Genomic DNA, 115,343 nt, shown 5'->3' on the forward strand with positions numbered 1-115,343 from the left:
ACCAAATGTGATGGCTGTTTTGAGCGAGTTGCTGAAGGTAAAAAACCGATTTGCGTTGAATCTTGCCCGTTACGCGCGTTGGATTTTGGCCCTATCGATGAATTGCGAGCAAAATACGGCAACATTAATGAAATTGCCCCTCTTCCACCTGCACATTACACCAAACCGAATATTGTTTTAAACCTTAATAATAATTGTCGCCCCGTTGGTGATACTACGGGCTATCTTGCAAATCCGGAGGAGGTATAAAATGGGTGCTGGCTTACATGAATATCCATTAATACTCTTTACTGTTATCGGACAAACAGTCGCTGGCGCTTTTATTTTAATGGCGCTTGTTTTACAACTTAAACCTTCCGCGCAACAGCATCACCAAATCGTGATGAGTATGTTCGGATTATGGTTATTAATGGGTATCGGCTTTTTATTATCCATGTTACATATGGGTTCACCCTTACGCGCTTTTAATTCGATGATACGTGTAGGACATTCTGCATTAAGTAATGAAATTGTCAGCGGCTCCCTCTTTTTTGCTTTAGGCGGGTTATATTGGCTTATTTCATTTTTCAAAAAAATGCCTCGATCACTTGGTCAAATTTGGTTAATGATCACCATGTTTGCTGCTGCATTTTTTATTTATGCAATTTCTCGCGTTTATCAAATTGAAACAGTACCAACCTGGTTTAATCAATATGGTAGTTTGCAATTTATTTTAACTAGCTTAATAGCAGGCCCTGTATTAGCTGCTTTTTTATTGCGTATAGCCAGCTATGACATTAGTCGGGTACGTTCTTTTGCGCTCATCAGTATTATCGGCATAATAGCTAGCTGTATTTTAGTCACGGCTCAAGGATATGAACTTGGTTCAATTCAAAGCTCTGTGCAAAAAGCCAGTCAACTAGTACCTGACTACGCATCATTAATGGGATGGAGAACTATCTGTTTATTCCTTGGTTTAGCTTTTTGGCTTTATCCTCATATTAAGATGAGAAATCCCTCAATTATCAGCTTATTCATTGCTGTTTTATTTGTAATGTTTGGTGAACTTATTGGTCGGGGTATTTTCTACGGATTACATATGACTGTTGGTATGGCAGTGGTAGGTTAAGTGCTCTTCATGAGGGGGATATCCCCCTCTTCTCGTCGACAAATATCTGATGATTCGTTACGATGGTTAAATCAATATGTTGATATTTCCATAAACAAGTACAATCGAAAACCACCCTTTATTTCATTTGAAACTCAAATGGTTAAAAATTTTTAGTAAAATTAAAAGACGAAGTGAATCAGTATGGAACAAAAACAATTAGATGACATGTCACTGTGCACCCAAACTTTAGGCGCACTCTTTTCCTATGACCCTTCAGACCCTCGAGTTAGCAGACTCATTGAGCTATTTAGCACCAGTGAATGGTTAACCGAGTGGCCTCTCACCGCTCATTATGATTGCCAACGAATTAATCAGTTATTTCAAGGTGATACTAAGCAATCTGAAACGCTAAAAGAGGCCTATGAGCGATTATTTATTGGCCCTAATGCACTCCCTGCTCCGCCTTGGGGTTCTGTTTATCTCGATAAAGAAAATGTTTTATTTGGAATTTCTACCCTTGAGTTAAGAGCTTGGCTACGTAACAACCAAATTAATATTGAATTGAATGCCAATGAACCAGAAGACCATGTTGGCTTATTGTTCTTATTAACAGCGTGGGTTATCCAAAATAAGCCTGAATTGCTAAATGATTTATTGGAAATTCATTTCTTACCTTGGGTATATCGTTATTTGGAAAAAATGCAATTACAAAGCGGTAATAACTTTTATGAAGCTACTGCGTTATTAGCAACAGAAACCTTAAAATACTTGCAGAAAGAAGCTCAATTGACACCGGTGAATAAAGAGCTTTATCTATAGTTTCCATTATTTATTCAATGACAAGCACCCTAAAGAATATTAGGGTGCTTGTTTTTATTATGGATGCTGTTTAGGTATATGGTAAGTATCTACTAAAAACGCAATGATTTGGCTTAAGTCAGAAATATAAGACGTGTTTTTATACACTCCAGTTTGATAAGAAGACGTTATCCCCTCTGGTAATATTAAAGCAGGTAAAGATTGATTCTCCTCGCCACACATATCCACTAATTCTTCTCGTGGTTTCTCAAAAGGCAGATAACTTACATCAATGAAATTGGATAACCTCGGGTTTTTAGCGAGTATTCCCTCTAGCATTGTGCAGTCTGGGCAAAAAAAAGTGTCATCTTGATAATTTTTATCTGAAAAACCCATATCTAAAAGATACAATTTACATTTCATTGTGATACCCATTTTTGTAAGGAATAAAGATGAAAAATAAGCCTTCAGGTTATAACGTTGATAGTGCGTTATCTAAATCAGCTAATAAGTCACTAATGTCTTCACAGCCAACTGAAAAACGTAGCAACCCATCCGTTACTCCCTGTGCAATGCGTTCCTCTTTAGGAATACAGGCATGGGACATAATCTTAGGATAAGAAATAATTGACTCAATTCCCCCTAAGCTAACAGCGACCAATGGGATACGAATCGCATCTAAAAATAATTTCACATTTTTTTCATTGCCTAAATCAAACGAAACGACCATTCCGCCATTTTTGGATTGCTGCATATGAACCTGGTGATTTGGGTGTGAAACCAAGCCTGGGTAAAACACCTTTTTTACTTTCGAATGCTGGTTAAGATATTCTGCAAGCTTCTGTGCATTTTCACTGGAACGCTCAACACGCATTGCCATTGATTTTAAACCGCGCATGGTCAGCCAACTATCAAATGGTGCAGCAATACTGCCTATAGCAACCGCTGATTTGTGTAACCATTTGGCATATTCGGCATTATTTGTTGCAACGGTTCCTAAAATAACGTCGCTGTGCCCATTAATAAATTTAGTGGCACTATTAATCGAGAAATCAATACCTAACGAAATCACATCCGACAATAACGGCGTCATAAATGTGTTATCACACACAGTGATTAAATTATTCTTTTTTGCCAAACCAATGACCGCATTTAAGTCTGTTACTTGCAGTGTCGGGTTCGATGGCGTTTCAATGTAAAATGCCTTAGTATTTTCTTGTATTGCATCTGCATAGTTTTTAGGATCTGTCGCATCAACAAATGTCACTGAAATACCGTAACGAGGTAAAAACTCAGTCATTAACTGAAAAGTGCCACCATAAATACTTTTACAGGCAACAATGTGATCTCCCTGGCTAAACCCTAATAAAACTGCACTAATAGCAGCCATGCCCGATGAAAAAACCTCAGCAAATTGTGCGTTTTCAATTGAGCAAATAGCTTCGCTTAGTGCATCACGGGTTGGGTTTGAAAAACGCGAATAAATATACGCGTAATTTTCTTCAATATTACTTTGCGAGTAAGTTGACGATTGATATAACGGAATAGATGAACTTCCCGTGTACTTATCCGTCATTGGATAACCGTGTATAACTTTAGTATTAATCTTCATAGGTACATCACATCTTTAATATAGTTTTAAATACTTGCCACATTGATTTCAGGATAAGCAAATAAGGCAGGTGAACCGCCAGTATGAATAAATAAAAGCGGCTGACTGCCTTCAATAGTTTCTTTTAATACATTATCAATTAACCCTGCCATGGCTTTGCCAGTATAAACAGGGTCGAGTAAAATCCCTTCTTTTTGTGCTAATAATTCAATTGCTTGTTGCCCCTTGCTATTCGGTGCACCATATGCAGGTGAAAAGTATTGATCCCATAATTGTACATTCGGAAAATCAGCAAGGTTTAATAATTCACTTATTTCATTTTGCAGCTTTTCAACTTTTGGCTGTTGTTGTTCAACCGTACGCGAGACTGTTACGCCAATAACAGGAGTTTGAGGTAAAACGACCTGTAACCCTATAGCCAAACCAGCATGGGTTCCCGCACTACCTGAAGCAACAATCACCGCAGCAAAATCAATATCTTTTGGCTTTTGTTGTGCAATCTCCAAAGCACAACTGACATACCCCAGTGCACCTAGAGCATTCGAACCACCGACAGGTACAACATACGCATTTTCTAACCCTAATAACTCAATTAATGCTTTCATTTGTTCATTAGGGTCACTTAATTCTTCACAAAAATAACAGCGAGTATTAAATAAATCTGTCAGCAGCTTATTGCCATTATTTAAAAATAGGGAATTCCCACTTTGCAGCGGGTTTTCCAATAAAGCCACACACTCTAAACCATACATTGCTGCAATAGCGGCTGTTTGGCGAACATGGTTAGATTGTATAGCGCCTGCAGTGACTAATACTTTAGCTTTTTTCTGTAGTGCATCCGCAATAATAAACTCTAACTTACGCAGTTTATTGCCCCCCATCGCAAGGGGGGTCATATCATCACGTTTAATATAAATTTCTCGACCAAGGTATTCAGATATATTATTCAATTTCACCAATGGCGTTGCGGTGTGCAATAAATTAATTTTCGCTATTGCTGAAAGCCTTTCTTGTATATTCATTTGAATATTATCCAGATTAATATGTGAAGCCTAAATAGAGGTAGACCATCAGAGCAAATGCAGCTGTCACAGTAGCATAAGGCATTTGTGTTCGGATATGTTCAATATGGTCACAATCTGTTGCCATGGAAGCCACAATCGCATCACTGGAAATTGGGGATGTCATATCGCCGTAAATAGACCCTGCGATAGCTGCACCAATCATATATTCCACAGGCATTCCCACTGAAATACCTAATTGCACACCGATAGGGATCATAATGGCAAACGTTCCCCACGATGTGCCTGTTGCCAATGACATTACAGCACTAATTAAGAAAATAAAACCGATTGAGAATGCAGGGGAAATAACACCAGAAGTCACTTCAGCAATATAAGCCCCAGTATTTAAATCTGAGGAAACTGTCCCCATTAAGAATGCTAATATCATGACTGAGCTGATTTTCACCATGCTAGCGTAACCGATATATAGTTCTTTAAAGAAACTCTCAATATTTAATACGCGACGCGCTAAGAACCAGACAAAAGAAACTAGCGTTCCAAACATGACCCCCCAATAAACAGATGTTGAGCCGCTGCCTTTACTAAAGTCACCATTACCAGTGATATATAAAGCCACTGGGACCATTAATACCGTTGATAAAATTGGGATAAAGAAATTTAAAGATGTATGGCAATTAGGATGTTCAATAATATCTTCATCATCTTGCTCAGTATTTTCCGCGGATAAGATGGTTAACGATTCTTCATGAGCTCGCAATTCTGCTTTTTTCATCGGCCCCCAAGAAAAATTGGAGAAGATATAAAATAAAACCGAAGCTAAAGAAAACCATGCCATGATATTAAATACCATCGAGCTGGCTAAAATTTCAAAAGGTTCACCCGTAATAAAACCTTTTGATATCTGCACGCCAATCACCCCCATCATTGCCGCACCCCAACCGTTTATCATCGCTGACGAGCACACCGACACACAGGATGTTTGCACGATATAAGACATTTTTTCTGGCGAAACACCATAATTCTTCGCGAGTGTTTTTGTTGACGCACCTGCAATTAACTGGTTAATTGAACTTTCAATAAAAATTAATGACGTAATAATCATTGCCATTAATTGAACTGCTTTTCTATTTTTAATCAACTTGGTTTTATTAGTCAATAATCTAACAAGTGACCTAACACCACCTGTAACCACAACAAGGCGCATAATACCGCCTATCATGACCATAAATAGAATTGTTTTTGTATTTCCAGGTGAGGCAAAAGTATTAATAATTCCATCGAGTGTTCCGTTAACACCTAATAATATATTATGATCATTAATAACGGTAAACCCGACTAATATTCCCAATAATAAAGATAAAATAACTTGGCGTGTAAAAATGGCTAAAAGTATCGTGACCAGTGGAGTGACAATGGTCCAAATTCCATAATCATTCATGGGGTGCTCTCTTATTATATTTTATTGTGATTTTAATTAAGATAATGCTTTTTCTAAATCATTTAATAAGTCGTTAATATCTTCAATACCTACTGATAAACGCAATGTCGTATCGTAAACATGAATACTTTCTCTTTCTTCTTTAGTCATTGAACCATGGGACATAGTCGCTGAATGGTTTACCATACTTTCCACACCACCAAGAGACTCCGCCAATACAAAATAAGTCACCTTAGATAAAAATGTTTTTGTATCCTCAATATCACCTTTTAATTTAATCGTCACAACTGCCCCCCCGCTTCGCATTTGTGTTTTACATAGCTGATGTTGTGGGTGTGATGGTAAACCTGGGTAATAAACGTGCTCAATTTTCGGGTGTGTTGCTAGATATTCTGCGACTTTCTGCGCATTACTGCATTGTGCTGACATGCGTAATGCCAATGTTTTTAAGCCGCGTAATGCAAGGTAAGCATCAAAGGGAGAAGCGATTGCACCGAGGGTGGTTTTTAAAAAATCAAGTCGACTGGCAATATCTTCACGTTGTGTAATTACCGCACCACCAATTAAATCAGAATGACCACCGATATATTTACTGGCTGATAACATCACTAAATCGGCACCTAATTCTAATGGTTTTTGGTTCCATGCTGTTGCAAATGTATTATCCACGCAAGTCAAAATATCATGCATTTTTGCCAACGAACAAACCGCTTTAATATCCACTAACTCTAATAACGGATTAGTTGGACTTTCAATCCAAATTAAGCGGGTATTGTCTTTTATGTTAGCTTTGACCTCATCCAGATTATTTAAATCAACATAATCTATTTTGTGACCACAGTTTACGGTTGCAACACGCTCAAATAAGCGGAAAGTTCCACCATAAACGCCCTTCATTGCAATAATATGAGAGTCTTTTGGTAGTAAATTTAGCACTAAACTTGAAGCCGCAACACCTGAAGCAGTAGCTGTTGCGTAGATTCCACCTTCAATTTCCGCTAACAGTGTTTCATAGGCATAACGAGTTGGGTTACTGCAACGGGAATAACAATATTCTCCATGTTCAGTTAAGCTTTGTTGGACAAAAGTACTCGCGGTTGTGATTGCAGGGAAAATCGCATGATTGACAGTATCTTGCTGTTTTCCACCATGAATTAAAACAGTAGCAATATTCTTAGTCATTATTAAAACCCAATCATAGAAAGAGAAAAAAGTGTTTATTTATATTTGTTGCTGAAAGGAATATGCCATAGGGAAATAGAAAAATTTTTCTAAAAATCGATGACTTTATACAAATTTAGAGAAAAATTTTCTAAATTTAAATTAATAATCTTAAAATACAATAAGTTAATCAATAAACATGAAATGAGCGAGCCGTCACAATATCACTATTTAGTTTATCAATATCTACTTCACCAGTAGATAAAATTCATTAACCTATTAAAATTAAAGAATAATTGTATATTAAAAGTTAATTATATTACTAACCAATGTAATCAGGCCTAATGAAAACCATGATTAGCATCATAGTCCTATCCGAAATTTCACTTACCATCTCTACCGACTTACTCTTTAATGGTGCTATTGTAGAAACTTATTCTCTTTTGCCATCCTAACTATTCTCTCTTACAGATTGCTCAGCTATATCAGCTCATTTATTACCAACCGCAAAGTGAAGAACAACAATTACCCTATCAAACCTCTGTAAGGTAGCTAAAAACGTAGCTTCATTTTATGTTTCTAATAATATCGCCAATTAACCAAGTCAGCATTTAGCACATTATTTAAACAAAGCAATACTAATTATTAATCTCAATTTAACCTACGAACAAAAATCACATAATTATACTTATTTAAAATCAAAAGCTATCCACAAAACAAAGTGTTCAATAATTGTTCGATTCAAATCCTAAAGACCATAAAGTTTATTATGTTTATTAAATTTAAATAAAAATATAAATTTTAATATTGGTTTATTTACACTCTAAATTATACTTTATATAAGCAAATTGAATAAAATCAAACAAAAAAACCATTACTGTAAAACAAAAATCCAAAATATAAAGCTCCTTAATTATTTATAGCGAATGATTAGATTTATTTGATTATTTTGTATTTTTCATTCAATTTCAATGCGTTAAATTAAAATAAAACAAAACTTGTATCCAAATTATTTAGTATGATAGAGTCAAAAAGTACCGACCGCTATCGGTATCCTGCATATTAACCTTTCACATAATAGTGAAGTTATATATCGAATCATCAAATTCGATTTAGTTAATCCGTGTCATAGAAACATAACAGAGACGATAAAAAATGCTTACAATAATTATTGAAAAATTTTAATCAAATAATTAAAACTGAGTACTTTATCAAGTGGTGCATATATTTATTTAATTTAAAGAAAAATGAAATTTCTTACATTGCACTTATTCTTATCTTTATTTTTCGATGTAATACCACATGCAGAACACAATAAAAACAGTCTCATTAACGACAAACACAATATTAGGAATCCATTATGACTAATCATTTTTTAGTGCACGAGCCCGCCATGTTAAAACTACTGGAACAGGTCGTGAATATCGAATCTGGTTCTTATGACAAGGCTGGCGTCGATAACCATGCTGCCGTGTGGTGCGAAAAATACCAAGCAATGGGATTTGAAGTTGAAGTCATTGAAAATGAATCATTAGGCAATAACTACCGTATTTATTACCCATCGGTAAAGGCCGATATCTTAATTTTACTGCACTTAGATACCGTTTTCCCAAAAGGCACTGTCGCAGAACGTCCATTTAGTATCAAAGGTGATAGAGCCTATGGTCCAGGTGTGATTGATATGAAAGGCAGTCATGTCATGGTGTATCAAGTCATGAAGCAACTGTACGACAACCAAGACTCTCGCTATAAAAATATCGAAATTTTACTTAACTGCGACGAAGAAATTGGCTCTATTTCATCCCGCGGTGTGATTGAAAAATGTGCATTAGGCAAGCGTTATGCCTTAGTTATGGAACCTGCACGTGCCAATGGCGCCATTGTTAGTGCACGCCGTGGCGTCGGCACTTATGTACTGAGCATCGAAGGGAAGGCCTCTCACTCGGGTATTGCCCCTGAAGCTGGTATCAGCGCTATTCAAGAGCTATCCCACAAAATCCAAAGCTTACATGCACTCTCTGCCCATGACCAAGGCTTATCCGTTAACGTTGGTCTCATTTCAGGTGGAACCTCAGTCAATACAGTGGCACCCAATGCGAGAGCAGAAATCGATGTACGAATTTCTTCTGAAGAACAAGGCGTAGAAATTGATAAAAAAGTCAGAGAAGTGTGCAGCAAACCGATATTAGATGGCATTAAACTGACGCTAACTGGGGGAATCAATCGCCCGCCAATGGCTAAAACGGATGAAAGTACAGTACTTATCGACATCATCAAGCAAGAAGCGACGAAATTAGATATCGAGTTAATCGACGTTTCAACAGGCGGCGGCTCAGATGCTTCATTCACAGCAGGTGTCGGCACTGCTACTGTTGATGGCTTAGGCCCAATCGGCGGCTACCAACACAGTGATAAAGAATATTTAGAAATTCCATCATTAACTGAGCGAGCACAGTTATTTTTCAATGTATTACAACGTATTACACAATAAATAATAATCCAACAGGATAATAATATGGCAACAACGTCAACAAATACACCACCACCAGCGAAAAAACGTTCGGAAGGTTTGAACCCTTACGTTTTATTGTTCTTCATTTTAGTCATCGCAGGTATTGCTACTTGGATCGTTCCTGCGGGGCAATATGCATCAGAGACTAAAGTCATCACCATGGTCAAAGATGGCATTGAAACTAAAGTATCTAGCTCTTACACCATACCTGGTAGCTATGAGCGTTTACCTGAGCAACACGGTATTTTACCGGGGCAAATCTTCACGTCTATTGCCGATGGCTTAGTAAAAGCTGCACCAATTATCTTTTTAATTATTTTTACAGGTGGTGCGTTACATCTTCTTGAAGAAACCGGTGCCATAAAAAAGGTACTGAATAATATTTCGCGCAGTAAGAAGCTCAATGATTTTCTGTTAATCACAATTTTCTTTGTGGTGTTTTCTATTTTAGGCACTACTGGCATTGTCGTTAACTCAATCATTGCATTTGTTCCTATCGGCCTGCTAGTCGCAAAATCTGTTGGGATGGACGATAAATTTGGTGCCGCATTGGTCTATGTTGCTGCCTATGCTGGTTTTAATGCCTCAATCATGGCACCGATGACGGTTGGCTTATCACAAGGCTTAGCAGACGTTCCCCTGCTATCTGGCCTTGGTTTTCGAATGGTGATTTATATCGCTTTCGTCATCGCGGGTATCTTATTTTTAACTTTCTATACTAAAAAATGCCGTAAGCAAGGTATGGTTCGCCCAGAGATTGCTGTCGATGACGCTGATCACCAAACCTCAAAAATTTCGGCGCTACATATCATCACTTTGTCATATAGCGCATTCTGCTTAGTCGGCTTTATTTTTGGTGCTGTCGAATGGGGCTGGGGTGAAAAAGAGATGATGGCGATGTTTATCATCTTAGGGGTCGGTGTTGGTGTACTCAACCGTATGTCACCAAATAGCATTGCAACAGGCTTCTTAAAAGGCTGTGCGGGTATGGTTGGCGGTGCATTTATCGTTGGTATGGCACGTGCTATTGCGATTGTATTATCTGATGGCATGATTTTGGACACCATCGTCAATGCGATTATTTCGATGATGGATGGTTTGCCAAAAACCCTTTCTGCACTCTCTATGTTTGCAACTGCAGCGATTATGCACTTCTTTATTTCTTCTGGTTCAGGTGAGGCCGCTGTATTAGTGCCAATCTTTACTCCGATGGGCGACCTACTCGAAATTACCCGCCAAACTACCGTACAAACGGTTCTGTTAGGTGAAGGTGTGGTGAACTGCATTAACCCAACATCGGGGATCTTAATGGCCGTGCTGGCTACGGCGAAAATCCCATATACCACGTGGGTGAAATTTATTTGGCCATTAGTCTTCACATGGATTGCCATTTCTATTGTGGCTCTGGTTTATGCCGTCCTGACCAATTTAGGGCCGATTTAATCCCTAGTTAACAATAGAGAACACTGGCTCAAAGCTTCCTTTATAAGAAAGGAAGCTTTTTATGACTTACCTTTCTATTTTTTCAATAAAACACATCACGTCATTCATCAGTGGGAACAGCTGTTTTTCTATTCCAACAAATAGTGCACTTTTTTGCGTGAAATCAGGATGAGAAATTAGCATAGTCGCTAACACACTGTATTGCGGCATTTCAGTCAAATGTGTATTCCATGGACTGGATTTTAATTTTTGCCAATATACCTTTTGTATTGATGCATTTTGCCCCATCAACCATAATTCTAAACACAATTTACGGTGATTAAGCACAATACCAAAGCGCAGTTTTCGCTGTTTCAAAAATGTATTTACAATAGGAAAATATGAGTAATCTAGGTAACCTGGGGAGATATTTCCATATTCAAAACCACGTTCAGATTGATTTGCAAGATATTGCTTTGCTTGCATCATGGTTTTAATTAAATACTCATAGACAACGTTGAGTTCACTTTCTTGAATTTGTCGTTGATAATGATTGAGCCGCTGCTGCAAATTGTCCATTTAATTATCCTCCAGTCTGGTTTATCTAAAATCTTACCTGAACCCCACCTTTCCTACCTTAATTTGGAATTAAAAACAGACAGCATCATGCAGGGATAGTATCATTGGCGCCATTAGCTCCTTTTTATTATTTGAGATTTTATTGTGACTTCATTTGCTGATCTTAACGCGCTGAGCGCGGAACAACTGTCTAACCTACAAGAGTTAGGTTACCTCAGTATGACCCCGATCCAAGCGGCCGCCCTTCCTGCTATCCTGTTGGGGAAAGATGTTCGTGCGCAAGCCAAAACAGGCAGCGGTAAAACTGCTGCATTCGGTTTGGGGTTATTGCAACGTATTGATGCCAAATTATTTAAAACCCAATCATTGGTTTTGTGCCCTACTCGCGAACTCGCAGAACAAGTCGCCAACGAATTACGCCGCTTAGCCCGTGCAATTCCAAACATTAAAATTCTCACCTTGTGTGGCGGTGTACCTTTTAGCGTGCAGCGCGATTCCCTTGCTCATGCAGCCCATATAATTGTCGCGACGCCAGGCCGCTTACTTGATCACCTAAACCGCGAAACCGTTCAACTTGATGAATTGCAAACGTTAGTGCTGGATGAAGCGGACAGAATGCTAGATATGGGCTTTATGCCTGACATTGAAACCGTAATTAACTACGCACCAATAAGCCGACAAACTTTACTGTTTTCCGCTACTTGGCCAGATGAAATAGCACGCATTAGCCAACAAATTCAGCACGAGCCACAAACAATTGAAATCAATAGTGTTGATGAATTACCTGCGGTTGAGCAGCAATTTTATGAAGTCTCACGCCACGGTAAAATCGAATTATTACAAAAATTATTAAGCCGTGAACAACCCGCTTCTTGCGTCGTTTTTTGTAACACCAAAAAAGATTGCCAAGCGGTGTATGATGCACTAAATGACAGCAAGCAAAGTGTGTTAGTGCTACATGGCGACTTAGAACAACGTGACCGTGACCAAACCTTGGTGCGCTTTGCAAATGGGAGCAGCCGCGTGTTGGTTGCGACCGATGTCGCTTCCCGCGGACTCGATATTAAAGCCCTTGAAATGGTGATTAACTATGAATTATCGTGGGATCCTGAAGTTCATGTGCACCGTATCGGCCGTACTGCTCGTGCAGGTGAAAGCGGTTTAGCCATTAGCCTATGCGCCCCTGAAGAAGCACAACGCGCAAATGCCCTCGAAGAAATGCTGAATATGAAGCTAAACTGGCAACCCGAACCCGCAGGTCTTCGCATTACACCACTTGAAGCCACAATGGTGACGTTATGCCTTGATGGCGGCAAAAAAGCTAAAATGCGCCCTGGTGACATTTTAGGGGCTCTCACTGGAGAGGTCGGCCTTGACGGCGCAGACATTGGTAAAATAGCCATTCACCCAACCCACGCCTATGTGGCAGTAAAGCGCTCCGTGGCTCAGCAAGCGTGGAAACACCTGCAACAAGGTAAAATCAAAGGTAAATCCGTTAAAGCACGACTCTTAAAATAGCCTTTCTGTTGTGATTTAGCGTCTAAGCTTATTAGGCGCTAAATTTTTCTTTTTATTTCTTATTTAACATCAAGTTTAAACCCATTAATTCACCAAATGATAGTTGACCCTTGAAATTAATCGTTATATAAATCAATTTACATCGAAATACTAGGTTATATAACAATGAAAAAGTATCTTATTGGCCTTTTGGCTTTATCTTGCTCATTCGCCAGCTTAGCTGAGCGAGAATTTACCGATCAATTAGGTCGAAAAGTTGTCATTGACGACAAGATTGAACGTGTCGCCGTTCTCCAACACCAAACATTAAATTTACTAGTTCAGTTGGATGCCACCGATAAAATCGTTGGCGTCATGGGGAATTGGCGTGAACAACTTGGGCAAAATTATGAAAGACTTGCTCCTGAATTGGTCAAAGTTCCCAATGTCGGTGACCTCAAAAGTGTTAACCTTGAAAGTTTAGTGCAATTAAAACCTCAAGTGGTATTTGTAACAAACTATGCCCCGCAAGAAATGATCGATAAAATATCCCAAGTGGGCATTCCTGTTGTGGCAATTTCCTTGCAAAAAGACAATAGTGGCAAAGCAAAAAACAATGTCAATCCTGAACTGATCAATGAAGAACAGGCATACAACGAAGGCTTAAAAGAAGGCATTGCGCTGATTGGGGATATCGTCAATAAACCCGACAACGCAAAAGCACTGATTAAAGAAACTTTTGATAGCCGCGACGTTGTAGCTCAACACTTAAAAAATATTCCTGAAAATCAACGAATTCGAGCCTACATGGCGAACCCTGAGCTCACCACTTATGGCTCTGGAAAATACACGGGTTTAATGATGCAACATGCAGGGGCGATGAACGTTGCCGCATCAACTATCAAAGGATACAAACAAGTTTCCTTAGAACAAGTGATTAGCTGGAACCCTGAAGTCATTTTCATTCAAGACCGATACCCAAGCGTAGTGGATGAAATCAACAATGACCCGCGCTGGCAAGTTATTGATGCTGTTAAAAATAAACGTGTCTTTTTAATGCCTGAATATGCGAAAGCATGGGGTTATCCAATGCCTGAAGCTATGGCGTTAGGTGAATTATGGATGGCGAGCAAGCTCTACCCCCAAAAATTTGCTGATGTTGATGTGGATGCAAAAGTGAATAATTGGTATCAAAAATTCTATCGTACTCAATATCAAGGCAACCATTAATGCATATTATGGCAGCGGGCAGTCTACGTGGCGCATTGACTGCCATTTTAACGCATTTTCCGCAAGCGGATGAGCATGCAATCACCTGTGAGTTTGGCCCCGCAGGTCTATTACGGCGAAAAATTGAGGCAGGTACATATTGTGATCTGTTTCTTTCTGCGGATAAAGCACATCCCCTAGTATTAATGCAACAAAATATCGCCTATGCCACTTTGCCCTTTATTACTAACCGCCTAGGAATTACCACAACGAAACTGCTTGCCCAAAAGTACCCAAACTGGCTGCAATTGCTTAGTGCACCAGATATTATCATTGGCACATCTACGCCCCACGATGACCCTTGTGGGGATTATGTTATCCAACTCTACGATAAAATTCGCCTGAATCATCCTCACCTTGCTAATGAGATTCAAGCTCGTACTCGCCACTTAGTCGGTGGGAAAAACTCTCCCGTGATCCCTTCTGGTCAATTAGCTTCCCAATGGTTAATAGAATCTCATCAGGCAGACTTATTTATTGGCTATCATCACTATCAACAAAAAATTGCAAAACTGCCAAACCTCACCACGCTCCCAATTCCAAATCACGATAATATCCAAGCAATTTACACCATGGCATTGATAACAAAAAAATCAGAAGTTTTCGCAAATTACCTATTACAGATTGAATCACAACAACTTTTTACTGAATATGGATTTACCTCTCTGCAATAAATCACCTAAGAGCACACATTTCAAATCAATAAATTAAAAATATTGAACAATATACGAAAACGTTTGCTTTTTATTTTGATGGCTATAAAATGCGTCGGATTTTTTTGGCCTGAGAAAAATAACTGGAGACAATCGTGCCTGAAGATAAAAATTATAGCCATGGGCCCGTGCCCATATCCGCGCGAAAAGGCGGACTAGCATTAACCTTTGTGATGCTAGGTTTAACGTTCTTTTCAGCCAGTATGTGGACCGGAGGCGCTCTCGGTACCGGTCTTAATTTTCATGATTTCTTCCTCGCAGTTCTTATTGGTAATCTTCTTCTTGGTATCTACACCGCATTTCTTGGTTTTATCGGTTCAAAAACTGGCTTAACAACTCACCTCCTCGCGCGTTACTCCTTCGGTATTAAAGGCTCATGGCTCCCTTCATTCTTACTTGGCGGCACGCAAGTCGGCTGGTTTGGTGTGGGTGTTGCGATGTTTGCTATCCCTGTTGGTAAAGCCACAGGCTGGGACATTAACTGGTTGATTGGTATTTCAGGCATTTTAATGACCGTCACCGTATTTTTCGGTATTTCCGCATTAACCGTCCTTTCTATCGTCGCCGTTCCCGCGATTGCTATATTAGGGAGTTACTCTGTCTACCTCGCGATCACCGATATGGGGGGAATGAGCGCACTACAAGCCGTTGTTCCTGCAAAACCGATTGATTTTAATTTGGCACTTGCCATGGTGGTCGGCTCATTCGTCAGCGCAGGCACCTTAACCGCAGATTTTGTTCGCTTTGGTCGCAAACCGAAAGTCGCCGTTTTAGTCGCACTCGTGGCTTTCTTCCTTGGTAACTCATTGATGTTTATCTTTGGTGCAGCTGGGGCCGCGTCACTCGGAATGGCTGATATCTCAGATGTCATGATTGCCCAAGGTTTGTTATTACCCGCAATTATCGTTTTGGGTTTAAACATTTGGACAACCAATGACAATGCCCTTTACGCTTCAGGTTTAGGCTTCGCCAACATTACTGGGTTATCCAGTAAAGCCTTATCCATTGTGAATGGGTTAGTTGGTACTTTGTGTGCATTATGGCTGTATAACAACTTTGTCGGCTGGCTAACCTTCTTATCTGCCGCCATTCCACCGATAGGTGGGATAATCATTGCTGACTACTTGATGTATCGCCATCGTTATGAAACATTCGATCGCAGTAAAATGCGTGATGTGAATGTCAGTGCGTTAATCGCTGTTGCAGCGGGTGTCATTGCGGGGCATTGGTTACCTGGAATTGTGCCTGTTAATGCCGTCCTTGGGGGCGCTTTGTGTTACGCTGTACTTAATCCTTTATTAAACCGCCGCCGTGCCACGGATTCGGAGCTAACTCGTGCATAATCAAACTATTAAACATATCCATAATGTCCGCTTACCTGAGCGTAATGGCTTATGGCGCATCGATATCGATAACCAAAAAATCACTGCAATTACCCCGCAAGTGGATGGCGAGATCTTGCCAGAAAGCTTAAATGGTGAAGGTGGGTTAGTTTCGGCTCCTTTTGTTGAGCCGCACATTCATTTAGATACAACCCAAACGGCGGGACAACCTAGCTGGAACCAGTCTGGTACCTTATTCGAAGGGATTGAACGTTGGGCAGAACGCAAAGCGATGCTCACACACGATGATGTGAAAAACCGCGCATGGCAGACCTTGAAATGGCAAATTGCGAATGGAATTCAACATGTTCGTACTCATGTTGATGTGTCTGATCCTACGTTAACGGCACTGAAAGCGATGCTTGAAGTGAAGCAAGAAGTGGCGCCATGGATCGATTTGCAAATTGTCGCCTTTCCACAAGAGGGCATTATGTCTTACCCAAATGGTGAAGAACTCCTTGAAGAAGCTCTACGCCTTGGTGCTGATGTCGTTGGTGCAATTCCTCACTTTGAATTTACCCGTGAATACGGTGTGGAATCACTCCATAAAACCTTTGCTTTAGCTGAAAAGTATGACCGTTTGATTGATGTTCACTGTGATGAAATTGATGACGAGCAATCGCGCTTTGTGGAAACTGTTGCCGCGTTAGCACACGCGAAAGGCATGGGCTCCCGTGTGACTGCGAGCCACACTACAGCGATGCACTCCTATAACGGTGCTTATACATCCCGTTTGTTCCGCTTGTTAAAAATGTCGAAAATCAACTTTGTTGCCAATCCGTTAGTGAACATTCACTTACAAGGCCGATTTGATACCTACCCAAAACGCCGTGGGATCACGCGAGTAAAAGAGATGCTGGCTGCGGATATTAATGTGTGCTTTGGGCATGATGACGTTTTTGACCCGTGGTATCCACTTGGCACAGCCAATATGTTGCAAGTCCTGCATATGGGGTTACATGTTTGCCAATTAATGGGTTATCAGCAAATCAATAATGGATTGAAACTGATTAGTGAATACAGCGCACGTACCTTGAACTTACAAGACTACGATGTCAGTGAAGGTAAACGCGCAAGTCTGTTAATTTTGCCTGCTGAAAATGGTTTCGATGCGGTGCGCCGTCAAGTGCCAGTGAGTTACTCTATTCGTGATGGACAAATCATTGCCAATACCCAACCTGCGGTAACCCAAATTCACCTCGAAGAAACTGAAACCGTTCGTTACGGATATTCCCCACTCGTTTAATCATTGTTGATTAAACTGATTAATAGCGCTCAATAATTTATTGAGCGCTATTTTACCCACTAAGATTATCTGCAAACAAGAATAGCCATCTACACATCTGTAACTATCTAAACTTACTTATAAAAATAGTGTTCATCATTTTGTCACTCACTTAAGTCATACTAAAATATAATGGTATAAGGGCAATATCCCCTTAATTCACCTTGTTTTTTGGTGATAAGTGCCTTTTATGTTATTTAGTTGTAATTTTGATTGAAATTCACACTGAAGGTTTTATATTTTTTAGAGAGTTATCTGAAACTGGATTTGAGCTTTATTTATAGCAACAATAACGCTAATACACTGTCTGCCATACAGTGGTGGTCAATATTCCTGTTTTGCTGTACCGCGAATACGTCACAAATAAAGCTCTCTGAATCCCACTTTGCTAAAAATTGGAGATCAGATGAGTACTGAACATGCTGTTAATCAAAAAACCTCTGTCGACTCTTGGAAGCGCATTGTTAGTGAGTTATTAAGCGAAGCTGGCATTGAAATTAATGGCTCCCAACCTTTCGATATTCGTGTCCATAATGACCAATTTTATAAACATGTCTTACAACAAGGTTCCATTGCACTTGGTGAAAGTTATATGGCGGGTTGGTGGGATTGCGAACGTTTAGATATTTTTTTCCACCATGTACTCCGCCATGGTCTCGATAAAAAACTACCACATAATTTCAGCGATATACTGAAAATTGCGATTGCACGCATCCGTAATTTACAAACACCAAAACGCGCACGCATTGTAGGTGAAGAGCATTACGACCTTGGGAACGACCTATTCTCACGGATGCTTGACCCTTATATGCAATATTCCTGTGGTTATTGGAAAGGTTTAGATAATACCCCCGAGAACTTGCCGATAGCACAAGAACAAAAATTAAAACTGATTTGCGAAAAACTGCAATTAAAACCAGGAATGCGTTTACTTGATATCGGTTGTGGTTGGGGAGGCCTTGCGGCTTTTGCTGCAAAGCATTTTTCAGTGTCGGTAACGGGTGTAACGATTTCGGCTGAGCAACAGAAATATGCACAAGCGCGATGTGCTGAACTTGATGTGCAAATTATGTTAGAAGATTATCGTAATCTTAATGCCCAATTTGACCGCATTGTTTCCGTTGGCATGTTTGAACATGTCGGCCCCAAAAATTATGCAACGTATTTTGATGTGGTGAAACGAAATTTAAAACCAGATGGGCTATTTTTATTGCACACGATTGGTTCCAATCGAAATAAGGTAAATGTTGACGCATGGATCAATAAATATATATTTCCAAATGGTTGTCTGCCTTCACTGCAAAATATTGGCGAAAGTAGCGAAAACAAATTAGTGATGGAAGATTGGCATAACTTTGGTGCTGACTATGATAAAACGCTTATGGCGTGGTATTCACGTTTCCAATCAGCTTGGCCTGAGCTAGAGCATAATTATACACCGCGCTTTAAACGGATGTTTTCTTATTACTTGAATGCCTGTGCTGGCGCTTTTCGAGCCCGTGATATCCAGTTATGGCAAATTTTATGGAGCCCGCAAGGGGTCGAAGGTGGCTTAAGAGTTGCAAGGTAAACAATGATGCCGTAAAAAGGCGATTAAATCGCCTTTTTCACAACATTTGAAACTTGAATCAAGTCGATTGGTTTTCCAACCATTTCTCAATCACTTGTAACCCATCTTCTATTTCTTTTCTTAATTCAGTGGATTGTAAAGGTTCTTTTTCTAAAAGAACACACGTCGCCATCGCCATTTGTAGGCCTAAACTGGCGCAGCTGCTTTTTAATTGATGAGCCAACTTTTTTATACGTTCAGTATCATTATGTTGATAAGCAGCCTCAATATCAGCCAATAAGGGGAAAGAATGCTGTTTAAAAATAGCTACCCAGTCCTTGATTTTTGGGTAACCCATTAATTGTGCATCATTTTCCAATTGCACTAAATTAACTGACTGTATATTCTCAGGAATAATAGATGGAATTGAAATGCATTCCCCACCCGAAATATATTTAGTAATTAATTGATTTAGTGTATCCCTCGGAACAGGCTTTTGAATGATCCCACGGAAAATTTTATGAGTACGTTGTCTCAACGTTTCATCAATCACATGGGCACTAAAACCAATCAGGAGAAGCAACGGATATTGCTCTGATAACTGCTTCGCTAATGTAATCCCATCAATATCTGGCAAGCCAAAATCGACTAGTGCAGCAGTAAAGGAAGGTTGTTGCGAGAGTATTGCCAGCGCTTCTGCCGCTGACCCCGCGACTGTCACTTTCGCCCCACTTGAAATTAGCATTTCACTGCTAATTTTTTGTGTCAACGGGTTATCTTCAATCAGCAATAAACTCACACCATGCATGTTAACAGGTAAATCAGAAGAATTATCAATGGGCTTTAACGCAGGGCAAAGGGGTAATGTTAAACGAAAACAGCTTCCAACACCCAACTCACTATTCACAGTAAGCTCTCCCCCCATGGCCTCAGCCAAGCTTGCACTGATGGTCAACCCAAGACCTGTTCCGCCTCGTTGGCTATCCACTTGCACAAACGGTTTGAAAATATCAGCTAGGCGCGAGCCTTCAATGCCACACCCAGTATCTTCTACCTCAATAAACCAGTATTTACCAAAACGACAACTGCGTAAGGTAATTTGCCCTGCCTGTGTAAAGCGCAGTGCATTGCTCAACAAATTAGTAATAATCTGTCTAATACGTAATGGGTCGCCCTGTAGTGCCACAGGCAAGTCATCCGCAATATCTGCCACCATTGTGATAGCGCGGTTTTTATTGCTCGCATTCATTAAATATAATGTGCTTTCTAGTAGCGGTTTTGGTAGAAAAGGTTCATCGCTGATAGAAACATTCTGCCCGCCTGCTTCAATGGCGGAGTAATCTAAAATATCATTTAAAATAGCCAGTAAAGACTCACCTGAATCTGTGATGGCGTGCAAATCTTCACGATATTGCTTAAGCGGTGGCTTTTCTAATAACAACTGCGCTGTGCCTAAAATACCATATAGCGGTGTGCGAATTTCATGACTCATGGCAGCCAAAAAGGCAGATTTTGCATGGTTGGCCTTTTCCGCTTCGGCGCGTGCTTTTCGGTGCTCTACCACCAATACCCGTAATTCCGCAGTCCGTGCTTTGACCTGATCGGCGAGCTGTTCACGCTGACTATTCAGCGCATGAACACTTGAGCGAAACGCATCCATCAAACGACCGATGGTGTCTAATTCTTTCACCCCCGCTGTTTCAGGAAATGCGGAATCAATATCCCCCTCAAGTAACCGCTGGAGAGCTTGTGTTTGCTGCGCGAGTGGTTTAGTCACTAGCCGATAAACCACACGCCATAAAATCAAAATAAATGAAAAAAGTGACACAACACTGAGTAACAACAACCAGTTTTGCCCCCGTTCACTGGCTTGCTTGAGTTCGACAAGTGCTGTTTGATTACGTTGTTCAATCGTATCAACCAGTTGGGTAACTTCACTGCTAAAGCGTGCAAATTGGTCAATATTATTTTGCGATAAAATCTGTAAACGCGTGGTGATATCGTTTTCTTGGCGATATAGCGAAATCAACTCCACATAACGGCTAACGATGTCTAATGCATTTCCTACTTGGTGACGAACTGCAGGATCTTCAATGTATTTTTGCCGACGTTGGAGGATTTTCACTGCTTGGTTGAGTTGGTTATCTAACTCCACTGTATTTGGGGTTAATGGCAATGTACTTAAATTTAACACCATCTGTTGAACACGCATCGCACTGAGCCGTAATTCATTCATTTGACTGACATATTCAAGGTCAATATCAATTAAGCGATCAAGTGCCGCCTGCGCTGATGAAGTTCGTTTTTCTTCAATTAAATCATATAAACTAACTTGCGTTGCTCCTGCAGAGGTTGTCGCATTATTTGCCTGCCCATGAGCTAACTGCGCAATTTCCCCTGCCGCTGAAATAATTCGTTGGCGTAGTTGTCGCTGTGTATTACGCAACGTCAGCCGTTGGCCAACAAGCTCCCCCTGTTGGCTTAACGACTTGGCGATCTCTTTTTCTTGCTGTTCAATTGCTGATGTATCAAACCCTTGTTCACGAAGGGTTTTCAATAAGTTCGTAATTTTTAAGCTTTGTGCTGTTAGCATTCGGCCTTGGGCAAGCCAGCTGTTTTCATTATCTGCATTAGTCAAATTTTGTGCTGAAAAAAGCTCCCATGCGCTGGCTTCACTTAATTGGCGCGCCATATTCATGGTTGGAATTAGGGCTTGGGTGTTATCTTGCTCAACCTGACTAACAAAACGGAGGTTATACCAGCCCACTAGGGTACTGATGAACGTCAATGCGGCCATTAAGGCAAAGCCCATCCACAATCGTCGAGTTAGTGATAAATTCACAGTTTACGTACCTAGCGGTTAATAAAGGTTGAGTTCATATTACAAAAGCATTTAGGATAAAGGTTTATGACCAGTGAGGCTATCATGCGCGCATTTATTTTACTGTTCGTCACGTTTTACGCGGCACTCGGTTATGCTGCGGATAAAAACGAGTCGCTATTGCGTTGGCAAGATAATTTGTCTTTCAGTCATCAAAAACACCAAACGCCCCAAACCGACAAAGTTTGGAAGTTATGTGCCCTTTACCCAAGTTTAAAAGATTCTTATTGGTTATCCATCAATTATGGTATGCAAAAAGCAGCCCAGACTTACGGCGTCGATTTAAAAGTTTTGGAAGCGGGCGGTTATAATCAGCTAGCGACTCAGCAAAAACAAATTTCCCAATGCCAACAATGGGGAGCCGACGCGTTGTTGCTAGGCAGTAGCACCACATCATTTCCTAACTTAAGCCAACAAGTAGGTCATTTACCTGTTATTGAAGTGATAAATGCCACTCACAATAACATCATTAAAACTCGCGTGGGTGTACCTTGGTTCCAAATGGGCTATCAACCTGGTCGTTACCTTGTTCAATGGAGCAAAGGCAACCCATTAAAAGTATTACTGATGCCAGGCCCTCGTGATGCAGGTGGCAGTCAAGAAATGGAAGATGGTTTCCAACAAGCTATAGCTAAAAGCAATGTAACTATTCTTGATATTGCCCATGGTGATAACGACCTTGAAATTCAACGTAATTTGTTACATGAAATGCTAGAGCGTCACCCTGATGCCGATGTGGTGGTCGGTACGGCCATTGCCGCAGAGGCTGCGATGGGTGAAAAACGAAACCTTGCAAAACCACTCAATATTGTTTCTTTTTACTTGTCCCACCAAGTCTATCGTGGCTTAAAACGCGGCCGAATTATCATGGCAGCCAGCGACCAAATGGTTTGGCAAGGGGAACTCGTCATTGAACAAGCAATTAATGTGCTCGAAGGCCATGCCGTACCAGATAATATTAGCCCACCCATTTTAGTATTAACCCAGAAAAATGCCGATAGTGAGCACTTACGTTGTTCACTTTCTCCTGGGGGATTTCGCCCTGTTTATCAATATACATCAGCCGCTAAAAAATAACCTTCACCATGCTGAGTAACCAATAAATCCGCCTTTAATTTATGACGCAAACGGCGGATTAGCACATCGACAGTACGCAAATCTGGGTTATCAACGCGGCGTGCTGATAACATACGTAATAACCGCTCACGACTTAGAATTTCCCTTGGATTCGTCACAAAAGCCACTAACATTTCATATTCAGCACGCGTTAATTTTATGGTTTCTTGGTTAAACTCTAACGTGTGCATAGACACATTGAGGCAATAACCTGCAAATTGGTAGCAATTGTCTTGGGAAATAGGTTGCGAGTGCGCTTGGTTCGCTAAGTCAATGCGCCATAAAAGATTTTTCACACGCACGACTAACTCCCGCAATTCCAGCGGCTTCGTCACATAGTCATCCGCTCCCATCTCTAAACCAACAATACGGTCAATTTGGTCGCAGCGCCCTGTCACTAAAATAATCCCTACCGTAAATCGCTCTCGCAGTGCCCTTGTGAGCATCAATCCGTTCTCATCAGGTAAATTAATATCTAATAAAATCAGGTCGACAGGCTGAAGCTCCATAATTTCACGCAGACCCGCACCACTCCCCGTGACCGAAACACGATACCCTTCTTGCTCAAAATAGGCTTGCAACCGTGCCTGAGTCACGGGTTCGTCTTCAACAACCACAATATGATGTGATGCCATCAATTTCTTCTCTTCTGTTCATATCTGTTCATATTTATTCACATCTTGCCGCATGCTGTTCATCCTGACCAGTACCGCTATTCATATTTGCTGAATAAGATCCTCTATATTAAACCATATTATTTTAGGGGATATTATGCGGAAACTCTGGAGAGCGTTATTAAGGCCAAGTGCGCGCTGGTCAATGCTCACACTACTTATCGTCGGTATTGTTGTCGGCGTTGCACTCATCGTTGTTCCTCATGTGGGAATGAAAGTCACCAGTACAACGGAATTCTGCGTTAGCTGTCACAGCATGGAAACCGTTTATGAAGAATATAAACAATCTGTTCATTTCCAAAATGCTTCTGGTGTTCGTGCAGAGTGCCACGATTGTCATATACCAAATGACCTCCCTGGCATGATTAAACGTAAACTCGAAGCGAGCAATGATATTTATCAAACATTTATCGCACATTCGATCGATACCCCAGAAAAATTTGAAGCGAAACGTGCAGAACTTGCAGAACGCGAGTGGGCTCGCATGAAAGAAAATAATTCCGCGACATGCCGCTCCTGCCATGATTACGATTCAATGGATCACGCTAAGCAAAACCCAGAAGCGGCACGCCAAATGCAAATTGCAGCGAAAGATAACCAATCTTGCATCGATTGTCACAAAGGGATTGCCCACCAATTACCCGATATGAGCAGCGGTTTTCGTAAACAGTTCGATGAATTACGTTCCAAAGCAAATGACGATGGCAATACATTATATTCCCTTGATATCAAACCGCTTTATGCTCAAAAAGGCGATAAAGACCCAGCAGGCTCACTGTTACCAGCATCTGAAGTGAAAGTGTTAAAACGCGATGGTGATTGGCTACAAGTCGAAATTACGGGTTGGACAGAAACCGATGGCCGCCGCCGTGTACTTTCTGAGTTACCAGGCAAACGTATTTTCGTTGCGTCCATTCGTGGTGATGTTCAAGAAAATGTAAAAACCCTCGAAAGCACGACCGTTGAAGCCACTGATACCTCGTGGAGCAAATTGCAAGCCACTGCGTGGATGCAGCAAGGGGATATGGTCAACGATATCAAACCAATTTGGGCTTATGCAGACTCCCTGTACAACGGTTCATGCAACCAGTGCCACGGTGCACCTGACATCGCCCACTTCGACGCCAACGGCTGGATAGGCACCCTAAATGGCATGATTGGTTTTACCAGTTTAGATAAGCGCGAAGAACGTACCTTATTGAAATACCTGCAAATGAATGCATCTGATACAGGTGGTGCTGCACATGGTGACAACGGAGAAAAATAATGAAAAATAATCCGACATTTCAAGCTTCTCGTCGACGCTTTCTTGCCCAACTAGGCGGGCTAACGGTGGCAGGGATGCTAGGCCCTTCATTACTAACCCCACGAAAAGCCAGTGCAGCAACGGCAGCAGAACAAACCGCTGTTGTACAAGAAGGCATTTTAACGGGATCGCATTGGGGTGCTATTCGCGCCACCGTTGTTGATGGTCGATTTATCGAAGCGAAAGCATTTGAGCGCGACAAATTTCCATCCAAAATGATCGCTGGTTTACCTGACCACGTACATGGCACTGCACGCATTCGCTACCCAATGGTGCGGGTTGATTGGCTACGCAAGCGCCATTTAAGTGATACCACCCAACGGGGCGATAACCGATTTGTGCGTGTTTCGTGGGATGAAGCCCTAGATTTATTCTATCAAGAGCTTGAACGCATTCAGACAACTTATGGCCCAAGCGGGTTATTAACCGCAAGTGGCTGGCAATCAACGGGGATGTTCCATAATGCTTCTGGGATGCTTGCCCGCGCTATCGCCCTGCACGGTAACAGCGTCAGCACGGGTGGCGACTACTCCACGGGAGCTGCGCAGGTTATTTTACCTCGCGTAGTGGGTTCGATGGAGGTCTATGAGCAACAAACTTCATGGCCACTGGTATTAGAAAACAGCAAAACCATCGTGTTATGGGGCTCTGATCTCATTAAAAACCAACAAGCTAACTGGTGGTGCCCAGACCACGACGTATACGCTTATTACGAGCAGCTAAAAGAAAAAGCAGCAAGTGGTGAGATAAAAGTAATTAGTGTCGACCCAATCATTACCTCTACTCATGATTATCTTGGACGCGACAATGTTCAACACATCGCCATCAATCCACAAGCCGATGTACCTTTACAACTCGCTTTAGCCCACACGCTATACACGGAAAATTTACACGATAAAAACTTCCTTAAAGATTACTGTGTTGGTTTTGAGCAATTCTTACCCTATTTACTGGGGGAAAAAGATGGGCAAGCCAAAGATGCAGAATGGGCAGCTAAAATTTGTGGTATTGATACTGAAACAATCCGCACACTTGCACGCCAAATGGCGGCAAACCGCACGCAAATTATTGCGGGTTGGTGTGTGCAGCGCATGCAGCATGGCGAACAATGGTCGTGGATGATTGTTGTGCTCGCCGCGATGTTAGGCCAAATTGGTTTACCTGGGGGTGGGTTTGGTTTCGGCTGGCACTATAACGGTGCAGGCACACCAAGCCGCCAAGGAATTATTTTAAGTGGCTTTTCTGGCTCAACCAAAGTCCCGCCAATCCACGACAGCAACGATTACAAGGGCTATAGCAGTACCATTCCAATCGCGCGTTTTATCGATGCGATTCTAGAGCCGGGTAAAACCATTAATTGGAACGGTAAATCCGTCAAACTACCGCCATTAAAAATGTGCGTGTTTGCGGGTACTAACCCGTTCCATCGCCACCAGCAAATTAACCGTATTATTGAGGGGTGGCGTAAGCTTGAAACGGTGGTTTCGATTGATAACCAATGGACATCTACCTGCCGTTTTGCCGATATTGTCTTGCCTGCCACAACGCAATTTGAGCGTAATGACCTCGACCAATACGGTAACCACTCTAATCGCGGCATTATTGCGATGAAACAGTTAGTTGAGCCGCAATTTGAATCGCGTAACGATTTTGATATTTTCCGTGACTTATGCCGCCGTTTTGGGCGTGAAGACGCATTCACCGAAGGCTTAGACCAAATGGGCTGGCTCAAACGTATTTGGCAAGAAGGCAGCCAGCAAGGAAAAGGCCGCGGGATCCATTTACCTGCTTTTGATGCGTTCTGGGAAAAAGACGGTTATGTGGAATTTGAACATCCACAAATGTTTGTTCGCCATCAAGCCTTTAGGGAAGATCCTGATTTAGAACCGCTGGGTACGCCAAGCGGCTTGATTGAGATTTACTCAAAAACCATCGCAGACATGCAGTACGATGACTGCCAAGGTCACCCGATGTGGTTTGAAAAAATTGAACGCTCCCACGGCGGTCCTGGGTCGAAGCAATGGCCTCTGCACTTGCAATCTGCCCACCCAGATTTTCGCTTGCACTCGCAATTATGTGAGTCCCCAGCACTACGCCAATATTATTCTGTCAGTGGCAAAGAGCCCGTATTTATCAGCCCTCAAGATGCCAAAGCTCGTGGAATTCATAACGGTGATGTGGTTCGGGTCTTTAATGACCGCGGGCAAGTTCTGGCTGGTGCTGTGGTTTCTGACTTGTATGCGCAAGGTGTTGCCCGTATTCACGAAGGTGCCTGGTATGATCCTACCAAAGGCGGTGAAATCAATGCACTTTGTAAATATGGCAACCCTAACGTATTAACGTTAGATATTGGTACATCACAACTCGCCCAGGCTACCAGCGCACATACCACCTTAGTGGAGATCGAGAAATTCACAGGGCAATTAGATAGCGTTAGTGCATTTGATGGGCCAATTGAAATGGTGGCACAATGTGAATATGTGCCTGCATCACAGGTGAACAAATGACCAAGAACAGCGTGTTAACCGGGGAACAGATAGCCTGTATTTATGCATGGCTAGCACAACTATTCTCACGTGAATTAGATAGCGCCCAATTGGCACAACTTCAGTCCACCGATAGGGTGGACTGGTTTACCATTATCGAGCAAGAACCGAGATTAATTGCACCAACGCATGAATTACAGATAAAAATCGATGCCCTTACGCATCGACCTGACGCCCAATTAGAACTGGCTGCGGATTTTTGTAGCCTATTTTTAATGTCAGATAAACAATCTGCCTTACCTTATGCCTCGGTTTACCCAAGTAATGCGCCAAATAACGTACAAATTGCGAGTTTGTTATTCGAAGCAGGAATGGAAACCAGTGATGTATTTAATGAACCGTCAGACCATCTTTCCATCTTTTTGGAATTACTCAGTCACCTGCATTTTTCACTCAGTGAACCCCATATCGATCACGAAAAAATCAGGCAATTACGCCAACAAACCTTATCGTGCTTATTACAGTGGTTACCTACATTTAGTCACAATTGCCAACGTTATGATGAATTCGGTTTTTATGGTGCCTTGAGTCAATTATTACTCACATTAGTTCAGTTAGACGAACAAAATCAATAATGTTGTGACTCATACCTATTGGGTTGCGTGTGTTTACACGCGACCCAATTTAAAACAACCTAAATTCGAGCTTGAATTAAACTTGATTCGATTAAGTTTTCAAAGCGTGTTTGCTGACCCGTTGGTAAAACATGGCATAGCGTTTCTTTCCGCTTTTGTTTATCAAATAGTGATTCAATCAGCCAACCGACAAGGTACAACGTGGATAAGCATCCCCCCGCTGTAGCGATTTTCCCATGACAAACAAGAGGCTGGTCAATCGGCTCTATCTGCCTTAATTGTAACGCTTTTCTTGCCTCTTGGTGAGTTGTCGCTTTTCGTTCAGATAATAAGCCAAGCGCATCTAAAATAAACGCTCCTGCACAGATCGAGCCAATATATTGACGGTTTGAATCTAACTGTAATACAGATAAAAAATTCGGATCCGCCAATACGTCTGGCACGCCTTTTTTACCGCTGCTAAACAACACGGCATCGGCTTGATTCGCGTCAGAAATTGAACCATGCACTGGAATTTCCAGCCCATGAGCAGAACGAATTGTGGGCGTGATGGCCAAATGTCTGGTGATAGGCATAACAACCAAGAGTTTAACCAGTTGATCCTTGATGCGCTCCGCTTAAAGGCGCGACTCTTTAACTTTTGATGATGCTTATCTAGCACGTAAAACACCACTTATTATCCTAAAATTCCCTACAATTAGGATGACTGAGAGAAACATATTTAGGTATTTTATGATTATCCGATACAGGCAGTGCCACACTTCACAGCTTACTGATGACGAAAAAGACACGTTATTCGATATGTTATTTGTCGGATTTGAAGGGGATTTCACTCGGGATGATTTTGAGCATGCCTTTGGCGGCATGCACGTTTTAGCCTATGACCAACATCGTATCGTGGGTCACGTGGCGATAATTCAGCGCCATATGGCGATAAATGATAAACCGATTTCAGTGGGGTATGTCGAAGCCATGGCGGTACTGGAAAGTTATCGTCGCCAAGGTATTGGGCGTGAATTGATGTCTATGACAAATACGATCATCGGCAATTGCTACCAACTTGGCTTGCTGTCGGCCTCTGACGAAGGGTTCCATCTGTATCAATCCCTTGGTTGGAAAGTGTGGAAAGGCACCTTGTTTGAATTACGCCAAGGCGCCTACGTCCGCTCTGAAGGCGAGGAAGGCGGCGTGATGGGCTGGTCTAGAGATAATTCTGTTGAGTTTACTGAATCCCTGTACTGCGACTTTCGCGGTGGCGATCAATGGTAACAGGCTGATAACGATAATCTAGCCTTATTTACTGATAGTCAGGTTTGGCTGAATAAGGCTATAGATTTGATTTTTCAATTCTGTTTGACTCGCAAGTTGGTAAACCTGCGCAGCAACATCTGCCCGCATCACTAACCCATGCGCTTCAACAGTTTGCTGCAAAATGGACTTTCCTGTCGCATCCCCATGAAGTAACCCGCCTGGTCGCACAATCGCAAAATCAAGGGAGCTGGTTTGTAACCATGATTCAGCCAGTGATTTTTCCCTTACGGCGTGTCCGAAAGCAGCTCTTGCCCGTAAAGAAAGATATTGCCATGAATCCCCGCATCCCAAAGATGTCACCAATACCATACGGGAGATCCCTTCTTGTTCCGCACAGTCAATCACTGTACGGTTCGCTAAATAATCTTGTGAGCCTCCCATGGTGGAAATCACCGTTGCATTGGTTCCCGCCGCTTGGCATGCTGCGGTCACGATGGCCTTATCGCAAGCATCCCCCACAAATACGTTAACCCCCTGTAATGACAACTTTTCTGCGGCTTCAGTATTGCGTACCACTGCCACCACTTGCTGCTGATTTGTAATCGCCAGTTGGGCTATCATGTTCCCAACCCCTTTCCCACCTGCCCCAAAAAGTAGCCACTGCGCCATACATTCACCTTTGTTATTCACTGAAATTACCCACCACGCTACCAAACTAATTGAGATATAAATACCATTCATTTTGAAAATACCATCAACCAAGCTCACGTTTATTCCCTTTTTCTATCCAATAATATCCTCAAAATACGCTCAGGGCTTAAGTTCGCGATGATAATGGCAATGCTGTTATCAATGATGGTGGGGGAACGATGATGAAGTTTGTGATGAAACTGGCGCAGGGAAGCACAGTCAGTTAGGGCTTTTAATACTTAAGCGCTTTTAGCCCTTGATGATCACAGGGCTGAGAGTTGATGACTTATCGTTGAGTTTATTGAGCAAGTAATTCCAATAATGTTTGTTCCAAAACAGGCAAAGCAGCGCCATAAATGCGAGAGTTGCGGTTAATTTGGCTCATTGAAAGCTCTGGAAGAGTTTGTCCAAAAAATGCATTTTGCTGCTGAAAGTTTTCACAAAAAGTCGCCCAAACTTGTGGATTTTTCACAAATGGGCCTGAAACAATGAGGCGTGAAGGAAAAAACACCCGACATATATTTGATGCTGCATTCACCATATGAATAATTGCTTGCTGCATGACGGGGTTACTGGCTAAATCACAGCTTGCTAATATTTCAGCGATATTTTCCTCGTCATCATGTGCCTTGAATTTATTTCCAAGCACATCAGGCCCGATGGACCATAACGCGGCCACCGTTTCTAAACATCCCACTTGCCCACATTGGCAAGGTTTTATTTGCTGGGGAATATGCCAATGGCCTATCTCGCCAAACCCGTGCCCACCTACGTTAATCTGGTTATCTGCTGTACTAAATGCAACACCAACGCCATATCCCCAATGAAGTAATAAAGTACTTCTATTGCGTTCAAGAACATGAAGCATCAGTTCATCATCCAGCGTACGCGACAAAACGACTCGATAATTCTCTGGAAACAATTTTTTGATATTCAGGTTATTCATTCGAGGCCATCGGGAAGCATGTATCCAATGGTAAGTTTGGCTATCGAAAATTCCCCCTAGAGAAAACACGCACCCAGCCACTTCGGCTGATTTCGGGATCTTTACCATAATTTTTTCATGGAGCTGGCTAAACTTATCGGCCAATGCCTGATTATCGCAATCTGGGGATGCCTCGAGTTGCTCATGAGCAATAACATTTGACACTAAATTGATAGCAAAAACGTGCAACGACAAGCTAATCACTTGAAAAACTAATGTAATTAACCGGTTAGGGTTAACAACTAAAACCATTGATGGCCTTCCCCGACCTGAATTTTGGCTAATGGTCTCAGTTAATAAGCGGCTATCAAGAAGTTGTGCAACATATTCAGACACTGTTGTCGAGCGAATATTCAACAACTTCACGGCTTCGCGGCGAGTTGTGATTTGCCCATTTAAAATAGCAAAAAATATACGCTCTTTATCGTGGGTTATGGGTTGCGTTATCGGTAGGTGAGAAAGAAAACCTGTCGTTTGTTTAAGTATCATAATAGTGAGATATAAAGCTGTTTAATTAATAACTTACCCTAAAAACAATTGTCTTAAACGACCGGGAAAATACGCTATTTATCGGCAGCCTAGCCCTTATATGTGCGGAAAAATGGTGAATCACTATCGACAAAGTATGCCTTAAGGAATAGCAGTCAATCAATCCCTATCCACAAAAGAAAATACAAACAAAACATTAGAGAAGCGCAAGAGGCAAGAAGAAGGTTTAGGTACAAACACTTATTGCACCTATAAGTAGCCAGAGCAAACCTTTAGCTCTAGCTACTGAGTTATTAACACATTCTATAGCTTATTATTTTAAAATACATATTCGCGCGCGATATCTTCTCCTAATACACAACTGACGACATTCATATTTTCATCCCATTTCACCGCAGATATTTGAGGGACTATCCCATGGAAGTCGAACGCTGATTGCAAATAGCGTAATGGGTTCATCCTCGCCATCATGATTGCCTCATCAAATTTAGCCATTTTATGTGTCACAACATTACGAATGGCTTGATCTAACGTTAAACTAGACCCTGCTAAATTGACCTCTCCTGGTACCCGTACTGTGCCATCAGCCGCCCGCTCAATCGACATTGTTGCAAATTGGTAGACCCCAGCTTGATGACATCCCGCTGCGCTGACGGCATCAGTAACCAGTATTGACCTTGCTACCGTCTTTGTTCGCAATAAATTTTTTAACGCAGGAAATGGAATATGGATCCCATCTGCGATAAAACTTGCGCCAATCGCATCGCAACTTAATTGAGCTTGCAGCGTATTTTCCAATTTATGCAAATGTTGAGGGATCCCATTACCTAAATGGGTACTCATGCAAACCCCTGCGCTGGCTGCCGCTTCCATTTGGTTAAAGCTAACATTCGAGTGGCCCACTGCAATACATTTACCTTCCGCGACTAACTGCTTTGTAAATTGAAAATCGTCATCAAACTCAGGTGCATAAGTGATCAATAAGATTGGCTTAGTGATTTCCTGCTCTAACCGACTTATCAAGTGCACATCAGGTTTAATAATTTCGTTAGGTGGATGACATCCTGCATAGCCTATTGCGGAATTAATAAAAGGGCCTTCTAAATGATAGCCAGGCACCATCCATGGCCCTAAGCGACTTGTGGATACCGCCTTATCAAGCGCTCGAAAGCGCTTTATCAAAGATGATTCCGATGCTGTTATTAATGTTGGCAAACAGAGTGTGACGCCTGTTTTTAACATCGCCTCTAACGCATGATCCAATGCCTCTGCGGTGATTTTTTCGTCATTAAAATCAACACCCGCAAAACCATTGACTTGAATATCAAATAAGCCACCCGTCATTTTCATAATTTGTTCCTTCAATACTTTTCCTTAATCAACCTTTGATAACAATGACGCAGAATCTTTATCTAAAAATATTTGGCATTGGGCATGATTTTGAACAATAGATGCAGGCACACGAGGAGTGATTTCTCCTTCAAGTGTGTTTTTCACCGCCCTCGCTTTTCGTAAATCAGGTATACTCAGTATTAATGATTTTGAACGCATGATCTGTGGAATACTCATCGAGATAGCCTGTTTAGGCACCTCATCTAAACTCGCGAACCATTTTTCACCCAGTTGTTGTCGTCTACAATCTTCATCAAGATTAACAACAAGATATGCAGAGGTAGCATGAAAATCAGCGGGTGGATCATTAAATGCTAAGTGCGCATTTTCACCAATACCAGCAAAACAGACATCAATTTCATACTGCGAGATAATCTCGTTAAGCCGTTGAATTTCCTTTCCAATATCATCAGCAGAACCATTCACACCAATAAATTGGTGTAGCGTGGGTAATTTATCCACTAAACGTTCTTGCAAATAACGGCGAAAACTCGCTGGATGAGTCTCATCAAGGCCAATGTATTCATCTAGGTGAAAAATAGTCACCCTTGACCAATCAATATCTTCTTTGATTAAGCAATCCAACATCTCAAACTGACTGGCACCAGTGGCAACAATAATGGCAATTTCGCTTTTTTCACGCATTGCTTGTTTAATGGCCTGCACTCCAGCTTTACTGGCTTTTTCACCTAGTGCATGTTTCGTGTCGGAAATAGTAATATTCATACGAACCTCATATTTAAATATTGATACGACCACAAATGGCCTTATTGATGCTGTTTTAAATTTTTCGCCATTTGCACTGCGGCTAACGTCAGTACACAACAGAAAATCAGGTAATAAACAACATAGGTGGGTTTGCCATCACCAACGGTAACAAGGGCGGTCGCAATGACGGGAGTTGACCCTGCGAAAATCACACTGTTTAATTCTCGTGAAAGTGCAATACCTGAATAACGATATTGTGTTGGGAATAAATTGGCTAGGAATGCACCTTGTGCACCTGACGTAGCACCATGTCCAATACCATACGCAATACACATACCGAGCGTTGCTAGTACTAAACTGCCACTCCCCAAAAACCAGAATAAAGGAAAGGCAAAAGCACCTAAGAAAATAGCGCCGAAAGAGAAAATGGTCGTAGTTCCGTATTTATCCGTTAAACGTCCCATGACAGGAGTCATTATTGTATTCACCAGCACAGCAACCATTAACGCCATCAATCCATCTGATTTTTCCATTCCTAATGTATTGGTCAGATAGCTAATACTAAACACACTAAGAACATAACCATTTGCTTGGTGCCCCGCTAAACTGAAGAAGCCACACAATAAATTTTTTCGGCTATGTATAAAAAGCTCTTTAATTGGGATCTTTTGCTCTTTTTTCTCTTTCTCCGCTTTTTCAACGGATTTAACGTATTCAGGTGTTTCATCTAATTGCTTACGGATATAAATCGCAACAATAAATAAAACGATGGATAACAAGAAAGGTATCCGCCATCCCCAACTCATAAAAGCTTCATCGGGTAGCTGCGTCACGGCAAAAAATGCGGCTGTGGAGAGCAAAATTGCAATCCCCGTAGAAGCATTAATTAGCGATGTATAGAAGCCCCGCTGCTTCATGGGGACATATTCCGCCACAAAGGTTTGCGCACCTGCTAATTCAGCCCCTGATCCAAACCCTTGCATTAACCGAATAATAACCAGAGCAATCGTTGCCCAAATGCCGATATGGTAATACGTAGGTAATAACCCAAGCGCTAATGTCGCAATCCCCATTAAGACGATTGCAAAAATGAGTGCTGGTTTTCGCCCATAGCGATCACCAATATGGGCAATGATCACACCACCGAGTGGTCGTGAAATAAAACCGACGGCAAAAGTTAAAAATGCAGCCAGCGTTGCAATTGTTGGTGATAAGTTTGGAAAATAAAGTTTGTTAATCACCAATCCTGCTGCTGCGCCATAGAGTGAATAGTCATACCATTCAATTACGGTGCCTGACACGCTTGCCATCATCACTTTTCTAATCGTTTTTTTATCTGCCGCGGGCTTATCAACCGCGGTATCTGTGGCTAATTGTTCTGAAATAGTGTCACTCATACTGCCCCCTACATTTTAGGAATACATTATTTGAGGTATGTTTTGTTCAAACAAAACGGACAAAAAGCGCGCACCATTGAAACTAACACTGAGACAATTATTTTAGAACATAATTGTTCTTAATTTATTTAAAAATGAGATCGAAATCAAATTTAATCGATAAAGCAGTGCTGTCATTTGAATAATTCAATTTTTCCTTCTACTCAATCATCGAATTACCAACTTTAAAAGTAAATAAAAACACATATAAATCAATAAATTAAAATCATAACCAAATTATTTCTTTAATAAATATTTTAACGTTGTACACTTTTATTATTCATGACACTTTTTCTATTTTTACCTCCAATTTAAAACAAAATTGTTTTTAAAATCCAAAATAGTAAAGTGTGCGTAGCGCATATTCTTTTTATGATAGGGAGTGATAATGGATAACAACAGGCATCAGTTAGTTCCTCGAATAGTACACCTTGGTTTCGGGGCATTTCATCGTGCTCATCAAGCACTTTATACACATCTATTAATTGAACAATCTCAATCTGATTGGGGATATTGCGAAATAAACTTAATGTCGGCGCGCGGGGCAGAACTTATCCGTCAGCTAAATAAACGCCACTGCACTTACGTACTATTAGAAAAAGATGAAGAAAGAACCACGCTAACACGGATTAATTCAGTAAAAGAAGCGATGCACCCACGTATTGATGGGGTACATGCCGTGATTGAAAAAATGGCAGCGCCTGAGACTGCGATTATCTCTTTGACAATAACAGAAAAAGGCTATTGCACTGATCCTTCAACGAATAAACTCAATTTATCACATCCTGCAATACGCCAAGATATCGCCTATCCTGAAACGCCAGAGTCTGTTTTAGGCTATATCCTTGCCGCTCTCAAAATACGCTTTCAACAAAATCTTCCCCCTGTGACCATACTTTCTTGCGACAATATTAGAAATAATGGTGAGGTTGCACGAAATGCTATTTTAAGTTTGGCTGCACAACAAGATAGTGAATTAGCATTGTGGATTAAGCGAAATATCACATTTCCAAGCACGATGGTGGATAGAATAGTCCCTGCGATGACCGAAGATTCTTTTGCTGAAATCAAGCAATTAACAGGTGAAGATGATCCTTGTGCGGTTATCAGTGAGCCATTTCGGCAATGGGTTATTGAAGATTGCTTTGCGAACGGCCGACCTGATTGGCACTATGTGGGAGCGCAATTTGTTAAGGATGTGGCACCTTATGAAATGATGAAGCTAAGAATGTTAAATGGCAGCCATTCATTCCTGGCTTATTTAGGCTATTTAGGCGGTTATGAGTTTATATCAGATGCCATGCAAAATCAGGATTACTACCAAATCGTACAACGCATAATGCTAGCCGAACAAAAACCGACTCTCAGCTTGCCTGATAATATTGATCTTAACCAATATGCCCAACAGTTATTAACTCGCTTTGCTAATCGAGCAATTAAACATAAAACAGCACAGATAGCCGTTGATGGTAGCCAAAAACTACCTCAGCGCCTACTCGACTCTATACTTTGGCACCAGAAAAAGGGGTCAGACTACCCATTACTTGCTTTAGGCGTTGCCGCCTGGATGAGATATGTCAGTGGTATCAATGAGGACGGAGAACCTATTCCCATCAAAGACCCACTTAGCGACGAGTTTTCGAAGATTTATCAACACCATGGTACATCTTTAGAAGCCGTTGATGCCCTATTAAAAATTGATGCAATATTTAGCCCAGAAATATCACAAAACAATGATATTGTTAATAAAATAAAAACCGCATACCAACAATTGTTGACACTTGGAGCACGACAGACTGTCAAATATTACTTAACAAAAATCGATTAATAATATTGAAATTCCACTCGGGTTAAGTCGCTCACTCTAGCCCGAGACACTTTGGTCTTATGATGCAGACCTACCTTCAAATTACTCCCCCATTATTGCTTTTCAATTAACAAATGTTCAATTTTGAGATCTTGATCAAAAACCCCTACCAATGTAGGTATATTTTAAATTATCAAATTTATTTTAGAAAAATGAATGAAATCAACGCCAGATAATTATACCTTAAATAATATTTAATCCAGATTAAAATAGAAACAAAAGAACAAAAAATTCATTATTAATGCTATTTAAAATTCAATTTTCATCATTATATAAATAAATTTAAATTAGCTATTTTTTCAGAGTGAATAGAAAAACAAGAGCAAAATCACATTCTCCTATAAATTAACGGTTTTTTACTAAAATTCAGCAAGCAATCAAAAACACTTATGAAACAACATGTTAAAAAATTAACATAATTTTATATCTCGATGAAAAATAAAAGAATATTACCAAAAACACAATTGAGAATAATTCTCTTTATTTTGATTTATTAATAAATATTAATTTATGATTTTTAACCATGCCTTTTAGGCATGCCTGAGACTTTTTCGGAATATTGTCAGGAAAATAGTTTCGTGGATAGTATGAATACGCAAATAATGCTTTTTATTATAAATATATACGAATTACTCTTAAAAACATTTCCAATGAAAGGTAACACTATGGGTATATTAAAAGATAGTAAGTTGCTTTTGGTTAGCTTACTTATCATTCTTCTTTCAGAAGCAATAGGGCAAATTAAAATCAGTCTCGTGATGGTTTTTCCAATGCTTTATTCCATGTTGATGGGTGGTATTGTCAGTTTCCCAAAATTCAAAATTCTTAATGAACAAAACATGGCACGTGCTAGCTCAATTATGAGTGTCGCGTTAGTTATCTTAATTGCAAAATTAAGCACCTCTGTTGGTGCATCTTGGGAAAAAATTATTCAGGCAGGTGGCGCGCTGATCCTTCAGGAAGTTGGCCACTTTATCGGTACTATTCTGCTCGGTTTACCGCTCGCCATTATGTTAGGTATGGGACGTGAAGCCGTCGGAGCAACCTATTCGATAGGTCGCGAACCAAACATCGCCATCATCGAAGCGAAATACGGTTTAAGTTCGCCAGAAGGCCGCGGCGTCATGGCAATGTACATTTGCGGTACATTATATGGTGCAGTTTGGATGGGGATTATTGCCAGTGTTATTGCAGGACTCGATATTATGAGCCCACTTGCATTAGCCATGGGCGCTGGTGTTGGTAGTGGTTCGATGTTAGCTGCATCTGTTGCACCGCTACTCGAACTTTACCCTCAACATGCAGCGGATATCCAAGCATTTTCATCATCCGCAAACTTGATGTCTTCCGTTTTAGGTCTGTACATCTACATTTTCTTCTCCTTACCTTTTGCCTCTTTCTTGTACAACAAACTGAAAAGAAAACGTGCAATGGCATCAGCGGATACAGAATAAGGATACGAAATCATGAAAAAGATGGCAGAAATTGCAATAATCATCGTATTAGTTATCATCTTCACTTCATTGGGTGATGCACTGGGCGGTTCAATCTATGGCCAGGGTAGTTTTGGCGCAGTCTTTAGCGACTCGCTAATCGCGATGGCGCTTTTAGGTGGTATGTCATTTGTGGCGTACTTAATCGCACAAATCCCACCATTAGGTAAATTACCCGTTATTTTCTGGGTATCCCTCATTGCTGCGGGTCTGTGTTCACCATTATTCCCTTACGATAAAGAAATGATCGCAATGACAGGCAAAATTTCACTTGCTGTTATTAGTACCACGGTACTGGCATTTGCAGGTCTTTCACTCGGTAAAGATATCGAAAAATTTAAAGCCATCTCTTGGCGGATTATTCCAGTTTCACTGGCGGTATTCACGGGAACATTCTTATTCGCTGCACTTATTGGTCAAGTGACTCTTTCATGGAGTGGCGTTATCTAAATAGAGGAAAATATTAACCATGACAATGACCAAAGACCAATTGAAAGCCAAAGTATGTGAAGCTATTGCGTCTAACAAAGACATAATCAAAAAGCTAGCAGACGATATTTGGGCAGAGCCTGAACTGGGTTATAAAGAAACCAAAACAGCAAAAAAAGTTGAAGCCGCATTTTCCGCTTTAGGCGTAAACTACCGCAATCAACTTGCCCTAACAGGTGTTAAAGCACGCTTAAAAGGTGGCAAAGGAAGCAAGCACAGTATTGCCGTGATTGGCGAGTTAGATGCCATCATTTGTGCTGAGCACCCTGATGCCGATGACCTCACAGGCGCGGCTCATTGCTGTGGGCACAATGCGCAAATTGCCAATATGATGGCGGTGACAATTGGTCTGGTTAAGTCAGGTGCAATGGAATACCTCGCGGGGGACGTGGTTCCCTTCGCGGTTCCCGCTGAGGAATATGTCGAGCTTGCCTACCGCAATAAATTGATTGAACAAGGAAAAATCAATTATATCGGTGGCAAGCCCGAATTAATCTCCCTCGGTGAGTTTGATGATGTGGATATGGCGATGCAAATCCACTTAACCAGTGTTAAGCCTGAGCGTGATATCGGTTTTATCGAGATGTCGACAACCACCAATGGGTTTATTGGCAAACTGATTAACTACAAAGGTAAATCTTCCCATGCCGCAGCGGCACCCCATTTAGGTGTGAACGCACTGAATGCGGCCATGATGGGCATTATGGGGGTAAATGCGATTCGCGAAACCTTCCAAGAAAAAGATTATATCCGTTTCCACCCAATCATTACCCAAGGTGGCGATTTAGTAAATGTCACGCCAAGTGATGTGCGGATGGAAAGTTATGTCAGAGCCTCAAATGTCCCTGCGATGGTTGATGCTAATGAGCGGATCACTCGTGCACTGGTTGCTGGGGCAATGTCTGTTGGCGCTGAAGTGGAGGTAAAAGATTTACCAGGTTATTTGCCACTTTATAACAACGACACACTCAATGACTTACTACAGCACAATGCTCATGACTTAATTGGTGAAGACAATGTCTGGGTTGCAGAACATATGACAGGTAGCACAGATACTGGCGATCTTTCCCACATCATGCCAGTGAGCCACCCATGGATTGGTGCAATTCGCGGTGGATTACATGGTAAAGATTACGTGGTATTTGATGATGATATGGCCTATATCCGTCCAGCTCAAATGATGGCAATGACCATTATTGACCTGTTGTTTGATGATGCTGCTGGCGCTGATGCTCTTATGGATAATTACAAGCCATTGATGAGCAAAGAAGAATACCTCGCATTTATCAGCTCCTTTAAAAATTAATTTATCCCCCTAAATATGTTGCTAAAAGCTACATATTTAGGAGGTATTTCTTATGCACTCCTCCTCACCTTCCTTTTATTTATCGTTATCAACGATTATTTTTAAATATATTTAATTTTATTGGGCATTCTTTATTTATCAAATCAATTAACTTATTTTAAATAACGTTTTTAAATCATAAAAACCTAACGAAAATCCATCTAAAAAAATATAAAGAAACACTAAAACCCATACAACAAAACCACAAAACATACTGATATATAATACATTTTTAAATAAATTTATTTTTCTACTTTATTTCTTTTGCTTACCATCTAAATTCTTCATGAGCCATGAAATACTGATATGATATAAATACGATCCCCATCACGCATACTTTCTGAATATTAACGTTAAAATCTAGCTAACCAATAATAATCAACAATAACCACTAACAGATATTTTCTGAAATTTGGCTTATTTTGAAAATAAATGACAATGATGTTATGTCATTGTAGCACCAAGAATTGAACACGCTTACACCAGGGCCCCTTTTAACAGCATGAAAATTGCTTTCTGTATACGGGAAATAATGTAATGACCAATAAGTACAATATTAGTGAAAAACTCTTTTCGCTTGAGACATTTAGCAAAAAAACGCGCCAAGACTTACATAAAATCCCTGAACTCTCAGGTCAAGAATTCAAAACATCGCAATACTGCCGCGAGCTGATGCAAAGTTTTGGCTACAGCATTCGTCTATTTGAAGGTTATACCGGTTTTACCGCTGATCTGATTATTGACCCTGCTAAGCGTTTAATTGCTTATCGTACCGATATCGATGGCCTTGAAATGCCTGATTTAACCTGTAACGAACACAGTTCTGTTCATGAAGGTTGTGCCCACAACTGTGGTCACGATACCCATATGACCATCGCACTGACCGCGGCAAAATACCTGAGTGAAAACCGCGATGAACTGACCCATAACGTTCGTTTTATCTTCCAGATGGCAGAAGAAGACATGCGTGTTCCTGGCGCCAATAAAATGGTTGAAATGGGCTGTATGGATGGCGTTGATGAGGTTTATGGCTTACACAATGATGCGGCATTTGAAACAGGCAACATCAAATTTAACGCTGGCGTGATGTCCTCTTATGGTTCAGCTTGGACACTGGATGTACACGGTGTTTCCGCACATGGCTCAACACCGCATAAAGGGCTAGATGCCATTCGCGAAGCAACACGTATTATCGATTACATGGATTATATTGTTGCGAAAAAAACCGATCCTTTTAGCCCTGCAGTCTTTGGCTGCGGCATGATCAACGGCGGAACTATTCCAAATGCATTGGCCGATCATGTCCAAGCACGTGGAACCATTCGTTCAATGGATGAGGAAACCGACAAAATCTTAAAAGCAAGCTTTAAAGAAATTGTTGAACGTAGTGAAGCTGGCGGTTTCAAAACGACACTTGAGTGCAGTGGTTACCCTGCAGTCGTAAACCACCCACAAGCCGCTAAAGTGATTTACGATGCAGCGGCGGCATTCTTACCCATTGAAAACATTGAGTCAAATGGCAAGCCAATGACAGGAAGCGAAGACTTCAGTTTTATGGTCAATGCCACAAAAGATAAACTTGGCGCCATGTACTTTTTAGGTAGCGGTAACCAAGCAAAAGGCATCAATAACTATCTGCACGCCAATCCCTATTTTGTCGACGATGACTGTCTGTTAATTGGCGCTCAGATTTTTATTAATATCGCGACACGTTAAAACTAAAATAATACACACAGTAATCTAAAGCCGAATAATCTAAATTATTCGGCTTTTTTCTTAGAGTTCAGGTAGTGAGCGATAGAGCTCGTCACGCTCGTTTTTATCCGTTGGAACCCATTGCGCAGATTGGTGAATATAATTTAAATCAAGGTGAGGGGCATAGCTGGAAATAAAGTCATACATATAGTCTTTCAGGTGCATATGTCGACTAATACAAACATGTGTATAACTTGGCTTCACTAAATTACTAATATCAATGCAACGTAATGTCTCGCTGTCTTCTTCAGGGTCAAAAGCAACGGTCGAAATAATACCAACCCCTGCCCCGTGCTTCACATAGTATTTAATAATTTCTGTATCAACTGCCGTTAATACAACATTTGGCGTTAATTTATTTTGATAGAAAACTTGGTCGAGCTTTGATTGACCTGTAAAACCAAACACATAGGTAATTAGTGGGTATTGAGCAAGTTCCTCAATCGTTAATTTTTCACACTGTGCAAGTGGGTGATCATGGGGAACGATAACGCTACGTGACCACTGGTAGCAAGGCAAGGCTAATAAGTCATCATAAAGGTGCATCGATTCTGTTGCGATAGCAAAATCCACATCCCCATTGTTAACCATTTCTGCTAACTGCGCTGGCGCACCTTGATGAAAATGCAGGGAAATATTGGGGTAACGTGCATTAAAGCGCTCAATCACCTTTGGCAATTTATAGCGGATTTGTGTATGTGTCGTGGCAATATGCAGATTTTGTTTAATCGTCGTGTCTTCGTGGGAAACAATATTTTTAATTTTATCAAACTGCGCCAAAATATCGCAGGCCACTTGGTGAACTTGTTCTCCAATCGGGCTTAATGAAAGTAAGTTATTATTTTTCCGATTAAATAAAGAAACATTCAGCTCATCTTCCAATAGTTTAAGCTGCTTACTCACTGTAGGTTGCGAGGTATACATTTTCTCAGCAGCATTAGTGATATTAAAATCACTTCTTACCACCTCAACAAAACTTTTTAGCTGACTAATGTTCATTGCTGATTTATCCAGTTTAAATGGATCAAAATAAGAATTAAAAGAGACAATTTTTTATACAACATACACCATGTTGTGCGCAATAATTGTATCACAAAAAGATAAGCCCACTAAATTAATGGCTACTCATTATTCTTTTCTAATGATAAAACTCGTTCAACCTTGGCATAGGTTATGCATTTATTTTGTAATGACCTCTATTCATAGCACTATCCAAGGAGCATCTCATGAAAGACAATAATATCTTTGACTTACGTCTCCCTGCGGAAATGGCTAAAGTCGCAGAGCAAGCAGGCCTTTATAAAGTCAGCAAAAAAAAGGATATTAGCTTTTTTTTAGCGATTATGGCTGGTATTTTTATTTCTATCGCATTTACGTTCTATATCACGGTTACGACAGGCGCCGTTCCCGCAAATTCACTCACTAAATTAGCAGGAGGGCTTTGCTTCTCATTAGGGCTGATTTTAGTGGTAGTATGTGGAGCCGATCTTTTCACCTCAACAGTCCTCACCGTTATGGCAAAAGCCAGCAATTTAATTACGTATAAGCAATTGATTAGTAATTGGATATTGGTTTATCTTGGTAACTTTGTTGGCGCAATTTTCTTTGTCGCGCTTATCTGGTTTTCAGGCCAATTAATGAACAGCAATGGCCTGTGGGGACTGAATGTTTTGCAAACGGCTGACCATAAAATGCACCATACGTTTGTTGAGGCCGTTTGCCTTGGCACACTGTGCAACTTGATGGTCTGTCTTGCGGTTTGGTTAAGTTATTCTGGTCACTCTTTGACCGACAAAATTGTCGCTTTGACGCTGCCGATCGGCATGTTTGTCGCCAGTGGCTTTGAGCACAGCATCGCCAATATGTTTCTTATTCCCTTAGCCATTGTCATACGCAACTTTGCTCCCGACACATTTTGGAATGCAATCCACAGTTCCGCTGATAGCTTCCCTGCTTTAACCGTCAACAATTTTATTACCGACAACCTTATCCCTGTCACCATTGGCAATATTATTGGTGGTGGCGTACTCGTGGGGATTACCTACTGGTGGATTTATTTGAAAAATCAAAAAAGTGAGCATTAATAAAATTAAAAATAACACCAACACACATTCACTATCTATGGTTGAATTAATACAGAGAGTTAATTTTATAGTATATCCATTAACTCTCTGTTAATTATGCAGTTAGGCCGCCATCAAGCACCAATGTTTGCCCTGTCAAATATTGGCTATTGTCACCAATCAGAAACTCTACCATTTTGGCAACTTCTTGTGGCTGGCCTAAGCGGCGTAACGGAATATTTTTACACATCGATTTTAATTTCGCTTCAGGCATCGCTCGCGTCATATCACTCTCAATCAACCCTGGCGCAAGGCAATTTACCCGTAAACCAAACCGCCCAACTTCATGCGCTAAAGAGCGAGCCATCCCCATCATCGCCGCCTTACTTGCTGCATAAGCCGTTTGCCCAACATTCCCTTTTAACCCAGTAACCGATGACATCAATACAATAGAACCTGAATTCGTCATTAACATCGCAGGTACCAATTTGCGGTTCCAATTCACAATGCAAATCAAGTTATTATCTAAAACATCTCGCCAAATATCCCCATCCTGATGAATATGCAATGCATCTCGAGTAATACCTGCGTTATGTATAATGGCGGCTGGGGCGCCAAATTTATCCAATAAAGATTGAGACAACACATCGACTTGCTGCCCATCTTTACCATCACATTGAAACCCTTTTATCCATCTATTTGGACGTCTATTTTCGAGTAAAGAAAGCGTACTCGCTATACTTTCAGTACTACGTCCAGTGAAGATAACATTCCAGTTATGTGATAATTCAGCGACTAATGCCTGACCAATTCCCCGGCTTCCACCAGTGACTAACACCCACTTATGGTTTTCCATTTAGGATTCAGACTCCTTATCAATATGTTCACAAAGTTCTTTAATTGAAAGATTTGGATGCTGAATGAAAAAATCAGCGTCTAACGCAACATTAAAATCACGTTTTACCAGTACCATTAATTCAACATAATCGAGGCTATCAAATTCTAATTGAACTAATGTGAGGTTCTCATTCACCTCTTCGCTTTCTAAATCTTTTGCATCGCAGATCATTTCGCTAATTTTGTTATAAATTGTTTGATATTGGCTCATTTTTTTATCCTTCCACTGTTATCAATTTAACGCATTCACTTTTAACGTTATTAAATTACTGATTAATTTATTGTCATAACGACCAATAATATTGATATTAATTAATAGCCCACCATCTAAATCCCCCATCACTAATGCAGGTAGAATGTGTATCTGCATCGGCTTAGGTTCCTTTATCGGAGACCACTTCTTAAGAAGATCTCTATCAAAAATCACTTCCTGATGTGTTTGTACAATGGGGTAGCGGGAAAAAATATCTTTCAGGGTTGCTCCTTCGGATAACCATTTCGAGATATCTTTTTGTTTTAATAATGAATTATCATGTATCAAATATTGAAATAAAATTGCATCTATAAATTGCCACTCATACATCTCTGTTGGATAAAGCGGAAAAGATAGCTGTAATTTCGCCATCTCCCCTGAAGAAATATGCGCCCCCCAATCCAACACGTTAGTGTTTAAGCCATCAACTGGGGATAATTGACAAGTTAGGCAATTTTGCTGCTCTTCTGTAGATAAAATAGCGACTGAACCCGCTTTATTACGCGCGACTAAATCATAGGATTTATCATTCCATAATGGACTTCTTAGCCGTACCGCACATTTAACAAACGCTGATTTTGTTCTCTGCTGAGCATCTTGTGAGCCGTGAAGAAATCGCTCACTTGCAAATTGTTTCGCATCAAGCAATGCCCGCATTCCATGGACGCTTAATTGTTCCCCACCAGCCGATTGCACCCACTTAAGATCAAAATGAATCGGGTTATAGTCTCCAGAAAATTTCGCCCACCCAGCTGCATCAGCTAATGTGTAATACAACGCTCTCATTTCGCGCGCTCCAATATCAGCGCCGCATTTGCACCGCCAAAACCAAAACTGAGATTCAACGCCCTTTCTACTTTTTTGAAACGGTGGTCATTCGGAATATAATCAAGATCGCATTGTGGATCAGGGGTATGGAGGTTTGCGGTTGCGGGCATCACGTCATGTTCCATCGCTTGTAAGCAAATGATAGTTTCAAAACTCCCCGCTGCTGCGATTAAGTGCCCACTATATGATTTAGTGCTGGAGATTGGGATATCGTAAGCGGCTGCCCCTAAGGCTTTTTTAAGTGATTCCGTTTCATTCAAATCATTCAACGCCGTCGAGGTACCATGGGCATTGATATAATCTAATGACGCAGGCGAGATCTTCGCTTGCTGTAACGCCATTTCTATCGTTTTAACGCGAGCTACGCAGTCCTCTGCAGGTGAGGTAAAATCAAATGCATCTGAATAATTTGCATACCCAGTAATTTCACCCAATATCACCGCCCCTCGGGCAATTGCACTGTCACGCTCTTCTAAGCATACGACCGCAGCACCTTCAGATAATACGAACCCGCTGCGCTCTGCACTAAATGGGCAACTGGCACGCGTAGGGTCTGTTTTCTCTCGTGTTAAAGCACCTAACACGTCAATATTCCACACAGCGCAATCTGTACGTAATGATTCCCCCGCCCCCGCTAACATCATGGAAGCCCTACCATTGCGGATCACTTCAAACGCATCCCCAATCGCGATAGTCCCTGTGGCACATGCGGCTATTGTCGTATTTTGATATCCTCGTAAATTCCAAAATTGGCTGCATGCCGCTGTTGTGACATTTGGCATCGCATAAAAACAGTTGAATGGCGATGTCATGCCTGTCGCATCAAACTCACTCACCGACATATAACTTTCATCTAAACCTGCCCATCCAGTTCCCATAATCACACCACACATGAGAGGGTCATAAAATTCTGATGGTGAATTCCCTGAAAATGCCATTTCCATGGCTTCTCGAGCTGCACCTAATGCTAGGCGGGTATGCCGTGGTAACCGACGGCGAATGGCGGCAGGAACACCTTTTAAATTGGGTTCATTATCAATTAATCCCAAAAAGTGGCTGTGAATATTTTTATCCGTTTTATCAACGTAACGGTATCCTAATTGCTTATCCATGATAGCTTGCCAACATGCTTGCGCGGTTCCACCAAGGGGAGTGACAGCGCCATATCCTGTCACAACAACGCGTTTTAATTGGGTCTTTTGGTTCATGATTGGTTGTCCTCGTGATGAACGCTACCACCACCTTGTGCTAGCCAAAGTTGCAACGTTGCATAAAGATAATCGTATTGGTTTTGCGCTAATGAGTTTTCGATGGATAACAAATCATCCTGCGCATTAAGTAGTGTTTGATAGTCAACAGCGCCAGCGCGATAACGGTTTCCCGTGAGCTTTAATCTTTGCTGGCTAAGGGATAATGACTGCTGTAACTGTGTCCGTATTTCATCTGCAGTAAAACGCGCCTCCATGGCATTATCAATTTCAGCGAGTGCGCTATAAGCTGTGCTTCGAAATGACACTGCCGCTTGTTGCACCTGCAAATCTGACTGTTCAATAGTTAGTTTTACGGTATTCCATTGAATAAAGGGGAGAGAGATGCTGCTGCCAATAACTCGAGATGGGTCACTAAACCATTGAGAAAATAACTGGCTTCCTGCGTTAAGCGCACCTTGAAGAGATAGCGTAGGATAGAAACTCAACTTCGCAGCATCTGAATCAGCAAGTGCAGAGCGCAAACGTGACTCTGCGGCTTGAATATCTGGGCGTTGTGCTAATACCGCCAAAGGGGTCATTCCCTGAATCTCAACTCGCAGGTCACTATTAAGAGAAGATAATTCACTCACATGCTGCTCTGCAGGGCGATTTAACAACAGTGCTAAGGCATTACGTGAGTTCTCACGTTCCTTGATAAGCTGACGTAATTCATTCTTACGACTAATTAGCGTTTGTTCTGATTGCAATAAATCTAATTGGCTTACTTTCCCAGCTAAATACCAAGACTGAATGAGTTGCTGGCTTTTCTGTGCAATTTCCTGACTTGCCGTTAGGTTTTTTATCTGTTGATTTAATAGCGCAATATTCCAATAGAGCTGTGCCGTTGTGTTGATTATCACAAGCGTCGTTGCATGGTAATCTTGTTCAGTAGCGACGGCCTCCCATGCATTTTTCTCACGAACACGTGCTAATTTACCCCATAAATCAATCTCATAACTTAATGTTAAGTCTGCACTATAACTTTCTTGTGATGAGTTGCCATGGCGAATTGATTTTGAGTTACTCGCAGATCCCCCTAATGAAAAATCAGGCGTTATATTGGTATTTGCTAAACCTGCCGTATTGCGAGCCAGCTTTAATTTAATTGCGGCTAATGCTAAATCATTGTTATTTTCTAAAACTTGATTAATCAATTGAGATAGCTTGGGATCATTAAAATTCTCCCACCAACGCCCTACTGTATTTCTCTGCAGGTCAGATGGCATAACATCATTCGCACTTGATGAACGCTGAATTTTATCATCCCATTGCTGAGGTAGAATAAGTTCAGGACGTTGGTACTCGGAGCGGGTAAAGTTCCCACACCCACTGAGTAAACAGATAAAAAGTACCACTGAACCAAAATAAGGCGATTTTATTTTCATTCCCGTGCTAATGCCTCCGTTGGGTTAAGCTTGGCTGCCCTACGTGCTGGGAAATAACCAAAAACTAAGCCAATTAGCGCAGAGAAACCACAAGCCAATAACACGGGTAACAGTGTGAATACCATGGTAAATTCAGTCGTGATGTACGCAAAAATGCCACCTGCTAACCACGAGCCTATAATCCCAATGAGCCCTCCTAACGCACAGATCATGACGGCTTCAATTAGAAATTGGTTCATGATATCCGCAGGTCTCGCTCCCACTGAAAGGCGGATACCTATTTCGTGAGTTCGCTCTGTAACTGAAACCAGCATAATATTCATAACACCCACCCCTCCTACTAATAAGGAGATGGCTGCAATCGACGTGATCAGTAATGACATGGAATCAGAGGTTTTTTGTAGCGCGCTAGCCAGTTGGTCATCAGACTGAATAAAAAAGTCTTTTTTTCCATGTTCACGCAGTAAATGCTTTTCGACCTGCACTTCTACTTGTTTAGCGGCTAACATTTCGGGAAAACGTAATGTGATATATTCAATAGGTTTATCACCGAGAACTCGCTGCTGAAGAGCCGAGTAAGGAGCCCATCCCATAACATATCCGCTGGACATTTTCGGGCCTGGTTTACGCGCAATTCCAATGATCCGCCAAGGTGAACTACCAATTTGGACAATTTGGCCTAAAGGCTCTTCATCGGGTGCAAATAAAATATCCCGACTAGCATCATCCAGCACAATAACAGGCTCACTGTCATTCACATCTAACACACTAAATTGATTTCCAGACAACATTTGAATACCTTGAGCTGCAAAGTATTCATCAGAAACACCATTTAGCATGATGGAGTAATCGAGCCCTTTATTGATAGCTACTGTCATGCTGCTGACAACTGGCGAAATAGACTCAATCCATGAGAGCTGTTTTAGGCTTTTAATATCATTTAATGATAACGCGCGTTCCATATCTGGCCGCTTTGCCCCCCATCCAGTACCTGGGCGAATTTCAAGCGTTGTGCTGCCTAACTTACCAATTTCATCCATAATGGCACGTCTTGCGCCTTCACCGACCGCCATTGATGACACAACAGAAGAGATGCCAATAATAATGCCCAGCATTGATAAAAAAGCGCGCATTCGGTGCCCTAATAATGCCCGCCAAGCCATACGAATCGACTCATAAATACCACGCCAAAGTGATGCCCGACCATTATCTTTAACAGAAGGAAGATTATGCTTAGCACGTGCCTGCGCTTGTGAAAGGTTTTGATTATCGGCGACAATTTTCCCATCACTGATTTCGATAATACGTTGAGTTTGCTCAGCAATATTTCTATCGTGGGTCACAATCACCACGGTATGGCCGTCTTGATGAAGTTGATGCAAAATATTCATTAATGCATGCCCACTCGAGCTATCCAAAGCGCCCGTTGGTTCATCCGCTAAAATGACTTGTGCGCCATTAATTAATGCACGGCACACACTGACCCGTTGTTGTTGCCCTCCAGATAATTGATATGGCTTATGGTTCAAACGAGATTGTAAACCGAGCTTATCAGCTAAAAGTTGAATTCGCTGCACACGCTCATCTTCAGGCATTGCGGTGTACAGCGCTGGAATGGCAATGTTTTCTTCAGCGCTGAGATAAGGCATCAAATGATATCGCTGGAAAATAAACCCAAGATATTGGCTACGCAGCTCAGCAAGCTGCTCACTGGTCGCCTCATGAACAGGGATACCATTGATAAAAACTTCGCCACGAGACGGTTTATCTAAACAGCCAATAATATTCATCAAAGTTGATTTACCAGAGCCAGAGGCTCCAATAATGGCAACCATTTCCCCTTGATTTATCGATAGTGTTATATCATTCAATACAGGGATGATTTGTGTTCCAGCCGAAAACTCACGATAAACATGGTGAAGTTCAATTAGAGGGCGAGATGAAGATAACGTTGGTGATATTATCTTCATGATTAACTCGCTATTTTCTCTTGTTGAACAACAACTTGCTCACCTTCAGCGATACCCTCCAGAATCTCAACAAAATGGCGATCATTTATACCTACTTTGACGGTTCGAGCTTCTGTTATTTCATTTTTGATAACAATGACTTCATATTGGTTAAGACCCAGAGAACGACCTAACGCACTCACGGGTAAACGCAGCGCATTTTTAGCTTGGGCAACACGAATAAAAACCTGTGCGGTCATCGACGTTTTTAATGCGCGGTCGGTGTTATCAACCTCAAATGTTCCATTATAATAAATCGCGCTATTTTGCTGACCAGCTGAATTATTATTCCGCTCATCAAGGGCTTCGGGCGGAATAGGTTGCACGTACCCCATGGTGCTTTCGTATTGTTTCTCAGGATTTGCAATTACATAGAATGTCAGTGGCTGACCAGGTTGAATTTTTTGAATATCCGCTTCTGAAATGCGGGTTTGTACTTGCATCTTATCTAAATTAGCCAGCACCAAGATCGTAGGTGCCGTTTGTGAGGAAACGATGGTTTGCCCCTCATTTGCAACAATACCCAGTACTTCTCCATTAATTGGAGCCACAATGCGGGTAAAGTTCAAGTTAGCCTGAGCCGTTTGCACATCCATTTCTGATTGTGTGATTAACGCTTCATTAACGCTAACTTGCTGTAATTGTGCTTCATATTGCGCTTGCGCTTGCTCATATTCACTGCGAATGCCAGAACCGTCGCGCTGCATGATTATCTGGCGCTGATAAGCTTTAATGTATTGAATTAACGTTGCTTCTGCTGCGCGCTTTTGCGCTTGTGCGCTCAATAGGCGTGCAGTCGCATTTTTAAGCTCAGATTGCTGAATTGTTGGGTCTATTTCGGCTAATAACTGCCCTTTTCTGACTCTATCACCTTGCTTTACAAATAATTCTCTAATTTGCCCATTAACCTGAGCCCCCACATTCACTTGAATAGACGGTTTTAGTGTGCCAGTCACCATGACCACTTTTTCAATATCCCCCCGATCAACCGAAAGAATGACTCTACTTTGTGCGGGTTCTGTCGGTGCTTGCCAAGCAAGGCTCGTCAACACAATGACAAGTAACAATGCAATAAGACCAATCCAAACACGAGCTCGCATAAATAAGTGTAAAAATGTCGGCTTAATGCGGGGAGAAGTCATAATCAAAGCTCTCCTATGCTAGCAAGCAAAGACGTTGTAGGCTGAGGTGCGTCCTCACGATTACCACCATCATTTCTGATTGATACTTTTTTATGTAATTCACCCGCAGTAATTCGATAAATTGAATCAAATCGTGTCGTGATTTCCTCACTATGTGTCACAACAATGAGGGTTTTCCCTGTTTTTAGGCAATGTTCCTGAATTGTTTCTATAACGATTTTTGCCGTTTCTTCATCTAAGTTTGCGGTAGGTTCATCCAGTAAAAGAATTGGGCGAGAACTATAAAGTGAACGAGCTAGCAACAAACGTTGGCGTTGCCCAAGAGAAAGTGCAGAATGGCTTTCCCTAATCAACGCATTTAAACTGCCTGGTAACTGGCTTACCACTGTGCCTAACGCCAGTTTATTGAGTAAGTTTTCGACCATTTTTCGGTCTTTTTCGCGGAAGTTAGGGTCAAACAACGTGATGTTATCTAACACAGTTGCATTGAATAAAATATCCTCTTGGCTTTGTAAACAAACAAGTTGCGTAAGCTGTTGTACACTTACAACCTCTTCATTTGACAAACATTTTCCTTTCTGAGCACTAAATAGCCCTGCAATAATTCTCAACAAGGTACTTTTACCCGCCCCAGACTCACCCACAATGGCGACTTGAGCACCTGATGGCAAATCTAGCGAGATATCATTTAATATTGGCTTCGATGGGTCATAGCTAAAATGAATGTTTTCGAAGGTAAGGTTCGGGGCTACTCTACCTGCTGGTGATATTGTTTGAGGTGAGACCGTGCTTTCCTCACTTTTTTGAGGAAATAAAGAGTGAGCGCGTGTATCAATAATATGCAGCTGAGATTTGTGGATAATCGCATAAAAAATTCGAGTAACATAGGTAGTGAAAATTTGACGTAAAAAGCTATAAGCAAAAAAATCACCTAAGGAAATCAGGTCATTAGCAACCATCGGCAGCACAACCAACATAAAAATAACCATTTCGAGGCTACCTGTTAGCTGGTAAATACCATCTTTAATTTGTTGGTACACATTTCGACGCTGCATGCAGGTAAACAATTCACGGCTTAGCCACGCAAATTGCGCCTTACGTTGCTCTTCGATACCTGCTGTTTTTATGGTCAAAATACCCTGTAAGGTTTCCATAAAAAAGTCATTAAGCTCAGCAGCTTTAAGCTGTAATTGCTGGGTGTACCAACGATCGCGAATAATTGCCCATACACTAATGAGCCCCATCACGGTCACCCCTGCCGCTGAAATAACGGCAAGAACAGGAGCAATCCAAAACATCACACCCAATGCAATGGCGCAAATAATCCAATCAGTTCTAAGCCCATTATCAAGCTCAATTTTCTCAGTTAATGCGCCCTGCCAAGCAACAAAACGACTGAAAATATCCCCTGGTGCACGTTTTTCAAAAAATCGCAAAGGGTTACTCATTAACCGCGAAAAACCCACCCCACTGTTAATTAACACAAAGTGTTTAACAAACCGTTCGCTTATCATACGAACACCAAGCGCAAGTAGCGTGGCAACAACAAACGCGACAATAAACCAACCATAAGGAAACACTGCATTTTTAGCATCTGAAAATGCTTGGTTGATTGCATTACTCACCATTGCAGGCATTAAAAACAATGTTAGCGAAACGAGGAAAACAAAGGTCATTAACCAATAAATACCTCGCACCTTAGCGGTTTCTTTCAAACTCATCGCATGAGGTACTTTCTGTGTGGAGGCCTTGTTTGTAGCCTGTTCAGAGGAAAGTGATTCGACTTTTTTCAATGCCGTATCTGGCTCTAAAATCAGCGCATAACCGCTAATTTCAGCTTTTAGTGCAGAAAAAGGCAACCATTGCTGCCCTATCGCAGGGTTCATTACACAAACATTATTTCCCTTACGATAAGCAAGTAAGACAAAATGATTTGCGCCATAATGCAAAATCGCAGGAAGCGGCAGGCTACTTAATTCGTCATGCTCAAATAAGACAGGCGTAGTTGAAATGCCATAATTTACTAAAATTGAGGAAAGATCGATCAATGAAGTTCCATGATCAGAAGCTGGATGAACTTCCCTCAATGCATTAAGGGAAAGCGAAAGGCCTTGAGTTTGGGCCAACATCGCAATGCATGCCAAACCACATTCATTCGTTTCTTCTTGAGCGACAAAATTTGGAATAGTATTTTTCATTATTATTAGTGACTAATAAAATAAAGTGAATGGCTATGCCATAAAAGCCAGTCATTGGGATATTCGCGAATTGAATTTTCGATAATAACGGGCATTTGAGCTGCAACATCCTTTGCAGCAATAGGTGGATATATCTTGATTTTTAAGCCATTTTGATAATACAGATGATAAAAAACGACCTGCGCTGAAATCGCATTAGATAAACGTACAACCCCATTATGTAATTTCGCTGCTCGACCAAATAACTGACACGATAATTTACTCGACATCCCTTCTTCAGTTTGAATGGTGTAATCTGGCGTGATATCTGGAAATACAATCATATTTTTTTGGCCCGTCGCAGTTTCTGTCATTAAAGTCATTAATTGAGTCGCTAATGACTTATTGTCTTGATGAATTGAACAATACGACAAATTCACTTGGCCTAATTCACGGGCAGAGGCATTGTATTTTTGTTGCTCCGCACTGGATGAAACCACTACCGTAGCGTTGCCTGGAGTAACTCCAGAGCCGACTATCGTAGCCAGCACATCAGAAACCATATGTAATGGCGCCAAAACAATCGGTTTTTTTTGCTGATGCAAAGGTGCAACAACACTATCAAGGGCAAGAATACAGGCTTGTAATTGCGCCATAATTTGGCGGTTTTGCCCCCATGTAGCCGCTTCTTCCAAAATAAAGCGCTGTACTGCGGCCCATCTCGCATCGACGTTGCCATTCGTCTCCACTAAACTGCGATAATTTTGCGTTGCAACTTTGTTTTGATTACGGTATTTACGACCGAATACCCCAATTCGGCAACCCAGTTTAGCGATTAGCAGAACTGGGACAATATAACCTCGACGCAAAAGAAAGCGAAAAGAAGAGATTCCATAGTGGCTGAGATTTTCATATCCTTTTTTAAACGGTATTAAGCAGCTTTTTACACTGAACACCGTCCAAACAATTAAAAACCGGATCACTGTGACGCCTTATTGCTTTTTTCCAATAATTCCAACATATAAGCTGAAAATTCAGGGAAATCACGATCCTGATAAACTACATATCGTTTATTAATAATAAATGCAGGGGTGCCTGTGATTTGGTAATACTGGGTAATATCAGCCATATATTTAATACGTTCTTTAACTGCGCTGGTTTGGCTAATTTCATGATATTTTACTGAGTCAATGTCATGCTGCTTTAACCATACATCTAAAATATCTTTCTTGGTTAAGTCCAGTTTTTCGTTGATAACTGAGTTATAAAGTGCCTGACGTAATTCGGCTTCTACCCCCATTTCTTCAAGGGTTGCAAAAATAGGCGCGTATGCAGCAAGCCCTACGCTATTATCCATTGCTAAATGAATGGCTTTAAACGTAACACCCTCTGGAAGCTCCTTTTCAAATTTGGCCATATTGTCATTGCTTAACGCACAATAATGACAACCATAAGAAAATATTTCTATGATGCTATTATCTTCCTTTATTGGGCTTGATAAAACTTGTGCAGTATTAAACTCGACAAAAGAAGAATCATCTAAGTTACTATTTGAAAAAGTATTAAAGATGAAAATATGGTAGAACAAAACCGTCATGAGTGAAGAAATCACAGCAACGAATATTGTGTAAATTGTGATAGTTATTGGTTTAAAATGCATATTCATAACAGCCGTTCCAATTTAAAGTAAAATATACATGGGGGTCCATCCCCATGTATTAATTAAAGGTAGTTAAATTAAATCTTATGGTTTAACAGCACCTGAACAGTTTGCAGCGTCAACATTTTTAGCTTTGTATGTTTTATTTCCATGCTTGTCAGTACAAGTTGTAATTAATTTACAAGATGAAACACCACCAACAATGATACTTTCATAAGAATCAGTACAAACTTGTTTAGTTCCACCAACTACAGCAGCAGCTTCGATAGCATTTAATGTTTTCATGTTATTTCCTTTTAAGATAAATATTAATTAATAAAACACATATCTGTTGATGATTTTTCACCAACAAATTCTTTAGAATTTTTTATTTTTAGAAAAGAAGAACAATAATAACCAACTAAAAATTCAATTGATTTAACCTTTCATTTTCGCCAAACAAATAACTCGCCTTATATCTAACGTCTCTTGCTTTATCCTTTTCACCTAGCTCATTTAAAACCAGAATCCAAGAAATATAAACATTAATGTCAGGAGATGAATTTGATGCGTCCATGGCCCAATCATTAAATAAATTAAGGTACTTAATATCCTGCGTTTCGTTATAGCGCAATAAATACCCCATATTCAAATCAAACTGATAACGGTCATACATCAATAAATAGTTCCAATTATGGTAAAGAGGCTTTTCTATTGATAACAACATTTGCTGTCCCGTTTTTTCTATATAGGTTAAATATTGTTGTGCTTGTAATGTCATGTATAACAGAATGACTGACAAGGCTGAGCCAAATATAATAATTCCTTTTGAAAAGTAGTTCACCATCTTATTTAGTTTATATTTTTTATTTGGTGAATCAGCACAGCGTAATAACAATATTAAAACTATCCCATGAGGTATCGATAACCACAAAGGAAATTCTGTCATCATATGGAATATGATAGGCAAAGCCGCTACCCAATAAATGTAATTTTCATTTTTATTTTTAAATGTAGATAGCAATAAAGCTACACCACCGATAATAATTAAAACTGTCGCAATAAGCCCAACAAAACCACCTTCGACCATCCAACGTAATATTTCATTATGTGGATGTGACATTATTCTTTCATTAGTCTCTAGTAAACCACCACCAAATCGCTCTGAAAATACTGACTCAAAACTTCCTACGCCCCATCCCAATAATGGTTTTTCGCTGAAAAGATATAAACTATGCTGCCATAAAACCCATCGAATTCGTGATGTATTTAATTTACTTTCAGTCGCATCTATAATATTAAGACCATTCTTAATTCCATAGCCAATTATTAAACCAAGAATAACAACCAGAAATAAAAATAAAATTTTCTTACGATGATACTTTGCAATTAAATAAAAAACAATAAAAATTAAAATTAAATTTAAATAACCTGTTAATGATTGAGACAAAGGTACTGTTGCACTCATTAAAAGCAAAGCAGTAGCAATAAAGCCAACTAAATACCATTTAGCATTCTTTATTTTGATCAACAAACTTACTGCACTTGCTATTCCTACGCAAATGAAACTAGAAAAAACATTAACCTGTTGAAATACACCATATGGCCTATCTCCATTTAATGGCGGATAAGGTAGACCTATTAATGGCAATAGATTAAAAACTTGAAGCATCGCCAATATACTTTCTATAATAGCAGCAACAAGTATTCCATAAAGTATAATTTCACGGACTACATTTGAAATATTAAATTGAACTAAAACCTGATAACATATCAATATCCCTAATAACCAATAAGCTGTTAAGTAAGCATTGTAACGATAGTTCTCAGGCGAAAAAAAACATAGTACCATTAAGATAATTAAGCCTAATGAAATAAAATTACTTGCTAATGAATAAGTTATACTTATCTTTTTTATTTGAAAAAAAATCGCCACCACTAAAAATAAAGCCAGAAAAAAGGCACTAACGATATTTAATGGTAGTGAAAATCCTGCCCCACCTAAATTAGGTAGATAGATGTGAAATATAATTCCAAAGCACACAATCACACTACCGATAACAACCCAATTACTCTGACTATATAAATATAAATTATTTGATTTTTTTATTACACTCATCGTATTTATTTTACTTATCACTGATAATTTAATGTGTAATATGCAGTGCTATAAAATAGCCCATATGTAATAGTCTGATTAGTTCGAGCTTCTGGTTCAGCTTCAACATAAGCTTTAAATTGAAGCTCAGTATTATTATCCGCCAGATTTTGCGCCAATGATGGAACATTTAACTCTATCGGTGTTTCATTTAAATTTAATAGCCCAATCCCGATTCCATTCGCTTCGCTTTTGTCATTAATCGCTAAATGATCAGGGAGATTAGTGTTTTCTATTCCATTAAATGTTACTGTTACCGCGTTAAATACAGACGTATTACAGTTTATTAAATGAATCGAAAATAATAAAGGTTTCGATTTTCCTGTTGAATAAAGCTCTTTTACTGAAACCTCTTTAAAGTCTACTGGCACCTTTTCACTACCTGGTGCAATTTGGCAAGGTGTAACCATCACATTACCCCTAAAAGAATAACTCCCCATATTAGTATGAGTAATATCTGCAACGGCCTGATTTGAACCAAATAAAAAAAGGCAACATACCGATAAATAAATTGTGTTTAATATTTGATTATTATTTTGCATTGTTAACCTCATTGGAATTCAGCGAGGATCGTGCCTGTCGCTGTAAATTCACCATCGTCCACTGTGCTACCTGGAGCTGCAATTGGTGCCGCAGTTAAATTCCAAGTACCTTGGTTATTAAAAAAATTAGGTACAGTATAAGCTTGGTTAGGTTTAACTAATGCTCCCGTCAAATTCTCTTTAATAACAATGCCAAGGTTTGTTCGCTTCACGCCATTTTTTAATGTTCCGTAATAATCCGCATTAAAATCGGCTTGACCTGAAGCACCTGGGAGTAAAGATAACTTGATGTTCAGATCCCCCGTCGTAAAGCTTCCACCTCTACATTTCACTGGGATATTAAAAGGTTCTGCATAATTAATTCCATTTAATTGTTCACTTGTATTTGCAACATCTTTAAAGTCAATATTAATTGGATTTCCATCATTTATCGTACATTCATCAGCAACTGTAATAATTCCCGCAGCCAGTACAACACGTGTTGATGGAATTGGTGCATAAGACGTTAATCCATTAGTCGCGGTTCCTTTTTTAGCAAATACTTGAACTAATTCTGCTTGGTTTATGGTAATTCCATTAATAATCGGTTTTTTTAACCTAAACGTTACTGTTCCGCTAGAGCCTGTTCGAAGCGTTACTGCATAAGGACGGCTATTTGTACTCGTCGGCCTACACTCCATTGGATCAGACCCCCCATTCCACAAGTTCGATGCCGGAACAGCCACTTTCCTAGGCTGCGTCCCGCCAAGCTGGATTTCAACTTTCACATCGAAATACTCATTTAAGGTCAAATAACCCGGATTTTGCATTGATTGGGGTATTGTTGACATAAAATCAAAGGTCATTCCAGAATCGGGATTGTTGTTACCTGGCCCACCGGGCTGCATATAAGTTTGACAATAAATATCAAAATAAGGCCAGTCTGTAACATCAAAATTAAATACCGTCTCTGCGTCTTTTTCATTTATCAAAAGCTGGTTATTCATTCTTGCTTCGAATGTATAGGTCCCTCCATCGGGTATTACAGCCCCATGTGGATACCCAAAGACTGACTGAGGTAACAATGCCACTACCGCCAAACTAGTCGCGATCGCTATATCTTTTAATATTTTATTGTTGGATATAGACATTGTTATAAATACTCCAGTTTTAACCTAACTAATCCGCTAAAATTACCTGCTGAAACAACTTGGCTTGTTGCTTCTAAAGATGCGTTTAAGGTAATGTTATTATCCCCTGGCTTAAGCACCCATGAGCCTTTAGGTTGGTTAAGCATTAAATTCTCATGGTCTTGGCTGAAAATACGCAATCCCGCACCTTTAACACCACCACTAACTCTCACTAAATCTGAATTATAGAAATCAGAATCCCCCGCAATACTCAACGAAACCGCGCTTTCACCTGTTAGGTAATAACGCTTACCATTTTGCGTTGCTTCTCCCGCCGAATTTACAAAGGATCTAGATGCACCACGCTGGCAATCTTTAAGCCTCACGCTAAAAGTCACTGGTGTACTTCTATCGCCAATACGATGAAATGACCGCGCACTTACCTCACCTAAATCAACATATTGTTCCTGAGTATTTAATTCAAGAACGCAAGGCGATGCATACACACTCCCTTGAAAATGCACAGTACTGTGTACATCCAATAAGGTTTGACGCGAGGTTTTATCATCAGCCATTTCCGCAACCGCAGAAAAACTGCCGACCCCTAGTAACACAAACCCTAAGCATTTAATTTTCATTCGAATACTCCTAGCGTGGCTGTTGCTCCGGTGGTAGTGCTTTACAGATATTTCCATTACAGCTGTATTTTAGTTCTGGATGGCCGCCGTAATCGTTCACATACATCATGGTAAAGCTTTCACCTGCTCCATTAACCTTAATATCTAGATGAGATTTAGGCGCTACCATTACCCCTGGAAAATCCGTTAATTTTTTCCCACCCTCTGTAATCAACTTATTATTTAAACTAATAATAGTGACAAAATAAGGTGTCGGGTTTTCAGCTCGCCAGTTATTTCCTTGCTTATAAAATGTCACTTGGTCTTGCCAAATTGCACTTTTTGACGTGGGAATAATTGCCGTTGGTCGATAAAATAATTTGATGCGCGATTGCATCGCTAATTGTAAAACATTTGGTTTATCTGGCTTTGGTGGCACTTCCCTAACATTTAAATAAAATAAACTTTCGCGATCTTGAGGAAGTTTATCTATTTCCGCTGTTTTTGAGACTCGAGCAACACCTTTTTGTCCGCCATTAATTCTCTGTAATGGGGGTAATACAACTAATGGAGATGTAATTTTTTTCCCATTTGCATCTTCAACCCAAGATTGCGCTAAAAAGGGAATACTTGAACTGGTGTTTGATAAATTAGCACTCGAAGAAGTTTCCGCACCGGTAATAATCAACCGAGTTCTATCTAATGATATTCCTGCATATGATTGGCTTACTCCAGCCATAATTACCAGTAAACCACCCACCCATTTTTTTATACAAATCGCCATTTTTTATACCTTATTTAAAAACTTGTTCTGATTGTCATTTCATTATTGGCAAGGCAGTAAAACTGACATACCAGGATTAATTTTTTCAGGTAATTGAATTTTGCATTGCGCTTTCCCACCCCAAGAGACCGTTAATGTTTCTTTAGGATTTACAGCCATCAAATACGCCAATCCATCTTCCATCAACATTGCAACATTAATACCGTCAGCGTTGGTCACATCCGCCCCAAACGGAGGAACTGTATTATTAAAGCGAATTGTGGCAATCAGTTTTTCACCTTGGGCAACAGCAAATCGCTGGTAACCAATCGCCCCTTCCGTCAGTGTTGACGTTGCGATCGCTTTGTTGGTATCAACATCACTATTTAGCTTATCGACATCAATACGGGTATCGAAGCTGTAATAACTCACGATATCTGGTACCACTGAAATACCCGCCCAGTTTGTTCGTGTTTTTTCATGGTTAAATGGCACACCACTAATCCCATTGGTATCGACCATAATCCTAGCTGTATCAGTTGTTGCGCTACTATTATGTAGTGCGGCACCATAGGCTGTTGCGGTAAAGCCGCCGCGCAATGTCCCATTGATGGATGCAGTTTGTCTTTCTTGATAGCTGACGTTGGTATTTACATCAGCAAGTTGAGTGCGCTTTTGATAATAACCGTCAAATTGCACACGATCATCACCACTACGCCCAGCTCTTACTCGCCATAAGTTATTGAAATCTCTATTATCGCTATACGACAACATATGACTTGTTTTACTTCCGCTATTTTGTAAGTCATATCCCGCCCAACGGCTATCACCAACAGGCACAGAGACAGAAAGGGAGACACTATCGTCACGTCTTCCTCGATAATCTGAACGATAAGCGGCAATATTCGTAGAAACCCCATCGATGCCCATTAATCGGAATGTTCGACCAACAGACAAGCCATACCTATCTTGAGATGTTTGATCCCAAAAAGTTTGATGCGTGTAAGTTAAAAATAGTGTTGTTCGCCAATCAGGCTCATCTGCCCAAAACGTTTTATTCGCGGTGATGGTGTACATCTCTTTCTGGCGACCTATACCTAAATAACGGTTTTCACGTTCATCTAAATATTGTGATAGTGTGCGGAACTTATCTTGTGAGAAGCGATATCCCGCAAATGTGATCGTACTGTTTATTTCATCAAAAGATTTTGAATAACTCAGACGAAAAGAAGACCCCGTTTCTGTATTTTCACCAGGAATTCGGCTAACTGATTGTGTCACATCCGCAGACAAAGCTCCGAATACAGATAAGTCACGGCCTAACCCTGCTGAAAGTGCGGTATAATCCCGGCCAGCAAATAAGATCCCTCCAATTAACGACCAGTTATTACTCAGCCCCCAAGAGAAATCTCCTGTCGCAAACATTGGCCCTTCTGGCTTATGGTTAAAGCGAGAAGGCTTACCCATTGAGACGTTATAACGAACATAACCAGGTCGAGTTAAATAAGGGATATTGGCGGTATCAATCTGAAAAGTGGATACATCACCGTCATCACCTTCAACTCTAACATCCAAAGTTCCTCGAATTGAGCTTTGCAAATCTTGAATACTAAATGGCCCCGCAGGTACTGTCGTTTCATAAACAACACGCCCTGCTTGGCTCACTATCACCTTTGAATTACTTTTAGCAATGCCATTAATTTGCGGCGCATATCCCCTTAAATTTGGTGGTAACATACGCTCATCGCTGGCTAAGTTAAGTCCTGTATATCGAATAGTATCGAAAATTTGCGAATTTAAATAAATTTCACCCAGAGTTAATTTAGCCGCAATATGAATTAAAGGGCGGTATGCATAAAACTGATTCCAATCGAATTTTCTGTCACCACGCTCATTGTAATTTGCTTGGTAATCAGCTCTAAAACGCCATGCACCTAAATTCACTCCAGCTTGGCCATAAGCAGATAAAGAATGTCTACTTGTATGCCTGACTAAAGAACGTGAAATCGAACCATTTAGGTTATAATCGAACAATAAACCTGAAACACCTGTATCCCAACGCTCAGGCGGTACCCAGCTTGGGTCTGAATACTTCATCCAAGCTTGCGGCATTGTGATATCAAGCTTACCTTCGAAGTTATTAATTTTGACACCTGATATGGGTAAAATATTCGAGCATCCTGGTGAGATCGCCTGAATTTTCTTTAATGCATCTTCTTTAAGTGCCAGCATATCAATTTGTTCAGGCGTAAAACAAACGAGCGTTTTTTCACTATCCTGAGGGTCAATGACATAAGTAACTTTTTGCTGCGATAATGATTGCCCATTAATATAAACATCTAATAGATAAGTACCAGGAAATACAAAGTTGTCTTTTGAAAAGCGAGTTAAGTCAATATTATTACGATCCCCGACATCTAATACATCTGTATTAAATTCAACAATATCGTTAGCTAACATATTAGGTGAGTAACAAAGCATTGCAATATATATTGCAAATATTTTTTTTATATTCCCACTGAAAATAATCATTTTAATTCACTCTGAATTCACTAGCTATTCTAAAAGACCAATCCGATTCTTAATAAAATCGCAAATATTTTTATATTTATTCAAAAATAATCCATTCTAAATCTCAATACACCTGCAAATTCACCCGCCTTAATGTATTTTTGATAAGCGACTAAAGTTGCAGTAAACTCCAAACTGTTTCGTCCCTCGAGCAATGTATAATCAGGTAGCTTTGTATTGAATTTTAGTATTTCGCCATGAGAATTTTTTAATTGAATACCAAAACCTTCTGAATCGCCATTAACTTGAAGTAACTGACCGCGGTCCACAGTGCTTCCCATCATTGTTATTTGAGCTCTTGATGCACTACCTTTATCTTCGGAAGGAAGCGTACAACCGACTAGCTTTATATTAAAATTTTTACTTAAAAGTAAATTAGCATCAGGCGTGATTTCACGTGCACTCACTTCCCCGAAATTAATCCAAAGCTCTCGACTATCAGGATCGATATTACAAGAAGCCTCAATTAACTCGCCTTGCATAACAATATCACCTGGGGTGTTATTTACAGCACTTCCCCAGCTTAATAAGGGCCATAATAAACTAGAGCTTAATGCTATTTTTTTAACTCGAATTATCATGGGTAACACCGCTTTAATTATATTTCTAGGCTCAGTATTGCGGAGTATTTAATACTCCGCATACAATCACTAAATTAATTCCAAATTATTGGTAATCGATTTGGAAGTTAATTGTAGAATCGAAGTTACCTGGAGTAACAGCATTAGATGCGTTATCTGATTTCAGGTATGCAACAAATGGAATTGTTGTTTTACCATTAGTTAAGTTAACCGCTGTAGAAGCCTGGCCCCATACAACATCTTGATTTCCATTATCTCTTAAACCAATACCAGCACCGCTTGCTGTTCCTGAAGTAAATGCAGCTAATGCGCTATCATTCGGATTTACTGTAGATGGCGTGTAAGTAACAGTTGCAGTTTGAGCTACTGTAGTATCACAGCCTTGCAGAACGATATCTTTTTTAACATTACCTGCACGCTCACCATTTTTTAAATTTGATACAGGGATTTGGTAAAAATTAACTTTTACAGGGCTTGACTCTTCGCTTAAACCACAAGCAGAGTTAACAAGCTCACCTGTAATTTCAATTGTACCGTTAGTTGGGGTACCTGTATAAGCGGCCATAGCTGCAAATGAAGCAAAACCTGATGCTAATACTGCGCCGACTACAAATTTATTTAATTTCATATTAATTTAATCCTGTATGATTTATATTTTGCTATAATAGTTGTTCATAACAACTTTAGATAAAAATAATCATTAATCCATATAATGATTATTTTTAATAAAGTTATCACCTTGACAAGTTGAATTTATTTATTTGTATTATCTGTTTATCATGCCTTGTTCTTAATTGTCATGAGCAAAAATTATCGCCACATTTTTTTTGTATCTTTATCTAAGATCGAATAATAGTTTTTTTCATTCATTACAATGCATTTTAATCTTTCGTTATCATGCTTATCTATTACATGATTAAAAAAATCTCGCCATGACTTATTAAATAGTGCTAAGATGGTGTCCATCATTTCAAACGTTAATTTCGTTTTTCCCGTTTCATAGCGAGAAATTTGTTGTTGACTCACATTTAACTTTTTTGCCAGTTCGCTTCCTGTTAAGTTTTGCTCTTTCCTTATCCCTCGCAAATACTGTCCTATTTCTATATTTATCCCTTTAGAAAAATAAGCCATCTTTATTTAACCTTTATATTAAATAATAAATTTTAGACACTTTGTTAAATTTAGAATGATTATATGTCTGAATATTTAGTTTGTATAATTGATAGTGCAAATCTATTTTTATTAAAAAAAAACACCGCCCTATTAAAATAAGTATTTGTTACAAAAAAATGAAACTTAAAGTAAATAACCATTGAATAACAAAGAGTTACTTTTTTGGTAGTGAAAATACTTAGTTAAATATTTACAAATTGATACAATTTAAAATATCAATATATACTTTTAACCCGCGCCATGTTTATTTAGGTTAAAATTTAACCACTAAAGTTAATGAAATAAAATTTTTCCACTCGTATTTTGGGTTTAATTTTATCTTAAATATTTTTTTAAGACTTATCTTAGCCTGTTAAAAAATGAAGTGTTTAGCTCACTAAGCGTAAAGGGGATTTTTAGAATCATATTTATGTGGTTTTAGAATCATAGTGAGAGGATTCATCAGTGAGGTCGAGAATTGAAGTTCGAAATTTCCCTTCTAGCTAAGCCCTTCCCACAAATATTGTTTCAGCTTTATCTTATCATTTGAATCAAAAATAATGCCTTCACTGATAAGTGCTTTTTTATGTCGCGTATAGCTCTCCCCTTTCACAGACAATTTCCCTTGCCCATTTATAATGCGATGGCACGGCAAAGTACTGTCTGCGGGGATCGTGCGGATCACTTGGCATACTTGTCGTACATAAGTAGAGTAACCCGCCATTTTGGCCAGCGTGCCATAAGTCACGACTCGGCCTTCAGGGATACTACCGATTAAGTGATAAATTATATCTTGAAAAGAGGGAGTGCTATTCATAATAAATTACTTATATTCAATATGTTACTTAACTTAGTAACGTTATTAAGTAGGCCTATATTTAATATAGAAAGCCCATGATACGTCTAAAATCAGAGCAGACAATAGAATGTATTATCACTCTAAATCGCCTTCACAGCCACGACCCTATGATTTTTAATTGTTAAACACACCTAAGTTTCTTTAATATAAAATAAAGTCAAATTGAGGTTACCGTTCGAATTTCATGAAAATACTCTTAATTGAAGATCATACAAAAACCCAACATTGGGTTAAAAATGGCTTAGAAGAAGCAGGTTTTCTTGTGGATACTGCCCAAGATGGCCGTGATGGTCTCTATTTTGCCTTAGAGAATAACTACCAGTTAGTTATTCTCGATATTATGCTCCCTGGCATGGATGGCTGGGACATTTTGAAAATTTTAAGGACATCTAAAAATGTTCCTGTAATTTGCCTCACCGCTCGCGATGCAGTAGACGACCGAATTAAAGGATTAGAGCTCGGTGCAAATGACTATCTCGTTAAACCATTTTCATTCTCAGAATTACTCGCTCGGGTTAAAAATCTCTTAAAAGTTCATCAACCCACATCTACAAATATGGCGGTTGCGGATTTAAAAATAGACCTTACTCGCCATGAAGTTGAACGTGGTGGTATAAAAATCACCTTAACCCGTCAAGAATTTTCTCTTTTACTGTTTTTTGTACTGCATTGTGATGAAATCTTGCCGAGAGCATTAATTGCAAGTGAAGTTTGGGGGATTGATTTTGACAGCGATACCAATGTTATTGATGTCGCTATTCGCCGGCTAAGAAAGAAAATCGATGATAATTTTGACGTTAAACTCATCGAAACGATTCGTGGTATGGGATATCGCTTAAATAGGCCAGAAAAATGAAAAAAAAATCGCTACGCTTTAAGCTTATTTCATTATTTATTGCTTTGATGGTTGTAAATGCAGGTATGGTGACGTGGGTTTTGTATCACTCACTTAAAAATGAGCTCGTTGAACAAGATAACAACTTACTCATTAACCGAGCCCACCAGCTCGCCAAGTTAATTTCCAGTGGTATTGATATCAAAACGCTTCCCATGTATTTCCAAAGCATGATGGATATGCGCCAAGATATTATCCAAATCTCAGATGACGCTGGGCGCGTATTAGTTTCGACAAATAATGCGCAACTTGATACCCAACAACTCAAATTAGTGCCACAAAAACAATTAAATCTCAATGTTATCAACCATGGGAAAACAGCGCAGGGGATCCCCTTTTCCTCCGTATATTTCGTTTCAAACTCCCCACAAGGGCCCTTACAAGTTGTTCTCGGCAAAATATCGGTCGACCGCAGTGGCATCTTAGCCCAATATTTAACCCAAAGTATGCTGGTTTCAGCATTTTCAATATTACTCATGGGGATACTCAGTATATGGCTCTTGAAAAAAGGACTGTCAGATATTCAATCGCTTAGCCAAATCACAGCAAAAACAGATATTTATACATTAAAGAACCCTATCGATATTGAGCAGTTGCCGCAAGAGCTTAAAGAGCTGGGTAAATCAATGAATACCATGCGCCAACGATTGAAGCATGATTTTGTTAAACTCACCCAATTGGCTGATGACTTAGCCCATGAGTTAAGAACCCCAATTAATGCTATTCGTGTGCAGAATGAAGTTACATTGCAGCGGCCTCGTAGTGTTGCCGAATATGAAACGATGATCGTCAGTAATATCGAAGAGTTGGATAAACTGGCTAAAATGATCCAAAACACCCTATTTATTGCCCGTGCTGAAAATAAGAACATTACGTTGAATCGCGAAAACATCGTTTTATTTCAAGTTATTGATGAGGTGTATGAGCTATTTTCCGCCTATGCACAAGAAAAACAAATCGAGCTATCATGTGAGCCATCGTCATTAACCCTTTATGCTGACCCTACACTACTCACCCGAGTTTTCATTAACATTTTCTCAAATGCAATTAAATTTTCTCACACACAAACTCGCGTACTCACTGAAATCACTACATATCCAAACCACCAAGAAATTAAAATCACTAACCAAGGCGATCTGCTGCAAGATAATGAAGAAATTTTCACTCGTTTTTGGCGGGGGGATAATGCTCGTTCAACAGAAGGCTCTGGTTTAGGATTAGCAATTGTTAAAGCAATTGTTGAATTGCATGGTGGGTCAGTAAGCTTTGAACACTGCTCAGGTACCAGTACAATTACCCTCCGATTCGCTACAATCAAGTAAGATGACAAATTTGTCATCTTACTGTCAGCTTTATTTTTTGCGCGTTTGATATAACAGATTTAATCCACCTTATTACTCTGGAGCGCACAATGAAAAAAACACCAAAAATTCCGACGTCTCAAATCACAGATGAGTCGATTTTTTTTATGAAACGCCGACAACTTCTTAAAGCCTTGGGTATCGGAGCCGCAGGATTAACCCTTGCATCTACGGCAAATGCAGGTTTATTTTCTTGGTTTAGTGACGATACCCCCGCGACTCCAACCGTGCCTAGAAAATCGCTGATATTTATTCAACCTCAGGAATACCAATCATCACTTATTCTGACACCAGAAGATAAAGTGACTGGGTATAATAACTTTTATGAGTTTGGACTCGGTAAGTCAGATCCCGCCGATAATGCTCATACATTAGTCACTGACGAATGGACTGTCACGATTGAGGGTGAAGTTAGCCATCCAATGACTCTCAATTTAGATGACATCAACACTAAGTTTCCCTTAGAAGAACGTATTTATCGAATGCGCTGCGTAGAAGCGTGGTCGATGGTTATTCCATGGGTTGGTTTTCCACTTGCGAAGTTATTAGCGCTAGTGGAACCTACGAGCAAAGCTAAATATGTCGCCTTTGAAACACGTTACGCCCCCGAACAAATGCCTGGGCAAAAAAGTCGTTATGTTGGTGGCGGGTTAGCCTATCCCTATGTGGAAGGATTACGCTTAGATGAAGCAATGAATCCACTCACTTTATTGGCCACTGGCGTATATGGAAAAAGCTTACCCAACCAAAATGGCGCACCTATCCGACTAGTCGTTCCTTGGAAATACGGCTTTAAAGGCATTAAGTCTATCGTGAAAATCCGCCTAACTGAGCAAATGCCCGAAACAACGTGGAACCTTTCTGCACCAGATGAATATGGTTTTTATGCCAATGTAAATCCTCACGTAAACCACCCCCGCTGGTCACAAGCAACTGAACGTTTTATTGGTGCAGGTGGCTTAGGCCAAGTAACTCGGCAACCCACGTTGCTCTTTAATGGATATGCCGACCAAGTGGCAAGCTTATACCAAGGAATGGACTTGCGGAGATACTATTAATGTCCCAAGAAAATAAACTAACAGTATGGTTAACCAAAGGGAGTATTCACCTTGTTGCTCTACTCCCTTTGTTGTGGTTAATTTTTTTAATAGATACCCAGCAACTTGGCGCCGATCCCACTAAAGATATACAACATTTTACAGGGATCACTGTGTTACGTTTATTAGTTCTGATTGCGTGCATCCCACTTATTGCTCAATTATTACGATTTACCACATTGTTTCAAACACGCAAAGCACTTGGGCTCTGGTGTTTTTTTTGGGCAGCTCTACATTTAAGCAGTTATCTGTTACTTGAAATCGGTATAAATAATTTGGGGTTATTTTTTGAAGAAATTTATTCGCGAGTTTATTTAGTTATTGGCGCTATCGCTTGGCTATGTTTATTTCTGATGGCTATTAGCTCATTAAACTGTATACGTAGTTGGTTAGGTACATGGTGGAAAAGAGTCCATATGCTACTTTACCCTACCCTCTTACTTGTACTTTGCCATTACATTTTGTCACTCAAAACACTCACACCTGAACCTTTTATCTATTTAGGGCTAGTTGGATGTGCATTTTTTTATCGTATAAAGAATCAATGGAAAATGTCTATTTCATCATAAATATAAATTGAAATGAATAAAACCTATCGTTTATTTTTCTATATCTTTTTATGATATGTTTAAATATAATTCGAATACTTTTAAACCCCTCTAAAAAACAAATGCCAACAAAAATAATTTCATATTTTCAATGTATATTCAGAGTTATCACATACTAAAACAATTCTTTAATTTACGATATAACTCGACTAAGATAGATGGTGAAAATAACTAAAAAAGATAGAGTGAGTAGTTAACATGAAAGATATTAATAAAGAAAATAAATATATTAGCTTTAGAAATAATGGAGTTTTTTTGATTACTGCCATAGTCAATTCAACTATTTGTTTTTCTTTATTTGGCTTCATAGGTGGGACATTTGGTCTTTTAACAACACTATTCTCTAATGTCGTTTATGATACAAAGCCTGATAGTAGTAATATTTTTTATGTATTTTTTTTATTATGTTTAGTTATCGTTGGTGGGGGGATTGGTTTTATACTAAAGCTAACAATTTATTTTCATATTTACTTATTTATCCTCTCCTATTGCTATTACCTATTTTACAAAAAAGATGATTACTTAGATCGTACATTTCCATTTTTGATTATCTTTTCTTGTATGGGAACAACACTTGACTCTATTAGCTTTGACTTGCCGATGGCCTTTATCTCAGGGGTTGCTATTAGTCTGCTTACATTTAGCTTACTTAGACATAAAAATTTTGAAAGTCATGCATTTAAAAATGGATTATTTTCAAAGGAAATATATCATAGTGATGAAAAAGTATATATACGCGCTTTCTTATTCAGTTTTTTTCTATTTTTAAGTCTTTCAATACCTGACTATCTAAATTTATATAAACCTTATTGGGCGCCTCTAACATTCATTATGTTACTCCATCCAAAAGAAATGCACATAATAAAGGTTACCTTACTTAGGTTTTTAGGAAGTCTATTGGCAGCCGTTTTTGTTATTGCCATGTTTAGCATAACCAAATCACAGGAAACTTATATTTACTTAGCAGTTTTAGCTTTAATCATATTTTTTATGCCAACACTTTTCCGCTTAAATTATCTACTAAAAACATTTTCTATTACTGTTTTTGTTCTACTTCTTCTTGAAGAAACTCAATTTTTACATAACCCAAGTTACTTACTACCGATATCAAGAGCATATGAGACATTTATCGGTGGTGCTGTTGCAATTCTTGCAAGCTTAGTTTTAAATATTTTTAGGATCCTAAAAAAAGAAAAATCATAAATTAAAATTTATAGTAATAAAAATAAGGAAGCCTTCTTTAAGTAAATGTTGAAGCTTCCTCTATATTTAGACTGCCATTGAAGAAAACCATAACAAAAAAATAAGTATACTCTTATAAAAATTTTCATACATATTATTTATTTTTACTTCTATTACAATACCAGTGGCTAAACCAACGTGTAATGTAAATATAAACTAAAATAATTAATGTAATAGTGAAAATATCCATATTTAATGTTTTTGTGTCAAAACCAATTATGCTGATAAATATCACAGGTGATAATACCAAAAGTATTAAATCAAAAAACAATTGTAATCTATAAGGCTCTGAAGTAATTCCATGCCATATTGATTTAGCTATTTTCATTTCAAAACTCCTTGTTTTATTATAAACTTAAAAATAACAGTATCATATTTAACTATATTGCTTATTACTCACTGAGTATCCAATATAGATAGCAGCAAACCCGATAACGACACTTAAAATCAAGTAACTAACTGCCACTAAGAAAGCCCCTGGATACTTCATTATCTCAACGGCGCCATAGACAAAACTAGAAAATGTTGATAATCCACCCATTACACCTGTGGCAAAAAATGCATTCATCCCTTGGCCTATTTTCTTCCTCATTAATAGTCCAGCGACAATACCCAGCAATAATGATGCGATAATATTTGCTATAAATATGTCAAGGGGAAAGTGATCATTCATGGTAGGAACAGACACCATCAGTAATTCTCGGGAAATTGCGCCAATTGCACCACCAATAAAAACTAAGATCATAATATTCATTTTTAGCCCCTGTTAGTTTGCTAACCAAGCACCAATAAATGCCGCAGCTAACCCAAATAAAACCGAAATTAATAAGTAAAAGAGTGCGAGTAATTTTTGTTTAGTTTGAGTCAACTTCAAGGCATCAAGCTGCATGCTACTGAATGTTGTATACCCCCCCAGTAACCCTGTTAAAATAGCTGATTGTAGAAATGTCCCATAGCGGTCATCCCAATCAATAGAAAAATAACGGCTTAAAAAACCAATAACAAATGCGCCAGAAATATTAATGATGAACGTTGATAATGGAAATTTTCCGTGATAGCTCTCGCCCACTAGGCGACCAATCCACCAACGCAGTAGTGAACCAATACCTCCGCCAGCTCCAACTAATAAAATATCAATAGCTACCATTGCAGCATCCTCTATTTGATATCATAGATATAAAAACATCGTTTCTAGAATTTAAATTAAATACATAAATGGAATGTCAAAAATTAACAGTCATTAAATGAGCATAATTAAATAGCCAGTGAATACTTTTGATAATTTAAAATAGTTCACTCTGATATTGTTATATTCCAAATCGATGTACATACCTTTTCTAATAGGAATTTATTGTGGCTAAAAACAATCATCGATAATGGTCTTTCTTCCGAGAGCTGAATTAAAAACTGCCATATATCTTTCTGTAAGTGAGCATCTAATTGTGCAGTGATTTCATCTGCAATTAAGGTTTTTGTTCTTGGGTCTAATGCTCTTAATAAGGCAATTCGAGCAAGCTCTCCGCCCGACAGTTCATTTGGTCTTCTAGCCAACCACTCTGATTTAATAAACAAACGTTCAAGGTAGTATGGAGCAGGCTCCCAAGCATCCTTCACACTTTCACCGACTGTCCGATAAGGGTTAAAGCACTTTTCAGGATGTTGAGGAACGAGCTGAACAGGGCAATATTCGTTTTGAGACAATTTTTTTCCATTAAATAGCACATCTCCTTGCGCAGGTATTTGCCATTGGGCTAATACACGGCCTAATGTTGTTTTACCAAAACCACTCGGTGCTGAAATCCCTAGGCGCTCATTTTTATTCAGTGAAAATGACAGTGAATCCCATAATGTACGGTTATCTTGCTTTATACATAAGTTTTTGACTTCTAACATGTTGAAACTCTCTATAAACTAATAGATGGATAACCAAACAACAGCAATAAAAATACAAATAATGGAAATAATACCGCCTGATTTTGTAAACTCTAAAAACGATATTTTAATACCATGCGCAGAGGATTGCTCAACAGCAATAATCCCTGCAATACTACCAAATATAAATATATTACCCGCAAAACAGGCCCCTAAAATTAACGCAGCACCTAACAAATCGACATTGCCATGAGGGTAAACAAACTGGATCAATAAAATCACCGTTGGTGTCGTCCCTACAAAAATACTCATTACGATGGTGACCAAAAATAACGTAATAGGGCTATTTAGGTCGATACCTTTGCCCAATAGATAATGCAATATCTCCTGAGGGATACCAGTATTAGAAAATGCGGTATTAATAATAAATAACCCCATCATTAAAAGAATTAAGTCTCCATCAACATGCTTTAACATGTCACTGGACGCTATTTTTCTGTTTAACAATAAAAAACAGGCTGCTGACAATGCAACAAGCTCACGAGGTAAATCACTAAATAAAAAAGCGAGAATAACCGCAAATAAAACCGTAGCGGCTTTTATCGTTTCCCACCAATTGAATTCAATAATCGAAGGTTCGCCATTGGACAATGTTGACTTTTTATCGTCAGATAAATACCAACGATTACGGTAAAGCAAAGTGATCACACACCATACAATGGGAACTGAAAATAAGACTGGAATAGCCGTAATATTGAGTATGCCAAGAAAAGATAAATCCAATCCTTGTGCCACAACCATATTTTTAGGGCTGCCAATTAAAGAACCTGCGGCACCGTTATTGGCCGCAAAGCAAAAGCCAAGTAAAAATGGAATTGGGTTAAGACCACGAGATAATGTAACGGAAACCAATAAAGGCGTCATCGCCACCACAACAATATCGTTTGTAAGTACCGAGGCAAGAAGTGCGCCAACAATAATGAAAACAGCCATTAATTTAGGTGGGCTAATATTTAAGCTCGCCACTTTTTGTGCCGCTTGGTGATAAAATCCTGATACTGTAAATGATGCAGATACCACCATTAAGCCAAATAGTAATCCAATCGCACTGTAATCAATTGCATTCCAAGATACTTTGGGCGAGATAATCCCAAACCCTATCATGGCCAATGCCCCCGCTACAGATGCACCAGTACGGTCAATTTTAATCCCTGGGAAAGTCCCAAAAGCCATTGCGACATACACTAGAATAAAAATAATAACGGTTAGATCCATAATAAACTCTCTATCTCTTATCTATATTTTTATTTCTTCGTATAAATGATAAAGCTGCAGATACTCCACAGCAGCAATTTTCTATTGGGACTCCAGCATATTATGATTCTAATATGTTGTTTGAAAAAATAATATTTTCCATCACTTGGTTATTAATGTTTTCACCAAAGATCATTTTAATCAGAACTTCACTTCCTAAAGATGAAAGCGAAATGAGTAAATCCGCATGTAGTAGCTGCATGTTTTCGTAGTTTTTGTCATCATTTACAGCAATAACACTTTTAATATTTCCACCAACAATTTCTTTCGCAGCCAACATAGAAATGGTGTTTTCAGAATCAGAGTCACCTAAAATAAATAACGCTTTTGCCTGATCTAAGTTAGCACTATTTAATGTATGTTTATTAATTTGTGCTGTGACAATAACTTGCGCATTATCTGGATAGCTCTTTTTTTGATCTTCATGACAAAGCACCATGACATCTAAGTCGCGCTTTCTTAATCCGTGGTAGGTGTTTAAAGCTAGGGGGCTTGCGCCAACAATAATATAGTGGTTTTTCATACGGAATAATCTCTTCTTAACAATTTCCTGTGTACTTTTTGCAAATACCCCTAAAAAATAAACAATAGAGGTTGTGAAAATTGTAATACCTAAAATTACAATCGAAATGGTGAACAGTCTTGCCTCAACGCTAATTGGAATAATGTCACCAAATCCCACCGTCGTCATACATACCAGAGCAAAGTAAAATGCTGATGAAATATCAGTAACATGGGGTTGAAATTGTTCGCCTAAATACAAAGTTCCAAATACAGAATAACCCAATAATACGCTTAAGCTCATGAAAGCAACAAAGCCTGCACCAGATAAGCTATGGCGATTAAATGCTTTCCAATTTGCAACAGCAATAATCAGTACTATCAGTGAAAAAGTTCCAGTCAGGACATTTTCCCTTGCTAATACCAAGTTAATTAACATAATAATAAACAGCATAAAGCAGCTAAATAACCAACCGATCCGCAGGCCTAAATATGTAGGAATAGCAAGGATAATGAGTACAACTCCAATAGCAAATCTTGGAATATCTAATAACTTAACTAATCCTAAAGATTGTAGCCAATCAACAAAACCTAGATGCTGAGGGTATAAATGAAAATCATAAGTTGAGATGATGGGGATAATAATCAATATCCCATCTACAAGTATTAATAATGAGAGCACTAAGCGTAGCATTCTCATATTTTGAATATATTTATATATTGCATTTTTTTTCATAATTGAATACCAAAAAGTTTTAGTGCAAATATTACTGCCGATGCTTAGGCATAATATCTTGATTCGGTACTAGAAATAGCCATGATGCTAGAACAAATGGCATCGTTAAGGTCGGGATACCAAATGGTTCAAGAATAATATCGAGTGCCCCTTGAACAAATACGGTAAATATCACACCAACGATGGCATAAACGACCACTCGATAGCTCGGTTTATTAAAGGTAGAACCTAAAGCAATCGCAGTTAATACAGCGCTAAATGAATATAAACCAGTATGAATACTCGAAAAGTCACCTTTTAAAAGGGTTGCAACAATAAAAGCAAGAAGAGAACCAAATACGGCAAATATCGCTGCCCATATAGAGCTAACCGCAAGACCAATGACAAAAAGAATGCCGACAATCATGCTACTGAGTAAAAATACTTCCGAGACACCACGGAAAATATCAGCAACCAGATCGCTATGAGGAATTAACCCAATAGGTTCAATAAGTTGTTTAGGTAATGCGGGGGTCGGCAATGCAACACCTTCAATACCTAAGAAATTGTAACTCGCGAGTAAAATGATCCATGATACTAAAACAAAAGGGGCTGTTAATGCTGCAACTTTCCAGTTTTTTAGAAAATCCATTAAAGAGATAGTCGCTATAACAGAAACGATACTCCCTAATACGATTGTTACCCAAACAAATGGGGTATTCTCTAAGAAAGTAGGAAGAGCAACCCCAACTAAGCAACCATTGTATCCATAAAGCCCCGAGCGCAGTGATTCAGTATCTAATTTACTAATATAAGCGGTAAGTGTAGCCACAATGGTACCTAACAAACAACCTAAAGCGACTTGCGGCATGCCTTCTAAAAACGCACCGATGAAAATGGCAATAAAAAATAGAAGTCCGGTGAGTGCGTTATTTTGAAACATAACTTGAGCACAGCCACGCAAGACGATATCAATAAATTGTATCGCTATATTTTTGCTGGCTAACTTATTCCAAGCATTCTGATTTATTATTTTTTCCATCATGAAATTCCTTGATAGGAATATCAGTAGAGAAATCATAAAAATTACTCTACTGATAATATATTAATAAATTACTTTGATAACCTAACCGGTTATTTCAGTCACTTTATGACAACCATTACTATTTTGTATTAAATGCAATAATAAACATTTAATGTAATAAACCGCATTTAACGCCATAAAAAAGGTTCTTGTAGCGAAATACCTAATATCTCTTCTCTCGCTATTTGCCAAAAATATCTGACAGCATCCTTCACTTTTGGACTATCAACCCCCAATGCTTTAAATATTAATCCACAGTCATTCGGTAATTGAGTTGCACCAAAAGCAATTTCATTTTTCGGGTCATATATCGCATCTAGACGTTCTAAAATACGCTCATGATGAATTTTAGGTGTCAGTAAAATAACATTGCCAAAAGTATCAAAGCTATCCATAACCGCTTTAAGATTTAACGGTGATTTTTTTGGCTCTAAAATGTATTTCTCAACAAATAATTCTTTATTGAACGATGATTCTGCTCGAATATGGGATGAAAAAACATCAAATCCAAACTGTTCATCTGGGTGGTGATATTTCCTGCCCGACATGAGTATTTCGGAATAAATCATTGTCGCACTTGGATGAATATTAATCCGCGTGTCAGTAATAAACCGAGAATTACGGTGAGGAATTATAGGATCGGGTAAATACTCTAAATACCCATCTTCCTCAACGATAATATTCTGGTACTGTGTGGCATAGTTGGCTTCCATCATATGAACCTTGGTCGCAGATTGCGTTGTCACATGAGCACAAGCACCTTTTTCAACTATAATATCAAGGGCTTGCCTATCACCTTGCAGTAAACTGCCAGAGGTAGAGATCATAGTGACGCAGGGTAGATGGGGCATCAACTCATCCCAATACAGCGCTTTTTGCACTAAAGAAGGAACGCGACGCTCCATTTCCACCAGCTCACTACGATACTCTCCTTGAGCAAACCTTAATTTTAAGTAACCACTTTTACCAACAGCACCACTTTGCATTTGCTTCGGTTCATCTTGATATGCGGCGAGTTCAGGTGCATTGCTGCCTAAAATATGAGCTTTAACACGCGTTGGAGTATTTGCTATATCTGCCCTGAAATTCGTCATCTTTACCCCCTTGGTACTTGGTGCGTAAAGAGGAATTTATCCATGATCATATCAACCAACTCAACAACCCCTTCCCCCGTTTTACAGTTAGTCAGTATATAAGGGCGGTCGCCACGAACAATTTTGGTATCATGTTCCATCACTTCAAGACTGGCACCAACATAAGGCGCTAAGTCAATTTTATTGATAACTAAAATATCGGCTTGAACTAAACCTGGACCATTTTTACGTGGAATTTTTTCACCTTCAGCTACATCAATAACATAGATGTAAAAGTCAGCAAGTGCAGGGCTAAAGGTTAAAGTTAAATTATCACCGCCACTTTCGATCATAATCACATCGCTATCAGGGAAGCGTTCTTCCATATCTTCAACTGCAGCAATGTTCATACTTGGGTCTTCACGTACTGCAGTGTGAGGACATGCCCCTGTTTCAACACCTAAAATTTTCTCTTCATCAAGAATGCCTTTCAAGGTGCGTTTTACTTGTTTTGCATCTTCAGTCGTCACAATGTCATTCGTGATGATTAGCGGTTTAATACCTCTTTCAATGAGGATCGGGGTGATCACTTCAATAATTGCTGTTTTTCCTGAACCTACTGGTCCACCAATTCCGATCCGAGTCATTTTTTTCATCATTTTTCCCCAAAATTTTTAGTTGTTCGTTAGTTCATAAACAAACGGACAAACGATTTAGTGTGTACCGCAGCTAAGACATCAATCACAGGAACATATGAGGACATTTGCTCTATGTCACCATTAGCTGCGATGTCACAAAAAACCTTAATTTCTTCATTTAATTCAAAAAGAATATGCTGTGTTTCATAGTGTGTGATACGCATTAGCCGCATCGCAGCACTCAAAATGGTCATGGCAATACCATATTGGTGCATCACAACAACATCTCTTTCCGCGATCCCTTGAACAGCCATAACAATGGCTTGTGTTACTGGCTGAGTCCCTGGAACCTCATTAGCTTTGATTTTCGCAAGCCACCCACTCACTTGTGGGTTCTCAAAAATATGGACTGAGATTTCAGCGAGTTTTTTCCCCATTCGGGTTGTCATTATGCGTGCTTCTTCATTCAATTTACGGTTATGTACCGCCCAATCAACCTTCGCTAATGTGTCGTTATCTTGAGCAATAGCAGCACGATGAGCCGCCACAATGGCGATACAATCTGAATGAGCTGCGACACTCAAAGACGTATGAACAAAAGATTTCAGCGTTTCTTTGTCGTGGACAACACCTTTTTGAATGGCGGATTCAACCCCATTTGAAAATGTAAATGCACCAATTGGTAGTGCTGAATCACCAAACTGCATAATTCTAATTAGGTCAGATGCTTCCATATCACTTTCCTTACTCATGAACACGAACGTTATTTGTGTGTATGAGTGTGCCCATGGTCATGATGGTGATCATGACTGTGATCGTGGCTGTGTGCATGATCATGACTGTGACTGTGCCCATGGATCTGCCCTAATTCCACATGAACATGCGTATCTGTTTCCTCTGCACCACCAAATAATAAACGCGCTTCAGAGTGGCTCAATTCAGGTAAAATGCTTTCACCTTTCACAAAGGCAAATGTTTCTTCACCAAAACCATGTGTGCGCATGACCGAACCCATGACTTTTTCACTTACCGTCAGTGGTACGTAAACAAGATCACCCTTTAAAACGGCTTTCCAGTGCTGGTTACCTAATGCATGCCCTAATTCGAAACTAATACGAATATGCTCTTCAGTACTTAGGTTTTTCAGGTGGGATAAATTGACCATCATGACGTCACGTAAAGAGATCTGAACTATCGTCATTGTATTGGTTGTTTCATCAAATAGCAGAACATCACCATCCGACAACAAGACTTTTCTGTCCAGCGCGATACCTAAGTCTTGGCCTTTTTCAGTATTTTTACGACAGCGGCTTTTCTGTGCTTCTCGTTGATCAAGGATCAACGTATCAACGTCAGCATTTTTCTGGCGCGCTTGCCACACTGGGTCTTTTTTAACATTGCCAAGAATATGTTCAATAATGATCATAATATTACCTTTTATGTTAATTCTGCCCGCCACTGGCGGGCAGATAATCCAAACATGTACAATTAGCTAAAGAAATAACGTTGATTCATTGCGGCTTCGCTAATCGGCTGGCAAGTTGCATGTTCACCATTTACTTTTACAGCAAAGGTTTCAGGGTCAACTTCAATATTTGGTGTCTCACCGTTACGCACTAAATCACGCTTTCCAATCGCTCGGCAGTTATTGACAGCAACCACTTGCCGCTCAAGGTCTGCTTTTTCTTTAATGCCATCATCTAAAGCAGCTTGTGAAACGAAAGTCACACAAGTGTCGTTAACGGTTTTACCCATTGCACCAAACATTGGACGATAGAACACTGGCTGTGGTGTTGGCAGGGAAGCATTCGGATCGCCCATTGCTGCCCAGTTGATCATGCCACCTTTAATAACCAGTTTAGGTTTAGCACCAAACATACGTGGGTCCCATAATACGAGATCCGCCATTTTGCCGACCTCAATGGAGCCTAGAATATGGCTGATACCCTGAGCAATCGCTGGGTTGATGGTGATTTTTGCCACGTAACGTAGGACACGGAAGTTATCATTGCCTGGCGCATCTTCAGGCAGCTTGCCACGAGACGCTTTCATCGCGTTGGCTGTCTGAACAATACGTAACCAGTTTTCACCCACACGCCCCATCGCTTGTGAATCACTTGAGAACATCGAAATAGCGCCCATATCATGTAGCACGTTTTCTGCTGCAATGGTTTCAGGGCGAACACGGCTCTCTGCAAATGAAACATCCGACGGGATATTTGGATTCAAGTTATGACATACCATGATCATGTCAAATAACTCTGACTGGCTGTTAACACCGAACGGTAAGGTTGGGTTTGTTGAGCTTGGTAATACGTTAGGCTGGCTAACAACTTTTATAATATCAGGGGCATGTCCACCACCAGCACCTTCTGTATGGTAGGTGTGGATAGTTCTACCTTCAAAGGCTTCGATGGTATCTTCAACATAACCACCTTCATTTAGGCTGTCTGTATGTACTGAGATTTGCACATCAAATTCATCAGCAATACGTAACGCATGGCGAATCGCATTTCCTGTTGCGCCCCAGTCTTCGTGAACTTTTAGGCCAGCAGCCCCCGCAACCAGCTGTTCTATCAGTGGTTCACGAGTATAAGAGTTGCCTTTACCTAAAATACCTACGTTAATTGGTAAACCTTCGATAGCGCGTAGCATGGAGCGCATGTTCCAAGGGCCTGCCGTTACTGTCGTACCGTTAGTTCCATCGGTTGGGCCAATACCGCCACCAAAGAAGGTTGTCACACCGTTTGATAACGCCGCATAAGCTTGTTGCGGCGAAATTAAGTGAATATGAGTATCAATACCCGCTGCCGTTAGAATTAAGTGTTCACCGGAGATAGCATCCGTTGATACCCCAACAACCATACCTGGCGTGATGTTATCTTGAATATTTGGGTTACCGCTTTTACCAACACCAACAATTTTGCCTGCTTTAATCCCCACGTCGGCTTTGATCACACCTAAACGCGCATCGACGATGGTGACGTTAGTAATCACTAAATCTAAAACACCGTTATCACTCGTGAAAGTATTATTCGCGCCCATACCATCGCGTAAAGATTTACCACCACCATAGACAGACTCCTCGCCATATCCACGTAAATCTTTTTCGATTTCAATATATAAATCGGTATCGCCTAAACGAATTTTATCGCCAACTGTTGGTCCGAATAAACCGTTGTATTCTTGTCTAGAAATTTTTGGCATGTTATTTACCTTTAACGTTAAGAAGGTGCATTGTTATTTATCATTACTGACATCTAACGCGCTTACTGTTCCTTATGCTTAAAACCACGAGCAATTGCTTTATTTAAAGCGATTGCTTTAGCAGGACGCTCAGTAGCGGCAACGTTGTCACCCGCCCAACCATCAACAAGGTTATTAAACCCATAGACACTTTGCTTTCCACCATAAGGGATCAGAGAAACTTCCACTTCATCACCTGGCTCAAAACGAATTGCCGTTGTAGAAGCAATATTTAAACGCTTACCGTAAGCCGCTGCACGGTCGAACTCTAATGCGTGGTTAACTTCAAAAAAATGAAAGTGGGAGCCAATTTGCACAGGTCTATCACCTGTATTACGAACTTTAATTTTTGTTTCAGGTTTGCCTACGTTGAACTCAATAGGCTCATCTGCAAAAATAACACCACCTAAAGGAGTCGGGGCTTTAATGCTTGTTTTTGAATTACTCATATTTCACCTCACCCTTCATTTATTTAATCGGATTGTGGACAGTTACTAAGCGAGTACCATCAGTAAAAATCGCTTCAACCTGAACATTTGGAATTAAGTCGTCCACACCATCCATAACGTCTTTTTTCGTTAAAACAGTTGCCGCTTCTTTCATCACATCTTCAACGGTTTTACCATCACGTGCACCTTCAAGTGCGGTAACCGTAATAATGGCAACAGCTTCTGGGTAATTTAATTTCACACCACGCGCACGGCGTTTTTCAGCTACGTCTGCGAGTGTGTAAACCATCAATTTTTCAATTTCTCTTGGGGTTAACTGCATAACGCCTCCTCAATTGATAAAGCTTAGTATTGTTAATACTGATAAGTATTCATTTTACGAACCAATAACTCATTTTCATTTGTAAAATATAAATTGAGTTAAATATCCAATAACGACGAGTTAAATAAATAAAATCCTTCTCAATAAACATTCCAATTTAATTAATCCAAATAAGACTGGATACGTATTGGCTATTTATTAAATTCAATTTTTAAATCATATTTATTCACTGGGTCCAATTTATAAATTGTTGTTCGGGCAAAGAATTCCACAGAGATTGAAAACACTTCCCTCCTCCGCCTCGCTTTAATATTTCACTACTGAGTACTTCTTCTAAAACACCATTACGTAATAGCGCAATGCGATCAGCAAAACGCACAGCCATTGCAAGGTCGTGGGTCACCCACAAAACACCTTTACCATCAAAGCAAAGAGATTTGATATGTTGTAGAAGTTGCATCGCATGTTCATCGTCTAGCCAAGATGAAATTTCATCTGCAAGAATATATTCAGCTTGAGAGAGTGTCGCGCTACAAGCGAGTACACGTTTTGCCATTCCCCCAGAAAGCTTATTGGGATAGCTATGGATTAAATCTGCTTGTAAATTATATTGTTGTAAGTGCAACGCGACGTCATGCATTTTAATATGCTGTCCACTTAATACAGCAGCACGTTCAAGTTGAGGGCCTATCTTAATGAGAGGATTTAATGCACTAATCCCTTGAGGGATATAGCACAGTGAATTACCACGATATTGCTGTTTAGATTTTTCTGTTAACTGGCATCCATTTAATACAATATCACCACGACAGCGCATATTTTCAGGTAATAGACCTAAACTACTTTGTAGTAATAAGCTTTTCCCTTCTCCGCTTCCACCTACCAATGCAACCATTTCACCTGGAGCCACATCCAATGAAATATCTTGTAAAAGCGGTGACCACTGTTTTTTGCCTAACCAGCGGAATTTCGCAACATCAATCGTAAGGTTATCAAAACTTAACATCAATCGCTCCTCAACCATAATTGTTGTACCGCTTTAGCAAACTGATCAAATAACAGCACTAACCCAACTAATGCAATGCCTGGAAACACAGCTAACCACCATGCACCTGTACTTAAGTAACGCAATGCATCTGACAGCAAAATACCTAACGATGCTTCATGTGGAGACAAACCAAAACCCAAAAAACTCAGTGCCGCACTATGTAATATCGCATGTGGAAACATTAATAATGACCCCACTAACCATTGTGAAAGGATCATCGGTAAATAGTCATATCGGCATCGGTAGAGCGCACTATTTCCAATCCGTTTCGATAACATGATGTAATCTGTTTGCTGCACTCGGAGCAATTCGGAACGTAAGATCAACGTCAACTTTGGCCAGTGTGTCAACGCAACCGCCCAAATTACCCCCACTTTGCCGCCACCTAATGTAAAGCAAATCAATATCAACAATAACAAGTGTGGCAACGCTAACAACGAATCAATACATCCACGAATAACATAATCCATCGTCTTACTAAAAGAGGATAAACTTGCCATCACTAGCGCTATCACTCCGCTCGATAATGCTGCGATGGTACCAATTTGTAAGCTGGTCGCTATTCCTTGGAATACTCTGTCCCACAAGTCTCGACCTAAATTATCAGTACCAAATAAATGAACCAACGATGGCGCTTGTCGCCGGTCGAGTAAATTCACTTCTACATCAGTTTGGGAAAGCCATGCTGCATAAGCCCCTAAAGCAAATAAGCACAATAAGGAAATAACTAACTTAATTAAGGCCTTATTTGGATTATAAGTCATGGCTCTCGGAGTACTCCTTTGTTCACGCTCTTGAGCAACCTATCAGAGATACTATTACTAAAGAAAATCACTACCGCACATAGCATCACGATCCCCATTAATAAAGGGATGTCACCCCGTAAACCCGCATCAATGGTCGCTTGCCCTAATCCTGGGTAAGCAAACACTTTTTCAGCTAGCAATGCACCACTGAGCAATTCCCCCATTGAGGCAAACTGTAAACATATTGCAGGGGTAATCGCATGTTTTACGACATGAAAGCTGATCATCGGCCATCCTTTATCCCCTTGAGCTTTTGCATAATGGATAAACTCACTGTTCATTACTTCAGCAACTTTAGAACGCGTATGCAGTGCGATATTACCAATACCTAACATCCCTAAAGCCACTACAGGTAACACAAGGTGATGCACTTTTTGTGACAATGTTGATGTTTGTTCATCTAAGCCTATCGGCCAAGCGCAACAAATTGGCGCCCACTGTAATGAAACAGCAAAAAGTGACAATAAAAGTAAACCAACCCAAAAAACAGGAATTGAAGCCAATAAATAAGATAGCGTTGAGATGATTTTATCTGGCCATCTATTTAGGTATCTCCCTGCTATCAACCCAAGCCCAAAACCAATCGCTCCAGAAAATAGCCATGCCGATAATAACAAGGCTAATGAAGGTGCTAACCTATCAGCAATCACTTGTGAAACAGGGGTGTTATAGAGCATGGAATACCCCATATCACCTTGTAATATCTGTGAAAACCAACGCCAGAACTGCATCCATAAAGGCTGATCAAGCCCCCAACGAGCTGCAATCAATGAATATTGCTCAGGGGGAACATGCATTAAATCATTACCAATGTAGGCTTTAATTGGGTCTATTGGTGAATAGCTTAGGAGAATAAAAACCCCAAATGCTGTCACCAATAATAAACAGATAAACCGCAATAAAAGCCCGATGGTTGTCCGCATTACTTGCAGGTCCAAGCCCAGTCATCTACATTATTCAACACTGACCACGAGCCGTGAATTTCAGGTGCGCCCTTTCCTAGCTCGACACAATTATTCAATAAATAAAGATGTTGTACGTTCATTAACCAAGCCCAAGCAGCATCACCTTGAATACCTGTTCCTGTTTTGCCATCCCAATCCACTTTCTGCCAAAATGGAATAGCCGCATCTTGGTCTGGCTGGCGAAGTGCCTCTTCTATCACCTTATCAACAGCTGGATTTTTATAGTAACCCGCATTATAGAACCCTACGCCAGCAGCCTTGCTGCTGTAGTTATGAACCAGTTCCATCGGGTCAAGGCTACCCCAACCAAACAATGTTGGGTTGGCATGCATATATTTTTCAACGGTTTCCCAGCTGCCTGATTTTAAATCCATTTCAATGCCAATTGGCTTTAAGCTTGCTCTCACGGCCTGAGCTAAATCACGACGAGTGCTGTCGCCGCTGGCGTACCAAAGCGTTAGTTTTGCCACTTTGCCATCTTTTTCTCTTAAGCCGTCTTTATTCAGTTTCCAGCCAGCATCATCAAGAATAGTTTTCGCTTTTTCGACATCCCCATCTTTAAATGAAGATTGAGGATTATTCCAAGGCAAGCCTTCAACGCCTGTATATGCAGGGATCGCAAAACCTTCTAACACCGCATCCGCCAATAGCTTACGGTCAATGGCGTAGTTGATCGCTTTACGGATCGCGACATCTGAAGTAATGTCATTTCCAATTGGGTCACCTGCCGCATTTTTCTCTCCCGCAGGTGGAATTGGGAAGGAAATCCCTCGGTTTTCAACACTGTGGCGCTCAATCAACTTCATTCTTTTCACATCTTTTGCATTATTCGCAACGGCTGCAGGAATACGAACAATGTCTAATTCACCACTTTGAGCTGCGGCAAAAGCGCCATCTTCATTCAAGAAGACAAAAACCATTTTATCGAAATCGTTTTTGGGCCCCGCATAAAATGGGTTTCTTTCAACAATTAATTGCTGGCCTGGCTGGAAGTTCACTAAGCGATAAGGGCCTGCCCCGATAGGATTATGTGCGTATTTTTTCGCATCATATTTATCCGCAGAAACAATCCCTAATGAACCTAATACATTAATAAAGGTACTTTGCGGAGCAGATAACGTCATTTTAACGGTAGATGGGTTAACTTCCTCTGCTTTAGCAAAGTTCCCCATATCGACTTTTCCACCACTTGCTGCGGCATTGTTATAGGTAAAAACAACATCTTTTGCGGTTAATGGGGAACCATCGGAGAATTTAAGCCCGTCTTTTAATTTTAATGTCCACTCTTTACCGTCATCTGAATGTTCATATTTTTCAAGCATGTAGCTATGCCATGATAAATCAGCTTTTTGTTTTAATAATGGACTATGCAAAAGTAAATAGCTGCCGTGGCTCCAACCTAACATTGGATCAAACCCCTCGGTTGGCTCAGAGCCTATCGCTAAGCGCAAAGTTTGCGGCTTCTGAGTATCAGTCGCAGCATTTACACTCATCGATAGCCCCATAAAACAAATAGCCTGAATAGCTATTGCTACTTTCTTTTTCATATACCCATCCTAAATTACCAGCTGTATTTAGCAGCTATCCCAACCAGTGGTTCAAATAAACCTACCAATTAGGATAAACTGCAAGAAATAATATATTTGATAACTAATCTGCTTTTTCTCGATATGCGTCTTCATCAAATTCAACGGTATCTAAATTGTCACCAACCGCACTTTGGTCAACTCTGACTGGTGTAAATTTATTGATTATCCAAAGAATTAAGATTGTAAAAACAAAGGACCAAATACTGGTAAAGACAACTGCCACAGTTTGCTTCACAATTTGCATCCCGTTACCTTCAATTAACCCAGCAGGACCTTTCGCATTCCAAACCGTTGATGCAAACACGCCGACTAAAATAGAGCCAGTAATACCACCGACACCGTGCACACCGAATACATCTAATGCATCATCTAAATGACGCCTGACTAAGAAAACACAGGTGTAACAAACGATACTCGCAATAATCCCAATAATTGCCGCAGAACCAATTGAAACATAACCTGAGGCAGGCGTAATAGTGGCTAATCCCGCTACAGCCCCCGTTAAAAAACCAACAAGTTTAGGTTTACCTGTATGGAAACGTTCAATGATAAACCAAGTAATTGCTGCAAATGCCGCGGCAATATCGGTAGTAATAAACGCTGAAACGGTTACGGTATTGACTTGCAGTTCAGAACCCGCGTTAAAACCATACCAACCAAACCACAATAAAGCCGCGCCAAGTGCAATATAAGGAATATTGTGAGTACCATCTGACTTAATGACTCTTTTACCTACATATAATGCTGAAGCAATTGCAGCAAACCCTGCAGTTGCGTGAACGACAATACCACCCGCAAAGTCAACAACCCCCCATTTAGCAAAAATACCATCTGGGCTCCAGACCATATGAACGAATGGTGCATAGACAAATAATGTCCATAAGGTTAAAAAGATGAGATAAGCAGGGAAATTAACTCTATTTGCGAAAGCCCCTGTAATTAAGGCGGGCGTAATAATCGCAAACATCATTTGATATCCAAAATGAACCAGTATTGGCAAACCACCATCATTACCGGTATACATCGTCTGAGGATCAATGTTATTCAAGAATGCATAATAAAGTGGGTCGCCAACAATCCCATTAATTGTAGGACCGAACGATAATGAATACCCAACCGCAAACCAAATAATTGCCACCCACCCCATAGAAAAGAAACTCTGGGACATAATGGTAATAATACTTTTACGCGAAACTAATCCACCATAGAAAAAAGCAAGCCCAGGAGTCATTAGCATAACAAGACTAGTACAAAGCAGCATAAATGCTGTATTTGGGACATCCAAAACTGACAATACATTTTCCATGGATACTCCTAAATTAACATAATGATATTTAAAATTTAGAGATATTTATTACTTCATTAAATGACTAGAATGATTATCACAATTGAAATTACATTCATAATAGAGTGATCACTAAGATAATCAATAAAAAAAAACAAATTAGATAATAAAAAATAATTCATACGTTTTTTAATAATCGATAAATGATTAACCATAAATGACTAATTAACATCGAAAAATAAAAAATCATTTTAGCCAGTGAAATATTCATAATTTTCAATCAAAAACAAGGCATCTCCTTAATTAATAACAATCAGATTTAAAAACATATTTTTTACATTTTCCCGCATTCTTAATTTTAATAGGTATAAAAATAAATCCATCCTCCGAAATCATTCATCAACATTACACTTTCATTACTATTAAATTGAAAAATAGCGTAATTAATTCAGTATACTCAGTTAAAAAACAGAAACCTACACAGCACTAATCAAATAAACTGCAAAAACCATTAGCAACCATAAATACAAAAATAAAACCCCGTAAATTCCTTAAAAGAAAATAAATTACATAATATTAATTAAAAGAAACCCTACTTAATAAAAAATTCATCATGGTAATTCCAATACCTATAAAGTTAGTATGGTTTTATTACACTTATTTTTAAAAATATAAGAAGGGTTTATTTTTCTTTTCATTATTCAGTGTACTCATTTCATTTTCCACAAATGTACTTATTCTTGATATCTTAAGGTTACTTCAAGGCATAAGTGCCGCAGCCGCATTTTCTGGGGCAATATCTCATATTTTATTTAATTAACAGCATAAACACATACAGAGTGTTGAAGTTGCCAACAACACCCAATCCCATTTATCTTCTTAAGGTTTATACTTACTAGCCTCTTCATTTGCATTTTGTACATCGTGACGACCAATCACTATTTGACCATCTTCCTTGATAAATTCACTTTGTTGCTGGTTAGGCAATATATCTAACACTACCTCTGAAGGTCGACACAACTTTACGCCTAGCGGAGTGACGACAATCGGCCTATTAATCAGTAGCGGATACTGCAACATCACATCAATGAGTTGGTCATCTGTATAGCTATCTTTTTCTAAGTTTAATTGCTCATAGGGTTCAACATTTTTTCGTAGTAACGCCCTTACCGTGATTTTCATATCAGCAATAAGTTGCACTAACACATCTTTAGCCAGCGGCGTTTCTAGATAATAAATAATCGTTGGCTCAATACCACTATTGCGGATCATCGCAAGCGTATTGCGTGAAGTGCCGCAGTTTGGATTGTGGTAGATAGTGATCTCATTCATGGGGCTACCTTTAATTTAACAGTGAAAGTCGAAGTACTAAAGCAACGAGTGTGACAATGAGCACAGGGATCGTCATGATAATCCCTGTTTTAAAATAGTAGCCCCATGTAATGGTCATGTTTTTTTGCGATAAAACATGCAACCACAGCAATGTAGCCAAACTACCAATCGGTGTAATTTTAGGCCCCAAATCGGCACCAATCACATTGGCATAAACCATGGCTTGCTGAATTAATCCTGTCGCTTCACTCCCTTCAATGGATAAAGCACCAATTAATACCGTTGGCATATTATTCATAATTGATGATAAAAATGCGGTAATAAACCCAGTACCCAGAGTTGCTACCCATAACCCTTTGTCTGCAAGGTAATTGAGCGCTTCAGAAAGATAATCGGTTAACCCTGCATTTCTTAAACCATAAACCACCAAGTACATACCTAAAGAGAAAATGACGATTTGCCACGGTGCACTACGTAACACTTTTTTGGTATTAATCGTATGGCCTCTGGCTGCAATCACCCAAAGAATTAAGGCGCCAATTGCCGCAATAGCGCTAACAGGAATACCTAATGGTTCTAAGACAAAAAAACCGATGAGCAACAACACCAATACCAGCCAACCTGCTCTAAACGTTGTCATGTCCTTAATGGCTAAAGTCGGTTCACTCAGTTTAGTGATATCATACTGCTTAGGAATATCTTTGCGGAAAAACCAATGCAGCATCGCTAATGTTACAATAATTGCTGCAATATCCACTGGCACCATAATCGATGCATATTCAGTAAATCCAATATTAAAGAAGTCCGCAGAAACGATATTCACGAGGTTTGAGACAATAAGTGGCAAGCTCGCTGTATCTGCAATAAAACCCGCTGCCATGACAAATGCTAATGTCGTGCCTTTGTTAAAACCAAGTGCCAGTAACATCGCAATTACAATGGGCGTTAATATCAAGGCTGCGCCATCGTTGGCAAATAAAGCAGCAACCATTGCACCAAGTAATACAATATAACTAAATAGCAGTCTTCCTTTACCCCCGCCCCACTTAGCAACATGCAATGCAGCCCATTCAAAGAAACCGCTTTCATCTAAAAGCAGGCTAATAATAATTACTGCAACAAATGTCGCAGTGGCATTCCAAACAATATTCCAAACAATCGGAATATCTTGAAAACTGATCACACCAAAGATCAGTGCCAATACCGCTCCTGCCGATGCACTCCAGCCTATACCCAACCCTTTGGGCTGCCATATAACAAACGTAATCGTCAAAACAAAAATTAATGCCGCAATAAACATAACAACCTCGTACTTATTACACTCACAACACATATGTTTTTTCATATGTGTTTATTTAAAAAATTATCTTGCGCAATTACCCATCGAATGTGTTTTCGCTATAGCTGAGAGTAAGTTTGATACCCTCTTTTTTTCTGTTAAATACGTTATATCAATGATATTTTTTACCCACGGTAGTAATGCCGGAGATAATCGATAATGAACCCATTTACCATGTTTTGAATCGAGCAAAAGACCCGATTCTCTTAGCATTGCTAGGTGTCTAGAAGTCTTTGGTTGCGATAAATTTAAGGCCGTATAGATATCACAGACACATAGCTCACCAGATGCTTTCAAAAGCAACACGATATCGAGCCTTGTTTGATCACCTAAAATTTTAAACAGTTGTAGTGGTTCCATATATTCTCCTGAATGCTCTATGGGCATTCTACCCCCTAGAAACATATATGCAAAATCAAATATAATAATAAATACTAAAAAGAATTTTTAAGCTGAAGGATCGCGAGTTAATTTGAAGACCTAATTAGTCGTGTTTCTATAAAACAGTGACTAAGACTAGATTACAAAAAATATACTCGAAAAATCAAATAGTAAGCTAAATATAAAAATAGCGTTTCTACTTCCCCCGCTATTAGTTCTATATCTTGAATAGGGGTAAGTGTGTGAAAAGATCCTTTTTCATGATAAACTTACATTGAAAATATAAAGAGTTAGGTTGATTCAGACTTAGTATAAAAGTAAGCTTAAAACTGGATTTTAGTCATGAAAGAAATCAAAAAAATGTCAGATAAAGACTTTGTTGATACACTAATACAAGAATGGCTGGAAACCGTCCCTACATTGGATTTGAGTGGTTTACCCATTATCGCCCGCATAGTACGTATGAGTCATTATATCTCGCAATTTGTTGATGCGAATTTGGCCCGATACAATCTAAATGTGGGGGAGTTTGAAGTGCTAGCAGCACTTGCTAGAAACCCTGACCGTCAACTTTCCCCCAAAGAACTGCAAAAGAAAATTCTTATTTCCTCTGGTGGATTATCTAACCGAATTAATCGATTAGAAGAAAAGAAATTCATTGTTAGAATTCCAGATCCTGCTGATCGACGTGGTGTTATTGTAAAAATAACACCAGAGGGACGAAAATTGACGCTTGAAGCAGTAGAAACTCACGTAGCGATTGAAAAATCATTAATTCAAGGCTTAGATGCTGAAAATAAAGATCAACTCGCTATGCTACTGAAAAAACTTATTCAATCACAAAAATCTGAGCTCAACGAGAAAAATGGAGCTGAATAAAAAAACACCCCAAAGTTGGAGTAAACTTTAGGGTGCAGCTCACATTGAGCTATTTTCATTCTGACGTAATCATTTCAGCTAAGCTTTTTGCTGGCCCTCAGACTTTAAAACTAACCATAGACCAGCCAAAATCAAACATAATCCTATTACAGCCAGCATATTGACGTTTTCATGCGCAACAACAATCGCAAGGAAAAACGCCACAATGGGCTCAATTAAACCCAACGCCACACCTGTAGGAGCACTGATATGTTTCAATGCTTGGGTATATAACAGATAAGCCACGCCAGTTGTTAATAATCCGAGGTAAAATATCACTGCAATGCTCACCCAACTGACCGTTGGTGTTCCTGCTAATATCCAAGCAATCGGAACCGCAATAAATATAGCAATGCTAAATGTATGCTTAGTAATCGTTAATGGAGAATCAATACTGACCAATTTCTTACTCATCAATGTATAAAGTGCATAGCAAAAACCCGCACTCAAACAAATAAGTAAACCACCTGTATTAATTTGCCAACTACTACTTTGAGAAAGAACCATCCATGTTCCTCCTGCCGTTGCACAAAAAGTTCCAAGCCACCAAAGCAAAGACGGTGATTTCTTCAGAAGAATCGCCTGCATTAAGCCAGCCCAAATAGGGGCACTACCAATCGTTGTAGCCGTTCCTATTGCTATTCCAGTCGCCTTAATACCTGCAAAAAAAGTTAAGTTATATAACCCCATACAGATACCTGCGATAATGATATATCGCCAATATGTCATTGACCCCTTGGCAGAATTATCTGTTTGTTGTTGCTCATTTACGTTTAGTGCTTGGCGGTTTGTAATTCGATAAAAAAACAACAAATGAAAGAATAAACACGCAACAAGCAACCTAAATGCACCAATCCAGTAAGGTGCTGTTGCACCTTGTACAAAACTTTGAGCGGTCCCCGCAGTTCCCCATAAAAAAGCCGCACAAAGCGCCAGCGAGATCCCAATTAAAGATACTTTTTTCATCGTCATTGAATTTTTACCACCATTTCAATAAAAATATATCTTCACACTAAGATACTTAATGTGAAGATACAAGGGGGTTGAAATTAAAGAAGACAAAATAGTAATCATTTATGACAAAAGTCAATAATTGTACGTTTTGTGATTGATATTAAAACACCAATTATTAATATTGATATATCTTCTCGTGAAGATACTTCCAATAAAGAAATAATAATGAGAGGCAGCTATGACTGTTATAATTATCAGTGTAATAGTGTTGATACTAGCGGGTTATGCAATTGCGAAGAACTACGAGGCAAAAATTGTATTATTCACCGCAGGTATTGCGCTGATGCTCAGCGCAGCAATGTTAGGAATGCCTATTTTAGATATAAAACAAAGTACAGGGAATATCTGGCTTGACCCACTAAAACAAATACAACTAGGATTTATCAAACAATTTGGTGGCGCAGGGATCATAATCATGGTCCTATTCGGCTTTTCTTCTTATATGTCACGCATTGGTGCAAACGATGCCGCTGTTCATTTAGTTGCAAAGCCTATTTCAAAAATTCGCTCTCCTTATATTCTAGTTCCAATTGTTTTTTGGCTCGGAAACTTACTGTCGTTAGTGATCCCCAGTGCCGCGTCATTAGCCGTTATTTTAATGGCGACTCTGTACCCCATATTAAGGGCTGCAAAAATGTCATCAATGACAGCGGCGGGGATTATTGCGACCACAGCAACAATTATGCCAACACCATTAGGGGGCGATAATGTTGTTGCAGCTCGCTTACTCGGTTTTGAGCATGTTGTCGACTACGTCACTTTACATCATGCCGTTATCTCTCTCCCCGTTTTATTATTAATGGGTTTTGCCCATTATTTTTGGCAAAAGTATATGGATAAACGGCAAGGCGCATCAGCATTTACTGAAGTTGATGAAAGTAAAATCGAGGGTAATAAAGAGCTACCTCCCTCCTATTACGCCTTATTTCCGCTTGTTCCACTTATTCTAATTATCGTTTTAGGGCTGTGTTTTCGAGAAATCAAAGTAGGGCTTGTTGAAATCACACTATTCTCATTTGTGCTCGCATTTGCCACAGAACTTATTCGTAAAGGCAACCCGAAAGAACAAATGGTTCAAGCAGGACTCTTTTTTAAAGGAATGGGTGAGGGATTTTCTCAAGTCGTTGTCCTGATTGTTGCCGCAGGCACACTAGTAGCAGGTCTTAATGCTATTGGCATCATCGATATGATTTCAGGTGTTGTTAAGAACGTAAATAATGCAGGCGTTGGATTAATGTTTATTTTCTCTGGCTTAACAGCGTTAATCACCTTTATTAGCGGTAGTGGTAACGCGGTGTTCTATTCATTTATTGAATTAATTCCATCTATTGCAAATCAAGCCCATGTTGACCCGATTATGGTTGCTCTTCCAATGCAATTTACGTCTAACTTAGTCCGAGCCATCTCTCCAGTTTCTGCTGTCGTTATTATTGTCGCATCGGTTATCAAAGTGAGTCCTGTTGAAGTAGTAAAAAGAACCTCAGTACCTTTAGCGGTAGGCACGATAGCAACGTTAATTTATGCATATTTTCTGTATGCGTAGAATGGGTTATTAAAAGGAAAACCAAAATGACTACAATAAATAATGCCTCATTAGTTGCATGGCGACGTGAATTTCACCGTTACCCAGAAACGGGTTGGGGGGAATTTTACACCACTGCCACCTTGATTAAACTACTGGAAGAAATGGGACACCACGTATTAACAGGCGAACAGATTATCAACCCTAGTTTTATTCGTGGACGTAACCCATCAATAGTTGAAAAAGCCAAACGCGCAGCCAAAGAGCGTGGCGTAGATGATTCACTACTCGCAAGAATCGGTGACTATACAGGTTGCGCGGTGATCTTCGATACAGGGCGCCCTGGCCCAACGGTTGCATTTCGTTTTGATATTGACTGCGTCAATGTGCAAGAAACTGATACGGCAGAACATATTCCAAACCAAGAAGGCTTTAATTCTACCAACCCAGGTTATATGCACGCTTGCGGCCACGATGGGCACATGGCTATCGGTCTCGGAGTCGCAAAATGGTTGATTGAAAATAAAGATAGCCCACTGAAAGGCGTGATTAAACTTATTTTCCAACCCGCAGAAGAAGGCGTACGAGGGGCAAAACCTATCGCCGAAAGTGGTATTCTCGATGATGTTGATTATTTTGCTTGTGGTCATCTTGGTTGTGATGTCCCGAGTGGCGTAATTGTCGCTGCACCTGAACGTTATCTTTCTACATTAAAAATGGATCTGCGCTTTAAAGGTAAAGCCGCGCACGCAGGAATGGAGCCACATGCAGGCAAAAATGCGTTACTCGCCGCCTGTAACGCAACAATTCAAATTCTAAGCCTACCAACTCACGGTGAAGGAATGACTCGCGCTAATGTCGGAGTATTAAATGCAGGAGAAGGCCGCAATGTGATCCCTTCATACGCGCAAATGCAAATTGAAGTACGTGGCGAAAATGAAAAAATCAACAATTACATGACAGAAGAGGCTTTAAGACGTGCCCGCGGAGTTGCACTCAGTTTTGATGTTGAACTCGAAACTGAGGTCATGGGGGAAGCCGTTGATTTCATTCCTGACGATGAAATGACTGACTATATAACCGAAGTAGCCCAAACCATCCCAGCGGTAGAAAAAGTACAACGTACAATGAATTTTAATGGCAGTGATGATGCCACTCTATTGATTAAACGCGTACAAGCCCATGGTGGAAAGGCGGCTTATTTTGTGATTGGCTCAGACATCAAAGCTGGCCACCATCAAGCCAAATTTGATATTGATGAAAATCAGCTATTCACTGGCTTTTCAATCTTTACAGGGTTACTACAACGCTTATCCGTATAAAAACAGCAAATCAATATAAGCCAATTATAAAACCTTATAGCGGATGATGTTATAAGGTTTTTTTAAGGAAATATGATGAAAAAGACATTATTAAATACATTACTTTCTAGTTTGATTTTATATACCTCTGTTTCACTAGCTGCTGGTGCTATTAAACCCAACGTTACCATTTTAGCCACTGGGGGAACCATCGCAGGAAGCTCAAAATCCAACCTTGATACCACCGACTATAAAGCGGGCTCACTGGGTATTGATGTGTTAATCAATGCTGTGCCGGAGATCAATGATGTTGCTATCGTCAAAGGTGAACAAATTTCTAACACTATCAGTGGCAATATCAGCAGCGAAATCCTATTAAACCTCAGTAAACGCGTTAATCATTTACTAAATGAAGGAAAACAACAAGGCATCGTTATCACTCATGGGACTGATACAATTGAAGAAACAGCCTTCTTCTTAGATTTAACCACTCAAAATGAGCAGCCTATCGTTATTGTCGGAGCCATGAGACCAGCAACTGCCATCAGTGCGGATGGCCCAATGAATCTGCTTGAAGGTGTTGTACTTGCTGCGGATAAGAAAGCTAAAAATCGCGGCGTCATGGTCGTTTTAAATGATCGTATTGGTTCTGCTTTTTATACCACCAAAGCAAACTCAACTACCCCTGATGCATTTAAATCTTATGAACCTGGCTATCTTGGTGTCTTTGTCAGCGGAAAACCTAAATTTTACTATACCCCTGCCCAACCCGTTGATCGTACTTTTTTCGATGTCAGTAAGGTAGATAAACTCCCTAATGTCGAAATTATTTATGCATACCAAGACCAGACCCCCGCTATGCTTGATGCTGCTATCAACAACGGAGCAAAAGGAATTATTGTTGCGGGAAGTGGTAATGGAAATGTATCGAGTAACATGGAGGAGGCAATTAAGCAGCTCAGTGATAAAGGTATTCCTGTTGTGATGGCAACCCGAACAGGCTCTGGCTATGTGAGTAGTAAATCATTTGCCATAGGTTCTGGCTTTTTAAATCCACAAAAATCTCGCATTCTATTGCAGCTCGCACTTGCAACTGGTGCCGACCTTAAGCAAATATCGAATTACTTTGATAGCCAGCGTTAAAACCATTACTATTTTACGATTAATAGGCGCCTCTAATATAGGCGCCTTTTTATTTATTAATAACTTTAATTCTTAATTAAATTAAATGTAAAAATTAAAACATAACTCACCAGCCATTTAATTAAATGGATATTAATTTGATTATTAGAAATACGTTTTCTATCTAAATTTTTAAAGACTTTCTTTTTTTGCTAATAGGTAGTAAATAATTGCTGTAATCGGAAATGCAATAAAGAATGCAAAATTATAGCCTATCATACCTGAGATCAATCCAATCACTAGCGCAGTAATCCCTGGTTTTCGCCAGTTAGGAATATCATCACTGTATAGATTCTCTAAATTAAGATGGCATTTACGAATAAGGTAATAATGCACTAACATAATCGCCAATATAGGGGCGAGTATTGCAGAGAAAATCATTTGTACGTAATCAAGATAACTTAATAATAACCATGGCATCATTAGAATACTAATCAACCCAACTAGCCATGTCGCTTTCGCAAAAGTTAATTTAGGAAAAAAATTAAGCATGATCAATGTTGCGGGGAAAATATTCGCACAAGTATTTACTGTCCATTGCGCAAACACAATAATAATACAACTAACAATTAATATACTCGAGTTATCAGCAAAAGCAATTTGCAACATACCAATTGGATTGTCACTTTTCGTAAGATAAGCACTAATTAATCCTGCGAGAGTCAATAATAACCCCGTACCAACGAATCCGAGTCCAAAGCAAAATATAGTGCGCTTATTACGTGAAAAGAAGCTGTTTGAACTTGTGTTTTCAGGTAGTTTTAACTTTCTGGTTAAGTCGCTACCATTTAGTGCTTCAGATAACCATCCTCCACTAAATATAGCGATAACAGTAACAAAGCTAAACCCAGTCCCTTCTAATGGTGAAGCGGTTATAACCTCTGGTAACGAAATTTGATGTTCTTGCAATAACCAAACGACTAACGACACCAATCCACATGCAAGAATAGGTACTGCTAACGTTCCAAACTTACTCATGCTATCCACATTACGACTTGCATTAAATAACTGCAAAGACGCATAAGTAATAAATATCACCCAGAACATTGAAATTCCTGTGACAATTTCAATAATCGCATTAATCGCTTGTGTTCCTAAAAATAAAATCACACCACACCATGTTAAACAGACAATGGCTCGACATATCGCCCCAATTTTCGCCCCTTGTTTTCCTAAACAGTCGCGAATAAAAATAGTGAAAGGAACGCCATAGCGTGTTCCGATATCACCCGTTAACGTAATTAAAATAGTGACTAATAAAAACCCCAAAAAACATGCCATCAATACTTCTATTGGGGAATATCCTCCTCTTAAAAGTACTTGAGCGGGGATCACTAAGCCAACAACATTAATTACCATTGACGAGCAAAGTACGAGTAAATCACGTGTTTTTAAGGTTCTATCCTTTTCCTGTGTTGGCAAGAGTTCTTCATTGGCTTTAGCAAGCAATTCCTGTGAAATATTCTGTCCATTATTCATGAGTTTAGCCTCATCTTTATTGTCGTTTTAGTTTAATTTCAAAATACGTTTAATAAATTTCCCTTGTCCTTTACTTCCCATAAAGGTGTTGTTATCCATAATAATTTCACCACGTAAAAGAGTTGTTTTTACCTTTCCTTTCGCTTTATATCCTTCATGTAGGCTATAGCCAGCACCACTGTGTAAGTTATTGGCTGAAATAATCCATTCCTCATTCGGATCAAAAATGACAATATCAGCATCAGCTCCTGGCAATAGCGTCCCTTTTTGTGGATAGCACCCCATGGTTTTCGCAATGTTAGTGCTGCATAATGCAACAGCGTGGTTCATCGTGATTTTTCCACTTGCCACCCCCTCAGTTACCATCAAGTTAAATCGGATTTCGAGACCAGATAACCCATTAACAACTTTAGTAAAATCAGGAATGATTTTGCCGTTTTCATCACGCTGTAAAGCCTTTTCTTTTTCCTCTCGAGTAAAAGTACAATCATCGGAGCCTATCAAGGTGATCGTACCGTTCTTAATGCCATCCCAAAGTTCATCCCGCTCTTTACGAGTACGCAATGGAGGCGAGCAAATCGCTAAATGTCCATTGTCAACATCATCATAAAGTTCATCGAAAAGTGTCAGATAATGAGGACCCGTTTCGATATACAGCTTTTGACCGCGCTCTTGTGCTTGCTGTGCAATATCAAGACAAGGGCCATTTGTGGTATGAACAATAAGAAGAGGAACTCCAACTGATTCAGCAAGTTTAGCCACACGACCAAAAGCTTCTGTTTCACAAATAACGGGTTTACTATTGGCAAAATCACGCCAAGTCAGTGTGTTATTTTTGATGCACTCATCCACCGCGGTTTCTGCTATCGCATTACTTTCCGCATGGATCAATGGCATACAATTATTTTCTTTTGCGCGTTTGAAGACCTGCATCAGTGTCATATCATCTGCCATCACACCTTCTTTACGGTAGGTCATAAATAACTTAAATGTTGGGCACCCTTTTGCTGCAAGATGTGGGATCTCATCTAATAACTGTTCGTTCGCTTCAACAAATTTGCCATGAACACTAAAATCAATTGCAGATTCAGTCATTTCCTCAATACGGTCATCTAGAGCCTGAAGGACACTTGAACCTTTCCAAGTATTGGTAAAATCCATATAAGTGGTAACACCCGCAAACGCGGCACAAATACTTTGCTGATAAAAAGTTAGTTGCGGGGAAATCCCTTGAAATGGAGCCTGTGTGTGCATATGAGCATCAATTAAACCTGGTAGAACTAATCGGCCTTGTGCATCAATTTCCTTTTGGCATTCAGCAGATTCGTCAGGGCCAAGTAAAGCCGCGATTTTGCCATTTTTAATTGCCAGATCGGCGCGAACAGTGCCCTCTTCAAGAACCAATTGCCCATTTCTAATAATTGTGTCAAACATAACTATCTCCAACGATTCTTATGTCACAACACAGCGAAAAAGAGGCTGTGTTGCAGCTATTATTGATTGATCAACTCAGCGTTCCTTTCCGTAAAACTTGCCCACTACAGGCATAACTTTCAATATGATTAAACAGCGCAATTCGGCCATTAACCATCACAAGCTCGATACCATCAGGGTATTGATTAGGTTCAACAAAAGTACCTTTATCTGTAATGGTCTGTGGGTCTAACATCACGATGTCAGCTTGGTAACCTTCTTTAAGTAATCCCCTGTCGGTTAAGCCTAAAACCTCTGCAGGTTTACCCGTCATTTTGCGAATGGCAGCTTCCCAAGTTAAGCAAGCTTCTTCTCGTACATACTTCCCAAGCACTCGAGGAAATGCCCCAAAAACACGGGGATGGGGCTTACCAGCCCCCATTAAGCCGTCCGTACAAACATTCTGCTCTGGCCGACACAGGAATTTAATCACATGATCTTCTGTCCCATAAAAGTCCACCATTCCAACTGCGTTATCTTCCTCATATAACAGGTCAAAAGTGGCGTTATAAGGGTCTTTACCGCGTAATTCGCCAAGCTGAACTAAGTTTAAGCCCACTGCATCTTGGTTTTTCTGTTGCTTCACACTGGTAATGAAAATTTGATCTAACCCTGCGAAATCAATGAAGTTATCCCACCCAGGGATTCCTTTTTCTATATCGTCAATCATGCGTTGGCGTAATTCAGAAGATTTCAGGCGTTCGAGTAGTTTTTCCGTGCCACCTGCATGCACCCACGGTGGTAAAATCACCCCTAGCATGGTGCTACCTGCAACATAAGGGTATTGGTCGAAAGAAATACGGATCCCTTCTTGCTGTGCTTTTTCAAGCATCGATAGCATTTCATCGATCAGCGGCCAGTTTTTCTTACCGCACACTTTCATATGGGAAATATGGAGCCAAACTCCAGATGCATGAGCAATATCAATAAGTTCTTGAGTAGACTGAATGATGTCATCCGCTTCACTACGCTGATGAACCACAAAAATACCATTATATTTGGCTGTCACTTTGCAAAGTTCGGTAATCTCAGCGGTATCGCCAAATGCACAAGGCATATAGATAAGGCCAGTGGATAGTCCATAAGCTCCCGCTTGTAACTCTCGTTCAAGAATCTGGCACATTTTGGCGACATCTTCCTGCGTCGATGCCTTACCATCCAATCCCATCGCTTCCATACGAATATTACCGTGGGGAACAAGGTAAGCGAGGTTCGTGGCACTTCCTCGCGACTCTAACATGTTGAGATACCCCTCCGTATTCTTGAAATGCCAGTCTATCTCATCAGAGTCACCATCAAGACCAGCAATATTTTTACGCCACGCTGAAATATATTGTTCAGGCAAAGGTGCCAATGCGACGCCGTCTTGTCCCAACAGCTCAGTCGTGATCCCTTGGCGAATTTTGGCGGAAACTGCGGGGTTTAATAACACCGATAAATCAGAGTGAGTGTGTGTATCAATAAAACCAGGGCAAATAATTTTCCCAGATGCATCAATAACTTGGTCCTGAGTGTTGGCGCAAATATCGCCGATTTGAATAATTTTACCTTCATTAACAAGTAAGTCGCCGTGATACTGGCTTTCCCCCGTACCGTCAATGATGGTGGCATTTTTAAATAATGTTTTCATTGTTCTCTTCCTTTATTGATGCCTTAGTAATCACAAAGGCATCAACTGGTAACTATTTGTTATTATTGTAAATATTTGAAATTATGCTGTAGTAACCTTTGGCTGAGCCTGTTAATTGATCTATCTCGATATATTCATCAATGGTATGCGCCAAATTCTCTCTCGAAGGCCCAAAACCAATCGTTGGAATATTAGCTTCCCCCGCATAATGGCTACCATTAGTGCAGAATGAATATTGTGTAACTGTTGGGTCGAGGCCGACTTTTTTGAGGCCTAATAATGCATGCTGAACAAAGTTATCCGATTCGTCTAAGACCCAGCCAGGGAAGAAACGCTCTCCCTCAATCGTATTGCCGGTATAACAAGATTCTGTTCCATAGGCATAAGATACTCGCGCCTTAAACTCAGGATCAGACTGTGTTATTTCATCTAACGCTTTTTGGATAGGTTGGAGCACACTCTCTTTGCTCTCACCGACTAATAACCTGCGGTCATAAGTCGCACGGCAATATTCAGGAACAACTGATGCCCCTGGATATGGAGACGATTTAATGTCTGTTAATTCAAGTATTCCTAACCCAAGAACTGGGTGAATGGTAGGGGGAAGCATTCTAATTTTTTCAATCAATGTAGCCATTTTATAGACCGCATTAATACCCGCTTGTGGGTTTGCAGAATGAGCAGGTTTCCCAAATGTTTCTAACACGACTTCAGCTCGGCCACGTTGACCTATTTTCAAATTAAGTTCTGAGGCCTCACCGATAACTACATAATCAGGATGATATTTATCAGTAACTAGCCGTGCAGCAACGCCTTCAAAGCACTCCTCATGTACAATACAAGCAACATAAATTTTCCCTGCAAACTCACGCAGATGGTCTTGACCAAAAAAGCCAACCGCTGAAATCATAGCAGCAACCGCACCTTTCATATCGGTCGTACCACGGCCATAAATTTTGCCGTCTTTGATTTCTCCGCCAAATGGATCTTGCGTCCATTGGCTTTCATCGACTGGAACAGTATCAATATGTCCATCAAAAACCAGCGTTTTCCCAGGGTATTTCCCTACAATCCCACCAATAATATTGCCGTATCTATCAATATGAATGTCATCAAATTCATACTCTTCCATCATGGATTTAATAACGTTGACAACATTACCCTCTTCACCGGAGTAACTTTTTTCGCGAACTAAAGCCTGACAGTTTGTGATAACTTCGTTAAAACGACTTTCTGAAAACATATTTTTCACCCCGATTAAAATTGACCAAAACTTGGGAACTCACCATCCCAAACAATATCCCGATAACGTTGAATATCCGTGTCGCCCTCAGTACTGATCACCAAAATGCGTGAATTTTCATTCAGCTCCAGCTCGTTGCGCACGTCAGCATAATTTTCAGACTGCATTAGAATAGAAAGTAACCCTGTCGTGACCGCACCTGACTCACCCGAAACAATTGGAGGATCAGTCGGTAATGGATTGCCTAATATCCGCATCCCTCGCGTTGCGACAAAATCGGGGCAAGAGAAGAAAGCATCAGCGTAGTCTCGTAATAATTGCCAACCGGTAATATTGGCTTCACCACATGCCAACCCAGCCATAACTGTTTGTAAATCACCGCCAACAGGGATCGCATCTTCATTTTCAGCAACCGCTGAACGGTAAAGGCAATCCGCAATTTGAGCCTCAGCAATAATTACTTTTGGTCTATCTTCTCCATAAAGCCCCGTTAACATCCCCTGCACCATGCCAGCAAATGAGCCAACACCTGCTTGAACAAAAACGTGAGTCGGTTTCACTTTATGTAACTGGGACAAAGCTTCAAACATTAGCGTGCTGTAGCCTTGCATAATCCACTGAGGGATCTTTTCATAGCCAGCCCAAGCGGTATCTTGCACCACCACCCAGCCATATTTCTCTGCCATTTCGGCAGTCATACGTACCGCATCGTCATAATTCATATCGACAATTTCTGCTGTCGCACCTTCATTCAAAATGGCATCTAAGCGTTCCTGAGAAGAACCTTTAGGCATATAAACCACTGATTTTTGTTTAAGTTGGCGTGCCATCCACGCCACACCTCGCCCATGGTTGCCATCCGTCGTAGTGGCGAAAGTAATGCCATTTAATTGTTCTCTAACCTCATTGCTGACCATGACGTTATAAGGAAGCTCAGAGATATCTTTCCCCAACTCTTCGGCAATATGGCAGGCCATTGCATAGGCGCCACCTAATGCCTTGAATGCCTTGAGGCCAAAGCGTTGAGACTCATCTTTTAAGTAAATCTGTCCAACTTTTAATGACTTGGCGAGCACAGGTAAATGATAGAGTGGTGTTGGTGCATACTCAGGAATTGAGCGGTGAAATTGCCACGCTTTATGTAATTCAGCTTCCGAAAAAGAGGCAAGGTTCGCCGTCGGTTTCTGCTTAAAACGGCTGTGATTAATGTAGTATTTTAATTGCTCCTGCATGGAAAACCTCATGAACTTATTATTAATAAACAAGACAATTAAGTCTTAATAAAAAATAGGTTTACAACTTAGGTAGCAATACACATGCCAAGATCGCCATTTACGTATAATTATAATGAGGGAATAATGTAATTAGTTGATACAAAACATAATTTAAAATAAACAATATAGAATTATTTTTAATAAATTTGAGATCATTGATTTACCTCATTGATAAATTATCAAATATGATAAATAGTGTGATGGCGGTATATAAATAATTTAATACATTGATTTATAAATATATTAATAATTATCACTTCAATTAAATTTATTAATATTTATCAATCTTGATAATAAGGAAAAAAATGACATCCATTCTGAGTACTATCCAAAATGAAATTTGCCATTATGCAGAAGCCATTTCTGGCGTGACTGGAACAGATGTCGAAATTATTGATGAATATCTGATCCGTATTGCAGGAACAGGTTATTACAAACACATGCTTAATCAAAACGTTTCACGTAACGGCTACATTTATCGTCATGTTTTACGAGTACAAGAAACCGTATTAATTAAAGATCCAGGGGAAAATAATCTCTGTCATCTATGTGAAAATCGAGAAACTTGTACGGAAGAATTAGACCTTAACGCACCGATTTTTTTAAATGGCAAAGTCATCGGGGTCATTGGTATTATTTGCTCGACTAAACAACAGCGAGCCGTATTACTTCAGCAACTCAATAAATTCATCACATTCATCGAACAGATTGCTGAAATGATATCGAGTAAGGTCTTTGAGTGTCTTGAACGCTTGAGAGCCCAAGAATCTTTACATGCATTTCGACGATTGATTGATGCCATGGATAGAGGCGTGATAGCAATTGATAGCCAACAAAAAATTTGGCATACCAACCGCTCTGCATCCCGCTTTTTTAATAAAGATATTATAGGCCTGTCACTGTCCTTTGAGCTAACAGGGGATATTTTATATGGTGATGAAGAAGCATGGCTAGAATTAGAAGGCCAGCGCTATCATGTACTCTGTCGTAATGTCACTTTTACTTCACTGGAAAATGATACGTTAACCATGATCATTTTTCAGGATGCCCGTGATTACATTACTCATGTCAATCAATCATCCGTTGAAATCAGCGAAGTCCCTTCCCAGTTAATCGGTAATTCATTAACCATGATGAACCTTAAACAAACCATCAAGAAGGTTGCTATCAGCCATGCAAACGTGCTGATCACGGGAGAAAGTGGCTCAGGAAAAGAAGTTGTCGCTTATGCTCTACATGCACAAAGTGCTCGACATGATCAGCCCTTTGTCACCATAAACTGTGCTGCAATACCAGAGCAACTCCTAGAAAGCGAACTCTTTGGCTATATCAGAGGTGCATTCACTGGAGCGGATCCCAAAGGGCGTATAGGTAAGTTTGAATTAGCTCATGGGGGAAGCCTATTCCTCGATGAAATTGGTGATATGCCTTTGTTATTACAGGCTAAATTACTGCGCGTTTTACAAGATAAAACCATCACCCGAGTTGGCTCAAATAACCAAATACCTACCGATGTCCGCATTATTGCAGCCACAAACAAAAATTTATTAGAGATGGTCGAGAACAAAACGTTTAGAGAAGACCTATATTACCGATTAAATGTTGTGCCAATCCCTGTTCCTGCATTGCGGGAGCATCGTGAAGATATTGCTGATTTAGCAAAGTATTTTTCTGACCAATTTTCAATACAATATGATAGAGAAAAGCAAAAGATCCCTGATACAGTAATGAATTATTTATATGGCTATCATTGGCCAGGTAACATACGTGAACTGCGCAATGTCATCGAGTATATTTATGTCATGCAAGGCGATCTGCCTGAAATGAACCATAGCCATTTGCCTGAGTATATTACAAAAACAAATTCATCTGTAGAATCATTAGGCTACATCACAAAAACCGCCGCAGTACCTACGCACCATTATGAAAAAGAGACCATACAACACGTACTTGAAAAAACGGGTTACTCCATGAACGGAAAGAAAGAAGCGGCACAAATATTAGGTTTAAGTATTGCAACACTGTATCGCCGATTAAAAAAATACGATATCACCAGCTGATATTCATTTTGGGTGCGCATGTTGCCTTCTTCCCCTTTACGCCAATCTGTTTCACTTATCTAAAAACAATCACAAAATGAACAGTCTTTTTGTGATGACCATCTTACCCACTTTGGTTTTTTCGCCAATTTCAAGAATATCTGGCAAAAAAATACAATTAATCCTAATTCATTTTACTTAGATTAGGAGCGCCAATTTATTTTTAATCAATTGGTAGACAGGTTAATTATGCCACTAAGAATGGCATCATAAATAAATTATAGGTGCAAACATGAAAAGAATTAAAACTAAGATTCTCTTGTTATTTTATATACTTATTTCAATAATCTCCAACAGTGCTTTAGCCACATCAGATAACGATGCCCTTTATTTTTACCTTGTTAGACATGGGCAAACTTATTCAAATATTAAAGAAATGACCATTGGCGGAGGTGGTAATGCTCAGCTCACAGCCAAAGGACGCTATGATGCACGTAGCCTTGGTTTAGGTCTAGAAGATGTCAATTTTATTGCTGGATATAGCAGTACATTAGGTCGAGCCCATGAAACTGCCAGTAATATTTTAACTGGCCGTAATATGGATATTATTGAGATTGAGAACCTAAAAGATATATCTTGGGGTAACGCTGAAGGTGGTAGAATTGATGACTTAACGAGCCAATACGGCCATTCTGGTAATGAATTTGAATACTATTTTGGTCACTATAAGGACAAAAACTTCAAATCTATCGTCAACACTGAAAACATGTATGATTTTTCTCAACGCTTCGAGTCTGCATTATTGGATATTGCTAATCGCCATAAAAATGAAACAGGTAATATTTTAGCCGTTGGCCACTCATCAATGGCATTTTATTTGCAAAAATACCGTCAAGATCAACCATTATCAGGGTTAAGCAATACTGCCGTTTCGGTATTAAAATATAAAGATGGGCAATTTACTCTTCTCGACTTTAATAATACGGATTATTTAAAATCAGGTTATGCAAAACAAGAGAAACTTCTGCCTCTTGAAATCTCGATTGTCATCAACCCAATGACTATTTTAAATGATGCCAATATAATGGAAGGTACCTCAGACTCCGATCTCAGTAAATCAGGTGTTGCGGCGGTTAACCAATTGAAACAACACATTAACCCTACTGACTATTTTGCGGTTTATAGCAGCACATTAAATAGAGCCAAATATACTGCAAACCACTTATTTGAAAATAGCCCCCTACCAATCCAAATTAATCGTAATTTAGATGAAATTTTCCTTGGCCTTTGGGAAGCAGAGAAAATCAGCACATTAGAAAAAGAACCTGAAGGCCAGTTTGCCAAGCTACATTCAGGGACAAATGTGTTGAGCTTTGAATCCCCAGTCGATGGTGAAACTGGGGCTATTGCAGCCTACCGATTAGAAAGCTTACTCAGAGATATTGGTATCCAAAATGAATTCCATACAGGAAAAGTGATGGTGGTTACTCACCCGATTATTTTCAGTGCATTTTTAAATAAAGTTCAGCCAGAGTACCAATTCATCCCTAAAAAAGACTTACAACTGATTACCCTGCAATATAAAAATGAAAAATTCAGTGTCAAAAATATCCAGTCTTTTAATGGTAAATAAGAGAAATTAACACCTTATAATCGCCAATAAAAAACCTCGCCATTGCGAGATTTTTATCTCTTCAGAAAAGCTCAAAACGAATTATACATTTTTCCTTTCGATAGTTTCTTCCCCCCAATATAGCCTATCCGCGGTGGTCTTCGAAAAAGCAAGAGGTAAAACCTCATCAGAGCCTTCTTCCCAAATTTGTTCCGCTAGCACTTCATCATTATTCGCTAATTCAAAAATAGCTTGAGCAATTTCAATTGAGGTTTCTCTAACTTTAGCCCATTCGGCTATATGGTGAGGATCTTTCATTATTCGCTCCTGATTCAATGGTTCTGATAAAAATACTCATATATTTCAACTCTGTGAATAAGATCACTGTGACTTTAAATATATTGCCATTTTTCCTTTTTAGTGGCGCTCCATTAAACGCGCTCATTGTTCACTCTCTCTAGTATATGACTATAAGTTAAGTAATAGAGATAAAAAAAGTCATGAATATTCGCCATGTTGTTGCTATTGATTTAGGCGCATCTAGCGGTCGTGTCATGTTGGCTTGCTATGATGTGCATAATAAAAAATTATCGTTAGATGAAATTCATCGTTTTACAAACCATTTGATCACTGAAGGTGAACATTGTTATTGGGATCTGGATGATCTTGAGGCTCAGATACTGATTGGCTTACATCGTGTAGAGCAATCTGGTATCAATATTGACAGCATTGGCATCGACACTTGGGGGGTTGATTATGTCCTCCTTGACCGTGATGGGGCTACCGTTGGTCGTCATTTTTCCTACCGTGATAACCGTACTCAAGGTGTCATGGAACAAGTTCAAGCCGATCTAGGTGTGCAGAGCATCTACCAAAAAACTGGGATCCAATTCCTCCCTTTCAATACTTTATACCAATTGAAGTCCTTACAACAATCACACCCTCAATGGCTGGAACAAGCGCATCATTTATTGTTGATCCCTGATTATTTGTCATACCGCTTAACTGGGAAAATCAACCATGAATATACCAATATCTCCACCAGCCAAATGATTAACCTGCAAACGGGCGATTGGGATGATGAATTAGTCGAGTATTTACAGTTGCCACGCCGTTTATTAGGTGAAATCAAGCAACCAGGTAATACCATTGGCTATTGGCACACACCCAAAGGCCAAAAAATCCCCGTGATTGCTGTGGCAAGCCATGACACTGCCAGCGCTGTCATTGCGGCACCGATAACCGATAGCCATGGTGCCTATTTAAGTTCAGGAACATGGTCATTAATGGGCCTCGAGCGCACATCCCCTTGTACTTGTGAAAACGCATTTTCTGCCAACATTACCAATGAAGGTGGGATTAATGGTCACTACCGTGTTCTAAAAAATATTATGGGGCTATGGTTATTCCAACGCATTTGCCTTGAGCACAATGTGCAAGATATTTGCAGTCTCATTACCTCGGCAGAAGCAATTCCAGCATTCACGTATCTGATCAACCCCAACGATAACCGGTTCTTGAACCCAGAGTCGATGAGCCAAGCCATTAAAGAGGCTTGTCGGGAAAACCAACAACCCGTCCCAAATACTGTCGCTGAGCTAGCTCGCTGTATTTTCGACAGTTTAGCGCTGCTTTATCGTCAAGTATTTCTTGAATTACAACAGGTTAATCATTCCCCATTACAACAGCTGCATATCGTCGGTGGTGGCAGCCAAAATGCTCTACTTAACCAATTATGCGCCAACACTTGCGAAGTTCCTGTGAGTGCAGGACCGGTTGAAGCCTCCACCTTAGGCAATATTGGGTATCAGTTGATTGCCCTAAACACCATTCCAGATGTCCCCACTCTGCGCTCCATTATTGCGCAAAATACTGAACTTTGTTGGTTTCAACCTCAAAGCATCGCACTGGATGAACCTTGGAAACGATTTAAAACCATTACGGGCTAACTCAGGTTATTAACCGTATATCGATAAGTTATAAGGAAAATTTCATGTCTAATTACAAAGAAAGTTATCTTATTGCCAAACAACGTTTTGCTGACCTTGGTATTGATACTGAACTAGCGATGCAAGCTATGGCTGACTTGCCTGTATCGATGCATTGCTGGCAGGGAGATGACGTAGCCGGCTTTGAAAAATCAGCAACCGCTTTAAGCGGCGGTATTCAAGCTACAGGTAATTACCCCGGCAAAGCGACTAATGCGATTGAATTACGTGCAGATATGGATAAAGCAATGAGCTTAATTCCAGGCCCTAAACGCGTTAACTTGCATGCTCTTTATCTCGAAGCAGATACTGCCGTTGAACGTAATGAAATTGAACCTCGCCATTTTGCCAATTGGGTTGATTGGGCGAAAAAAAACCATATCGCACTCGATTTTAACCCTTCTTACTTTTCCCATCCGCTCAGTAGCGAAGCAACTCTTACTCATAGCAATAAAGAAATTAGAGACTACTGGATTGGCCACGGACAAGCTTGCCGCCGTATTTCTGCATATTTTGGTGAGTCATTAAACAGCGCTTCCGTGATGAATATTTGGATCCCTGACGGCATGAAAGATCTCCCTATTGACCGCTATGCCCCTCGTCAACGCTTAGTCGAGTCATTGGATGAAATTATCAGTGAAAAAATTGATATTAAATATCATATCGATGCCGTCGAAAGTAAATTATTCGGTATTGGCGCAGAATCTTACACCGCAGGCTCCAGTGAGTTTTATCTGGGCTATGCCATCACACGTAAAACCGCTTTATGTTTAGATGCAGGGCACTTCCATCCAACCGAAGTCATTTCGGATAAAATTTCAGCGGTCATTCCTTATGTTGAACGTCTACTGCTGCACGTCAGTCGCCCTGTACGTTGGGACAGTGACCACGTCATTTTGTTAGATGATGAGACTCAAGCCATTGCCAATGAAATCATTCGCCATAACTTAAAAAATCGTGTGCATATTGGCCTCGATTTCTTTGATGCATCGATTAACCGTATTGCCGCTTGGGTCATTGGGACTCGAAATATGAAAAAAGCGTTACTACGCGCCTTACTTGAACCAACAGCAAGACTACGCCAACTCGAAATTGAAGGGGACTTCACGGCTCGTCTTGCGCTATTAGAAGAACAAAAATGCCTGCCATGGCAAGCGGTTTGGGATGAATATTGCGAACGCAACAATGTTCCTGTCGGCGAAAAATGGTTAGATGAAGTTAAACAATACGAAAAATCAACATTATTAACACGTTAAGGTGAATTGTATGCAAGATATTCTGACATCTTGGTTTGTTCAAGGAATGATAAAAGCCACCAGCGATATGTGGCTCAAAGGCTGGGATGAACGTAATGGCGGTAATGTGAGCTTACGACTCACCGAAGACGATGTTTCGCCATTTAAACACACTTTTCACGCTGACCCACGTTATATCGAAGCGACAGAGCCAGTTAAAGAGCTCGCAAACCAATATTTTATTGTTACAGGCTCTGGTAAGTTTTTCCGTAACGTTGCCTTAGACCCCGCAGATAACTTAGGTCTGGTTCGTATCGATAGCGAAGGCCAGGGTTACCACATTGTTTGGGGCTTTGTGAATGGTGCAATACCAACCTCTGAATTTGCTGCACACTTTCAATCGCATATCACACGTATGCAAGCCACTAATGGCACTAACCGCGTCATCATGCACTGTCATGCAACTAACATCATTGCATTAAGTTATGTTTTACCGCTCGATAGTGCATCCATCACTCGTCATTTATGGGAAATGAGTACCGAATGTTTGGTAGTTTTCCCTGATGGTATTGGTGTGCTGCCATGGATGGTCCCCGGCACAGATGGTATCGGTTTAGAAACAGCGGAACAAATGAAACAACATGGCTTAGTACTTTGGCCATTCCACGGTATTTTTGGCTCTGGCCCAACTTTAGATGATGCTTTTGGTTTAATTGATACCGCAGAAAAATCTGCGGAGATATTGGTAAAAGTTCTCTCCATGGGTGGTAAAAAACAAACTATTTCAACAGAAAATCTGATTGCGCTTGCCAAGCGATTTAATGTCACACCAATGTCTGATGCATTGAAATAAAACCTGTTTCTCTGTGGATACCCCTTTCCTTCCACAGAGAAATTAAAACGATAATAAACAGAGAGGAATAGTTCATGGGCAGTGGAATTTTACTCGGTATTTTTTGGCATTTTGTCGGCGCAGCTTCAGCTGCCTGCTTTTACGCACCATTAAAGAAAGTTAAAAACTGGTCATGGGAAACGATGTGGTCCATTGCCGGTATTTTTTCGTGGATTATTTTACCTTGGACCATCAGTTATATTTTACTTCCTGACTTTTGGGCCTATTACAACTCTTTCAGTGCAAGTATTCTGATCCCTGTATTTTTATTTGGCGCCATGTGGGGGGGTGGTAATATTGGTTATGGCTTGACCATGCGCTATTTAGGTATGTCAATGGGGATTGGGATTGCCATTGGTATTACACTCATCGTTGGTACCTTGATGACCCCTATTATTCAAGGCACATTTGGCGAGTTGATTGCCTCGACTGGCGGAAAACTAACGATTCTTGGTGTCTTAGTGGCTGTTCTAGGGGTTGCTATCGTTTCCTATGCTGGGTTACTGAAAGAAAAGGCGACCGGAGTGCAAGCTGAAGAGTTTAACCTGAAAAAAGGCTTATTACTGGCAGTCATGTGCGGTATTTTCTCAGCCGGTATGTCATTCGCCATGAGTGCAGCCGTCCCTATGCACGAAGCTTCCGCTGCCCTCGGAGTTTCTTCTCTTTATGTCGCATTACCAAGTTACGTCATCATCATGGGCGGCGGCGCATTAATCAACTTAGGCTATTGTTTTATTAGGCTTATTTACCGCCAAGATATCTCTTTCAAATCAGATATCTCTGTCCCCAAAGCCCTACTCGTCAGCAATATTTTATTTGCCATTTTGGGTGGTGGTATGTGGTACTTCCAATTCTTCTTCTACGCATGGGGACACGCCAATATCCCATCACAATACGGCTTTATGAGCTGGATGCTACATATGAGTTTTTATGTTCTGTGTGGCGGTATTGTGGGGTTAGCCCTAAAAGAATGGAAAGGCACTGGCAGAAAACCTGTCCGAATTTTATGTTTAGGCTGCTTAGTGATTATCTTAGCTGCAAACATTGTTGGCTTGGGAATGGCAGCATAACGTAACGACTTTTTATTTTAATCGATCGGGAGGTCAGCGATGACCCATAGAATGATACTCAATGAAACCTCATACTTTGGCGAGGGAGCTATTAATCACCTTGTAGAGGAAATTCAAAAACGCCAATTTAACAAAGCACTGATTGTTACAGATGCGGATCTAGTTAAATTTAATGTTGTCAGTAAAGTCACCCAATTATTAGATAACGCTAAATTAGACTACGCCATTTATGATGCCGTTATTCCTAACCCAACCATCGATACGGTCCAACAAGGACTAGAATACTTCAAACAATCTAATGCAGATTATCTTATCGCTATCGGTGGTGGTTCTCCACAAGACACCGCCAAAGCGATTGGGATTATTATCAATAATCCACAATATGAAGATGTGGTGAGCTTAGAAGGTGTCGCTCCTACCCAAAACCCAGCGGTTCCAATTATCGCCATCCCAACTACCGCTGGAACCGCGGCTGAAGTCACGATTAACTATGTCATCACGGACAACAAACTGTGCCGTAAATTTGTGTGTGTTGACCCCCATTGTATCCCTGTGGTTGCGATTATTGACCCTTCAATGATGGCATCTATGCCCGCTAGCCTAAAAGCCGCTACTGGCGTTGATGCCCTCACTCATGCCATTGAAGGCTATATCACGAAAGGAGCTTGGGCACTTACCGATGCTCTGCATCTTAAATCCATAGAGTTGATCAGCAATTCGTTACGGCAATCCGTTAAGGGCGACCCGCACGGCGTTGAAACAATGGCTCTCGCACAATATATGGCTGGAATGGGCTTCTCTAACGTTGGATTAGGGTTGGTTCATGGTATGGCTCACCCACTTGGGGCGTTTTACAATACACCTCATGGCGTCGCCAATGCCATTTTATTGCCCCATATCATGGCGTATAACGCAAATTATACAGGGGAAAAATACCGCGATATCGCCCGTGCAATGGGCGTAAAAAATATAGACTCCCTACCACTTCAAAAAGCCAGAGATACCGCCATTGCAGCTGTCTTTGCGCTAAACAAAGACGTTGGTATTCCTGAAAAACTGCGTGAAATCGGCATGAAACCAGAAGATATTCCCTCCCTTGCTCAAGCCGCCTTTGATGATGTGTGTACTGGGGGTAATCCACGTGACGCAACATTAGAGGATATCGCTGAATTATATCAAGCGATTTATTAGAGGACAGTATCATGATAAAAAAAGCATTTGTGATGCAAGTTGCTCCTAACGCCCACCAAGAATACCAGCGCCGACACGATGAAATTTGGCCTGAATTAGTGCTTACACTCAAAGAACACGGTGCACATCACTATTCTATTTTCTTAGATAACAAGCGAAATTTATTGTTCGCCTATGTGGAAATTGAATCACAAGAACGCTGGGATAGTGTTGCACAAACGGAAGTATGCCAAAAATGGTGGAAATATATGTCGGATATTATGCCGTCAAATCCTGACAACAGCCCTATCAGTGATGAGTTAAGAACGGTATTTTATTTAGACTAATCCCCCCAGACAGTGCTAGCCTTTGGCTAGCACTTACCTCAATTTATTTTTCTGTAAAAAACAGCGTCGATATGCACTTGCGGTCATATTCATTTTTCTATGGAAAACACTCGAAAAATAATTACTATCCTCATAACCACATTGCCCAGCGATTTCACTGATCGACAATGAAGTACTACGTAATAATAATGCCGCTTGGCATAAACGTAGTTGTTGCAGATATTCCATTACCGTCATTCCTGTTTTCGACTTGAATAAACGCTGTAATGAACGAGCAGACACCTGATTTTCCTGAGCAAACTTATCTAATGAAAATGGCGTATTGATACTTAGATTTAAACGGTTTATTAACTGATCCAGTTGATGTAATAAGCTTATTGGCACTTGGTCTGGCTGATACCGTAAACGATAAATATAAATTGCCAGTTGTAAGAATAACCCTTCGCAAAGATGAATGGATGGGATAT

At 39.9% G+C, this 115,343-nt stretch carries 105 protein-coding genes (2 of these 105 only partly in view); 39 read left to right on the forward strand and 66 right to left on the reverse strand.

The window, feature by feature from the left end:
* From M1F05_RS14600 to dmsD, 3 genes are all read left to right on the forward strand, one after another.
* Positions 1-249 carry the end of a DMSO/selenate family reductase complex B subunit gene (locus tag M1F05_RS14600; protein ID WP_206082790.1) on the forward strand. The gene continues 369 nt to the left of window position 1, outside the view, so only the last 249 of its 618 coding nucleotides appear in the window; its start codon lies off the left edge, out of view; the stop codon is at positions 247-249.
* 1 nt (position 250) lies between these two features.
* On the forward strand, positions 251-1,108 hold the full coding sequence (locus M1F05_RS14605) for a DmsC/YnfH family molybdoenzyme membrane anchor subunit (protein ID WP_206082791.1): 858 nt from the start codon (positions 251-253) through the stop codon (positions 1,106-1,108).
* Positions 1,109-1,291: 183 nt separating this feature from the next.
* Positions 1,292-1,909, forward strand: a complete 618-nt coding sequence (dmsD, locus tag M1F05_RS14610; protein WP_206082792.1) for a Tat proofreading chaperone DmsD — start codon at positions 1,292-1,294, stop codon at positions 1,907-1,909.
* A 57-nt stretch (positions 1,910-1,966) separates the two neighbouring features.
* On the opposite strand, the gene M1F05_RS14615 is transcribed toward dmsD, so the two are convergent.
* From M1F05_RS14615 to M1F05_RS14635, 5 genes are read right to left on the reverse strand one after another with little or no spacing between them, the layout of a single operon-like run.
* Positions 1,967-2,311: a DUF3088 family protein gene (locus tag M1F05_RS14615; protein WP_206082793.1), complete on the reverse strand. Its 345-nt coding sequence runs from the start codon at positions 2,309-2,311 to the stop codon at positions 1,967-1,969.
* Between the two features lie 49 nt (positions 2,312-2,360).
* The gene (locus M1F05_RS14620) at positions 2,361-3,500 is read right to left on the reverse strand and encodes a trans-sulfuration enzyme family protein (protein WP_206082794.1); all 1,140 of its coding nucleotides are present in this window, start codon (positions 3,498-3,500) and stop codon (positions 2,361-2,363) included.
* A gap of 26 nt (positions 3,501-3,526) precedes the next feature.
* A complete protein-coding gene (locus tag M1F05_RS14625; RefSeq protein ID WP_206082795.1) occupies positions 3,527-4,522 on the reverse strand; it encodes a D-cysteine desulfhydrase in 996 nt (331 codons plus the stop codon).
* A gap of 16 nt (positions 4,523-4,538) precedes the next feature.
* Positions 4,539-5,963: a Na+/H+ antiporter NhaC family protein gene (locus M1F05_RS14630; protein WP_206082796.1), complete on the reverse strand. Its 1,425-nt coding sequence runs from the start codon at positions 5,961-5,963 to the stop codon at positions 4,539-4,541.
* Between the two features lie 36 nt (positions 5,964-5,999).
* Complete coding sequence (locus M1F05_RS14635) at positions 6,000-7,145, reverse strand: trans-sulfuration enzyme family protein (RefSeq protein ID WP_206082797.1); 1,146 nt, start codon at positions 7,143-7,145, stop codon at positions 6,000-6,002.
* Between the two features lie 1,339 nt (positions 7,146-8,484).
* On the opposite strand from M1F05_RS14635, the gene M1F05_RS14640 reads away from it, so the two are divergent.
* Together M1F05_RS14640 and M1F05_RS14645 are read left to right on the forward strand one after the other, a co-directional pair.
* Complete coding sequence (locus M1F05_RS14640) at positions 8,485-9,615, forward strand: M20 family metallopeptidase (protein WP_206082798.1); 1,131 nt, start codon at positions 8,485-8,487, stop codon at positions 9,613-9,615.
* A gap of 24 nt (positions 9,616-9,639) precedes the next feature.
* A complete protein-coding gene (locus tag M1F05_RS14645; RefSeq protein WP_206082799.1) occupies positions 9,640-11,079 on the forward strand; it encodes a YfcC family protein in 1,440 nt (479 codons plus the stop codon).
* Between the two features lie 66 nt (positions 11,080-11,145).
* Here the strand turns inward: M1F05_RS14645 and M1F05_RS14650 are convergent, their stop codons facing one another.
* A complete protein-coding gene (locus M1F05_RS14650; RefSeq protein WP_206082800.1) occupies positions 11,146-11,637 on the reverse strand; it encodes a DUF7000 family protein in 492 nt (163 codons plus the stop codon).
* Between the two features lie 144 nt (positions 11,638-11,781).
* Here M1F05_RS14650 and dbpA point away from each other — a divergent pair, with 144 nt between their 5' ends.
* From dbpA to cfa, 6 genes are all read left to right on the forward strand, one after another.
* Entirely contained in the window at positions 11,782-13,155 is a 1,374-nt protein-coding gene (gene dbpA, locus M1F05_RS14655) for an ATP-dependent RNA helicase DbpA (RefSeq protein ID WP_206082801.1), read from the forward strand.
* Between the two features lie 165 nt (positions 13,156-13,320).
* Positions 13,321-14,364, forward strand: coding sequence for an ABC transporter substrate-binding protein (locus tag M1F05_RS14660; protein ID WP_206082802.1), 1,044 nt, complete (start codon positions 13,321-13,323; stop codon positions 14,362-14,364).
* On the forward strand, positions 14,364-15,077 hold the full coding sequence (locus M1F05_RS14665) for a substrate-binding domain-containing protein (protein WP_206082803.1): 714 nt from the start codon (positions 14,364-14,366) through the stop codon (positions 15,075-15,077). The genes M1F05_RS14660 and M1F05_RS14665 overlap by 1 nt, the downstream gene beginning before the upstream one ends.
* Before the next feature lie 134 nt (positions 15,078-15,211).
* The gene (codB, locus tag M1F05_RS14670; protein ID WP_206082804.1) at positions 15,212-16,459 is read left to right on the forward strand and encodes a cytosine permease; all 1,248 of its coding nucleotides are present in this window, start codon (positions 15,212-15,214) and stop codon (positions 16,457-16,459) included.
* Positions 16,452-17,744: a cytosine deaminase gene (locus M1F05_RS14675; protein WP_206082805.1), complete on the forward strand. Its 1,293-nt coding sequence runs from the start codon at positions 16,452-16,454 to the stop codon at positions 17,742-17,744. Before codB ends, M1F05_RS14675 begins: the two co-directional genes overlap by 8 nt.
* A gap of 445 nt (positions 17,745-18,189) precedes the next feature.
* The gene (gene cfa / locus M1F05_RS14680; RefSeq protein ID WP_206082806.1) at positions 18,190-19,353 is read left to right on the forward strand and encodes a cyclopropane fatty acyl phospholipid synthase; all 1,164 of its coding nucleotides are present in this window, start codon (positions 18,190-18,192) and stop codon (positions 19,351-19,353) included.
* A gap of 58 nt (positions 19,354-19,411) precedes the next feature.
* On the opposite strand, the gene torS is transcribed toward cfa, so the two are convergent.
* Complete coding sequence (gene torS / locus M1F05_RS14685; protein WP_206082807.1) at positions 19,412-22,174, reverse strand: TMAO reductase system sensor histidine kinase/response regulator TorS; 2,763 nt, start codon at positions 22,172-22,174, stop codon at positions 19,412-19,414.
* A gap of 84 nt (positions 22,175-22,258) precedes the next feature.
* Between torS and torT the strand changes: the two genes are divergently transcribed.
* Positions 22,259-23,290 (forward strand): TMAO reductase system periplasmic protein TorT, encoded by a 1,032-nt coding sequence (gene torT / locus M1F05_RS14690; protein WP_206083029.1) that lies wholly within the window; start codon positions 22,259-22,261, stop codon positions 23,288-23,290.
* Here torT and torR read toward each other — a convergent pair.
* Positions 23,263-23,964, reverse strand: coding sequence for a two-component system response regulator TorR (gene torR, locus M1F05_RS14695; RefSeq protein ID WP_206082808.1), 702 nt, complete (start codon positions 23,962-23,964; stop codon positions 23,263-23,265). The two genes, torT and torR, sit on opposite strands and share 28 nt — an antisense overlap.
* A gap of 136 nt (positions 23,965-24,100) precedes the next feature.
* Here torR and torC point away from each other — a divergent pair, with 136 nt between their 5' ends.
* From torC to torD, 3 genes are read left to right on the forward strand one after another with little or no spacing between them, the layout of a single operon-like run.
* Positions 24,101-25,270, forward strand: a complete 1,170-nt coding sequence (gene torC, locus M1F05_RS14700; RefSeq protein ID WP_206082809.1) for a pentaheme c-type cytochrome TorC — start codon at positions 24,101-24,103, stop codon at positions 25,268-25,270.
* Positions 25,270-27,816: a trimethylamine-N-oxide reductase TorA gene (gene torA / locus M1F05_RS14705; RefSeq protein ID WP_206082810.1), complete on the forward strand. Its 2,547-nt coding sequence runs from the start codon at positions 25,270-25,272 to the stop codon at positions 27,814-27,816. The genes torC and torA overlap by 1 nt, the downstream gene beginning before the upstream one ends.
* Positions 27,813-28,430, forward strand: a complete 618-nt coding sequence (torD, locus tag M1F05_RS14710) for a molecular chaperone TorD (RefSeq protein WP_206082811.1) — start codon at positions 27,813-27,815, stop codon at positions 28,428-28,430. The genes torA and torD overlap by 4 nt, the downstream gene beginning before the upstream one ends.
* Before the next feature lie 59 nt (positions 28,431-28,489).
* Here torD and M1F05_RS14715 read toward each other — a convergent pair whose 3' ends face one another.
* Entirely contained in the window at positions 28,490-28,939 is a 450-nt protein-coding gene (locus tag M1F05_RS14715) for a DJ-1/PfpI family protein (RefSeq protein WP_206082812.1), read from the reverse strand.
* Positions 28,940-29,162: 223 nt separating this feature from the next.
* On the opposite strand from M1F05_RS14715, the gene M1F05_RS14720 reads away from it, so the two are divergent.
* A complete protein-coding gene (locus M1F05_RS14720; RefSeq protein WP_206082813.1) occupies positions 29,163-29,699 on the forward strand; it encodes a GNAT family N-acetyltransferase in 537 nt (178 codons plus the stop codon).
* Between the two features lie 24 nt (positions 29,700-29,723).
* On the opposite strand, the gene M1F05_RS14725 is transcribed toward M1F05_RS14720, so the two are convergent.
* The 5 genes from M1F05_RS14725 to M1F05_RS14745 all read right to left on the reverse strand — a co-directional run bounded on the left by M1F05_RS14725 (position 29,724) and on the right by M1F05_RS14745 (position 35,342).
* Entirely contained in the window at positions 29,724-30,350 is a 627-nt protein-coding gene (locus tag M1F05_RS14725) for an SDR family oxidoreductase (RefSeq protein ID WP_206083031.1), read from the reverse strand.
* Between the two features lie 319 nt (positions 30,351-30,669).
* Entirely contained in the window at positions 30,670-31,845 is a 1,176-nt protein-coding gene (locus tag M1F05_RS14730; RefSeq protein WP_206082814.1) for an ROK family protein, read from the reverse strand.
* Positions 31,846-32,163: 318 nt separating this feature from the next.
* Positions 32,164-33,195, reverse strand: coding sequence for an N-acetylglucosamine-6-phosphate deacetylase (locus tag M1F05_RS14735; protein ID WP_206082815.1), 1,032 nt, complete (start codon positions 33,193-33,195; stop codon positions 32,164-32,166).
* Positions 33,196-33,219: 24 nt separating this feature from the next.
* A complete protein-coding gene (locus M1F05_RS14740) occupies positions 33,220-33,963 on the reverse strand; it encodes a glucosamine-6-phosphate deaminase (protein ID WP_206082816.1) in 744 nt (247 codons plus the stop codon).
* A gap of 41 nt (positions 33,964-34,004) precedes the next feature.
* Positions 34,005-35,342 (reverse strand): MFS transporter, encoded by a 1,338-nt coding sequence (locus tag M1F05_RS14745; RefSeq protein WP_206082817.1) that lies wholly within the window; start codon positions 35,340-35,342, stop codon positions 34,005-34,007.
* Positions 35,343-35,769: 427 nt separating this feature from the next.
* On the opposite strand from M1F05_RS14745, the gene M1F05_RS14750 reads away from it, so the two are divergent.
* The 5 genes from M1F05_RS14750 to M1F05_RS14770 all read left to right on the forward strand — a co-directional run bounded on the left by M1F05_RS14750 (position 35,770) and on the right by M1F05_RS14770 (position 42,291).
* On the forward strand, positions 35,770-37,209 hold the full coding sequence (locus M1F05_RS14750) for a mannitol dehydrogenase family protein (protein ID WP_206082818.1): 1,440 nt from the start codon (positions 35,770-35,772) through the stop codon (positions 37,207-37,209).
* A 704-nt stretch (positions 37,210-37,913) separates the two neighbouring features.
* Positions 37,914-38,702, forward strand: coding sequence for a DUF3100 domain-containing protein (locus tag M1F05_RS14755; RefSeq protein WP_206082819.1), 789 nt, complete (start codon positions 37,914-37,916; stop codon positions 38,700-38,702).
* 12 nt (positions 38,703-38,714) lie between these two features.
* A complete protein-coding gene (locus M1F05_RS14760; protein ID WP_206082820.1) occupies positions 38,715-39,191 on the forward strand; it encodes a hypothetical protein in 477 nt (158 codons plus the stop codon).
* A gap of 19 nt (positions 39,192-39,210) precedes the next feature.
* Entirely contained in the window at positions 39,211-40,536 is a 1,326-nt protein-coding gene (locus tag M1F05_RS14765; protein ID WP_206082821.1) for an amidohydrolase, read from the forward strand.
* Positions 40,537-41,112: 576 nt separating this feature from the next.
* Positions 41,113-42,291, forward strand: a complete 1,179-nt coding sequence (locus M1F05_RS14770) for a M20 metallopeptidase family protein (protein ID WP_206082822.1) — start codon at positions 41,113-41,115, stop codon at positions 42,289-42,291.
* Between the two features lie 60 nt (positions 42,292-42,351).
* On the opposite strand, the gene M1F05_RS14775 is transcribed toward M1F05_RS14770, so the two are convergent.
* A complete protein-coding gene (locus tag M1F05_RS14775) occupies positions 42,352-43,329 on the reverse strand; it encodes a LysR substrate-binding domain-containing protein (RefSeq protein WP_206082823.1) in 978 nt (325 codons plus the stop codon).
* 227 nt (positions 43,330-43,556) lie between these two features.
* On the opposite strand from M1F05_RS14775, the gene focA reads away from it, so the two are divergent.
* Positions 43,557-44,414: a formate transporter FocA gene (gene focA, locus M1F05_RS14780; protein WP_206082824.1), complete on the forward strand. Its 858-nt coding sequence runs from the start codon at positions 43,557-43,559 to the stop codon at positions 44,412-44,414.
* 94 nt (positions 44,415-44,508) lie between these two features.
* Here the strand turns inward: focA and M1F05_RS14785 are convergent, their stop codons facing one another.
* The 21 genes from M1F05_RS14785 to M1F05_RS14885 all read right to left on the reverse strand — a co-directional run bounded on the left by M1F05_RS14785 (position 44,509) and on the right by M1F05_RS14885 (position 66,283).
* On the reverse strand, positions 44,509-45,249 hold the full coding sequence (locus M1F05_RS14785) for an SDR family oxidoreductase (protein ID WP_206082825.1): 741 nt from the start codon (positions 45,247-45,249) through the stop codon (positions 44,509-44,511).
* Positions 45,250-45,501, reverse strand: coding sequence for an acyl carrier protein (locus M1F05_RS14790; protein WP_206082826.1), 252 nt, complete (start codon positions 45,499-45,501; stop codon positions 45,250-45,252). It lies immediately after the preceding gene.
* Positions 45,502-45,522: 21 nt separating this feature from the next.
* Entirely contained in the window at positions 45,523-46,329 is an 807-nt protein-coding gene (locus tag M1F05_RS14795; protein ID WP_206082827.1) for a protein dehydratase, read from the reverse strand.
* Positions 46,326-47,579 carry a beta-ketoacyl-[acyl-carrier-protein] synthase family protein gene (locus M1F05_RS14800; protein WP_206082828.1) on the reverse strand — a complete coding sequence of 418 codons (1,254 nt, stop codon included), beginning with the start codon at positions 47,577-47,579 and terminating at the stop codon, positions 46,326-46,328. Before M1F05_RS14800 ends, M1F05_RS14795 begins: the two co-directional genes overlap by 4 nt.
* Complete coding sequence (locus tag M1F05_RS14805) at positions 47,576-49,006, reverse strand: efflux transporter outer membrane subunit (RefSeq protein ID WP_206082829.1); 1,431 nt, start codon at positions 49,004-49,006, stop codon at positions 47,576-47,578. Before M1F05_RS14805 ends, M1F05_RS14800 begins: the two co-directional genes overlap by 4 nt.
* Positions 49,003-50,976 (reverse strand): ABC transporter permease, encoded by a 1,974-nt coding sequence (locus M1F05_RS14810; RefSeq protein ID WP_206082830.1) that lies wholly within the window; start codon positions 50,974-50,976, stop codon positions 49,003-49,005. The genes M1F05_RS14805 and M1F05_RS14810 overlap by 4 nt, the downstream gene beginning before the upstream one ends.
* Before the next feature lie 2 nt (positions 50,977-50,978).
* Positions 50,979-52,157 (reverse strand): efflux RND transporter periplasmic adaptor subunit, encoded by a 1,179-nt coding sequence (locus M1F05_RS14815; protein WP_371007054.1) that lies wholly within the window; start codon positions 52,155-52,157, stop codon positions 50,979-50,981.
* A 2-nt stretch (positions 52,158-52,159) separates the two neighbouring features.
* Entirely contained in the window at positions 52,160-54,355 is a 2,196-nt protein-coding gene (locus M1F05_RS14820) for a peptidase domain-containing ABC transporter (RefSeq protein WP_206082831.1), read from the reverse strand.
* A 5-nt stretch (positions 54,356-54,360) separates the two neighbouring features.
* The gene (locus M1F05_RS14825; RefSeq protein WP_206082832.1) at positions 54,361-55,317 is read right to left on the reverse strand and encodes an ABC transporter; all 957 of its coding nucleotides are present in this window, start codon (positions 55,315-55,317) and stop codon (positions 54,361-54,363) included.
* Positions 55,314-56,000 (reverse strand): DsbA family protein, encoded by a 687-nt coding sequence (locus tag M1F05_RS14830; RefSeq protein ID WP_206082833.1) that lies wholly within the window; start codon positions 55,998-56,000, stop codon positions 55,314-55,316. Before M1F05_RS14830 ends, M1F05_RS14825 begins: the two co-directional genes overlap by 4 nt.
* A gap of 78 nt (positions 56,001-56,078) precedes the next feature.
* Complete coding sequence (locus M1F05_RS14835; protein ID WP_206082834.1) at positions 56,079-56,279, reverse strand: DUF4762 family protein; 201 nt, start codon at positions 56,277-56,279, stop codon at positions 56,079-56,081.
* 115 nt (positions 56,280-56,394) lie between these two features.
* Positions 56,395-58,092 carry an O-antigen ligase family protein gene (locus M1F05_RS14840; protein WP_206082835.1) on the reverse strand — a complete coding sequence of 566 codons (1,698 nt, stop codon included), beginning with the start codon at positions 58,090-58,092 and terminating at the stop codon, positions 56,395-56,397.
* A 17-nt stretch (positions 58,093-58,109) separates the two neighbouring features.
* A complete protein-coding gene (locus tag M1F05_RS14845) occupies positions 58,110-58,673 on the reverse strand; it encodes a fimbrial protein (RefSeq protein ID WP_241016785.1) in 564 nt (187 codons plus the stop codon).
* Positions 58,674-58,681: 8 nt separating this feature from the next.
* Entirely contained in the window at positions 58,682-59,803 is a 1,122-nt protein-coding gene (locus tag M1F05_RS14850) for a fimbrial protein (RefSeq protein ID WP_206082837.1), read from the reverse strand.
* Between the two features lie 2 nt (positions 59,804-59,805).
* The gene (locus tag M1F05_RS14855; protein WP_206082838.1) at positions 59,806-60,420 is read right to left on the reverse strand and encodes a fimbrial protein; all 615 of its coding nucleotides are present in this window, start codon (positions 60,418-60,420) and stop codon (positions 59,806-59,808) included.
* A 10-nt stretch (positions 60,421-60,430) separates the two neighbouring features.
* Entirely contained in the window at positions 60,431-61,138 is a 708-nt protein-coding gene (locus tag M1F05_RS14860; protein WP_404462930.1) for a molecular chaperone, read from the reverse strand.
* 87 nt (positions 61,139-61,225) lie between these two features.
* The gene (locus M1F05_RS14865) at positions 61,226-63,694 is read right to left on the reverse strand and encodes a fimbria/pilus outer membrane usher protein (RefSeq protein ID WP_206082840.1); all 2,469 of its coding nucleotides are present in this window, start codon (positions 63,692-63,694) and stop codon (positions 61,226-61,228) included.
* 80 nt (positions 63,695-63,774) lie between these two features.
* A complete protein-coding gene (locus M1F05_RS14870; protein ID WP_206082841.1) occupies positions 63,775-64,314 on the reverse strand; it encodes a fimbrial protein in 540 nt (179 codons plus the stop codon).
* A gap of 85 nt (positions 64,315-64,399) precedes the next feature.
* A complete protein-coding gene (locus M1F05_RS14875; protein ID WP_206082842.1) occupies positions 64,400-64,942 on the reverse strand; it encodes a fimbrial protein in 543 nt (180 codons plus the stop codon).
* A 182-nt stretch (positions 64,943-65,124) separates the two neighbouring features.
* Positions 65,125-65,445, reverse strand: a complete 321-nt coding sequence (locus M1F05_RS14880) for a helix-turn-helix domain-containing protein (RefSeq protein ID WP_206082843.1) — start codon at positions 65,443-65,445, stop codon at positions 65,125-65,127.
* A gap of 520 nt (positions 65,446-65,965) precedes the next feature.
* Entirely contained in the window at positions 65,966-66,283 is a 318-nt protein-coding gene (locus M1F05_RS14885) for an MGMT family protein (RefSeq protein ID WP_206082844.1), read from the reverse strand.
* Positions 66,284-66,509: 226 nt separating this feature from the next.
* Between M1F05_RS14885 and M1F05_RS14890 the strand changes: the two genes are divergently transcribed.
* The 5 genes from M1F05_RS14890 (at position 66,510) to M1F05_RS14910 (ending at position 71,489) form a co-directional block, all read left to right on the forward strand.
* Complete coding sequence (locus M1F05_RS14890) at positions 66,510-67,181, forward strand: heavy metal response regulator transcription factor (RefSeq protein ID WP_206082845.1); 672 nt, start codon at positions 66,510-66,512, stop codon at positions 67,179-67,181.
* Entirely contained in the window at positions 67,178-68,542 is a 1,365-nt protein-coding gene (locus tag M1F05_RS14895; RefSeq protein WP_206082846.1) for a heavy metal sensor histidine kinase, read from the forward strand. The genes M1F05_RS14890 and M1F05_RS14895 overlap by 4 nt, the downstream gene beginning before the upstream one ends.
* A gap of 89 nt (positions 68,543-68,631) precedes the next feature.
* Entirely contained in the window at positions 68,632-69,639 is a 1,008-nt protein-coding gene (msrP, locus tag M1F05_RS14900; protein WP_206082847.1) for a protein-methionine-sulfoxide reductase catalytic subunit MsrP, read from the forward strand.
* Positions 69,639-70,247, forward strand: a complete 609-nt coding sequence (locus M1F05_RS14905; protein ID WP_206082848.1) for a sulfite oxidase heme-binding subunit YedZ — start codon at positions 69,639-69,641, stop codon at positions 70,245-70,247. The genes msrP and M1F05_RS14905 overlap by 1 nt, the downstream gene beginning before the upstream one ends.
* Before the next feature lie 237 nt (positions 70,248-70,484).
* Positions 70,485-71,489, forward strand: a complete 1,005-nt coding sequence (locus M1F05_RS14910) for an FUSC family protein (protein WP_206082849.1) — start codon at positions 70,485-70,487, stop codon at positions 71,487-71,489.
* A 133-nt stretch (positions 71,490-71,622) separates the two neighbouring features.
* Here the strand turns inward: M1F05_RS14910 and M1F05_RS14915 are convergent, their stop codons facing one another.
* The 22 genes from M1F05_RS14915 to M1F05_RS15020 form a co-directional block, all read right to left on the reverse strand.
* Complete coding sequence (locus M1F05_RS14915) at positions 71,623-71,856, reverse strand: hypothetical protein (RefSeq protein WP_206082850.1); 234 nt, start codon at positions 71,854-71,856, stop codon at positions 71,623-71,625.
* A gap of 48 nt (positions 71,857-71,904) precedes the next feature.
* Positions 71,905-72,282: a CrcB family protein gene (locus M1F05_RS14920; protein ID WP_206082851.1), complete on the reverse strand. Its 378-nt coding sequence runs from the start codon at positions 72,280-72,282 to the stop codon at positions 71,905-71,907.
* Between the two features lie 12 nt (positions 72,283-72,294).
* Entirely contained in the window at positions 72,295-72,675 is a 381-nt protein-coding gene (crcB, locus tag M1F05_RS14925; protein WP_206082852.1) for a fluoride efflux transporter CrcB, read from the reverse strand.
* Between the two features lie 146 nt (positions 72,676-72,821).
* Entirely contained in the window at positions 72,822-73,421 is a 600-nt protein-coding gene (locus tag M1F05_RS14930; protein WP_206082853.1) for an ATP-binding cassette domain-containing protein, read from the reverse strand.
* A gap of 18 nt (positions 73,422-73,439) precedes the next feature.
* A complete protein-coding gene (locus tag M1F05_RS14935; protein WP_206082854.1) occupies positions 73,440-74,675 on the reverse strand; it encodes an SLC13 family permease in 1,236 nt (411 codons plus the stop codon).
* 100 nt (positions 74,676-74,775) lie between these two features.
* Entirely contained in the window at positions 74,776-75,951 is a 1,176-nt protein-coding gene (locus M1F05_RS14940; protein ID WP_206082855.1) for an ion channel, read from the reverse strand.
* A 31-nt stretch (positions 75,952-75,982) separates the two neighbouring features.
* Positions 75,983-76,975 carry an urea transporter gene (gene yut / locus M1F05_RS14945; RefSeq protein WP_206082856.1) on the reverse strand — a complete coding sequence of 331 codons (993 nt, stop codon included), beginning with the start codon at positions 76,973-76,975 and terminating at the stop codon, positions 75,983-75,985.
* A 167-nt stretch (positions 76,976-77,142) separates the two neighbouring features.
* Entirely contained in the window at positions 77,143-78,108 is a 966-nt protein-coding gene (locus M1F05_RS14950; RefSeq protein ID WP_206082857.1) for an urease accessory protein UreD, read from the reverse strand.
* A gap of 2 nt (positions 78,109-78,110) precedes the next feature.
* Complete coding sequence (gene ureG / locus M1F05_RS14955) at positions 78,111-78,743, reverse strand: urease accessory protein UreG (RefSeq protein ID WP_206082858.1); 633 nt, start codon at positions 78,741-78,743, stop codon at positions 78,111-78,113.
* Positions 78,744-78,772: 29 nt separating this feature from the next.
* Positions 78,773-79,459, reverse strand: coding sequence for an urease accessory protein UreF (locus M1F05_RS14960; protein ID WP_206082859.1), 687 nt, complete (start codon positions 79,457-79,459; stop codon positions 78,773-78,775).
* A 29-nt stretch (positions 79,460-79,488) separates the two neighbouring features.
* On the reverse strand, positions 79,489-80,151 hold the full coding sequence (ureE, locus tag M1F05_RS14965; protein WP_206082860.1) for an urease accessory protein UreE: 663 nt from the start codon (positions 80,149-80,151) through the stop codon (positions 79,489-79,491).
* Positions 80,152-80,213: 62 nt separating this feature from the next.
* The gene (locus tag M1F05_RS14970; protein WP_042848772.1) at positions 80,214-81,932 is read right to left on the reverse strand and encodes an urease subunit alpha; all 1,719 of its coding nucleotides are present in this window, start codon (positions 81,930-81,932) and stop codon (positions 80,214-80,216) included.
* A 62-nt stretch (positions 81,933-81,994) separates the two neighbouring features.
* Positions 81,995-82,420, reverse strand: a complete 426-nt coding sequence (locus tag M1F05_RS14975; protein ID WP_206082861.1) for an urease subunit beta — start codon at positions 82,418-82,420, stop codon at positions 81,995-81,997.
* A 19-nt stretch (positions 82,421-82,439) separates the two neighbouring features.
* Positions 82,440-82,742, reverse strand: a complete 303-nt coding sequence (locus tag M1F05_RS14980) for an urease subunit gamma (RefSeq protein ID WP_206082862.1) — start codon at positions 82,740-82,742, stop codon at positions 82,440-82,442.
* A 226-nt stretch (positions 82,743-82,968) separates the two neighbouring features.
* Positions 82,969-83,748: an ATP-binding cassette domain-containing protein gene (locus tag M1F05_RS14985; protein ID WP_206082863.1), complete on the reverse strand. Its 780-nt coding sequence runs from the start codon at positions 83,746-83,748 to the stop codon at positions 82,969-82,971.
* The gene (locus M1F05_RS14990) at positions 83,748-84,554 is read right to left on the reverse strand and encodes an ABC transporter permease (protein WP_206082864.1); all 807 of its coding nucleotides are present in this window, start codon (positions 84,552-84,554) and stop codon (positions 83,748-83,750) included. The genes M1F05_RS14985 and M1F05_RS14990 overlap by 1 nt, the downstream gene beginning before the upstream one ends.
* Positions 84,551-85,519 (reverse strand): ABC transporter permease, encoded by a 969-nt coding sequence (locus M1F05_RS14995; RefSeq protein WP_206082865.1) that lies wholly within the window; start codon positions 85,517-85,519, stop codon positions 84,551-84,553. The genes M1F05_RS14990 and M1F05_RS14995 overlap by 4 nt, the downstream gene beginning before the upstream one ends.
* On the reverse strand, positions 85,519-87,108 hold the full coding sequence (locus M1F05_RS15000; RefSeq protein ID WP_206082866.1) for an ABC transporter substrate-binding protein: 1,590 nt from the start codon (positions 87,106-87,108) through the stop codon (positions 85,519-85,521). Before M1F05_RS15000 ends, M1F05_RS14995 begins: the two co-directional genes overlap by 1 nt.
* Before the next feature lie 103 nt (positions 87,109-87,211).
* Positions 87,212-88,456: an ammonium transporter gene (locus M1F05_RS15005; RefSeq protein WP_206082867.1), complete on the reverse strand. Its 1,245-nt coding sequence runs from the start codon at positions 88,454-88,456 to the stop codon at positions 87,212-87,214.
* Positions 88,457-89,314: 858 nt separating this feature from the next.
* Positions 89,315-89,767, reverse strand: coding sequence for a glutaredoxin-dependent arsenate reductase (gene arsC / locus M1F05_RS15010; protein WP_206082868.1), 453 nt, complete (start codon positions 89,765-89,767; stop codon positions 89,315-89,317).
* Between the two features lie 10 nt (positions 89,768-89,777).
* Entirely contained in the window at positions 89,778-91,067 is a 1,290-nt protein-coding gene (locus M1F05_RS15015; protein ID WP_206082869.1) for an arsenic transporter, read from the reverse strand.
* A 63-nt stretch (positions 91,068-91,130) separates the two neighbouring features.
* The gene (locus M1F05_RS15020; RefSeq protein WP_206082870.1) at positions 91,131-91,466 is read right to left on the reverse strand and encodes a metalloregulator ArsR/SmtB family transcription factor; all 336 of its coding nucleotides are present in this window, start codon (positions 91,464-91,466) and stop codon (positions 91,131-91,133) included.
* Positions 91,467-91,829: 363 nt separating this feature from the next.
* Here M1F05_RS15020 and M1F05_RS15025 point away from each other — a divergent pair, with 363 nt between their 5' ends.
* A complete protein-coding gene (locus tag M1F05_RS15025; protein ID WP_206082871.1) occupies positions 91,830-92,366 on the forward strand; it encodes a MarR family winged helix-turn-helix transcriptional regulator in 537 nt (178 codons plus the stop codon).
* Between the two features lie 78 nt (positions 92,367-92,444).
* Here the strand turns inward: M1F05_RS15025 and M1F05_RS15030 are convergent, their stop codons facing one another.
* Positions 92,445-93,377, reverse strand: a complete 933-nt coding sequence (locus M1F05_RS15030) for a DMT family transporter (RefSeq protein WP_206082872.1) — start codon at positions 93,375-93,377, stop codon at positions 92,445-92,447.
* 220 nt (positions 93,378-93,597) lie between these two features.
* Between M1F05_RS15030 and dcuC the strand changes: the two genes are divergently transcribed.
* From dcuC to M1F05_RS15045, 3 genes are all read left to right on the forward strand, one after another.
* Positions 93,598-94,962, forward strand: coding sequence for a C4-dicarboxylate transporter DcuC (dcuC, locus tag M1F05_RS15035; RefSeq protein WP_206082873.1), 1,365 nt, complete (start codon positions 93,598-93,600; stop codon positions 94,960-94,962).
* Positions 94,963-94,988: 26 nt separating this feature from the next.
* On the forward strand, positions 94,989-96,263 hold the full coding sequence (locus M1F05_RS15040) for an amidohydrolase (RefSeq protein ID WP_206082874.1): 1,275 nt from the start codon (positions 94,989-94,991) through the stop codon (positions 96,261-96,263).
* Positions 96,264-96,335: 72 nt separating this feature from the next.
* Entirely contained in the window at positions 96,336-97,385 is a 1,050-nt protein-coding gene (locus M1F05_RS15045; RefSeq protein ID WP_404462689.1) for an asparaginase, read from the forward strand.
* Between the two features lie 171 nt (positions 97,386-97,556).
* Here the strand turns inward: M1F05_RS15045 and M1F05_RS15050 are convergent, their stop codons facing one another.
* From M1F05_RS15050 to dpaL, 5 genes are all read right to left on the reverse strand, one after another.
* Positions 97,557-98,903, reverse strand: coding sequence for a cytosine permease (locus tag M1F05_RS15050; RefSeq protein ID WP_206082876.1), 1,347 nt, complete (start codon positions 98,901-98,903; stop codon positions 97,557-97,559).
* Between the two features lie 27 nt (positions 98,904-98,930).
* A complete protein-coding gene (gene hydA, locus M1F05_RS15055; RefSeq protein WP_206082877.1) occupies positions 98,931-100,337 on the reverse strand; it encodes a dihydropyrimidinase in 1,407 nt (468 codons plus the stop codon).
* 70 nt (positions 100,338-100,407) lie between these two features.
* Entirely contained in the window at positions 100,408-102,006 is a 1,599-nt protein-coding gene (locus M1F05_RS15060) for an N-acyl-D-amino-acid deacylase family protein (RefSeq protein WP_206082878.1), read from the reverse strand.
* A gap of 52 nt (positions 102,007-102,058) precedes the next feature.
* Positions 102,059-103,249 carry a YgeY family selenium metabolism-linked hydrolase gene (locus M1F05_RS15065; protein ID WP_206082879.1) on the reverse strand — a complete coding sequence of 397 codons (1,191 nt, stop codon included), beginning with the start codon at positions 103,247-103,249 and terminating at the stop codon, positions 102,059-102,061.
* Between the two features lie 14 nt (positions 103,250-103,263).
* Positions 103,264-104,481 (reverse strand): diaminopropionate ammonia-lyase, encoded by a 1,218-nt coding sequence (dpaL, locus tag M1F05_RS15070; RefSeq protein ID WP_206082880.1) that lies wholly within the window; start codon positions 104,479-104,481, stop codon positions 103,264-103,266.
* Between the two features lie 347 nt (positions 104,482-104,828).
* Between dpaL and M1F05_RS15075 the strand changes: the two genes are divergently transcribed.
* Both M1F05_RS15075 and M1F05_RS15080 read left to right on the forward strand, forming a co-directional pair.
* The gene (locus tag M1F05_RS15075; RefSeq protein WP_206082881.1) at positions 104,829-106,583 is read left to right on the forward strand and encodes a sigma 54-interacting transcriptional regulator; all 1,755 of its coding nucleotides are present in this window, start codon (positions 104,829-104,831) and stop codon (positions 106,581-106,583) included.
* Positions 106,584-106,854: 271 nt separating this feature from the next.
* Entirely contained in the window at positions 106,855-108,195 is a 1,341-nt protein-coding gene (locus M1F05_RS15080) for a 2-carboxy-D-arabinitol-1-phosphatase (protein ID WP_206082882.1), read from the forward strand.
* Positions 108,196-108,276: 81 nt separating this feature from the next.
* Here M1F05_RS15080 and M1F05_RS15085 read toward each other — a convergent pair whose 3' ends face one another.
* Entirely contained in the window at positions 108,277-108,492 is a 216-nt protein-coding gene (locus M1F05_RS15085; RefSeq protein WP_047756975.1) for a YccJ family protein, read from the reverse strand.
* Positions 108,493-108,674: 182 nt separating this feature from the next.
* On the opposite strand from M1F05_RS15085, the gene rhaB reads away from it, so the two are divergent.
* The 6 genes from rhaB (at position 108,675) to rhaM (ending at position 114,876) form a co-directional block, all read left to right on the forward strand.
* On the forward strand, positions 108,675-110,123 hold the full coding sequence (rhaB, locus tag M1F05_RS15090) for a rhamnulokinase (protein ID WP_206082883.1): 1,449 nt from the start codon (positions 108,675-108,677) through the stop codon (positions 110,121-110,123).
* Between the two features lie 44 nt (positions 110,124-110,167).
* Positions 110,168-111,418 carry an L-rhamnose isomerase gene (locus M1F05_RS15095; protein ID WP_272573365.1) on the forward strand — a complete coding sequence of 417 codons (1,251 nt, stop codon included), beginning with the start codon at positions 110,168-110,170 and terminating at the stop codon, positions 111,416-111,418.
* 10 nt (positions 111,419-111,428) lie between these two features.
* Positions 111,429-112,250 carry a rhamnulose-1-phosphate aldolase gene (rhaD, locus tag M1F05_RS15100; RefSeq protein ID WP_206082885.1) on the forward strand — a complete coding sequence of 274 codons (822 nt, stop codon included), beginning with the start codon at positions 111,429-111,431 and terminating at the stop codon, positions 112,248-112,250.
* Positions 112,251-112,324: 74 nt separating this feature from the next.
* Positions 112,325-113,359, forward strand: coding sequence for an L-rhamnose/proton symporter RhaT (gene rhaT, locus M1F05_RS15105; RefSeq protein WP_318825873.1), 1,035 nt, complete (start codon positions 112,325-112,327; stop codon positions 113,357-113,359).
* Positions 113,360-113,398: 39 nt separating this feature from the next.
* Positions 113,399-114,550 carry a lactaldehyde reductase gene (gene fucO / locus M1F05_RS15110; protein ID WP_206082887.1) on the forward strand — a complete coding sequence of 384 codons (1,152 nt, stop codon included), beginning with the start codon at positions 113,399-113,401 and terminating at the stop codon, positions 114,548-114,550.
* Between the two features lie 11 nt (positions 114,551-114,561).
* A complete protein-coding gene (rhaM, locus tag M1F05_RS15115) occupies positions 114,562-114,876 on the forward strand; it encodes an L-rhamnose mutarotase (protein WP_206082888.1) in 315 nt (104 codons plus the stop codon).
* 33 nt (positions 114,877-114,909) lie between these two features.
* Here rhaM and M1F05_RS15120 read toward each other — a convergent pair whose 3' ends face one another.
* Positions 114,910-115,343: the 3' portion of a helix-turn-helix domain-containing protein gene (locus tag M1F05_RS15120; protein WP_206082889.1), read on the reverse strand. Its footprint extends 424 nt past the window's final position; 434 of the gene's 858 nt are visible here — the last part of the coding sequence; the start codon falls outside the window, past its right edge; the stop codon is at positions 114,910-114,912.

Source organism: Providencia sp. PROV252 (assembly GCF_033676005.1).
In the GTDB taxonomy this organism is placed as follows: Bacteria; Pseudomonadota; Gammaproteobacteria; order Enterobacterales; family Enterobacteriaceae; genus Providencia; species Providencia vermicola.

Bases quoted from the DNA above. Each gene is read 5' to 3' on its own strand.
- M1F05_RS14605 (WP_206082791.1), top strand. From the start codon at position 251: ATGGGTGCTGGCTTACATGAATATCCATTAATACTCTTTACTGTTATC.
- dmsD (WP_206082792.1), top strand. From the start codon at position 1,292: ATGGAACAAAAACAATTAGATGACATGTCACTGTGCACCCAAACTTTA.
- M1F05_RS14615 (WP_206082793.1), bottom strand. From the start codon at position 2,311: ATGAAATGTAAATTGTATCTTTTAGATATGGGTTTTTCAGATAAAAAT.
- M1F05_RS14620 (WP_206082794.1), bottom strand. From the start codon at position 3,500: ATGAAGATTAATACTAAAGTTATACACGGTTATCCAATGACGGATAAG.
- M1F05_RS14625 (WP_206082795.1), bottom strand. From the start codon at position 4,522: ATGAATATACAAGAAAGGCTTTCAGCAATAGCGAAAATTAATTTATTG.
- M1F05_RS14630 (WP_206082796.1), bottom strand. From the start codon at position 5,963: ATGAATGATTATGGAATTTGGACCATTGTCACTCCACTGGTCACGATA.
- M1F05_RS14635 (WP_206082797.1), bottom strand. From the start codon at position 7,145: ATGACTAAGAATATTGCTACTGTTTTAATTCATGGTGGAAAACAGCAA.
- M1F05_RS14640 (WP_206082798.1), top strand. From the start codon at position 8,485: ATGACTAATCATTTTTTAGTGCACGAGCCCGCCATGTTAAAACTACTG.
- M1F05_RS14645 (WP_206082799.1), top strand. From the start codon at position 9,640: ATGGCAACAACGTCAACAAATACACCACCACCAGCGAAAAAACGTTCG.
- M1F05_RS14650 (WP_206082800.1), bottom strand. From the start codon at position 11,637: ATGGACAATTTGCAGCAGCGGCTCAATCATTATCAACGACAAATTCAA.
- M1F05_RS14660 (WP_206082802.1), top strand. From the start codon at position 13,321: ATGAAAAAGTATCTTATTGGCCTTTTGGCTTTATCTTGCTCATTCGCC.
- M1F05_RS14665 (WP_206082803.1), top strand. From the start codon at position 14,364: ATGCATATTATGGCAGCGGGCAGTCTACGTGGCGCATTGACTGCCATT.
- cfa (WP_206082806.1), top strand. From the start codon at position 18,190: ATGAGTACTGAACATGCTGTTAATCAAAAAACCTCTGTCGACTCTTGG.
- torT (WP_206083029.1), top strand. From the start codon at position 22,259: ATGCGCGCATTTATTTTACTGTTCGTCACGTTTTACGCGGCACTCGGT.
- torR (WP_206082808.1), bottom strand. From the start codon at position 23,964: ATGGCATCACATCATATTGTGGTTGTTGAAGACGAACCCGTGACTCAG.
- torC (WP_206082809.1), top strand. From the start codon at position 24,101: ATGCGGAAACTCTGGAGAGCGTTATTAAGGCCAAGTGCGCGCTGGTCA.
- torA (WP_206082810.1), top strand. From the start codon at position 25,270: ATGAAAAATAATCCGACATTTCAAGCTTCTCGTCGACGCTTTCTTGCC.
- torD (WP_206082811.1), top strand. From the start codon at position 27,813: ATGACCAAGAACAGCGTGTTAACCGGGGAACAGATAGCCTGTATTTAT.
- M1F05_RS14720 (WP_206082813.1), top strand. From the start codon at position 29,163: ATGATTATCCGATACAGGCAGTGCCACACTTCACAGCTTACTGATGAC.
- M1F05_RS14725 (WP_206083031.1), bottom strand. From the start codon at position 30,350: ATGGCGCAGTGGCTACTTTTTGGGGCAGGTGGGAAAGGGGTTGGGAAC.
- M1F05_RS14730 (WP_206082814.1), bottom strand. From the start codon at position 31,845: ATGATACTTAAACAAACGACAGGTTTTCTTTCTCACCTACCGATAACG.
- M1F05_RS14735 (WP_206082815.1), bottom strand. From the start codon at position 33,195: ATGAAAATGACGGGTGGCTTATTTGATATTCAAGTCAATGGTTTTGCG.
- M1F05_RS14740 (WP_206082816.1), bottom strand. From the start codon at position 33,963: ATGAATATTACTATTTCCGACACGAAACATGCACTAGGTGAAAAAGCC.
- M1F05_RS14745 (WP_206082817.1), bottom strand. From the start codon at position 35,342: ATGAGTGACACTATTTCAGAACAATTAGCCACAGATACCGCGGTTGAT.
- M1F05_RS14750 (WP_206082818.1), top strand. From the start codon at position 35,770: ATGGATAACAACAGGCATCAGTTAGTTCCTCGAATAGTACACCTTGGT.
- M1F05_RS14755 (WP_206082819.1), top strand. From the start codon at position 37,914: ATGGGTATATTAAAAGATAGTAAGTTGCTTTTGGTTAGCTTACTTATC.
- M1F05_RS14760 (WP_206082820.1), top strand. From the start codon at position 38,715: ATGAAAAAGATGGCAGAAATTGCAATAATCATCGTATTAGTTATCATC.
- M1F05_RS14765 (WP_206082821.1), top strand. From the start codon at position 39,211: ATGACAATGACCAAAGACCAATTGAAAGCCAAAGTATGTGAAGCTATT.
- M1F05_RS14770 (WP_206082822.1), top strand. From the start codon at position 41,113: ATGACCAATAAGTACAATATTAGTGAAAAACTCTTTTCGCTTGAGACA.
- M1F05_RS14775 (WP_206082823.1), bottom strand. From the start codon at position 43,329: ATGAACATTAGTCAGCTAAAAAGTTTTGTTGAGGTGGTAAGAAGTGAT.
- focA (WP_206082824.1), top strand. From the start codon at position 43,557: ATGAAAGACAATAATATCTTTGACTTACGTCTCCCTGCGGAAATGGCT.
- M1F05_RS14785 (WP_206082825.1), bottom strand. From the start codon at position 45,249: ATGGAAAACCATAAGTGGGTGTTAGTCACTGGTGGAAGCCGGGGAATT.
- M1F05_RS14790 (WP_206082826.1), bottom strand. From the start codon at position 45,501: ATGAGCCAATATCAAACAATTTATAACAAAATTAGCGAAATGATCTGC.
- M1F05_RS14795 (WP_206082827.1), bottom strand. From the start codon at position 46,329: ATGAGAGCGTTGTATTACACATTAGCTGATGCAGCTGGGTGGGCGAAA.
- M1F05_RS14800 (WP_206082828.1), bottom strand. From the start codon at position 47,579: ATGAACCAAAAGACCCAATTAAAACGCGTTGTTGTGACAGGATATGGC.
- M1F05_RS14805 (WP_206082829.1), bottom strand. From the start codon at position 49,006: ATGAAAATAAAATCGCCTTATTTTGGTTCAGTGGTACTTTTTATCTGT.
- M1F05_RS14810 (WP_206082830.1), bottom strand. From the start codon at position 50,976: ATGAAGATAATATCACCAACGTTATCTTCATCTCGCCCTCTAATTGAA.
- M1F05_RS14815 (WP_371007054.1), bottom strand. From the start codon at position 52,157: ATGACTTCTCCCCGCATTAAGCCGACATTTTTACACTTATTTATGCGA.
- M1F05_RS14820 (WP_206082831.1), bottom strand. From the start codon at position 54,355: ATGAAAAATACTATTCCAAATTTTGTCGCTCAAGAAGAAACGAATGAA.
- M1F05_RS14830 (WP_206082833.1), bottom strand. From the start codon at position 56,000: ATGAATATGCATTTTAAACCAATAACTATCACAATTTACACAATATTC.
- M1F05_RS14835 (WP_206082834.1), bottom strand. From the start codon at position 56,279: ATGAAAACATTAAATGCTATCGAAGCTGCTGCTGTAGTTGGTGGAACT.
- M1F05_RS14840 (WP_206082835.1), bottom strand. From the start codon at position 58,092: ATGAGTGTAATAAAAAAATCAAATAATTTATATTTATATAGTCAGAGT.
- M1F05_RS14845 (WP_241016785.1), bottom strand. From the start codon at position 58,673: ATGCAAAATAATAATCAAATATTAAACACAATTTATTTATCGGTATGT.
- M1F05_RS14850 (WP_206082837.1), bottom strand. From the start codon at position 59,803: ATGTCTATATCCAACAATAAAATATTAAAAGATATAGCGATCGCGACT.
- M1F05_RS14855 (WP_206082838.1), bottom strand. From the start codon at position 60,420: ATGAAAATTAAATGCTTAGGGTTTGTGTTACTAGGGGTCGGCAGTTTT.
- M1F05_RS14860 (WP_404462930.1), bottom strand. From the start codon at position 61,138: ATGGCTGGAGTAAGCCAATCATATGCAGGAATATCATTAGATAGAACT.
- M1F05_RS14865 (WP_206082840.1), bottom strand. From the start codon at position 63,694: ATGATTATTTTCAGTGGGAATATAAAAAAAATATTTGCAATATATATT.
- M1F05_RS14870 (WP_206082841.1), bottom strand. From the start codon at position 64,314: ATGATAATTCGAGTTAAAAAAATAGCATTAAGCTCTAGTTTATTATGG.
- M1F05_RS14875 (WP_206082842.1), bottom strand. From the start codon at position 64,942: ATGAAATTAAATAAATTTGTAGTCGGCGCAGTATTAGCATCAGGTTTT.
- M1F05_RS14880 (WP_206082843.1), bottom strand. From the start codon at position 65,445: ATGGCTTATTTTTCTAAAGGGATAAATATAGAAATAGGACAGTATTTG.
- M1F05_RS14885 (WP_206082844.1), bottom strand. From the start codon at position 66,283: ATGAATAGCACTCCCTCTTTTCAAGATATAATTTATCACTTAATCGGT.
- M1F05_RS14890 (WP_206082845.1), top strand. From the start codon at position 66,510: ATGAAAATACTCTTAATTGAAGATCATACAAAAACCCAACATTGGGTT.
- M1F05_RS14895 (WP_206082846.1), top strand. From the start codon at position 67,178: ATGAAAAAAAAATCGCTACGCTTTAAGCTTATTTCATTATTTATTGCT.
- msrP (WP_206082847.1), top strand. From the start codon at position 68,632: ATGAAAAAAACACCAAAAATTCCGACGTCTCAAATCACAGATGAGTCG.
- M1F05_RS14905 (WP_206082848.1), top strand. From the start codon at position 69,639: ATGTCCCAAGAAAATAAACTAACAGTATGGTTAACCAAAGGGAGTATT.
- M1F05_RS14910 (WP_206082849.1), top strand. From the start codon at position 70,485: ATGAAAGATATTAATAAAGAAAATAAATATATTAGCTTTAGAAATAAT.
- M1F05_RS14915 (WP_206082850.1), bottom strand. From the start codon at position 71,856: ATGAAAATAGCTAAATCAATATGGCATGGAATTACTTCAGAGCCTTAT.
- M1F05_RS14920 (WP_206082851.1), bottom strand. From the start codon at position 72,282: ATGAATATTATGATCTTAGTTTTTATTGGTGGTGCAATTGGCGCAATT.
- crcB (WP_206082852.1), bottom strand. From the start codon at position 72,675: ATGGTAGCTATTGATATTTTATTAGTTGGAGCTGGCGGAGGTATTGGT.
- M1F05_RS14930 (WP_206082853.1), bottom strand. From the start codon at position 73,421: ATGTTAGAAGTCAAAAACTTATGTATAAAGCAAGATAACCGTACATTA.
- M1F05_RS14935 (WP_206082854.1), bottom strand. From the start codon at position 74,675: ATGGATCTAACCGTTATTATTTTTATTCTAGTGTATGTCGCAATGGCT.
- M1F05_RS14940 (WP_206082855.1), bottom strand. From the start codon at position 75,951: ATGAAAAAAAATGCAATATATAAATATATTCAAAATATGAGAATGCTA.
- yut (WP_206082856.1), bottom strand. From the start codon at position 76,975: ATGATGGAAAAAATAATAAATCAGAATGCTTGGAATAAGTTAGCCAGC.
- M1F05_RS14950 (WP_206082857.1), bottom strand. From the start codon at position 78,108: ATGACGAATTTCAGGGCAGATATAGCAAATACTCCAACGCGTGTTAAA.
- ureG (WP_206082858.1), bottom strand. From the start codon at position 78,743: ATGAAAAAAATGACTCGGATCGGAATTGGTGGACCAGTAGGTTCAGGA.
- M1F05_RS14960 (WP_206082859.1), bottom strand. From the start codon at position 79,459: ATGGAAGCATCTGACCTAATTAGAATTATGCAGTTTGGTGATTCAGCA.
- ureE (WP_206082860.1), bottom strand. From the start codon at position 80,151: ATGATCATTATTGAACATATTCTTGGCAATGTTAAAAAAGACCCAGTG.
- M1F05_RS14970 (WP_042848772.1), bottom strand. From the start codon at position 81,932: ATGCCAAAAATTTCTAGACAAGAATACAACGGTTTATTCGGACCAACA.
- M1F05_RS14975 (WP_206082861.1), bottom strand. From the start codon at position 82,420: ATGAGTAATTCAAAAACAAGCATTAAAGCCCCGACTCCTTTAGGTGGT.
- M1F05_RS14980 (WP_206082862.1), bottom strand. From the start codon at position 82,742: ATGCAGTTAACCCCAAGAGAAATTGAAAAATTGATGGTTTACACACTC.
- M1F05_RS14985 (WP_206082863.1), bottom strand. From the start codon at position 83,748: ATGTTAAGTTTTGATAACCTTACGATTGATGTTGCGAAATTCCGCTGG.
- M1F05_RS14990 (WP_206082864.1), bottom strand. From the start codon at position 84,554: ATGACTTATAATCCAAATAAGGCCTTAATTAAGTTAGTTATTTCCTTA.
- M1F05_RS14995 (WP_206082865.1), bottom strand. From the start codon at position 85,519: ATGCGGACAACCATCGGGCTTTTATTGCGGTTTATCTGTTTATTATTG.
- M1F05_RS15000 (WP_206082866.1), bottom strand. From the start codon at position 87,108: ATGAAAAAGAAAGTAGCAATAGCTATTCAGGCTATTTGTTTTATGGGG.
- M1F05_RS15005 (WP_206082867.1), bottom strand. From the start codon at position 88,456: ATGGAAAATGTATTGTCAGTTTTGGATGTCCCAAATACAGCATTTATG.
- arsC (WP_206082868.1), bottom strand. From the start codon at position 89,767: ATGAATGAGATCACTATCTACCACAATCCAAACTGCGGCACTTCACGC.
- M1F05_RS15015 (WP_206082869.1), bottom strand. From the start codon at position 91,067: ATGTTTATTGCGGCATTAATTTTTGTTTTGACGATTACGTTTGTTATA.
- M1F05_RS15020 (WP_206082870.1), bottom strand. From the start codon at position 91,466: ATGGAACCACTACAACTGTTTAAAATTTTAGGTGATCAAACAAGGCTC.
- M1F05_RS15025 (WP_206082871.1), top strand. From the start codon at position 91,830: ATGAAAGAAATCAAAAAAATGTCAGATAAAGACTTTGTTGATACACTA.
- M1F05_RS15030 (WP_206082872.1), bottom strand. From the start codon at position 93,377: ATGACGATGAAAAAAGTATCTTTAATTGGGATCTCGCTGGCGCTTTGT.
- dcuC (WP_206082873.1), top strand. From the start codon at position 93,598: ATGACTGTTATAATTATCAGTGTAATAGTGTTGATACTAGCGGGTTAT.
- M1F05_RS15040 (WP_206082874.1), top strand. From the start codon at position 94,989: ATGACTACAATAAATAATGCCTCATTAGTTGCATGGCGACGTGAATTT.
- M1F05_RS15045 (WP_404462689.1), top strand. From the start codon at position 96,336: ATGATGAAAAAGACATTATTAAATACATTACTTTCTAGTTTGATTTTA.
- M1F05_RS15050 (WP_206082876.1), bottom strand. From the start codon at position 98,903: ATGAATAATGGACAGAATATTTCACAGGAATTGCTTGCTAAAGCCAAT.
- hydA (WP_206082877.1), bottom strand. From the start codon at position 100,337: ATGTTTGACACAATTATTAGAAATGGGCAATTGGTTCTTGAAGAGGGC.
- M1F05_RS15060 (WP_206082878.1), bottom strand. From the start codon at position 102,006: ATGAAAACATTATTTAAAAATGCCACCATCATTGACGGTACGGGGGAA.
- M1F05_RS15065 (WP_206082879.1), bottom strand. From the start codon at position 103,249: ATGTTTTCAGAAAGTCGTTTTAACGAAGTTATCACAAACTGTCAGGCT.
- dpaL (WP_206082880.1), bottom strand. From the start codon at position 104,481: ATGCAGGAGCAATTAAAATACTACATTAATCACAGCCGTTTTAAGCAG.
- M1F05_RS15075 (WP_206082881.1), top strand. From the start codon at position 104,829: ATGACATCCATTCTGAGTACTATCCAAAATGAAATTTGCCATTATGCA.
- M1F05_RS15080 (WP_206082882.1), top strand. From the start codon at position 106,855: ATGAAAAGAATTAAAACTAAGATTCTCTTGTTATTTTATATACTTATT.
- M1F05_RS15085 (WP_047756975.1), bottom strand. From the start codon at position 108,492: ATGAAAGATCCTCACCATATAGCCGAATGGGCTAAAGTTAGAGAAACC.
- rhaB (WP_206082883.1), top strand. From the start codon at position 108,675: ATGAATATTCGCCATGTTGTTGCTATTGATTTAGGCGCATCTAGCGGT.
- M1F05_RS15095 (WP_272573365.1), top strand. From the start codon at position 110,168: ATGTCTAATTACAAAGAAAGTTATCTTATTGCCAAACAACGTTTTGCT.
- rhaD (WP_206082885.1), top strand. From the start codon at position 111,429: ATGCAAGATATTCTGACATCTTGGTTTGTTCAAGGAATGATAAAAGCC.
- rhaT (WP_318825873.1), top strand. From the start codon at position 112,325: ATGGGCAGTGGAATTTTACTCGGTATTTTTTGGCATTTTGTCGGCGCA.
- fucO (WP_206082887.1), top strand. From the start codon at position 113,399: ATGACCCATAGAATGATACTCAATGAAACCTCATACTTTGGCGAGGGA.
- rhaM (WP_206082888.1), top strand. From the start codon at position 114,562: ATGATAAAAAAAGCATTTGTGATGCAAGTTGCTCCTAACGCCCACCAA.